This window comes from Nonomuraea sp. NPDC048882 (assembly GCF_040649755.1).
Classification (GTDB): Bacteria; Actinomycetota; Actinomycetes; order Streptosporangiales; family Streptosporangiaceae; genus Nonomuraea; species Nonomuraea maheshkhaliensis.
This window is the reverse complement of the sequence record NZ_JBEZGB010000006.1, coordinates 398,206-511,618: the sequence shown is the minus strand read 5'-3', so window position 1 is coordinate 511,618 and position 113,413 is coordinate 398,206. Positions and strand designations below refer to the sequence as shown.

Sequence of the window (113,413 nt, the reverse complement as noted above, 5' to 3'; positions counted from 1 at the left end):
CTAACTGAGAAGTTGGTATCAAGGCCTGGACTTGATGGCCCTCGATGCCGTGTTGGTCTCACCGATGAGACCTTCGCCTCTGAAGGTCTCACGGATGAGACTCTCTGCGTGGCCGGCCTAAGGGGCCAGGCGAGTCTCCAGGTCCGTGCGGATGCTGGCGAGTTGCTCCGCCGCCCGCGCCCTGGCCTCCGCCGGGGTCGTGGTCACCGGGACGACCGCCTCCAGGTAGCACTTGAGCTTGGGTTCCGTGCCGGATGGGCGCACCACCACGCGGGCGCCGCCCGCCAGGAGGTAACGCAGGCCGTCGGTCGGTGGGAGGCCGCCGTCGCCGCGCGCCAGGTCGTCGGCTCGCTTCACCGTGAGGCCGCCGAGGGTCTCAGGTGGGTCGGTGCGCAGGCGGGACATGGCGGCGGTGATCAGCGACAGGTCGGACACCCGGAACGACAGTTGCGAGGTCGCGTGCAGGCCGTGGCGGCGGGCCTGGTCGTCGAGGAGGTCCAGGAGGGTGCGGCCGTCGCGTCTGGCGGCCGCGGCGATGGCGGCCACGGTCAGCGCGGCGCCGATTCCGTCCTTGTCCCTGACCGGCAGGCCGGCGTCGGAGCCGACGCTGTAGCCGATGGCCTCCTCGTAGCCGAAGACGAGCCCGGGGCCGGCCTTGATGATCCACTTGAAGCCGGTGAGGGTCTCGCCGTACCGGACGCCGTGCGCCTGGGCGATCTTGCCGAGCAGGGTGGAGGAGACGATGGTGGTGGCCACCATGCGGTCGCTGGTGGTGTGGGTGAGCACGTGCTCGGCCAGCAGGCCCCCGACCTCGTCGCCGGTCAGCATGCGGGCGCCGCCGCCGGGCAGCGGCACGCCCACCGCGCACCGGTCGGCGTCGGGGTCGTTGGCCACGATCAGGTCGGCCTCCGTCTTGGCGGCCAGCACGATCGCCAGGTCCATCGCGCCCGGTTCTTCCGGGTTGGGGAAGGCGACTGTGGGGAAGTCGGGGTCGGGCTCGCGTTGTTCCTCGACGGTCACCGGGCTGTCGAAGCCGGCGGCCTGGAAGGCGGCGGTCAGGGTGGCCGCCCCGACCCCGTGCAGCGGGGTGTAGGCGACGCGCAGCTCGCGGGCGTCGCCCAGGGGGAGGGCGGTCACGGCCCGGAGGTAGGCGTCGACTATCTCGTCGCCCAGCTCCGTCCACCCGGAGTCCTGAGCGAGCTCGTCCACCCGGCCGACCGCGTCGATGGCGGCGGAGATCTCCGCGTCGAGCGGGGGCACGATCTGGGAGCCGTCGCCCCAGTAGACCTTGTAGCCGTTGTCGCGCGGCGGGTTGTGGCTGGCGGTGACCGTCACCCCGGCGTCGGCCCCGAGGTGGCGGACGGCGAAGGCCAGCACGGGCGTCGGCAGCGGGCGGGGCAGCAGCGAGGCGCGCAGGCCGGCGCCCGTCAGCACCGCCGCCGTGTCGCGGGCGAACACGTCGGACTTGTGCCTGGCGTCGTAGCCGATGACCACGTGCCTGCCAGGACCCAGGACCGCGGCCAGGCCGGCCGCGGCGCGCATGACGGTGACCCGGTTCATCCGGTTGGGGCCCGCGCCCAGCTCGCCGCGGAGCCCGGCCGTGCCGAACTCCAGCTTGGCGCCGAAGCGCTCGTCAAGGGCGGCCAGGTCCTCGCGTTCGATGAGGGCGGACAGCTCGGCACGCGTGTCGGAGTCGGGGTCCTGGGCCAGCCACTCCCGCGCCCGCCGCAGCACGCTCACAGCCGGTCCACCACCTTGGCCAGCAGGACGCCCATGCGGGCGGCCGTGGCCCGGCCCACCTCCAGGACCTCCTCGTGGTTGAGCGGCTCGCCGGACAGGCCCGCGCCCGGGTTGGTGACCAGGGAGATGCCGAGCACGTCGAGGTTCGCCTCGCGGGCGGCGATGGCCTCCAGGACCGTGGACATGCCGATCATGTCGCCGCCCAGCGTGCGCAGCATGCGAATCTCGGCGGGGGTCTCGTACGTGGGGCCGCGGAAGGCGACGTAGACGCCCTCGGCGAGGGTCGGGTCGATCTCGCGGACGAGGGCGCGCAGGCGGCGCGAGTAGACCTCGGTGAGGTCGATGAACGTGGTACCGGTGATCGGGTTGGCCCCGGTCAGGTTGATGTGGTCGCTGATCAGGACGGGGTCGCCGACGTTCTGCGTCTCGGGGCGCAGCCCGCCGGCCGCGTTGGTGAGCACCAGCGTGCGTACGCCGGCCGCCGCCGCCGTGCGGACGCCGTGCACGACCGCCTCCACCCCGAGCCCGGACGGCGACTCGTAGAGGTGGGTGCGCCCGAGGAAGATCAGCGCGTGCCGGCCCGCGGCGGTGCGGACAATGCGGATCTTGCCGCCGTGACCGGCCACGGCGGGCGCGCGGAAGCCGGGCAGGTCGGTGAACGGGATCTCGCGCACCGTCTCGCCGATCGCGTCGGCGGCGGGCACCCACCCCGAGCCCATGACGAGCGCGACGTCGAAGGCGGCGTCGGAGGAGTCGAGGCCGCTCGCGGCACGCAGTGCCGCGGCGGCCTCGCCGGCCAGGGTGTACGGGTCTTTGCTCACCTTCAGTAGTTTAGGAGCAGCCTGTCCAGGACCCGCACCCCGAACTGCAGGGCGTCCACCGGCACGCGCTCGTCCACGCCGTGGAACATGGAGGCGAAGTCCATGTCGGCGGGCAGCCGCAGCGGCACGAAGCCGAATCCGCGCACCCCCAGGTCGGCGAAGAAGGTCTTGTTGTCGGTGCCGCCGGACATGCAGTAGGGGATGGCGCGGGCGGCCGGGTCTTCGGCCTTCAGCGCCGCGATCATCGACTCCACGAGCGCGCCGTCGAACGAGGTCTCCAGCGCGATGTCGTGGTGGATGAACTCGCGCCGCACCTTCGGCCCGAGCAGCCCGTCCACGGTCTTGAAGAACTCCTCCTCGAAGCCCGGCAGGAAGCGCCCGTCGACCACGGCCGTGGCCTGGCCGGGGATGACGTTGGACTTGTAGCCGGCGTCGAGCTGAGTCGGGTTGGCGGTGTTGCGCAGCGTCGCGCCGACGAACCGCACCAGCGGCCCGATCTTGTCGAGGACCGGCCGGGGGTCGTCCTCGTCGAACGGGAGGCCGAAGGCGTCGGCGACCTCGGTGAGGAAGCGGCGCACGGTCGGCGTGTACGTCAGCGGCCAGTCGTGGCCCCCGATCCTGGCCACGGCCTTGGCGACCTCGGTGACGGCGTTGTCGTCGTTCAGCATCGAGCCGTGGCCCGCGGTGCCGTTGGCGATCAGCTTCATCCAGGCCAGGCCCTTCTGGGCGGTCTCGATGAGGTAGAGCCGCAGCGACGGGTCGACCTCCAGCGAGTAGCCGCCGACCTCGCTGATCGCCTCGGTGACGCCCTCGAACAGGCCGGGGTGGTTGGCGGTGAGGTATTTGGCGCCGTAGACGCCGCCGGCCTCCTCGTCGGCCACCCAGGCGAAGACCAGGTCGCGCCTCGGCCTCAGCCCTTCGCGCTTGAACCGGCGCAGCACGGCCAGCATCATCGCGTCCATGTCCTTCATGTCCACGGCGCCGCGGCCCCAGATGTAGCCGTCGCGCACCTCGCCCGCGAACGGGTCGACCGACCAGTCGGCGGCATTGGCCGGGACGACGTCGAGGTGGCCGTGGACGAGCAGGGCGGGCAGCGACGGGTCGGTGCCCTCGACGCGGGTGATCACGTTGCCGCGGCCCGGCTCGCTCTCGATGTAGGTGGACTCGATGCCGGCCTCGGCCAGCCTGGCCATGACGACCTCGGCCGCGGCCCGTTCGCCGGGGCCGCTGCCGTCCCCGTAGTTGCTGCTGTCGACGCGGATCAGCTCGGCGCAGAGGTCGGCGACTTCGAGTTCGGCGGGTGTCATGGCGTTGTCTCCCAACGGTGATCCAGCGTGAGCAGTCCGGACTTGTGCAGGTGGCCGCGTTTGTGCGCCCGGGTGATGAGGGTGAGGTCGACGTCGGTGATCTCGTCGTGCCGGCCGACGACGCCGGTCATGAAACGGTAGAGGGCCGCCTCGTGGGCCGCCACGACCTGCACGATGAGGGAATGGGTGCCCGTCGTGGCGGCACAGTAACGGACGTCGGGGTGCGCCGCCAGCCGCTGGCCGACCAGGTCGAGGCCGTGGGGGCGGACCTTGAGCCAGAGCATGGCCTCCACCTCCAGGCCGAGCAGGGCGGGCTCGACCTCGGCGCGCGGCAGCAGCAGCCGCCGCTCGATCAGCGAGGTGACCCGGCGGCGCGCGGTGGGCACGGAGATGTCGAGCCGCTCGGCGACCGCGGTGAAGGCGATCCGGCCGTCGGCGGCGAGGAGCTCGGCGATCTCCTGCTCCAGGGGTGACAGGCCCTCCTCGTCGGGCAGGCACTCGGGCGGCGGGGCCGGCCGCAGCTCGGCCACCTCCCGCTCGGTCAGGAAGGGCGCGTGCCACTCGGCGACGGTCCTGAACGTGTGCAGGACGACCTGGGTCTGGGTCTGCAGGACGCCGTCGATCTCCGACACCTGGGCCGACAGGATGCGGTGCAGCGCCTCGCGGGAGGGGGAGACCAGCTCGCAGCCGAGGTCGGCGGCGCCGGTGAGGGAGTAGACGGAACGGGTGTCGGGGCGCTCGGCCAGCGCCTTGGCCACCTGCGTGGCGGTGCCGGGCCGCACCTGGACGTGCAGGTGCACGGGCCGGCCGTGGCCGGTGCGCAGGTCGTCGTAGATGGCCGTGACGCGGACGAAGCCTTCGGCGATGAGCCGCTGCAGCCGCCGGGCGACCGTGCGCTCGTGCTCGCCCACGGCCCGGCCGATCTCACCCCACGAGGCCCGGGGGCTGACTTGCAGCGCGGCCACGAGCCGTCGGTCGAGAACGTCCACGGATGCCCGTCCCTGTGTCGGGTTTGTAAAAGTTGGGGTAATTATTTGACTGTTTCGGTCGCCCGAATGCAGAGTAAGCCATTACCGCACTTGTCAGCAAAGGAGCCCTTCGTGGCGACCTCCCCCGTGGCGCACTCCCCACTCGGAATCCCCAAGAGCCGCGTTCGGCAGCTCATGGCGGCCAGCATCGGCAACGTCGTCGAATGGTACGACTGGTACGCGTACACCTTCCTCGCCGTCTACTTCTCCGACCAGGTCTTCCCCAAGGCCGCGGACAACAGCCTCGTCCCGCTGCTCAGCTCGTTCGCCGTCTTCGCGGTGGGCTTCTTCATGCGCCCCCTGGGCGGCCTGCTGGTCGGCGCGTTCGCCGACAGGTACGGCCGCAAGTCGGCCATGACGTTCACGATCGTGCTGATGGGCGCGGGCTCCCTGCTGGTCGGCCTGACCCCCACCTACGCGGCCGTCGGCCTGCTGGCGCCGGTCATCCTCACCCTCGCCCGGCTGATCCAGGGCCTGTCGGTGGGCGGCGAGTTCGCCGCCGCGACCACCTTCCTGGTGGAGTCGGCACCGCCCGGCCGCCGCGGCCTGTTCTCGAGTTTCCAGTACGTGAGCACCACCATCGGCCAGCTCATCGCCTCAGGACTGGCCGCGCTGCTGGCCACGAGTCTGATCGAGGCCGACATGGACTCCTGGGGCTGGCGCGTGCCGTTCGTCGTGGGCGCGGTGCTGAGCCTGGTGGGCCTGTGGATCCGCAAGGGCGCCGACGAGACCTCGGCCGTGGCGGAGGAGATCCAGCGCGGCGAGGCCACCCGGCCCAAGCTGTTCGAGTTCCTCAGGCTGCACCCGAGGTCGGCGGCGACGATCGTGGGCATCACGATCGCCGGCACGGTGGCCTACTACACCTGGACCAGCTTCCTGCCCACGTACGCGCAGATCACGGTGGACTTCGACAAGGCCGAGTCGCTCCAGATCGGCACGATCTCGCTGGTCTTCTTCATGATCCTGCAGCCGCTGCTGGGCATGCTGTCGGACCGGGTGGGGCGCAGGCCGTTGCTGATCACCTTCGGGCTCGGCTTCGTCATCCTGCCCGTGCCGCTGCTCGGCCTGCTCACCGACGCCTACTGGAGCCTGCTGGTCGTGCAGCTCGTCGGCATGGTCTTCCTCGGGTGCTTCACCGCGATCTCGGCCGCGGTCAACTCCGAGCTCTTCCCGACGCGGGTGCGGGCGGCCGGCGCGGGGTTCCCGTACTCGCTGACCGTCGCGCTCTTCGGCGGCACCGCGCCGCTGATCGGCACGGCGCTGCAGGAGGCGGAGAACCCGGGCCTCTTCCCGTGGTACATGTCGGCGCTGGCGCTCGTCTCCACGCTGGTCTACATCTTCGTGCTCAGGGAGACCAAGGACGAGCCGCTGCGTTAGCCGGACGGCACTAGCCGGACCCGCTAGCCGAACGAGGTGCAGGGGCGCTCCCGCAGCTCCTTGACGTAGTCGTCGGGGGCGCCCGCCCGCTCGGCCGCCTCGGCCAGGCTGCCCAGGTAGCGGGCCGAGGGCAGGCCGCCCTCGTAGCCGTCGAGCACGTAGAACCAGGCCACGACCTCGCCGTCGAGGGTCTGCACCCGCAGCCGGACCTTGTGGTAGGCGCCGCGCACCGCGCCCTCCCACTGGTCGAGCGACTGCTCCTCCCAGTCGGGCACGTCGTAGAGGACCACGAAGACGTGCTCGTCGGGGTCTTCGACGATCGTGGCGACCGCGCCCTCCCACTTGAGGTCCATGCCTCCGAACGTCAGCCGCCAGCCCGGCAGCCAGCCCACACCGCGGATCGGTGAGTGCGGGGCACGCATGGCCATCTGCTCCGGGTCCATGTTGCTGCCATAGGAGGCGTATACAGGCACAGCGGCAAGACTAGCGCCTGAGACCGCGCCCCGTTCGTCAGCAGCTCGGGGCATGCGGGAGAATGGTGGTGTGACGAGGATCGTGATCATCGGCGGCGGACCAGGCGGCTACGAGGCGGCGCTGGTGGCCGCCCAACTAGGCGCGCAAGTCACGATGGTCGAGCAGGACGGCCCAGGTGGCGCCTGCGTGCTCACCGACTGTGTGCCGTCCAAGACGCTGATCGCGACCTCCGTCCGCAAGCAGGCCCTGCTCGACGCCCCGTCGCTGGGCGTGTCGTTCTCCGGCGGTCCCGACGGCGACGCCGGGGTGGCGCAGGTCGATCTGCCGCTGGTCAACAAACGGGTCAAGGAGCTGGCGCAGGCGCAGTCCGCCGACATCGCGACCCGGGTCGAGGCCGAGGGCGTCGAGATCATCAAGGAGCGCGGCCGGCTGGTCGATCCGCAGGTGGTCAGGGCCGGAGACCGCACGATCAGGGCCGACGTCGTGCTGGTGGCCACGGGGGCGACGCCGCGGGTGCTGCCGGGGGCCGAGCCCGACGGCGAGCGCATACTCAACTGGCGTCAGCTCTACGACCTCGAAGAGCTGCCCGAGCACCTGATCGTGATCGGCTCGGGGGTGACGGGGGCCGAGTTCGCGGGGGCCTACCGTTCGCTCGGGGCGGAGGTCACGCTGGTCTCCAGCCGCGACCGGATGATGCCCAACGAGGACGCCGACGGCGCCGAGGTGCTCGAAGAGGTCTACCGGCGGCGCGGCATGAACGTCATGGGCCGCTCCAGGGCCGCCTCCGTCAAGCGCACGCCCCACGGCGTGGTGGTGACGCTGGAGGACGGCCGCACGGCCGAGGGCTCCCACGCGCTGATGACCGTCGGCATGATCCCCAACACCTCCGGCATCGGGCTGGAGGAGGCGGGCGTGCAGCTCGACCGGGGCGGGTTCGTCAAGGTCGACAAGGTCTCCCGCACGTCGGCGCCCGGCGTCTACGCGGCCGGCGACTGCACCGGCGTGCTGATGCTGGCCTCGGTCGCCGCCATGCAGGGCCGGATCGCGGTGTGGCACGCGCTGGGCGAGGCCGTGCAGCCGCTGCGGCTGGCCACCGTGGCCTCCAACATCTTCACCGACCCGGAGATCGCGGCCGTGGGCGTCGCGCAGCGCGCCATCGAGGCGGGCGAGATCGAGGCCAACGTGGTCAAGCTGCCGCTGGCCACCAACGCGCGGGCGAAGATGCAGGGCTTCAACGACGGTTTCGTGAAGCTGTTCTGCCGCCCGCACACCGGGATCGTGCTGGGCGGCGTGGTCGTCGCGCCGCGGGCCTCCGAGCTGATCCTGGCGGTGTCGGTGGCGGTGCAGCAGCGGCTGACCGTCGACCAGCTGGCCCACACGTTCGCGGTCTACCCGTCGCTGTCGGGATCGGTCACCGAGGCGGCCAGGCGGCTGATGCAGCCGGGGGTCAACATCTAGGAGTTCCCTGCGGAGAAAGGGGCGTGCGGTGGTCCGCGCGCCCTTTTGTTGTGCCTCTGACCGTTGACCTTTGTTGGTATGGACACCAAACTAAGTCACGAGTTGGCGCAGCGTTCGAAGGAGCTTCCATGCCCTATCGCCCTCCCTTGGTGGCGCACGAGTACTTCGTCGCGGACCCGCCGGAGTTGCCGGTCCGCGTACGAGGCGAGGGCGGCCTGTCGGCGCTCATCGCCGCGGAAGTGGTCGCGGCCGACGGCGCCGAGGTGCTGCTCAAGGCGGTCACCTCGGCGGAGGAGACGCTGGTCGTCCAGGTGGGGGCGGCGGGCGAGGGCGTGATCAGGGTGCGGCTGTCGGAGGACGCCACCGCGCGGCCCCGCTCCGAGCGCGCCATCGCGCTGGTGACGCCCGGCACGTACGCGGGGGCACGGGTCGTGGCCGAGCCCGGCGCGCCGATCGTGGTGGACGCCGGGTCGCTGCGGGCCGAGATCACCCTGTCGCCGTGGCACCTGCGCTTCACCGACGCGGCCGGGGCGACGCTGGTCGAGCAGGACCGGGGGCACACCGACATCAGCGGGCGCCTGCGTACGCTGCCGTTCGGGCGCTCCGCCTCGGGCGGCGCGCCCGTCGCCTACCACGAGAGCTTCGCCGCCGCGCCCGACGAGGCCTTCTCCGGCTTCGGCGAGTCGTTCACCCGGCTGGACAAGCGCGGCCAGCGACCGCTCATGTGGAACTTCGACGCCTTCGGCGCCGAGTCGCAGCGCGCCTACAAGAACATCCCCCTGTACGTGTCCAGCCGGGGCTACGGCGTCCTGGTCGACAGCGGCGCGCCCCTGGAGTTCGACGTGTGCCAGTCCACGCACAGCGTGGTGCAGATCCTGGTGCCCGACGACGTCATGGACTACTACGTGCTGGCGGGCCCGGCCCCCGCGGAGGTGCTGGACCGGTACGACCGGCTGACCGGACGGCCCTCGCTGCCGCCGAAGTGGGCGTTCGGCACCTGGATCTCCTCGGGGTTCTGCGTGGACAGCGGGGAGCGGGTGCTGGCCAGGGCGCGCACGATCAGGGAGCGCGGCATCCCGTGCGACGTGCTGCACCTGGACACCTACTGGCAGAGCGACGGGCACTGGTCGGACATGCGCTGGGACCCGGTGAACTTCCCCGACCCTGAGGGCATGCTGGCCGAGCTGGGGGAGATGGGGTTCAAGGTCTGCCTATGGATGAATCCCTATATTTCGCACCTTAGCCCGGTCTTTCAGGAGGCCGCCGAGGCCGGCTACCTGCTGCGCGACCCCCAGGGTGAGGCGTACGTCGCCGACTGCTGGCACGGCTCCTTCCCCGCCTGCGGCATCGTGGACTTCACCCACCCGGGGGCGGTCGAGTGGTTCAAGGGCCTGCTGCGCCCGCTGCTGCGCCAGGGCGTGGCCGCGTTCAAGACCGACTTCGCCGAGGGCGTGTCGGCCGACGCGGTGGCCGCCAACGGCATGAGCGGCACCGACCTGCACAACGTCTACACCCTGCTGTTCAACGACGCCGTCGTGGACGTCACCCGCGAGGTCAACGGGCATGAGCTGGTCTGGGCGCGCTCGTCGTACCTGGGGGGTCAGCGCCACAGCGCCCAGTGGGGCGGCGACACCTACACCAGCTACGCGGCCATGGGCAGCACGATCAGGGGCGGCCTCGCGCACGGCTTGTCCGGCGTGCCGTTCTGGAGCCACGACGCGGGCGGCTTCACCGGCCGGCCCACCGACGACCTGTACGTGCGCTGGACCCAGTTCGGCGCGCTCTCCCCGCTGCTGCGCCTGCACGGCACCACGACCCGCGAGCCGTGGGAGTTCCCCGAGGCCGAGGAGCAGGCGGTCGCGGCGCTGAAGCTGCGTTACCGGCTGATGCCCTACCTGTACTCGGCCGCCGTCGAGGCCGCGCGCACCGGCGCGCCGATGATGCGGGCGCTGTGCGTGGACCATCCGGACGACCCGGTCGCCTGGCAGGCCGACCTGCAGTACCTGCTCGGCCACGACCTGCTGGTGGCTCCCATGACCGGGCCCGAAGGCGTCAGGCAGGTGTACCTGCCGCGCGGCCGGTGGGTGGACTACTGGACCGGCGAGGTGCTGGACGGCGCCCGTTACGTCCGGGTCGCCAAGCCGCTCGGCCAGATCCCGCTCTTCGCCCGGTACGGCGCGCTCATCCCCGTGCAGGAGCAGCGGGACACGGTGGACGTGCCGGAAGAGATCGCGCTCGTCGCCTTCGGCGGCGGAGGCGGGAGCGCCGAGATTTACGACGCCGACGGCGTGACGGTCGCCGTCGCCACCAGGGACGGCGACGTGCTGCGTGTCGCCGTCACCGGCCCGAAGCGCGTCACCGGGGTCGAGCTCGTCCCGGTGCCCGGTGCTCCCGCGCGGGCCGTCATCTCGTAACACCCCCTGGAGGGATCATGGTCAAGTCAAGAGGCGCGGCGGCGCTGGCCGCCGCCGTGCTCGCCCTGTCGGCCTGCGGCTCGGGCGGCGGTTCCGCGAGCCCGAGCCCGGGCGGCACCGAGCCGCGCGTGCTCAAGCTCTGGCACTACGAGACGGCCGACAGCGCCATGGGCAAGGCGTGGGCCGAGGCGATCAAGAAGTTCGAGGCGTCGCATCCGAACGTGACCGTCGAGTTCGAGGAGAAGGGCTTCGAGCAGATCCAGAAGACGGCCGCCATGGTGCTCAACTCGGACGAGGCGCCCGACATCATGGAGTACAACAAGGGCAACGCCACGTCCGGGCTGCTGTCCAAGCAGGGCCTGCTCGCCGACCTGAGCGAGGAGGCCACCAAGCGCGGCTGGGACAAACTGCTGCCCGGCGGCCTGCAGACCACCGCGAAGTATGACGACCGGGGCGTGATGGGCTCCGGCAAGTGGTACGGCGTGCCCAACTACGGCGAGTTCGTGATGGTCTATTACAACAAGGACCTCTTCGACAAGCACAAGGTCACTGTCCCGGCCACGTACGAGGAGTTCACCGCCGCGCTCGACACGTTCGTCAAGGCCGGCGTGACCCCCATCTCCAACGCCGGCGCCGAATACCCGGCGCAGCAGATCTTCTACCAGCTCGCGCTCACCAAGGCGCAGAAGCCGTGGCTGGACGCCTTCCAGTCCTACAAGGGCAAGGTCGACTTCCACGGCCCCGAGTTCACCTACGGCGCCGACACGTTCGCCGACTGGGTGAAGAAGGGCTACATCCCGAAGAACTCGGCCGGGGTCAAGGCCGAGGACATGGGCGTGGCGTTCATGAACGGCAAGTTCCCCGTCATGATCAGCGGTAGCTGGTGGTACGGCCGCTTCGCCTCGGAGATCAAGGACTTCGAGTGGGGCCACTTCCTGTTCCCCGGCGCCACCATGTCGCCCGGTTCGAGCGGCAACCTCTGGGTCGTCCCCGAGAAGTCGGAGAACAAGGACCTGGCTTACGACTTCATCGACATCACGATGAGCAAGGACATCCAGAACCTGCTCGGCAACTCCGGCGGCGTCCCCGTGGCCGCCGACGCCGCCGCGATCACCGACGCCAAGAGCAAGGAGCTCATCGAGTCCTTCAACAAGCTGACCGCCGCCGACGGCCTGGCCTTCTACCCCGACTGGCCCGCGCCCGGCTACTACGACGTGATGGTGGCCGGCGTCCAGGAGCTCATCAACGGCAGCAAGACCTCGGCCGAGGTGCTGGACGAGCTGGCCAAGCCGTACGAGGACAACCTCGCCGACATTGGCAACTAGATGAGGGCACGCACGAGGGGGTACTGGCTCTACCTGGTCCCCAGCCTGCTGCTGTTCCTGGCCGTCATCGTGGTGCCGTTCCTGATGAACGTCGGCGCCAGCTTCACCCGCTGGTCGGGGGTGGGCACGCCGCGCTGGATCGGGCTCGGCAACTACGCCAGGCTGCTGGAGGACGAACGCTTCTGGGAGTCGTTCCAGCACAACGTGGGGCTGATCGTGGCCATGGCCTTCGTGCCGACCGCGATCGGGCTCGTGCTGGCGGCGGCCCTGTTCGACTACATCGGCAAGCGGTTCGGGGCGCGGACGGCCTCCGCGCTGCGCGCGACGTACTACCTGCCGCAGGTGCTGCCGGTGGCGGTGGCGGGCGTGGTGTGGGGGTGGATGTTGCATCCGTCGTACGGCGCCGTCAACCAGATCTTCGGCCTGGACCTCGACTGGCTCGGTGACCCCGATCTGGCGCTGGCCACGGTCATGGCGGTGATGGTCTGGTTCCAGCTCGGCTACCCGGTCGTGATCTTCATGGCCGGGCTGCAGCGGGTGGACCCGGCCTACTACGAGGCCGCCGAGATCGACGGGGCCTCGTGGTGGCGCAAGTTCTGGCACATCACGATCCCGCAGATCCGGCCGGAGATCTTCGTGGTGCTGCTGACGTGCACGATCGCCGCGCTGAAGGTGTTCGGGCCGATCTTCGTGCTGACGCGCGGCGGGCCGGGGAACGCGACGATGGTGCCGTCGTACTTCTCGTACCTGAACTTCTTCCAGAAGAGCAACGTCGGGTACGGCTCCGCCATCGCCACCGTGCTGGCGCTGATCATCATCGTGGTGACGTTCCTGTTCCTGCGTGTCCAGGAGCGTGACGCATGAGGGGCCCGGGACGCTGGGCGGTGCTGTTCGCGCTGGTCGTGCTGGCCGTGGTGATGATCTTCCCGTTCGTGATCGTGGCGATGAACGCGGTCAAGTCGCCGGCCGAGTACAGCTCGAACGGGCCGCTGAGCCTGCCCGAGGGGCTCTACCTCCAGGGGATCGCAGACTTCTGGAACCGGGTGGAGTTCGGCGTCAAGCTCTGGAACAGCTTCGTCATCAGCGCCTCGGTGTCGGTGCTGGCGGTGGTGCTGTCGGTGCTCAACGCGTACGCGCTGGGCATCGGCAGGGTGAAGGGCCGGCTGTGGATCCTGGTGCTCTTCCTGGTGGCCAACACGCTGCCGCAGGAGGCGCTGGCCTACCCGCTGTACTACCTGGCCAAGGCCGTCGGCCTGTACGACACCCGGCTCGCGGTGATCATCATCATGACCGCGATCCAGGCGGCGTTCGGCACCTACCTGCTGAGCGCCGTGCTGGGCCAGTTCCCGAAGGAGATCCTGGAGGCGGCCTCGATCGACGGCGCGGGGCGGCTGCGGTCGCTGCTGCGGATCGTGGTGCCGATCAGCCGGCCCACGATCAACGTGCTGCTGATCTTCTTCTTCATCTGGACCTGGAACGAGTTCTTCCTGCCGCTGATCTTCCTGATCTCGAACGACACCCAGACGGTGCCCGTCGCGCTCGGCGTCCTGCAAGGGCAGAGGTACATGGACGCGACCATGTCCAGCGCCTCGGCCCTGCTCGGCATCGTCCCGGCGGTCGCCTTCTTCCTGATCTTCCAGCGCACGCTGACCCGAGGTGTGACGGTCGGCGCCATCAAGTGATGGAGAACCACTCAAGATGCGAAAAGTCCCGTTATTAGCGGTTGTTTCGCTCGCTGCCTCGTTATTCGTCGCGCCCGCCGTTCAAGCCGCGCAGGCGTACCCGTTCCAGAACCCGGCCCTGCCGCTCGACCAGCGCGTCACCGACCTGCTCGGCCGGCTCACCCTCGACGAGAAGCTGAGCCTGCTGCACCAGTCGCAGCCGGCGATCCCGCGCCTCGGCATCGCCTACCACAAGAACGGCACCGAGGCGCTGCACGGCGTCGCCTGGTCCAACCACCGCGACGACAACTGGAACCAGAAGTTCGCCGCCGGCACCGTCTTCCCGCAGGCGGTCGGGCTGGCCAGCACCTGGGACCCGGCGCTGATCAGGAAGGTCGGCGCGGCCGTGGGCGACGAGACGCGCGGCTACAACGCCGTCGATCCCGTCCTGTGGGGGTTGCAGGTGTGGGCGCCGGTGGTCGACCTGCTGCGCGACCCGCGCGCGGGGCGCAACGAGGAGGGCTACTCCGAGGATCCGCTGCTCACCGGGGCCGTCTCGACCGCGTACGGCAAGGGGCTGCAGGGTGACGACCCCTTCTACCTGAAGACCGCGCCCGTGCTCAAGCACTACCTGGCCTACAACAACGAGACCGACCGCAGCCTCACCTCCTCCAACCTGACGCCCAAGCTCAAGCACGAGTACTACGAGCCGGCCTTCAAGGCGGCGATCTCGGCCGACGCCGCGACCGGGGTGATGGCGTCGTACAACCTGGTCAACGGGCGGCCCAACCACGTCAACCCGGACCTGAACGACGCGGTCAGGACCTGGACCGAAAAGACGCTCTACAACCCCAGCGACGCGTGGGGGCCGCACGCGCTCACCGACCTGGAGCGCTACTACGACGACAAGCCCGAGGCGTTCGCCGCCGTGCTGAAGGCCGGGCTGGACAGCTTCACGATCGACGGCAGCGACCTCGGGCCGATGCTGACCAACCTCAAGGCCGCGCTCGACCAGGGCCGCATCACCGTGGCCGACGTGGACAAGTCGGTACGCAACGTGCTGTCCATCCGGACCCGGCTGGGCCACTTCGATCCGGACGGCGGGCCGTACGCGCGGATCACGGCGGACGTGATCAACAGTGCGGCCAACCAGCGGCTCAACCGGGAGACCGCCGGCAAGGCGGCCGTGCTGCTGAAGAACTCCGGTGTGCTGCCCCTCGGCAGGCCGAAGTCGGCCGCCGTGGTGGGGCCGCTGGCGGACCGGCTGTACCGGGACTGGTACTCGGGGCAGCTGCCGTACCAGGTGACGCCGCGAGACGGGATCAAGGAGCGGGTGGGCGCCGTCACCACCGGCGAAGGGCTGGAGCGCGTCGCGCTCAAGCACCTCGACTCCGGCCGGTACGTCACCGCGACCGGCACCGGGCCCGACGACAACGCCGCCCTGCTCGACACCGCGCCCGGCGCCGCCTCGCAGTGGGACCTCACCGACTGGACCGGCGGCGTGTCCACGCTGCGCAACGCGGGCAACGGCCGGCTGCTGGGCGGCGACTGGCGCTCGCTCGACACCGACGACGCCGAGCCCGACGGCTGGTACGTCTCCCAGCAGTTCGCGCTGGAGCGGCAGGCCGACGGTAGCCACCTGATCCGTTATGCCGGATACGAGACGGTCGAGGGCTGGTTCGGCCTGCCCGACGCGTACGTGGGCGTCACCGACGGCACGCTCGGCCTGGTCCCGAAGGCGCAGGCGGCGAAGTTCGCCAAGGAGGTCGTCTCCGACGGCGTCGCCGAGGCCGCCGCGCGGGCGGCCGAGGCGGAGGTCGCGGTGGTCGTGGTCGGCAGCCATCCCTTCGTCGCGGGGCGCGAGTTCCACGACCGCGCCGACCTGCGGCTCGGCGCGGGCCAGCTGCGGCTGATCGAGGCCGTGCGCAAGGCCAACCCGCGCACGGTGGTCGTCCTGGAGACCAGCTATCCGGTCGTCGTGGACGCCCCGACCCTGCTGTGGACCACGCACGCGGGCGCGGAGACCGGGCACGCCGTCGCCGACGTGCTCTTCGGCGACGTCAACCCCGGCGGCCGGCTCACCCAGACCTGGCCCGCCGATGGCGAGCTGCCGAGCCTGCTGGACTACGACCTGGTCAAGACCGGGATGACGTACCTGTACGGAAAGGACAAGCCGCTCTACGCCTTCGGCCACGGCCTGAGCTACACCTCCTTCGGCTACCAGGGCCTGCGCGCGCACGGCGACCAGGTGAGCGTCAAGGTCACCAACACCGGCAAGGTGAAGGGCGACGAGGTGGTCCAGCTCTACACCCACCAGCGCGACTCCCGCTTCGCGCAGCCGGTCAAGCGGCTGCGCGGCTTCCAGCGGATCACGCTCGGCCCGGGGGAGACGCGGACGGTCACCTTCCCGCTGAAGCGGTCGGACCTGGCCGTCTGGGATCACACCAGGGGCAGGTGGGTGGTCGAGAACGCCACCCACGACGTGCTCGTGGGCTCCGCCTCCGACCGGATCCGCCGGCGCACCACGCTGCGGGTGAACGGTGAGACCGTGCCCGTGCGCGACCTGGCCAGGACGACGCGGGCGATGGACTTCGACGACTATTCGAGCGTCGCCTTCGCCGACGAGAGCAAGGCGCGGGGCGAGGTGGTCGAGGGCTCGGCCGGTGACTGGGTGGCGTACACGGGGGCCTCCTGGGGCTCGCGCTTGACGGCCGCGGTGGCCTCGGTGAACGGCGGGTCGTTCGAGGTGCGGCGGGGCTCGCCGACCGGTGCGCTGCTGGCGACCGTGCGGGTGCCTGCCACGGGCTCGATCTATACGTACGGGACGGCGAGCGCGAGCGTGCGGGCCGGCGCCGGGAGCATCTACCTGGTGTTCCGGGGTGACCTGCGGATCAGGGACTTCGCACTCGCCCGATGAGGCTCTTCCCCTGACGAGGAAGCTCGCCTGACGAGGACTCCGCCGGGCGGCCGCGAGCATGGTCGTGGCCGCCCGGCGGACTTGCCTCTTGTTGGATAGCCGTGTTATCTATTAGTTGGATAACACAGCTATCCAGAAGAGGGGTGTCTCATGACCGTGATCGTTCTGCTGGTCGCCACGCTGGCGTTCCGGCTGCTGGGAGTGCTGGGCGTGGGCCGGTTCGGCACGTGGCGGGTGAGCGCGGCCCACGGCCTGGCCGTCATGCTGGTCATGACCGCCAGCGCCCACTTCGTCCCGGCCGGCGTGACCTTCATGCCCAACTACGCCGACATGCTGGCCATGGTGCCGCCGTTCGTGCCGTTCCCCGCCTTCATGGTGTATCTGAGCGGTGTGCTGGAGCTGGCCGGGGCGGCGGGGCTGGTGCTCGGGCGCACCCGCAGGGCCGCCGGGATCTGCCTCGCGCTGCTGTTCGTGGCGCTGCTGCCGGCGAACGTGCACGCCGCCGAGGCCGATCTCGTGGTCTCCTCGCCGCTCTGGCAGCGCATCCCCGAGCAGGTGCTCTACATCGCGATCGCCCTGTGGGCGGCGCGTCCGTCCGCTGCCCGCCCGGTGGCCCGGCAGGCCGAGAAGGTGAGTGCGTGAGCGGGGTCAGCGGACCGTCCAGCCGCCGTCGATGACCAGCGTGTGTCCCGTGATCAGCGACGCCGCGGGGGAGGCGAGGAAGAGCACCGCCCCCGCGACGTCCATGGGCTCGCCGATGCGGTGCAGCGCCGCGATCCGCTCGATCACGTCGGCCTCGAACGCCGGGTCCGACAGGGCGGGTGCGGTGCCGGGGGTGCGGATGAACGTGGGGGCGACGTTGTTGACCGTGACGCCGTGCGGGCCCCATTCGACGGCCAGGCAGCGGGTCAGGTGGGCGATGGCCGCCTTCGTCATGCAATAGACGGATTCGCCGGGCAGGGCTACCTCGCCGGCCTGTGACCCGATGTTCACGATCCGCCCGTACCCCTGCTCGATCATCACTCGCCCCGCCGCCTGGCTGGCCAGGAACGTGCCCTTCAGGTTCACCTGCACCGTCCGGTCGAAGTCGTCCTCCGTCACCTCCTCGGCCGGGTTGCCCGGCGCGATGCCGGCGTTGTTGACCAGGATGTCGATCCGGCCGAACCGCTCCACCACCGCGCGCACCGCATCGGCGATCTGGCCGGGCGCGGTCATGTCCATCTGCAGCGGCAGCGCGGCCCGGCCGAGACCGCGGACCTCGTCGGTCAGCCCTTCGTCGGCCCCGGCGTCCCGGTAGCCGAGCGCGACGTCGGCGCCGGCGTTCGCCAGGGCCAGGGAGATCGCCCGGCCCAGCCCTCGCGCCGCGCCCGTGACCAGGGCGATCTTCCCGTCCACGCGATATTCGGGGAACGTCGTCATGCGTGCCTCCTTGCGGCTTTAATTCGTTGTCTATCCAAACTATTGACCGTGGGTGCGCGCGTGTGTGAGCCTGCTGGTGAGCTCATGCGCGTAGCGCGGCGACGGTCAGGGTCCTGCACTCTGCTCGTGCATGGCGGTCAGCTGACGCCTTTGGGACGCCTGCCGGCGTGCCTGGAAAGGAAGAGCCGCGCATGCGAAGAAGATTATTCGTCATGCTCACGACCGTCGCCGTGCTGATCGCGGCGGCGGTCGTCCGGATGTCGCCGGTCTCGGCGGTCGCCTCGGATCCGTACGCGTTCAAGAACGTCAGGATCGACGGCGGGGGCTTCGTGCCCGGCATCGTCTTCAACCCGTCCGAGCGGAACCTCGTCTACGCCCGCACCGACATCGGCGGCGCGTACCGGTGGAACCAGTCCAGCACGTCATGGACCCCGCTGCTCGACTGGGCCGGCTGGGACAAGTGGGGCTACAACGGGGTGATCAGCCTGGCCACCGACCCCGTGCAGACCAACCGGGTGTACGCGGCCGTCGGCATGTACACCAACAGCTGGGACCCGAACAACGGCGCCGTCCTGCGCTCCACGGACAAGGGCGACACCTGGCAGGTCACGGCGCTGCCGTTCAAGCTGGGCGGCAACATGCCGGGCCGCGGCATGGGCGAGGCGCTGTCGGTCGACCCGAACGACAACCGGATCCTCTACCTCGGCGCCCCCAACGGCAACGGCCTGTGGCGCAGCACCGACTACGGCGCGACCTGGTCGAAGGTGACGAGCTTTCCCAACCCCGGCAACTACGCCCAGGACCCGGGCGACCCCAACGGCTACCTGAGCCACCGTCCCGGCGTGGTCTGGGTGACCTACGACAAGCGCTCGTCCACCCCGGGCAGCGCCACCAGGACCATCTATGTGGGCGTCGCGGACAAGGACAACACGGTCTACCGCACCACCGACGGCGGCGCCACCTGGTCGCGGCTGGCCGGTCAGCCCACCGGCTACATCGCGCACAAGGGCGTGCTCGACACCGTCAACGGCTACCTCTACCTCGCCACGAGCGACACCGGCGGCCCGTACGACGGCGCCAAGGGCGACGTATGGCGCTACGCCACCGCCACCGGCACCTGGACCCAGATCAGCCCCATCCCCTCCTCCAGCGCCGACGACTACTTCGGTTACAGCGGCCTGACCGTCGACCGCCAGAATCCGGGCACGATCATGGTGGCCACGCAGATCTCCTGGTGGCCCGATGTGATCTTCTTCCGCTCGACGGACTCCGGCGCCACCTGGACCCGGGTCTGGGACTGGACGTCGTACCCGAACCGCAGCTTCCGCTACACGATGAACATCTCCGAGAACCCCTGGCTGACCTTCGGCGCCAACCCGCAGCCGCCCGAGGTCGCCCCCAAGCTCGGCTGGATGACCGAGTCGCTGGAGATCGACCCCTTCGATTCCGACCGGATGATGTACGGCACCGGCGCCACCGTCTACGGCACCGAGAACCTGACGCAGTGGGACGCCGGCGCGCAGTTCACGATCAGGCCGATGGCCAAGGGCCTGGAGGAGACCGCGGTGCTCGACCTGGTCAGCCCGCCCAGCGGCGCGCCCCTGGTCAGCGGCCTGGGCGACATCGGCGGGTTCCGTCACACGAACCTGGACGCCGTACCGCCGATGATGTTCACCTCACCGGTCTTCACCTCCACCACCAGCCTCGACTACGCGGAGCGGGCGCCCTCGATCATGGTCAGGGCGGGCAACTTCACCGACGCCGACCGCCCGAACGACAGCCACGTGGCCTTCTCCACCGACGGCGGCGCCAACTGGTTCCAGGGCACCGAGCCCGGCGGCGTCAACGAGGGCGGCACGGTCGCCGCCGCGGCCGACGGCTCCCGCTTCGTCTGGGCGCCCAAGGGCGTGGCCCCCGTCTACTCCGTCGGCTACGGCAACTCCTGGCAGCAGGCTTCCGGCCTGCCGGCGGAGGCCGTGGTGGAGTCGGACCGGGTCAACCCGCGTAAGTTCTACGGGCTCAGTGGCGGACGCCTCCACCTCAGCACCGACGGCGGCGCCACCTTCACCGCCACCTCCGCCACCGGCCTGCCCGCGAGCGGCAGGGTCAAGGCCGTGGCCGGCGTCGAGGGCGACGTGTGGGTCGCGGGCGAGGGCGGCATCTGGCACTCGACCGACAGCGGCGCCTCCTTCGCCAAGCTGCCCGGCGTCACGAACGCGGTCAACGTCGGCTTCGGCAAGGCCGCGCCCGGCGCGACGTACCCGGCGGTCTACGCGGTGGCCACGATCGACGGCGTCACCGGCCTGTACCGGTCGGACACGGGCGGCTCGGCCTGGGTGCGCATCAACGACGACCGGCACCAATGGGGCAACATGGGGGAGGCGCTGACGGGGGATCCGCGCGTGTACGGGCGGGTCTACCTGGGCACGAACGGGCGCGGCATCATCTACGGCGACCGCACGGGCCCGCCCGTGACGGTCACCCCCACGCCGACCGTCACGCCCACGGTCACCCCCACCGTGACCCCGACTGTGACCCCGACTGTGACCCCGACTGTGACTCCGACGGTCACCCCCACGACCGGCAGCGGTTGCGCGGCCACTTACCAGCCGGGCAACTCCTGGCCCGGCGGCTTCCAGGCGAACGTCACCGTCAGGAACACCGGCGCCGCGCCGATCACCGGCTGGCGGGTGACCTGGACCTGGCCGGGAGACCAGCGGATCACCAACCTCTGGGGCGGCACCCCGGCCCAGACGGGCACCGGCGTCACGGTCACGAACGCCGGCTACAACGGCGGCGTGGCGGCCGGGGCGACGACGTCGTTCGGCCTCAACGGCTCCTACACGAGCGCCAACACCCCGCCCACCACCCTCACCTGCACCCCGGCCTGACCGCAGGAAACCACCGAGGGCCGCACGGGACCCACACCCCGTGCGGCCCTCGCCGTCTGGGTGATGCCGCAGGGCCTCGCCGTCCGTGCCGGCGGACGCGGCGTACCGGCTGATGAGGTCTTGACAGGGGCGGCGGGCCGGCGAAGCGTGGCGCTCACACGCCTCACCCGAGGGGGCCCGCCATGGCCGTACACGAGATCCGCATCGACCCCGACCTCCCTCTCCGCGACGAGCCCGGCACCGGCCACAACCGCTGGCATCCGGACATCCCGCCCATCGTCCGCTGCGAGCCGGGCGACGAGGTGATCCTGGAGACCAGGGACGCCTTCGACGGCCAGATGGGCCCCGAGGCCACGCTGAAGACCGTCGAGGCACCCGACCTGGACGTCGTCCACCCGCTCACCGGCCCCGTCCACGTGGAGGGGGCGCGGCCTGGGGACCTGCTGGAGATCGAGATCCTGGAGGTCGCGCCGGACCGCTACGGCTACACCGTCCAGGTCCCCGGCTTCGGGTTCCTGCGTGACGTCTTCCCCGAGCCGTTCATGGTGCGCTGGGAGCTCGACGACGGGTGGGCGGCCTCGGACGACCTGCCAGGGGTGCGGATCCCGGCGGCGCCGTTCATGGGCACGATCGGGCTGGCGCCCGGCCACGAGTCGCTGGCCAGGACCACGACGAGGGAGCAGGCGGCGCTGGCGCGCGGCGGGTTCGTGCTGCCGCCCTCGCCCGACGGCGCCGTCCCCGCCACCCCCGTCGGAGCCGCGGGGCTGCGCACCATCCCGCCCAGGGAGCAGGGCGGCAACGTGGACATCAAGCAGCTCGGCGCGGGCACCCGGCTCTACCTGCCGGTGGACACGCCCGGCGGGCTGTTCTCGGCCGGGGACGCGCACTTCGCGCAGGGCGACTGCGAGGCGTGCGGGACCGCGATCGAGATGCGGGCGACGCTGCGGGTGCGGTTCACCGTGCACGAGGGGCAGGCGGCGGAGAAGGGCATCAGGGGGCCGAGGTTCGCCCGGTCGGAGTACTGGGTGGCGCCGGCGTACGCGGCTCCGCGCCGGTTCTACGCCACCACCGGCATGTCGGTGAGCAGGGACGGCGAGGTGTCGGCCGAGGACGCGACGCTGGCGGCCAGGAACGCGCTGCTGGAGATGATCGACCACCTGGAGGACAGGGGGTGGAGCGCGCAGCAGGCGTACGCGATCTGCAGCGTGGCGGTGGACCTCAAGGTGAGCCAGCTCGTGGACGTGCCCAGCTTCCTGGTGTCGGCGTTCCTGCCGGAGGACATCTTCACGGACTGAACGCGGTGGCGTTCAGAGCTCCTCCAGCAGCCCGGCGGGCACCGGCTCGTCCGGCTGGTCGTCCGCCGGTGGGGCCTCGTGGTCGGCGAGGCCGGTGAGGATGACCGCGAGTTCGGCCCGCGTGTGGATGCCCAGCTTGCGGTAGATCCGCGCCAGATGGGTGTCCACGGTGCGCTTGCTGATCGACAGGACGGTGGCCACCTCCAGGTTGCTCATCCCGCGCAGCACGAGGTCGGTGACCCGGCGTTCGCCGACGGTCAGCGGGTGGCCGTCCTGGCCGTTGGCGGCCGGGGCGGCGGGACGGCGCGGCGCGGTGGCGGCCCGGTGCTTGTCGGCGAGCGCGGCCAGGCGGACCGCGCCGCAGTCGGTGGCCAGCCGCAGCGCCATGGCCAGCGTCTCGTGCGCCTTGCCCGCGTCGCCCGCCTGGCGTTGCGCGATGCCGAGGCGGAGCATCGCCCTGGCCTGTTCGAGCCTGGCGCCCCGGTGGGCGAGCAGGTCCACCGCCTCGTGCAGCAGGTCGAGCCGGGTGGCGCCCTCGTAGGCGACGCTGCCCGCGCTGAGCGCGCGGGCGATCGTGGTGGGCGCGCCCCACGCCCGTGCCAGCTCCAGCTCCCGCTCGGCCATCATGCGGGCGGCAGAGCGTTCGCCTGACAGGGTGTAGGCGAGGATCGTGTTGGTGCCCCATGGCACACAGGCCGGGTTCGTGATGCCCGCGGCGGTCAGGCGGCGCCCGCACTCCAGCAGGGTCAGCAGCCCGTCGCGGGGCCGGCCGTGGGAGAGGTGCACGCGTCCGAGCGCGTCCAGGAGGTGGCCGGAGATGAGGGGGTGCCAGTCGCCGTACGTCCTGACCGAGCCGAGCGCGCTCTCGGCGGCCTCCAGCTCGCCCCGCTCGACCAGGATCCTGACGGCGCAGGCGGTGGCGGCGGCGTGGAAGCCCTCGGCCCGCACCTCGCGGGCGCTGGCGATGGCGTCGTTGGCGTCGCGCAGCGCCGCGTCCAGGCTGCCGAGCTGGTAACGCACCTCGGCCCTGGCCGACAACGCCAGTGCCAGCCTGGTGCTCGATCCCTCGTCCCTGGTCTCGCTGACCAGTCGTTCCGCCCAGTAGGAGGCCTCGTCGAGGCGGTCGCCCCACACGAGCGGCAGCACCGCGGTGACCGGCACCGTGCCCTGGCCGTCCATGCAGCGGCGGGTCTGGGCGAGCATGCGCGGCAGGTTGCGGCCACGCACGCCGGTGGCCAGGGCGAGCGCGCTCAGGAACTCCCTGGCGGCGGGGGTGAGCAGCGTGCCGAACGAACGGCCCAGCCGGCGTACCCCGATCTGCCCCGCCGAGCGGCCCCACAGCAGCGCCTGGGCGGCGAACAGCAGGGCCAGGTCGGCGCCGGCGAACTGCGGCATCGCGGCGGCGGTGGTCGCCGCCTCGGCCAGCACCTCGCCCGCCTCCGCCGAGTTCGCGGTGACCAGGACGTCGGCGAACGGGGTCACCGACATGAGCGCCTGCGGCGCCCGCTTGACCCGGCCGTAGACCGTGCGCAGGTGCCGCAGGCAGGCGGGCAGGTCGCGGTGTTTCTCGACGGCGCCCAGCTCGGCGGTGACCTCCAGCACCGTCTCGCGGTCGTCGGTCTCGGCCAGGGCGCGGTGCAGGTAGCCGGTCGCGTCCTGCCAGGAGTGGTTGCCGCCGGCCTCTTCCGCGGCCTCGCGCAGCACGGTCACGGTCAGCGGGTCGCCGGTCGGGCCCGCCGACATCAGGTGCCTGGCCGAGCTGCTCAGCGGCGCGCCGAGCCGGTGCAGCAGCGCCGCGGTACGGCGGTGCAGGCGGTCGCGTTCGTCGGGGTCCATGCCGGCCAGCACGGCCTGCTGGACGCCCGGGTGCGGGAAGCGGCCGGGCGGCGAGCCCGTGATCAGCCCGAGAGCGCGCAGCCGGGCCGTGGCCACCCGCGCCGCGTCCTGGCCGTGGCCGGCCAGCATGGCGGCCAGCTCCAGGCCGTCGTCGGGCGCCACGACGGCCAGCGCGCGTAACAGGTCCACCCCGGCCGCGTCGGCGCCGGAGTCGCTGTCGCTCAGCCAGCCGAGCGCGGTCTCGGTCATCGCCGCCGCGCCCGTCTCCAGCACCCGGGGCAGCTCGCCGCGCGTCGCGGTCACGCCGGTCCTGGCCAGCCGGGTCGCCAGCTCGTGCAGCAGCGCGGGGTTGCCCCGGGTGAGCTGGTGGCAGGCGAGCGCGACCTCCGCGTCGACCTGCTGCTCGGCGGTGCCGAGCTGGCCGGCGAGCAGCCGCCGGGCGGCCAGGTGGGGCAGCGGCGCGGGCCGCAGCAGCCGCATGTACGGCAGCGCCGCCAGGTCCCTGGCGAGGTCGTTCCCCCCGGACTCGCCGGGGTCGGCACTGGTCAGGATCATCGCGATGGGCAGGCCGTCGAGCCGCCTGGCGATGTAGGAGCACCATTCCGCGGACTGCTGATCGGCGTGGTGCACGTCGTCGACGGCGATGATCAGCGGCTGGTCGCCGGTGAAGTCGCGGGTGGCGCGGTAGAGCCCGTGCAGCACGCCGGGGGTGACGGCGTCCTTCCGCTCCTCGTCCGGCGTCAGGCCGGTGGGAGGCGCGCGGCCGGCGGCCATGAGCGGCTCGAACAGCTGCCGGATGACGCCGAAGGGGTGCTCGCGCTCGGCGGGGTGGCCGCGGGCCATGAGCAGCAGCGCACCCGTCTCGGCCAGGGCCGACAATGCCGCGTTGAGCAGCGTGGTCTTGCCCATCCCGCGTGCGCCCTGGATCAGCAGCACGGACGGACTCGCCGAGCGGATCCTGGACAGCACTTCCCGTACAGCGGCTAGTTCTACGTCACGGTGTAGCAGCGTCTGCCCGGAAGACATCGCTACTCCAAAAGCTTGGCCCCCTGGACTGTCACAAGGATCATCCCGCCAAGGACAGGTCGGCTGTCAATAGCTGACGGACAAATCGGACAATTATGACGATCCCTTGTCAGATCTCACAACCGCCCCGTGGCCGGGTGAATGCGCATTCCCGGGCCCGCGTATACGTATTTCAGCGCCGCCGTACGGCTTAATGCGTACGCCGGAATTACGTCTTTACACGGCGGCGGGCCCGATGCAACTCTGCGATCAACGCCAGCACGAATGACGGCAGTAATTTGGGACCCAATACGGGGAGCGCCATGGACCGCCCACGTCTCAAGGCACATTTCACCGCTCAAGTGATCGACGGGTCGAAAGTTTTCCTGCTGGCCGACGGCCAGCACTATCGCGTTCAGGCGGAAGGGGCCGGCAAACTCCTGCCCTACCTCGACGGGCGGCACACGGTCGCCGAGATCGCCGCGGGGCTGAGCGGCGAGCTGCCGCTCACCCGGACGCTCACCGCCATTCGCAAGTTCGCCGCGTTCGGGGTGCTCGCCGACGGGCGGCCCGATTGGCCGGACGGCACGCTGGCCTTCTGGGACGCGCAGGGCATCGATCCCGTCCGGGCCCGTTCCGCGCTGGAGCGCGCCGAGTTCACCGTCGTCGCGTGCGGGGACGCTGACGCCGGCGCTGGGACGGTCGAAGGAGTACTGCGCGAGCACGGGCTGCGCGTGCGGACGAGGACCGTCGAGGAGGAGGTCGCCGGCCCCGCGGGCGAGCTGACGGTCGTCGTCACCGGCGACTACCTCGATCCCGCGCTCGACCGGCTCAACGCCGCCTACCTGGCCGCCGAGCACCCGTGGGCGCTGGTGAAGCCGTCCGGGATCACGTTGTGGGTCGGCCCGGTGCTGCGGCCAGGACGTACCGGCTGCTGGGCCTGCCTGGCGCAGCGGCTGGCCGGGAACCGGCAGGTCGAGCGGTACCTGGCGGGCAAGCGCGGCGGCGGGATGCCGTACCACCCGGCCCGCGAGTCCGTGCCCGCGGGACCCTCGGTGGCGGGCGGGCTGCTGGCGGTGGAACTGGCCAGGATCGCGGCAGGACAGGACGACGGCTCGATCGCGCGATCCTGCCTCGACGGCAGGATGACCACGGTCGACCTGCGCTCGCTCGGCACGATGGAGCATACCGTCATCCGGCTGCCGCAGTGCCGGGCCTGCGGGGACCCGGCGCTGATCAGCGAGCGCAGCCCCAAGGTGATGTTGTCGGCGCGCGACGCCAGGCACGTCACCGACGGCGGTTACCGGATCGAGCCGCCCGCGCGCACGTACGCCCGGCTGGAGAAGCACATCAGCCCGCTCATCGGCGCGGTGACCAGGTTGCACACGTTCGCGGAAGAGGACAACGGCGTCACCTACAGCTTCACCGCAGGACACAACTTCGCCATGATCGGCGACAACATGGATCTGCTGCGGCGCAACCTGCGCGGGCAGAGCGGCGGCAAGGGCCGCACCGAGATCCAGGCCAGGGTGAGCGCCCTGTGCGAGGCCATCGAGCGCTACTCCGGCGTGTGGCGCGGCGAAGAGCCGGTGACCGAGGCCGCCTACGCCGACCTCGACCCGGCCGTGGCCGTGCATCCGGAGAGCCTGCTGCACTTCTCCGACGGCCAGTACGCCGGCCGCGACGAGTGGAACAAGGACCCCGCGCACCGCCTGCACCTGGTGCCCGAGCGCTTCCGCACCGACCTGCCCGTCGACTGGTCGCCGGCCTGGTCGCTGACCGAGGGGCGCGAGCGGCTGGTGCCCTCCGGCTACGCCTGGTACGGCCACCCCGACCTGGAGCGCCACTTCTACTGCGTGGGCGACTCCAACGGCAACGCCTCGGGCAACTCGATCGAGGAGGCCGTCCTGCAGGGCTTCTGCGAGCTGGTGGAGCGGGACGCGGTGGCGCTGTGGTGGTACAACCGGGCCAGGCGGCCGGCCTTCGACCTCGACTCGCTGCGCGACCCGTACGTGGACACCGTGCGCGAGTTCTACCAGGGCATGGACCGCGACATCTGGCTGCTCGACATCACCACCGACCTCGGCATCCCGGCGTTCGTGGGGGTGTCGCACCGGATGGGCCACCCGGTGGAGGACGTCATCGTCGGCTTCGGCGCGCACCTGGATCCGCGCATCGCCGCCATCAGGACGCTGACCGAGGTCAACCAGTTCCTGCCCTCGGTGGAACGGCGCGACGAGCAGGGCAACACCCTCTACCTGGACGACGACGTGGCCACGCTCGCCTGGTGGAAGGAGACCAGGCTGGCCGAGCAGCCCTGGCTGGTGCCCGATCCCGCGCAACGGCCGCGTACGCTCGCCGACCACGCGCTCGCGAGCGGCGACGACCTGGCCGCGGACGTCGAGACGTGCGTGAACCGGGCCGCCGCGGCCGGGATCGAGGTCGTCGTGCTCGACCAGAGCCGGCCCGACCTGGAGCTGAGCGTCGTCCGCGTGATCGCGCCCGGCATGCGCCACTTCTGGCGGCGGCTCGGCCCCGGCCGCCTCTACGACGTGCCGGTCACGCTCGGCTGGATCCCGCGGCCCTGCGCGGAGGACGAGCTCAACCCCGTCAGCGTCTTCTTCTGACGGTCCCGGGGGACGTGCGGTGAACGAGGGAGGAACCCGGCGTGAGTGAGACGAAACGGCGGCTGCGGCGTGAGGCGACGCTGACCGAGGCGGACGGCGAGGTGCGCATCTCCTCGCCCGCCGGTTCGCTGGGGCTGCGCAACCCGTCTGACCGGATGGTGGCCGCCCTGCGCGTCCTGGCGGCCGGTGACGCGACGGACACGGCGCTGGCGGCCACGGTGGGCGAGGCCGGGCTGCTGCGCTGGAACCTGCTGCTGCGCCGCCTGGCCCAGGGCGGCCTGCTGGAGTACGGCACGCCTGCGGCCAGGCTGCGCCCGATCGGCGCCGGACCCGTCGAGCCCGGCCCGCCGCCGGCCCCCGGCACGCGGCTCAGACTGTCCCGGTTCGCCGTGGTCACGGCGGAGGACGGCGTGCTGAGCGTACGCGGCCCGCGCAGCCCCGCCGTGGTGGAGCTGGCGCCCGAGGCGGCCGGCCTGCTGGGCGCGCTCGCCGACTGGACCACCCCCGCCGAGCTGGACGCGCGGGCCGGCTGGACCACCCCGGCCGAGCTGGGCGCCGACGACGTGCTGCGCTTCCTGGCCGCCGCCGGGGCGCTGACCACCGGCACCGAGGACGGTGACGAGGACGGCGACCTGGCCCTGGCCCAGTGGCAGCCCCGCGACCTGTGGCTGCACGCGCACAGCAGAGGCTCGCGGATCGCCGGCCGCTACGGCGGCACGTACCCGTTCAAGGAGCGCTTCGAGCCCCTGCCCGTCAACCCGGCGCCCTTCGGCGGCAAGCGGATCGAGCTGACGGCCCCCGACCTGGACGCGCCTGGGCCGAGCCTGACCGAGACGCTGGAGCGCCGCCGCTCCGTACGCGAGCACGACCAGGACGCGCCGATCACCCTCGACCAGCTCGGCGAGCTGCTCTACCGATCGATGCGGCAGCGGGCGGCCTTCGACTCGCCGGACGGCCAGCGGCTGGCCGACCGGCCCTACCCCTCGGGCGGCTCGGTGCACGAGCTGGAGGTCTACCCCCTGGTCGTCTCCTGCCGCGGCCTCGATCCTGGGCTGTGGCACTACGACACCGCCGGGCACGCCCTTGAGCTGGTGTCGGAGCCGTCCCCTGCGGTGCGGACGCTGGTGCAGCGGGCCAGGTCGGCGGCGCTGCTCGCGGACGACCCGCAGGTGCTGCTGATCGTCACCGCCCGCTTCGGCCGGGTGATGTGGAAGTACGAGACGATCGCGTACTCGCTGGTGCTCAAGCACGTCGGCGTGCTCTACCAGACGATCTACCTGGTCGGCACCGCGATGAACCTGGCCGTGTGCGGGCTCGGCGGCGGCGACGCCGACGACTTCGCCCGCGCCAGTGGCCTCGACTACCTGAGCGAGGGCAGCGTGGGCGAGCTGGTCCTCGGCAGCAGGCGGGGATAGGGCGATGAAGTTCCGGTTCAAGGCGCTGCAGCGGATGCGCGAGCCCGACGAACTCGACTCGCCGACGCTGCTGGCCTCGCCGCGCGGGTGGATCGCCACGTTCGTGGTGCTGATCATCGTGGCGGCGGCGTCCGTCTGGTTCTTCGTGGGTCGGCTGCCGGTGACGGTGTCCGCGGCGGGGCTGCTCACCCACCCCGCGGGCACCGCCCGGCTGCAGAGCCCGTACGGCGGCACCGTCCGTTCGATGCTGGTCCGCCCCGACCAGGCCGTGCACAGGGGCCAGCAGGTGGCCGTGATCACCGTGGACAGCGGCAGAGATCGGCCGGTGCACAGCCCGTTCACCGGCCGGGTGGTCGCCTTCTCCGCGGTGGACGGGCACGTGGTGGGGCCCGGCGAGGAACTGCTGCTCATCGAGCGCACGGACACCGCCGACGACCGGCTGGTGGCGATGTTGTTCGTGCCGGTGGACCGGGCGATGGGCGTGGTGCCGGGCAAGCCGGTGGATCTGTCGGTCTCCTCGGCCCCGCCCGGCGCGTTCGGGCTGCTGCGCGGCCGGGTGCACTCCGTCAGCTCCTATCCGGTCATGCTGGAGCACGCGGCCGACCTGGTGGGCGGCCTGGAGGCGGCCCGCGGCTATCTCAAGGGCGTCCCGGCCAGGCTCGTCATCGTCGATCTGGAACGCGACCCCGGCACGCCGTCCGGCTACGCCTGGTCCACCCAGAAGGGGCCGCCGGCGCGCCTGCAGTCGCAGGTGTCGGTCGCCGGCGCGATCGTCCTGGGCAGTCAGACCCTGTTCGACCTGCTGCTCGGGCGCTGAAGGGGGAGATGTGACGACCACGAGCGCTCCCGCGCAGGCGAGCCCGCCGGCCCCGCCACCGTCACCGCCACGACCTGCCAGGCGGTGGCGATGGCGGCGGCGCACGCCCACGGTGATCCAGATGGAGGCGGTGGAGTGCGGGGCCGCCTCGCTGGCGATGATCCTCGGCTACTACGGCAAGTTCGTCCCCCTGGAGGAGCTCCGCTCGGCCTGCGGCGTCTCCCGCGACGGCGCCAAGGCCTCCAGCGTGATCGCCGCCGCCCGCCGCTACGGGCTGATCGCCAGAGGCTTCCAGATGGAGGCCGAGGACCTGCGCTCGCTGACAGGGCCCGCCATCGTGTTCTGGGCGTTCCAGCACTTCATGGTCCTCGAAGGGGTGCGCGCCAGGTTCGGCAGGAAGGCCGTGGCGGTCAACGACCCGGCCGGCGGCCCGCGCATGATCGACTGGGACGACTTCGACTCCGGCTTCACCGGCGTGGTGCTCACCTTCGAGCCGGGACCGGACTTCCGGCCCGGCGGGCGGCCCACCCGGGTCGGCCAGGCGCTGCTGACCCGCCGCATGCCGTCGGGGCGGGCGCTGCCGCTGGTGCTGCTGGCCAGCCTGCTGCTGGTCGTCCCCGGCATCATCGGGCCCGCGTTCAGCCGGGTCTTCATCGACCGGGTGCTGACCGGGCGCGACCCGGGCTACCTGCTGCCGCTGCTGTTCGGCGTGGGGTTCACGGCGCTGGCGGTGTTCGTGCTGACCTCGGTGCAGCGGCACTACCTGCTGCGCATGGAGATCAGGCTCGGGCTGGTCAGCTCGGCCCGCTTCTTCCGTCACCTGCTGCGGCTGCCCGTGGAGTTCTACCTCCAGCGCCGCCCCGCCGAGGTGGCCAAGCGGGTGCAGGCCAACGACACCGTCGCCGAGATCCTCTCCCGCGACCTGGCCATCACCCTGGTCAACCTGGTGCTGGTGCTGTTCTACGGCATCGTCCTCATCCGCTACGACCTGCTGCTCGGCCTGGTCGGGGTGGGGATGGCGCTGGTCAACATCCTGGTGCTGCGGCAGGTGTCCAGAGCCCGTACGGACGCCGTGGCCGCGCTCCGCGCCGACTTGGGCAACCTCACCTCGACCACGTTCAACACCCTGCAGCTCATCGAGACCGTCAAGGCCACCGGCGCCGAGCCCGCCGCGTTCCAGCGCTGGGCGGGCTTCCTGGCCAAGGCGGTCACCGCCAAGCAGCGGCTGGGCGTGGCCACGGCCACGCTGACCGTCGTGCCGCCGCTGCTGGCCGGCGTCAACAGCGGGCTCATCCTGCTGATCGGCGGCCTGCGGGTGGTGGACGGCGTGATCAGCGTGGGCATGCTGGTGGCCTTCCAGACCCTGCTCACCTCCCTGTCCAGGCCCGTCACGCAGCTCACGAACCTGGGCGGGCAGTTGCAGGACATCTCCGCCGACGTCTGCCGCCTGTACGACGTCGAGAAGTACCCCGTGGCCGCCACCTTCGAGCGCCGCGAGCCCGTACGGGAGCGGGCCGAGGGCCGCCTGGACGGCCGGCTGGAGTTCGACCGGGTCACGTTCGGCTACAACGCGCTGGCCACGCCCGTGATCAAGGACCTGTCGTTCACGCTGGTGCCAGGACGCAGGGTGGCGATCGTCGGCAACTCCGGCAGCGGCAAGTCGACCGCGGGCAAGCTGGCCGCCGGACTCTACGTGCCGACCTCCGGACGGGTGCTGCTCGACGGCCTGCCCAGGGAGGACCTGCCCAGGGAGGTGGTGGCCGCGTCGGTCGCGTACGTGGACCAGGACATCACCCTGTTCGAGGGCACCGTGCGCGACAACCTGACCCTGTGGAGCGACGACGTGCCGGACGAGGTCGTCGTCTCCGCGCTGCGCGACGCCGCCCTGTTCGACCTGATCGCCACCAGGCCGGGCGGCCTCAACAGCGGCGTGCTGGAGGGCGGGCGCAACTTCAGCGGCGGCCAGCGGCAGCGCCTGGAGCTGGCCAGGGCCCTGTCGCTCCGGCCGACCCTGCTGATCCTGGACGAGGCCACCAGCGCGCTGGACCCGGAGACGGAGCGGAACATCGCCGACCACCTGCGCAGACGCGGCTGCGGCTGCCTCATCATCGCCCACCGGCTGTCCACCGTGCGCGACGCCGACGAGATCATCGTCCTCGACCGCGGCGAGGTGGTCGAGCGCGGCCGGCACGCCGAGCTGCTGGCGCTGGACGGGCACTACGCGGAGCTGCTCAGGAGCTCGCGCAGGAACGGGGAAGGAACGTGACGACGCCGGCGCTCTCGGCGCACTCCGCGTTCTCGCCGTTCTTCACCGACGCGGCCACTCCGGTGGACTACTCCGCGGACAACCTGTTCGTCATGTCGGGCGTGCGTGAGGTGCTGCTGGTCGAGCGGGGCGAGGTGGACCTGTTCGCCGTGCGCCTGGAGAACGGGCGTCCGGTGGGCCGCTGGAACTACCTGTGCCGGATCCGTGAGGGCACGCTGCTGCCCGGCGCACCCCGAGGCCCGCGGCACGGCATTGTGGGCCGTCCCGTGCCCGGCTCGCTCGTCTCGCGCGTCCCGCTGGCCAGGCTGCGCGAGCTGGCCGGCACCGGGCGCTCGGCCACGATGTCCACCGCCGATTACGGGCTGGCCGTCAAGCAGCTCGTACGCGGCCTGGAGGCGGGCATGGTGTCGCTGGCCACCGCGCTGCGCGACGGGCTGCCCCCGCGCGAGTTCGTCCCCCTGGCCTCGGACGCGGTCACCGTGCTCGGCCAGAACCGGGCCGCCAGGTCGGTGGACGGCGTGCGCTGGCTCAGCGTCGAGGAGGGCGCGGTCGAGATGCCCGACGGCGTGGCCGGCGTGCTCACCGCGGGCGCGGAGCTGTCGGTGACCGAGCGGGACTGGGTGGTCGCCACCACCCCTGCCCGGCTGCGCTCCAGGTCCACCTGGCAGCTGCTGGCGGACGAGACGCTCTGGAGCCGCTGGGTGGAGCACGCCATCCGCTTCCTCTACACCGTGGACCGGCGGGTCGAACGGCAGCGGGCCCGCGAGCTGCGCTCGCTGGAGCGCAGGAAGGAGCAGGAGTCGGCCACCACCGTGGCGGCCAGGCGCAGCTTCGACACGCTCGTGCGCGACACCGAGGCCAGGGTGCGCCTGGCCGACGTCAGCAACGATCCGCCGGCGCTGGCCGCGGCCAGGCTGGTGGCCTCGCACGCCGGCTTCACCGTCACCGCGCCGCCGCCGGGCAGCAGCAGGGAGGTCGATCCGCTCCAGGCCGTCGCCCTGGCCTCGGGAGTGCGGACCAGGACCGTCCGGCTGGACGACGGCTGGTGGAAACGGGACATCGGCCCCATGGTGGGCTACCTGCGCGACGACGAGACCCCCGTGGCGCTGCTGCCCATCGGCTCGCGGTACGTGCTCGCCCAGCCGGGACAGAGCCGGGTCACCCCCGTGACCAGAGCAGTCGCGGCCACGCTGGCCAACAAGGCCGAGGTGCTCTACGAGCCACTGCCGCGCGAGGTGCGCACCGTGGCCGGGCTGCTGCGCTTCGGGCTGGCCCGCAACGGCCACGACCTGTTCGTGCTCGCCTCCCTCGGCACGATCGTGGCCGTCATCGGCCTGCTCGTTCCCGCGATGACCGGGCTGGTGCTGGGCACGTTCGTGGCGCGGGCCGAACGCGACCTCATCGTGCAGGGCGCGGCGCTGGTCATCGGCGGCGCCTTCGTGGCGGGCGCGCTGTCGATCGTCCAGAACGTGGCCGCGCTGCGCATCGAGGGCCGCGCGTCCGCCCGGGTGCAGGCGGGGGCGTGGACCCGGCTGCTGTCGCTGCCCGTCACGTTCTTCGGCAGATACTCCACCGGCGAGCTGGGCACCACCGTGCTCGGCGTGAGCGCGGCCCAGGAGATGCTCTCCGGCGTCATGACCACGGCCACGCTCGGCCTGTTCGGCGGCCTGGCCAACCTCGTCCTCGTCTACGTCTACGACGTCCGCCTCGCGCTGCTCGCGACCCTGCTGGTGCTGGCCGGCGTGCTGGTGTGCGCGGTCGCCGGCTTCTTCGAGGTACGTCTGCAGCGCCGCCTGTACGAGCAGGAGCAGCGGCTGTCGTCCCGGGTCTTCCAGCTCCTGTCGGCCGTGCCCAAGCTGCGCGTGGCCGCCGCGGAGGACCAGGCGTTCGCCGTGTGGACCCGCGACTTCACGCGGACCAGGGCCACCTCGGCCAAGGCCAGACGGCTGCAGAACCTGGTGACCACGTTCAACGCGGGCTTCCCGCTCGTCTGCTCGTGCGTGATTTTCGCCGTGGCGGCCGGGCCCATGCGCGGGCAGCTGCCGATCGCCGCGTTCCTGGCCTTCTTCACCGCCTTCAGCCTGCTCATCGCGTCCGTGCTGCAGTTCACCGGCGCGGCCATCACCGCCATGAGCATCGTGCCGATGCTGGAGAAGCTGGCGCCCGTCCTGGAGGTCGAGCCCGAGGACGACGCGGGCAAGGCCGACCCCGGCGACCTGTCGGGCCGCATCACCCTGTCCAAGGTCTCCTTCCGTTACGGCGCGGACGGGCCCAGGGCGCTGAGCGAGATCGACCTGTCGATCGAGCCCGGTGAGTTCGTCGCGATCGTCGGGCCGACCGGCAGCGGCAAGTCCACGATCCTGCGCCTGCTGCTCGGCTTCGAGCAGCCCGACTCGGGCAGCGTCATGTACGACGGCCAGGACCTGGGCGAGCTCGACCTCGGCGCGGTGCGCCGCCAGTGCGGGGTGGTGCTGCAGAACGGCGCCCTGCTCGCCGGCGACATCAGGCAGAACATCGTCGGCAGCACCAGCCACACGATCGACGACGCCTGGGAGGCCGCCGCGATGGCCGGCATCGACGGCGACATCACCGCCATGCCGATGGGCATGCACACCGTCCTGTCCGAGGGCACCCACACGCTCTCGGGCGGGCAGCGGCAGCGCATCATGATCGCCAGGGCACTGGTATCCCGCCCGCGCATCGTCTTCTTCGACGAGGCCACCAGCGCTCTGGACAATCCCGCGCAGAACGTCATCGCCGAGAGCACCCGCAGGCTCAACGCCACCCGCGTCGTCATCGCCCACCGGCTGTCCACCATCAGGGACGCCGACAAGATCCTCGTGCTCGACGGCGGGCGCGTCGTCCAGCAGGGCACCTATGACGAGCTGCTGGGCGACGAGCAGGGCCTGTTCGCCCGCCTGGCCCGGCGGCAGATCTAGCGGGCCGGTCAGGTGATGAGGTCGAGTTGAGGCGCTGCGACGTGGAAGGATGTCACGATAGTGCCGACCGGGGCTCTGCCCGCTCCTCGACGATCCCGAGGGCAGATCTCCTAGGAAGGTAGGCGACTGATGGACTTCGTGCTGCTGATCCACGGCGACGAGATGCTCTGGGACGCCTTCAGCGAGAGCGAACGCACACGCATGGCCGAGGCGCACCGCCAGTTCGGCAGGGCGATGGTGACGGCGGGTGTCAAGGTCAAATATGGCGCGGGGCTGACCAGGTCCCGCGAGGGCAAGCTGGTCAGGCCCGACGGGCCGGCCGTGGCCGGGCCCTACGCGGTGGGGCGCGAGCAGATCGGCGGCATCTGGATCATCGAGGTCAAGTCCGCGGAGGAGGCCGAGGCGTGGGCGCGCAAGATGCCGTACGCGCCCGGCGACATCGTCGAAGTACGCCCCTGCGACCCCACCGCCTGACGACCGTTCCGGGGCCGTCCGGAGCCCTCTGAGCGCTCCGGACGGCCCGTCGTCAGTAACTGTCGTCAGTAGCTGGGGCGGCGGCTGAGCACGATGCCCACGGCCAGGAAGAGCAGGCCGGCCACGCCGTACACGATGGCCAGGGACGTCGCGGGCGGCTGCTGGCTGGCGTTGACCACCGCCAGGCCGAGTCCGACGATCCCGCTGATGTAGCAGAAGATCGCCACGAAGATCTTCCAGAACGGACTCATTGCGCATTCCTCCAGAACCTTGCGGGTTTCTCCGGAACTGTCTCCGGTACTGAGGGGGCCGGGCCTGGCGGCGCGGTCCCGGCTGCGGCGAAGCCGAGGAGCATGACCCAGGCGTCCGGGTCGGCCAGGAAACGCCGCCAGCGGTCGGCGGCCAGGGCCAGCTCGGCCATCGACAGCGCGCCCGAGGCCACCAGCGGCACCAGCCGCTCGGGGCCCAGGTGCGGGGCGAAGGCGGCCGTGGGGTGGGTGTCGTTCGTCGCGGCGAAGGGGCGCAGCACCACGTCGGTGAAGCCGCTCCCGCGCAGCAGCCTGGTGAGCTTCCTGCCGATCTGACGGTCGCCTCCCGCGCCGCGCTGCGCCTGGGCCATCGTGGCGTGCACGGAGGCCAGCTCGGGATACATCGGATCGGCCAGGCCCCACAGCATGCTGTCCACCTCGACGGCGACGAGGGTGCCGCCGGGCCGCAGCACCCGTAGTGCCTCGGTCAGCATCGGGACGGGGTCGGCGAGGTGCTGCAGTACGTAGCGCAGCAGTACGCCGCCCACGCTTGCCGTACGCAGGGGCAGCCGGGCACCGTCGGCGGCCACGAGCGGCGCGCCGCAGCCGCCCGCGTGGCGGAGCAGCCCCGCGTCCACGTCCAGCGCGATGACGGGCAGGCCGGGCTCGGCCGCGCGCAGCCTGCGGGTGATCGCGCCCGAGCCCGCGCCCAGCTCCAGCAGCGGGCCCGCACGGGTCAGCCCGAGGTCACTCATGATGCGCAGCTCCTCGTCGAACGAGAGCGCCGCCTGCGCTTCGAGGCGGGCCAGCTCGCCGTCCACGCCACCCCAGGTGGTGTTGGCGACGTCGTACGAGCCCGCCGCGGCCGGCGCGCTCACCGGGGCCTCGGAACCATCATCAGGCCGTGCCTGGGCCGCAGCGTGACCAGGGCCTCCGGCTCGACGGGGAATCCCGGCACCAGCTCCATGCGCAGGTCACGCAGGATGACGGCGAGCACCAGCGTGGCCTCGACCAGGGCGAAGTGCCGCCCCAGGCAGATGCGCGGGCCGCCGCCGAAGGGCAGGTACTGGTGGCTGAGGTGCCGGGCCGCATGTTCGGGGTCGAAGCGCTCGGGGCGGTAGACGGCGGGGTCGTCCCAATAACGCGGGTCGCGGTGCAGCACCCACGGGCTGACGCAGACCAGCGAGCCGGCCGGGATGTCGTAGCCGTCGATCACGTCGGCCGCCACGCTGCGCCGCGAGATGAGCCAGACCGGCGGGTAGAGCCGCATCGCCTCCTGCACGGCCTGCCTGCATCTGCGTAGCGCGGGCAGGTCGGCGGCGACCGGCGCCCTGCCGCCCAGCACCTCGTCGATCTCCGCCCGGACGGCGGCGGCCGCCTCGGGGTGGCGGTCGAGCAGGTAGAGCGTCCAGGTCAGGGACTTGGCGGTGGTCTCGTGCCCGGCCATGACGATGGTCAGCACCTGATCCCGCAACTCGACGTCGGCCGGGCCGCCGGGCCCTGCTGCTGCGGTGGGCCCGGCGGCTGCGGTGGGCTCGGTGTCAGGCCCCGCCGCGGGTCCGGTGCCGGGGTGGGGGTGTCCGTCGGTGAGCAGGGCGCTGAGCAGGTCGTCGCCGGGTCCGCCCGCGCGGCGCGCCGCGATGATCACTCGGGTCACCTGGTCGAGGAAGGCCCGCGCCCGCTGGAAGCCGACGTACCGCGCGGCCGTGTCGGCCGGGTCCGGGTCGTCGCTGGGTACGTAGTGCCCGATGAACCGGTTGACCGCGTCCACCGCCCGGCCGAACCCCTCGCCCGCGCCGCCGATGTCGGTGCCGAGCATGGCCTTCACGATCACGGTCAGGGTGAGCGCGGTCAGGTCGTGGTCCACCCGTACCGGCCCGGAGCCCCGCCACTGCGCCGCCAGTTGCTCCGCCGCCGCCACGATGACCTGGTCGAACCGGTTGACCTCGGCGGGCCTGAAGGCCGGCGCGCACCTGCGCCGCTGCGCCGCCCACTCGGCGCCGTTGCTGGTCAGCAGGCCGTTGCCGAGCAGCGGGCGCAGCATGTCGTCGTCCGGCGTGCGGTCCTTGGTGTAGTTCGCCCCGTTCTCCTTGAGTACGTACCGCGCCAGATCCGGCCGGTTGAGCATGTAGACCGGCTCCCCGTCGGCATCGTGGCGGGTGACGTCCCCGTGGGCCGCCATCGCGGTGACGAACTCCAGCGGCGCGTCTCGCATGGCCCGCAGGCTCTGGGTCCCCGCCGGTCCAGGCGGCACCCGGGGGGATACGTACGTCCCGGACATGAGCACTCCCAATGGCTTACGCAATTGAATGTTCCGATACGCATTTCCGGCCGTTGAATACGTATATGTATTTCGTACGGTTCCGGCCCGCGCATTTGCAGAGTACCTTTCACGCAGACGTCTCTCAATACTTAATCAATGGCTCCGGAAATTAAGTCTGGGCACCCGGAATTCGCCGTGCAAGACTCCGTTTCGAGACGGCGCACCGGCGCCGAAGGGGAAAAGCTCCAGGAGGACGCAATGGCCCTGAATCCCAGAGAGCGGACCGAATTCGTCAACGCCTACACGCGAGTACTGATCACCGCGTGGTCGAGCGAGGAGTTCTCGGCCAAGCTCGACAGCAACCCGCGCGAGGCGCTGGCGGAATCCGGCCTCGAGGTTCCCGCGGGCGCCGAGATCAACGTCGTGCGCAACGTCCCGGACAACGCCCACGACTCCAACCTCGACGTCCAGGTCTCCCTGTGGGAGCGCGGGCTGGAGACGGGGACGTACGAATTCCACATCCCCGAGACGCCGCAGATCGACATGGCCGAGCTGAGCGAGGGCGACCTCGACTCGATCGCGGCCGGCGTCGACATCAACTGCTGCTGCTGCCCGTGCTGCTGCTGCACCTGACCTGAGCCGCCACAGAGGTCTTCGCACGCCCGAGAGGAAGAGGAGATCATGTCCGACGATCAGGCGAACCCGATCCGCGTACGGGGGCTGCGCAAGCAGTACGGCTCCAGCCACACCCTGCGAGGCGTGGACCTGGACGTCCGGCCAGGAGAGGTGTTCGCCTTACTCGGCCCCAACGGCGCCGGCAAGACGACGACGGTCGAGATCCTCGAGGGCGTGCGCAGGCGTACTGGTGGCGAGGTCCAGGTCCTCGGCCGTGACCCGGCCGAGGACGCGCCCCGGTGGCGCGCCAGGCTCGGCATCGTGCCGCAGACCACCGGCGCGTACACGGACCTGACGGTACGCGAGGTGGTCGAGCACTTCGCCTCCTTCTACCCGGCTCCGCTGCCCGTCGACCAGGTGATCGGCATGGTGGGGCTGGGCAGGCAGGAACGCAAGCAGACCCAGACGCTGTCGGGCGGCCAGCTGCGCCGCCTCGACGTGGCCGTGGGCGTGGTCGGCGATCCCGACCTGATCTTCCTGGACGAGCCCACCACCGGGCTCGACCCGGAGGCGCGGGCGGAGGCATGGGACCTGGTGCGTTACTTCGCCGACCAGGGCAAGACGACCGTGCTGACCACCCACTACCTCGACGAGGTGGAGGCGCTGGCGCAGCGGGCCGCCGTCATCGTCGCGGGCGAGATCGTGGAGACCGGCGCCGTCAGCGAGCTCGGCGGGCGGCGCGACGTGCCCGCCACGGTCAGCTTCACCCCGACCGGCAGCCTGAGCGCCGCCGGCCTGCCCGAACTGCCGCAGGACACGACCGTGGGCGCGCGGACGGACGAGATCATCACGCTGCACACCCACCGGCCCACGCGGGCGCTGGCCGCGCTGCTGCCGTGGGCAGCCCGCGAAGGCGTCGAGGAGCTGCGGGACCTGCGGGTCCACCGGCCCACGCTGGAGGACGTCTATCTCAAGCTGATCCGCGAGAACCAGGGGGAACCGTCATGACCAGCTCGGACGCCGTGGTCGCGGGACAGAGCCGCGCGGTCGCGTACGGCGGGGGCTCGGGGCTGTGGCGGGCGTCGGTGGCGCGCTCGTCGGTCGAGCTGAAGTCGTTCTTCCGCAACCGGCAGTCGCTGTTCTTCACGCTGCTGCTGCCGATCGTGCTGCTGCTGGTGCTCGGCTCGATCTTCTCCGGCACGGTCCCCGGCACCCACACCGACTTCAAGCAGATGTTCGTGGCCGGGATCATCGCCTGCGGCATCATGAGCGTCAGCTTCAACGGCCTGGCCATCAACATCGCGATCGAGCGGGACAACGGCATGATCCGCCGCCTGGCCTCCTCGCCGATGCCGAAGACCGCGTACTTCGCCGGCAAGATCGTCCGGGTGACCGTGACCGGCATCCTGGAGGCCGCGATCCTGCTGGTCGTCGGGGTGGTCCTGTTCCACCTGCCGATGCCGTCGGACCCCGGCCACTGGATCACGTTCCTGTGGGTGCTGCTGCTCGGCGCGGCGGCCTGCTCGCTGCTGGCGGTCGCGTTCAGCTCGGTCATCCCCAACGCCAGGTCGGCGGCGGCGATCGTGACGCTGCCGTTCCTGGTGCTGCAGTTCATCTCGGGGGTGTTCTTCCCCTACAGCGAGCTGCCCGCCTGGATGCAGACGATCGCGGCGTTCTTCCCGCTGAAGTGGATGACGCAGGGGCTGCGCTCCGTCTTCCTGCCCGCGGACTTCGCCGTGGTGGAGCCCGCGCACGCGTGGGAGCTGGGCAGGACCGCGGTCGTGCTCGGCTCGTGGTGCGCGGCGGCGCTGCTGCTGAGCCTGCTGACCTTCCGCTGGCGCGGCGCGAACGTCAGGTAGTGAGGGTGAAGCCGGTCAGCCGCCTGGGCACCATGCTCGGCGCCCACACGGGCGGGTCGCCGACGGGACGCAGCTCCGGATACCTGGTCAGCAGGCCGCCGAGCAACAGCGCGCCGGCCTGCCTGACCAGCGGGGCGCCGAGACAGAGATGGGTGCCCGCGCCGAAGGCGAGGTGCGGGTTGGGCGAGCGCGACACCACCAGCTCGTCGGGCTCCGCGAACACCGCCGGGTCGCGGTTGGCCGCTCCGACCAGGGCCAGCACCCTGGCCCCCGCCGGGATCACGCCGCCGTCCAGCCGTACCTCCTCGGTGGTCACCCTGGCCGTGAACGGGATCGGCGACTCCAGGCGCAGCAGCTCGTCCACGGCCGACACGGCCGCCTCGTGGCTCTCGCGTACCTGCTCGGCGGCGTCCTTCCTGGGCAGCAGCCGGTGCAGCGCGTTGCCCACCATCTCGGCCAGCGGCTTCCACCCGCCGACGACGGTGAGCGAGGCGATCCCGAGCATCTCCGCCCTGGTCAGCCGATCATCGGCGGCCAGCCTCCCGAACGGCGACCCACCCGCGGTGTCGGCGGCTGCCGCAGAACCCGCCGAGCCGGTGGAGCCCGTCGCAGCCGCGGTGGAAGCCGAAGCCGCCGTGGCCCGTACAGCCTCGGCCGCCGCGTCGGCGCGGTCGCCGAGGAAGCGGGTCAGCTCGCCCATCGCGGCCCGCCCCGCCGCCGCGGCCTGCGGCCCGGCCAGCGGGTCGAGGTTGACCGAGACCCGCGCAGCCAGCACGGCGAAGGCGGCCCGGTCGGCGGGCGGCAGCCCGAACAGCTCGGCCAGCACGCCGGTGGCCAGCGGCTCGCCGATGTCGGCCGTGGCCTCGATCCGCTCGCGTCCGGCCAGGCCGTCCAGCACCCGCTCGATCTCGGCGGCGATGCCGCCGGAGATCCCGCGGATCGCGGCCGGCCCCATCAGCAGCGCCCCCGGCGAGCGTAACCGCTGGTGCTCAGGGGGATCGGTGGTGAGCATCGACGGCGGCAGCTCGTCGTCCCTGACCCGCTCCCGCTGCCCCAGCGCCGCGGAGAAGCGCGGGTCGCGCAGCGCGAGCGCGCAGTCGGCGTGCGTGGTCAGCAGCCACATGCGCGAGGTGACGTCGAAGTGGACCGGATCGTGCTCACGCAGCCACCGGTACGCGGGATACGGATCCAGCCGCCCGCGAGGAGAGAACGGGTGGGCCAGGTGGGCGGGCAGCGTACGGGATGCGGTCATCGCGTCTCCTCGTGATCAAGCCGACGACAACCTACTACAGAGGAGCGGCCGGTGGCAGAGCTCGACGTGGTCGTGATCGGCGCGGGCGTGAGCGGCCTGGCCGCCGCCGCGAAACTGGCGGGCGCGGGCCTGGCGGTGGAGGTGCTGGAGGCCAGGACGCGGATCGGCGGCCGGATCCACACAGACGAGGACTCGGGACTGGAGCTCGGCGCGCAGGTCGTGCACGGCGACCGCAACCCGATCGGCGCGCGGCCGGGCCTGCCCGCCCTGGTGCCGCTGCCCCGCTACACCGCCAGAGTGCTCATGAACGGCGCCCCCCACCCGCTGTCCGCACTCCGCCCACCCCCGCCGCTGCTGGAAGAGCGACTGGTGGCAGGCACGAGCGGGGACGTGTCGGTGGCGCAGTGGCTGAAGGAGCAGACGGCACGTTTTCCTGCCGCGCTGGAGCCGGCCGCCGAGTGGTTCAGGCAGAACTGGGCCGCCGACCCCGAGGCGCTGAGCGCGCTCGGCGTGGCCGCGGCCCGCCGCGCCGACGCCGTGGGACAAGGCCAGTTCGCCCTGCCCGGCGGCTTCCGCACGCTGCCCGAGCGGCTGGCGGACGGCCTGCGGGTGCGGCTGGGCGACCCGGTCGTGCGCCTGACCTGGTCGCCAGGACGGGTCCGCGCGGTCACCGCCGCCGGCCACGTCGTGGTCGCGGTCGCGGCCGTGGTCACGGTGTCGCCGCCGATCGTCGCCGACGGGCGGCTCGCGATCGACGATCTGCCGGTACGCAAGCAGGCGGCGGCCCAGGAGCTGCGCCCCGGCGACGCCTGGTGCGCCCTGGTCACCTACCCGGAGCCCGCGCCCGAGTCCGTCGTGGTCTTCGACCCGGAAGGACGGCTGGGCTTCGTCACCGCCACGGCCGGCCGCCCCGAGGTAGTGATCATGGCGAAGGCCGGGGCGGCCGCCCGAGCCAGGGCCGTCTGGAGGGACGGACCCTTGCTGTCTCGGCTGGCTGAGGCGGTGCCCTGGACCAAGGGGCGGGTGCCGGTGGTGGTGAAGGTGGCTGACTGGGGGGCGGACCCGTGGGCCGGTGGGGCGTACACGTACCCGGGGGCGGGGGCGCTGTGGGCGCCCGCGGCCTGGGCCGAGCCGATGGGCGGGACGGTCTTCTTCGCCGGCGAGGCCACGACCGGCCTGGCCGGGCCGCCCATGGCGCACATGGCGATGGCCAGCGGGGAACGCGCGGCCACTGAGGTGATCGGAGCACTGAGGTGATCGGACAGACCACGACCGGCCCTCCGCCGGGCGACTTGCACGGCGGCTGGTTCCTGCTCGCGCTCGACGACGAACTCGCCCCCGGCCTCACCCCGCTGCGGCTGGGCGGCAAGGACCTGATCGCGGTGCGCGACGACGACGGCGTCCGCGTGTTCGAGGCCACCTGCCCGCACCGGGGCGCCCATCTCGGCTACGGCGGCAAACTGGACGGGCAGTGCGTGATCTGCCCCTTCCACGGCAAGCGGATCGCGCTCGGCGACCGGGCCCGCCGCTGGTCGGTGGCCGAGGTGCGGACGTTGCACGCCGGGGCGGCGGTGTTCGCCCGGCTGTCCGGCGATCCGGGCGACGACCGGGGCTTCGAGCAGGCGATCAAGCAGGCGGCCGGGGAGCTGACGTTCGTCGCGGCGGTGAACCAGCGGGTCGCGGTCCCGGCCGAGTACGTGGTCGAGAACGCCTTCGACGCCGAGCACTTCAGCACCGTCCACCTGGTGCCTGCGGTGCGGGGCATGCGGGTCAGCATGGGGGAGCACGACGAGCTGGTCATCGAGGGAGAGTTCAGGACGAAGGCGCCGCCGTGGGAGAAGGAGCGGCGGCTGAACTTCGCCTCCCGGTTCGTGGCCCGCGCTTACAGCCCGCACCTCGTGCTGACCGAGCTGGGCACGGCCGCGGCGCCGTACACGATCATCACGGGGGCGGTGCCGGACGGGACGGGCAGCGTGGGGCGGGTGGTCATCGGCGTGCGGCCGGACCAGCAGGAGTCGCTGCCCGCGCTCGTGCACGGGGCCCGCTACGCCTTCGACCAGGACCGCGTGGTCTGGGACCACCTGGACGTGCACGCCCCGCAGCGCTACGACGCGGCCGACACGTCCGTGATCGCCTTCCGCCGCTTCTGCTCCGGTTTCGCCCCGGTGGGGGTGACGTCGTGAGCCTGCATGTGCGTACGCGCGGCGACGGCCCCTCGGTGTTGTGGATCCACGGCTACACGATGGACTCCTCGGTCTGGGAGCCGCTGTGGGGGCTGCTGCCCGGCTGGCGGCACGTCGGCGTGGACCTGCCGGGCCACGGCCGGTCGCGGCCGCTGCGGCCGGGCACGTCGCTGCCGGCGTTGGCGGCGGAGCTGGCCGGGCTGGCCCGCGCCGAAGGGGCCACGCTGGTGGTGGCCGAGTCGATCGGTTCCATGATCGCCCTGCAACTGGTCATCGACCACCCCGGCGACGTGCGCGGGCTGGTCGTCGGCTCGCCGACCATCGCCGGCGCGCCCGCCGAGCCGGGCACCGCGGGGCGCTACCGCACGCTGGCCGGGCTGGCCAGGATGGGCGTGGACGGCGAACGGCTGGCCGACGTGTGGATGGCGGCCCCGCCGGACATCTTCCGCGGCACCGAGCGCCATCCCGAGCTGCGCGCCAGGCTGCGCGCGATCGTGGCCAGGCACTCGTGGCGCGAGCTGCGTGACGGCGCCATGTACGGCCTGAGCAGGCACGTCCACACGGTGGACGATCTGCGCGGCATCAGGGCGCGCACCCTGGTCGTGCTGGGCGAGCAGGACATGCCGGGCTTCCGGGCGAGCGCGGAGCTGCTGCGCGGGTCCGTCCCCGGCTGCGGCGTGATCACCGTGCCCGACGCCGGGCACCTGTGCATGATCGAGCGTCCCGCCGCCGTGGCGCCCGTCATCGACGCTCATCTGCGGACGGCGGCGCGGGAGGTGCAGCATGCCGATTCATGAGCACTACCGGCCGGGCACGCCGTGCTGGGTGGACTACGGGGCGCTGGACCCCGAGGGCGCGCGGGCCTTCTACGGGGAGCTGTTCGGCTGGACGTTCCGCGACGCGGGCGGCTACTCCTTCATCGAGCTCGGCGGCCGGGTCGTGGGCGGCTTCGGACGGGTGCCCGCCGGGCTGCCCGCCTCGTGGAACACGTACCTGGCGACGCCGGACGCGCAGGCGGCGGCCGTACAGGTGAAGGAGAGAGGCGGGAGCGTGCTGCTCGGCCCGGTTCCGGCCGGCCACGACGGGCGGCTGCTGTTCGCGCTCGACGCCTGCGGGGCGCCCTTCGGCCTGTGGGAGGGGCGCAGGCCGGCCGGGATCGTCCTGGTGGACGAGCCGGGCACCTGGTGCGGCCACGAGCTGTGGACGCACGACGCCGGCTTCTATCCCGGTCTGCACGGGGTCGAGGTCATGGCGCCGCCGGAGGGGATGAGCCCGTGCTGGCTGACGTTCTTCGCCACCGCCGGCCGCGCGGCGACGAGCGCGCGGGCGGTCGAATCGGGCGCCACGATCGTCTCGGGCCGAGACCACGCGACGATCGTGCGCGACCCCTGGGGCGCGCTACTGGCGCTGACGTGAACGTGCGGTGATGACGAAGAACGCGGCCACGAGGAGGGCTCCGACGATGGCGACCACCGAGCCCACTGTTTGCCCGATCAGGAAGGCCACGATGACCGCGGCCGCGTAGACCAGGGGGACGACCAGCCGGAGGTTCAAGCCCATGAGCGCTCCTTGGATGAGAGAACGGACCTCGGATCCAGCATCGGCTCGCCGTTCGCCGCCGGTCCAGCGGGACGGCCGTAATTACGCATCGGATCGCCACGAATTACGCATCGAATCACTGGCCCTACGCATCGCCGCTCGCCGCTACGCGTTCGAATGGAGACCGTTCTGATGAAGTCACGCCTGCTGATCCCGCTGGCCTGCCTCCTGCTGCTGATCGCCGTGACCCCCGCGGCGGCCGCCGCACCCGCCAGAGAGCCCCTGACCCAGGCCGAAGCCATGCGCAGGCTTTTCTTCATGGTCGGCGCCTGGGCCGGGACCGGCTGGACGATCCTGCCCTCCGGCGCCCGCCAGGAGTTCCTGCAGACGGAGTGGATCCGCTACCAGGCGGGTGACCTGGTCATCTCGGTCGAGGGGCAAGGGCGCGACAAGGCCGACCCGGGGACGATCGTGGACAGCGCGCTCGCCGTGATCAACTACAACGACGTCACGGGGCAGTATCGCTGGGAGGCGTTCTCCCGCGGCTTCGTCACCACCGTCGAGCCGGTCGTCGGCGACCACCGGTTCGAGTGGAGCCTGCGGACGCCCTCCTTCACCACCCGCTACACGCTGACCTTCACCGACACGGCCTGGCACGAGATCGGCGAGACCTCGGTCGACGGCGGGCAGAGCTGGCGCCAGAACTTCCAGATGGACCTGCGCCGCCTCTACTGACTCCGCAAAGGGGCCATCTGCCTACCAAAGCGGAGAAAGATTCGACTCTGAGTAATCGGTCAGTCTCAATCGGTAATCTGTTCGGCATGTCGCCGACATTAGAACATGAGTACCTCATCGAACTCGTCCGTAACCGCCCGTCCCTGGTCACAACCCTGCTGGCCGAAGTGGGCGTCGCGGTGCCGGCCTTCGACCGGGCCCGGCTGGGCACCTGCGACTTCACCAACTGCCGGCCCACCGAATACCGGGCGGACTCCGTTGTCCTCCTGGATCGAGAGGGCAACCCGGTGCGAGCGGTGGTGCTGGAGGTCCAACGACAGTACGACAGAAGGAAAACCTGGTCCTGGCCCGTCTATCTGAGCACCCTACGGGCGATCGAGGAGTGCCCGGTGGTGCTTCTGGTCTTCTGTCAGGACGAGAAGACCGCGAAGGACTGCGCCGAGCCGATCGACATGGGGCATCCGGACTGGGTGCTGCGGCCGATCGTCGCGGGGCCCCGCGATATCCCTAGAGTCACCGACATCAAACAGGCCTGCGATGATGCTGAGCTCACCGCTCTGTCCACCATCATGTACGGCGACCCCGAGACCCCGGAGGGCATCGAGGTCCTCCGGACCTTCGTCGAGGCCGCGGCTCTGCGGCCGAAGGGTCAGCCGAGTTATGCTCAACTCGTATTCGCGCTGCTACCCAAGTTCAACCTCGCTCAGTTCGGCAAGGAGATCGGCATGGAAGTGACCGTCGAAGACGCCATGGTCCACCCGCTCATCCGCGAGTGTGTCGAATATGGCGAGGCGAAGGGCGAAGCGAAGGGTGAGGCCAAGGCTGTCCTCATGATCCTGGACGGGCGGAACATCCAGGCCCCGTTCGAAGCGCGGCGTCGGATCCTCGCCTGCACGGACCAGGAAGCTCTGAAGACCTGGATCAATAGGGCGCTCGTCGTCACCAGCGTCGACGAACTGTTCGACTGACCCCCGCAGCCACAGGACCGGCATGGTTCTCGCCGTGCCGGCCCTGTGCGCCACGCTGTCGTCGGCCGAGGTGAGGGTCACGGTGAGGAACTGTGGCCCAAGTTCAACCTCGCTCAGTTCGGCAAGGAGATCAGCATGAATGTGACCATCGAAGACGCCATGGTCCACCCCTTCGTCCGCGAGTGTGTCGAATATGGCCAGGTGAGGGGTGAGCTCAAGGCTGTCCTCATGATCCTGGACACACGGAATATTCAGGTCTCGTCCGAAGCGCGGTGTCGGATCCTCGCCTGCAGGGACCTGGAAACTGTGAATACCTGGATCGACAGGTCGATCGTCGCCACCAGTGTCGACGAGCTGTTCGACTGACCCGCAGTCGCAGGGCTGGCATGGTTCTCGCCGTGCCGGCCCTGTGCGTTACACCGTCGCTTCACTGGTCGTCGGGGGTGTGGGCCGCCTTGATCAGGCGGGTCAGTGCGGTGTGCAAATCCTGGAGTTCGTCGAGGTCCATGCCGAGGCGGGCCACGACCGCCGGCGGGATCTGCTCGGCCCGAGTCCGCAGCTCGCGGCCGGCCGGAGTGAGGGTCACGACGAGGGAGCGCTCGTCGTGGCTGTTGCGCTCGCGGTTGACGTAGCCGAGCGCCTGGAGGCGCTTGAGCAGCGGGGACATGGTGCCGGGGTCGAGCTGGAGCAGCTCGCCGAGCTCCTTGACCGAGAGCGGCTCGTGCTGCCAGAGCGCGAGCATGGCCAGGTACTGCGGGTGGGTCAAGCCCATGGGCTGCAGGAGCGGCCGGTAGAGCGCGATCACGCTGCGCGAGGCGATGCTGAGGGCGAAGCACACCTGCCGGTCCAGCGCGAGGAGATCTGTAGTCTCCGTCACAGGCTCCATGCGACGACACCTCCGGGAGCATCTGGTAAATTACTTTGCGTACTAACTAATAGTCCACAAATAGTATGGACGCAAACCTTCGGTCCGGAAGGGACGTCACCGGTGTTTCACCGCAAGTCGATCGAGGAGCGCATCGCCGAGCGCCAGGCCAAGCTGCCTCCGCTGAAGGAGGGCAAGCACTTCGAGCACGGCCCGGCCAAGTTCGTGTTCGTGTCGTTGCTGGTGATCGTGGCGATCGTCCACTTCGGCGGCCTGGCACTGGTGATGCACTTCTACTCCTGAGCCGCGTGCCCGGCGCGGAGTTCAGCCCTTGACGGCGCCCACGATCACGCCCTTGGTGAAGTGGCGCTGCACGAACGGATAGATGATCAGGGCCGGGATGACCGCGATCACCACGATGGCCATCTTGATCGCCAGGGTTGGCGGGGCGTCGCCCGTCACGCCGGCCGTGGCCGCGGGCAGCGGGTTGGAGTCGACCACGTACTGCCGCAGGATCAGGGCGAGCGGCCACTTCCTGGTGTCGTCCATGTAGAGCATCGCGTTGAACCAGGCATTCCAGTACCCGACCGCGTAGAACATCGCCACCACGGCCGTCACCGCCTTCGACATGGGCAGCACGATCCGGAACAGGATGCGGAACTCCCCGGCGCCGTCGATGCGCGCGCTGTCCAGGATCTCCCCGGGGATGCCCATGAAGAACGAGCGCAGCACCACCACGTTGAACGCCGACACGGCCGTCGGCAGGATCAGCGACCAGTAGCTGTCCTTCAGCCCCAGCCCGCTCACCATCAGGTACACGGGGATGATGCCGGGGATGAAGACGAACATCAGCAGCACGCTGAACAGCAGCGGTCGGTGCAGGAACGAGCCGGGGCGCGACAGCGAGTACGCCCCCAGGACGCTCACCCCGGCACTGACCAGCGTCCCCACGACGGTCACGACGGTGCTGACCATGACCGCACGGCTGACCACCGTGTCGGAGAAGATCTGCCGGTACGCCTCGAACGTGATCCCGTCGGGCACCAGCACGAGCCCGCCCGCCCTGGTCACCGTGGCGGTGGAGCTCAGGCTCGTCAGGACGATCGTGTAGAGCGGGCCCAGCACGGCCACGACGATGATGGTCAGCAGCGTGCCCTTGCCCACCTGGCCGACCGGCGACGGCCGCTCCTCCCAGGGCGCGAGCCCGGCCGGTCTGCGGGTGCGGGGCCTGCTCGTCAGTGCGGTCATGACTTCGAATACACTCCTCGCTCGCCGAACGCGTGCGCCACCCGGTTGGCCGCCACGATGAGCAGTAGCCCCACCAGGCCCTTGAACAGCCCGGCCGCGGCCCCGTACCCGAGGTCGCCGGTCCGGATCCCCGACCAGTACACGAACGTGTCGAACACCTCGGACGCCTCGCTGCCCACGGCGCTGCGCTGGAGCATGAACTGCTCGAAGCCGACGTTCAGCGCGTCGCCCAGCCGCAGGATCAGCAGCAGCACGATCACCGGGCGCAAGCCGGGCAGCGTGATGTGCCACATGCGGCGCCAGCGGCGGGCCCCGTCCACGGCGGCGGCCTCGTACAGGTTGGGGTCGATGGTGCTGAGTGCGGCCAGGAAGATGATCGCGCCCCAGCCGGCGTCCTTCCAGATGGTCTGGGAGGTGATCAGCAGGATGAACGTGTCGGAGTTGGTCATCCAGTCCACGGCCTCGCGGCCGTTCTCCCGCAGGATCTGCGCCAGCAGGCCCGCGCCGCCGAACATCTGCTGGAAGATGGCCACGACCAGCACCCAGGAGAAGAAGAACGGCAGGTAGACCACGCCCTGCACGAACGCCCGCAGCTTCGCCGAGGCGAGGCTGTTGAGCAGCAGCGCCAGCATGATCGGCAGGGGGAAGTAGAAGACGAGCTGGAATGCGGTGATCGACAGGGTGTTGGTGATCGCGCGCAGGAACTGCGGATCCTCGAAGAGCAGCGCGAAGTTCGTGAAGCCGATGACCGGGCTGCCGAGGATGCCGCCGGTGTACGGGTTGTAGTCCTGGAAGGCGATCACGTTGCCGAGCGCGGGGACCCACCAGAAGGCGAGCACCACGAGCAGCATCGGCAGGTTCATCACCAGCAGCGGCCAGTCCCTGCGCAGCTTGACCCGCCACGAGGGCCGGGGCGGCGGGGGAGCGGGGCGCGTGCCGCTTCGGGCGGGCCGCCGGGTCGTCACCGTGCCCATGGCGGTGCTGTCCTGGAGACGTCCTGTGGCGTCGTGATGTGCGAGACGTCCTGTGGCGTCGTGATGTGCGAGACGTCCTGTGGCGTCGTGATGTGCGAGACGTTCTGCGGCGTCGTCGTGTGCGTCACGAGGGCTCACAGCCGCCCGTTGTCGCGGGCGACCTTCATGTAGAACTCGCGCGCCTCGTTCCCGCCGCCGTCCTGCCACTCCTTGACGATCTTCGGCCACTCGGAGACGGGCCGCTTGCCGCGGAAGATCTCCTGCATCTTGTCCTCGGTCGGGACCGTCAGCCCGGCCATCTTGGACGGACGTTCCACCCGGATGCCCACGAACGGGTCGTTCTCCAGGATCGCCGCCGCCTTGGTCGACCAGTCCCACAGGCCCTGGACCAGGCCCTCGTACTGGCTCATCGCGTTGGCGTTGGGGCGGCCCGCCAGGAACAGGTACGTGGGGGCGACCTCCTTGCGCCCGAGCGCGGTCTGCTTCACCTTGCCGTCCTCGACCGTGTAGTGCTTGCCCTCGACGCCGTTGGTGACCAGCTCGTACTCCTGGGTGCCGAACGGGCCCGACGCCCAGTTCGACAGGGCGAGCAGTTCGCGGGTGCGGGCGTCGCCGAGTCCCTTCTTGATGAAGACGAACATGCTGGCGGGCTCGTTGCGCCACATGATCGGCTTGCCGCCCGCGTGCGCCGGGTACGGGTCCACAATCATCTGCTTGAAGTCGGGGTTGTCCGCGCCGAAGCGGCCCATGTTCTCGTGCCAGGAGCCGAGGCCGTCGCGGTAGATGACCATCTCGCCGTTGCCGAAGATGGCCTTGTTGTCGGCGTCCTTGTTGGCGACGACGTCCGGATGGATGTAGCCGGCCTCGAAGAGCTTGGTCAGGAACTCGATGCTGGCGGCCCACTCGGCGGTCTCGTACTTGTACTCGAGGGTGCCGTCGCTCTTCTTGCGCCACTCGCGCGGCGCGCCGAAGGCCCGCTGGAGCTCGTTGTCCATGCCGCCGCCGTACGCCCACCGCTTCTTCTTGGCGTCGGTGATCTCCTTTCCCAGCGTGACCAGGTCGTCCGCGCTCTTGGGGTGCTCCAGGCCGAGCTCGCGCATGATGTCGTCGCGGACGAACGTGGCGAAGGGGAACGGGTCGTTCTGCCACGGGATGCCCTGGAGCACGCCGCCGAAGACGCCGTACTGCCAGGCGGCGGTGTCGTAGTTGGCCAGCAGCGGGAACTCCTTGGCCTTGTCCCCGGCCAGGTAGGGGGACAGGTCGGCGAAGAGCTTGTTGGCGGCCTCGGTGAAGTGGCCGATCTTGATCAGCTCCCACTCGGGGATCATCACCATCTCCGGCACGTCGCCGCTGGCCAGGACGGTGCTGAGCTTCTGCCCGTAGGTGTTGCCGTCGGAGATGTTGAAGCGGACGGTGCCGCCGAGCCGCTCGTTGACGGTGTCGTAGTAGGAGTTGTCGCCCAGGCCCGGCGGCACCGTGCCCCACAGCGGCGTCATCGCGGTCACCTCCTTGCCGCTGGTGAGCGGCTTGGTGGTGACGGCCTGCACCATCTGGGCGGGGCGCGACAGGAAGCCGGGCTGGACGAACTCGCTGCCCGGCAGGTCCGGCTTGAGCCCGGGGATCTCGAACGGCGTCCTGGTGGGCACCAGGCTCTTGAGCTTGTCGGCCGCCACGGCGGTGCCCTTCGACACTTGCTTCTTCTCGGCGCAGCCCGCCACGAGGACGCTCGCGCCGACCAGGCCGAGAAAGCCCCGGCGGGTTGTTGAGTTCTGCATGGCTCGTCCCCTGTCCCTGTCGGGATGGCCGCTCTAAATTAGTTGGTATTCCGACCAAACAAATTAGTAGACTGGAACCGCACCCACAAGTGAGCGCGATGGTCACAGGTTGGTGAAGGGAGCCGGCGATGCGGCATGCTGGGGTCACCTCCTGGCGGGAACGGGGCTGATATTGATCACTTCTACGACCGGGCCTCAGCCGGCCGACTTCGCCGACGTACGGGCCACCAACCTCGCGGTCGTGCTGCGTTTCGTCCGCGAGCACGCGCCCTGCTCGCGCGCCGACATCGCGGCCTCCACGGGGCTGAACAAGGCGACGGTGTCCAGCCTGGTCGCGGACCTCATCGATCGCCGGCTCGTGCGCGAGACCGGGCTGACGGAGAACCGCGTGGGCCGGCCGGCCACGATGCTCGTCCTCGACGGCTCGCCCTACGCGGCCATCGGCGTCGAGATCAACGTCGACACCGTGTCGGCCGTGGCCGTCGACCTGGCCGGCGAGCGGCTGCTGACCTGGCGGCGCTCGTTCTCGGCCGGCGACTCGGTCAACCAGGGCGTGGCGGCCGTCGGGGCGGTCATCAGGCGCGTGGTCGGGCGCATGGCCAAGGAGGAGCGCCAGGTGCTCGGCCTGGCCGTGGCCGTTCCCGGGCTGGTCGACGTGCAGGGCACCGTACGCATCGCGCCCAATCTCGGCTGGCGCGACGCCGACCTCGGCGGCGACCTGGCCAAGGCGCTGCGCGACCCCGGCTTCCCCATCCAGGTCGACAACGACGCCAACTTCGCGGCCCTGGCCGAGCAGCGCTTCGGCGCCCATGCCGGCGCCTCCGACCTGGTCTACCTCACCGGCGAGATCGGCGTCGGCGCGGGCGTCATCCTCGACGGGCGGCTGCGCAAGGGCGGGCGCGGCTTCAGCGGCGAGATCGGCCACGTCCAGCTCGACCCCGACGGCCCCCGCTGCCACTGTGGCCGGCGCGGCTGCCTGGAGGCCATGGCCGGGATCGCCGCCGTGCTGCGCAAGGACGTGTCGCCGGCCGAGACCCAGGTCGAGATCGAGGAGGTCGTGCGCCTGGCCCGCACGGGCGACGCCGGCACCCTGGCCTCGCTCGGCTCCGTGGGCCGCGACCTGGGCAAGGGCGTGTCCCTGCTGGCCAACCTGCTCAACCCCGAGGTGGTGATCCTCGGCGGCTACTACGTGCCGCTGGCGCCGTGGCTGCTGCCCGCCGTGCACGACGAGCTGGCCGGCCGGGTCGTCGCCGAGGAGGCCGGCGGATGCCAGGTCGTGGCCTCGACGCTGGGGCACGACGCGGCGGCGCTCGGGGGCGCGGCTAGGGTGCTCGACTCCGTCGATTCGGGAAGATTGCCCGGAGGATTGTCGCGAATCCCTTGACCTTGGTCACGGGGGCGTGCACCCTTCAGTCAACCCACCGAAATGCCCGCGTAACTTCCCCAGGCCGGTCGTCGAAGCGCTTCGACACTCTCAGAGGGATGATCATGCAACAACCCCCCTTCCGTGACCCGGCGGTACCCCTTCACGACCGCATCGACGACGTGCTGCGCAGGCTGACCCTTGAGGAGAAGGTGGGCCTGCTGCACCAGTACCAGGCGCCGGTGGAGCGGCTGGGCATCGGCGCGTTCCGCACGGGCACCGAGGCGCTGCACGGCCTGGCCTGGCTGGGCCCCGCCACCGTGTTCCCGCAGGCCGTCGGCCTGGCCTCCACCTGGGACCGCGACCTGGTGCGCCGGGTCGGGGAGGCGACGGGGGACGAGGTGCTCGCCTTCCACCACAAGGACCCCGCGGGCGCGGGGCTCAACGTGTGGGCGCCCGTGGTCAACCCGCTGCGCGACCCTCGGTGGGGGCGGAACGAGGAGGGCTACTCCGAGGATCCGTGGCTGACCTCCGTCATGGCGAGCGCCTACGCCCGCGGACTATCTGGGAGCGCTCCCGGAACCCTCAAGACAGCCCCCACGCTCAAGCACTTCCTCGGCTACAACAACGAGACCGACCGGTGCACGACCTCCAGCAACCTGCCGCCTCGGGTGCTGCACGAGTACGAGCTGCCCGCCTTCCGCGCCCCCATCGAGGAGGGCGTGGCGGTGGCCGTGATGCCGTCGTACAACCTGGTCAACGGGCGGCCCGCGCACCTCAGCCCGCTGATCGGGCAGGCGCTGCGGGCCTGGGCGCCGGACGACCTGCTGGTGGTCAGCGACGCGTACGCGCCGGGCAACCTCACCGCGCCGCAGGGCTACCACGACACGCTGTCCGAGGCGTACGCGCACGCGGTCAAGGCCGGGATCGACAGCTTCACCCAGGACGACGACCGCGCCGAGGCCACGCTCGGCCACCTGCGCGCGGCCCTGACCCAGGGGCTGCTGGCCGAGGCGGACGTCGACGCCGCCGTCCGGCACGCGCTGTCGATCCGGTTCCGGCTGGGCGAGTTCGACCCGGCGACGCCGTACGACGACGTCAACGACAACGTGGTCAACTGCCCCGAGCACCAGGCGCTGGCCAGGGAGGCGGCGCGGCGCTCGTTCGTGCTGCTGGCGAACGACGGGCTGCTGCCGCTGCGCGATGTGACCAGGGTCGCCGTGATCGGCCAGCTCGGCGACGCGCTCATGGAGGACTGGTACAGCGGCACCCTGCCCTACGCCGTCACCGCCCGCGCCGGGCTGGCCGAGCGGTGCGAGACGGTGTTCTGCGAGGCCGTGGACCGGGTGACGCTCACCGCCGAGTCCGGCCCCGTCGCGGCCGACCCGGCCGGCGGGCCGCTCGGCGTGGGCGCGCGGGCCGGGCTGTTCGACCTGTTCGACTGGGGCGGCGGCGCGTACGCGCTGCGCTCGGTCACCACCGGCAGGTTCGTCTCCGTGGACGGCGTGACGCTGGTCAACGACCAGCCGGGCCCGAACGGATGGGAGGTGCGCCAGACGTTCCGGATGGAGGAGCGCCCGCGCGGCACGCTCGCCCTGCGCCACATCTCGACCGGCTGCTACGTCGGCGCCGCCGACGACGGCGTGCTGTGCCTGGTGGACGACGCCGACCAGGCCGTCTGGCTGGCCATGGACGTGGTCAGGAGCGGCACGGAAGAGGCCGCCAGGCTGGCCGGCGCCGCGGACGTGGCGATCGTGGTCGCCGGCGACCATCCGCTGGTCAACGGGCGCGAGACCGAGGACCGCATGACGCTGGCCCTGGCGCCCGCCCAGGACGCCGTGGTGCGGGCTGTGCGCGCGGCGAACCCGCGTACGGTGCTGGTCCTCACCAGCGGCTACCCGCTCACCTGGACCGCCCGCGACCTGCCCGCCGTGCTGTGGTCGGCGCACGGCGGCCAGGAGTACGGCCACGCCCTGGCCGAGGTGCTGTTCGGCGACGCCGACCCGGAGGGCCGCCTGACCCAGACCTGGTACCGCTCGGAGCGGGAGCTGCCCGACCTGCTCGACTACGACATCATCGCCTCCGACGCCACCTACCAGTACTTCCGCGGCGTCCCCCTGCACCCCTTCGGCCACGGCCTGAGCTACACCACTTTCGACTACGCGGGCCTGCGCGTCCGCCTGGCGGACGGCGTGCTGGAGGCCGAGGCCACGGTGACGAACACGGGCACGCGCCCCGGCGTCGAGGTCGTGCAGTTCTACACCCACCAGCAGCGCTCCCGGGTCAAGCAGCCGCTGCGCCGCCTGCGCGGGTTCGAGAAGGTGCGCCTGGAGCCGGGCGAGAGTCGTACGGTGACGCTCCGGCTGCCCGTCGCCGAGCTGGCCTTCTGGGACGTCACCAGGAGCAGGTTCGTCGTCGAGAGCGCGCCGCATCAGCTCATGGTCGGCCGCAGCGCCACCGACCTGCGTCTGAGCGCCCGCTTCGAGGTCGAGGGCGAGACCGTCCCGCCGCAGCGGGGGCCGCTGCGGGCGTCCTGCCACGACGAGTACGACGCGATCACCTTCGTGGACGAGACCAGGGTGGACGGCGACGCCGTGAGCTCCGACGCGGAGGGCGCCTGGATCCTGTTCCGGCAGGTGGACCTGACCGGCAGGACGCGCTGCGTGGCGCGGGCGGGCAGCACCGAGGGCGGCGTGATCACCCTGCGCCGCGGCGACCCCCTCTACGGGCCGACGCTGGCCACGTTCCCGGTGCCCAGAACCTCCCGATACGGCTACCACTCCGTCGAGACCTGGCTCGAAGACGCCGGCGGAGTGCAGGATCTCTACGTGGTCTTCGAGAACGAGGGCGTGACGTTGGCCGGGATCGACTTCGGAGCCGGGGCTTGAGCGGCCGCACGGTGACGATCGCGCAGGTCGCCAAGCACGCGGGGGTGGCCGTCAGCACGGTCTCGTACGTGCTCAGCGGCAAGCGGACGATCTCGGCCGACACCAGGCGGCGGGTGCTCGACAGCATCAGCGCGCTCGGCTACCACCCCAACGCCGGCGCCCGCGCGCTGGCCAGCAAGCGCTCCAACGTGATCGCGCTGGTGCTGCCGCTGCGCGCGGGCATGCACGTGCCCGTATTGATGCGGTTCGCCAGCGCCGTCGTGACGGCCGCGCGCCGGTTCGACCACGACGTGCTGCTGCTGACCGCCGACGAGGGCCCGGAGGGCATCCGGCGGGTGGCGGCCAGCGCGCTGGTGGACGCGCTGGTGCTCATGGACGTGGAGCTGGACGACCGCCGGGTGCCGCTGCTGCGCGAGCTGGCCGAGCCGAGCGTGCTCATCGGCTTCCCCGCCGAGCCCGCCGGGCTCACCTGCGTGGACCTCGACTTCGCCGCGGCGGGGGCGCGCTGCGTGGAACACCTGGCCGAGCGCGGGCACGAGGAGATCGCGCTGCTCGGGGCGCCGTCGGTGGTCTACGACCGGGGCACCGGCTTCGCCACGCGCACGCGCGAGGGCTTCGCGCGGGCGCTGCACGCTCACGGGCTCAAGGGCGTGACGCTGCCCTGCGAGGAGACGTTCGACGAGGTGTACGAGACCGTCCGCGACCTGCTCCTCGACCGTCCCGGCCTGTCCGGGCTGGTCGTGCACAACGAGGCGGCGGTCAGCCACGTGCTGGCGGCGCTGCGCCAGCTCGACCGGCGGGTGCCGCACGACGTGGCCGTGGTGGCGATCTGCCCCGACGACGTCGCCGAGCGGGCCGGGCCGCCGCTCACGTCGGTGCTGATCCCGGCGGAGGAGGTGGGCAGGGAGGCGGTCCGCCTGGTCATGGACAAGCTGGAGGGGCGTGCGGTCCCCGAGTCGACGCTCCTGACGCCGCTGCTCGCCGTACGCGCCAGCACCTGAGGTTTCTGCGGCAAACACCCCCTCGTCTCAAAAGTACGGAAGGTACTCGTCCGTACACGAGGCGTACGTCAAATCTGCCTGGTTTGTGATTCCCTGTCGTATTTCGCGGGCAGGCTGGCGGTGGCGAGGGGGAAACCATATGAGTACGTCTGTGCAACCGGCGTCAGCCGGCGCGGGGGGCGGCGGCGGGCCGTCGGGCCTCGCCGACGTGATCGACACGATCCTCGACAAGGGTCTCGTGATCGACGCCTACGTCAGGGTGTCGCTCGTCGGCATCGAGATCCTGACCATCGACGCCCGCATCGTCGTGGCCAGCGTCGACACCTACCTGCGCTTCGCCGAGGCCGCGAACCGGCTCGACCTGACCAAGAGCGAGAAGGGCCTGCCCGACGTCATCGCGGACGCCAAGGGCGTCCCGGCCAAGGACGAGGCCAAGGAGATGATCCAGGGCGTCGTGGAGAACGCCGGCGAGCTCACCGGCGAGCAGCGCGATCCCGCGGCCGAGGCGGCGGAGTCCGAGACCGAGGTCGAGGTGGACCGCGCGCACCAGGGCCCGCCGAAGAGGAAGTTCCGGCCCAAGCGAGAGGAAGGCTGAGCGCCATGGGACGTCCGACGAAGGTCTCCGGAGCCTCCGCGCCCGACCAGGCCGCCACCCAGAGCCCGACTCTCGGCTCGTACGTGTACGGCGTCGTCCGCGCGAACACGAAACTGCCCTCCGACCAGCGCGGACTCGGCGACCCCGCGGGCGAGGTCAGGCTGATCGAGCACGGCGAGATCGCGGCCCTGGTCAGCGACGTCGACGTGACCGAGCCGCTTGGCCGGCCCGACGACTTCTACGCCCACGAAGGGCTGCTCGACGCGCTGGCCGCCAAGGGCCCCGTGCTCCCGTTCCGCTTCGGCGCCGTCCTGGCCAGCGCCGAGGCCGTCGAGGAGGAGCTGCTCGGGCCGCACCACGACGACTTCCTCTCCGCGTTGAACGAGGTCGAGGGGCACGCCGAGTACGTCGTCAAGGGCCGCTACGACGAGGTCGCCGTGCTGACCGAGATCCTCGCCGAGAGCCCGGAGGCGCAGGCGCTGCGCGAGGCCATCCGCGGCAAGCCGGAGGACGCGACCAGGAATGAGCGGATCAGGCTCGGCGAGATCATCAACGCCTCGATCGAGGCCAAGCGCGAGATGGACACCAACCTGCTCGCCGACGCCCTGACCGGCCTGTTCACCCAGGCCGTCATGCGCGACCCGTCGCACGAGCAGGACGCCGTGCATCTGGCCCTGCTGAGCAGGACCGACGAGCAGGAACGGCTGGAGCGGGCGCTGCGGGACTTCGGCCAGCGCTGGGAGGGCCGGGTCACCCTGCGGCTGCTCGGCCCGATGGCTCCGTACGACTTCGTCGTCGCGCAGGCGTGAAGGGCATGACCGATGGGCCTGATAAGCGGCATCTTCACCTGGCCGCTGACGCTGCCGGTCCGGGGGCTGATCCGGCTCGCGGAGATGATCCAGGAGCAGGTCGAACGCGAGACGCGCAACCCCGCGACCGTGCGAAGGAAGCTGGAGGAGATCGAGGCGATGCGCGCCGCCGGCGAGATCTCCGAGGAGGAGGAGCGCCGGGCCGTCGAGCAGGTGCTGCGAATGGCGACCCGGAGGTGAAGCGATGACGATCAGGCGTCCCGCCGCGGAGCAGCCGCGCGTACGCCGCCGGTTCCGTACGGACGCCCCGTCCCGGTCCCGCGACGAGGCGTCCGAGCGGCCACGGGAGCAGCGATCCGAGCAGCCGTCCGAACGATCGCCGGCAGCGAAACCGGAACCGGCACCTGAGCGGGCCAGGGGTGAGCTGACCGCCGTGACGGCCGGTGGCGTCGGTCTGCGCCACATCGCCGAGCTGACCACGAAAGGCGTCGAGGGCGTCACCTCGGTCGCGCCGTCCGACGGCGGCTGGGTGGTCGAGGTCGAGGTGGTCGAGGACCGCAGGATCCCCTCCTCGGGCGACATCCTCGCCCTCTACCAGGTGCAGATCGACAAGGAGGGCAGCCTGTTGTCCTATCGCAGGATCCGGAGATACAAGCGGGCCAACGCCGAGTACAGCGAGGCGTACTGACATGGACAGAGCATCGTCGTCCGGCCCTGTGGCCCGGCCCGCGTACGGCGCGATGGGGGCGGGCGGCCGTGAGCCCGCCAACCTCGGCGACATCCTGGAACGGGTGCTCGATCGGGGCGTGGTGATCGCCGGGGACATCCGGGTGAACCTGCTCGACATCGAGCTGCTCACGATCAAGCTGCGGCTGCTGATCGCCTCGGTGGACACCGCCAAGGAGCTGGGCATCGACTGGTGGAAGCACGACCCGTTCCTGTCGGGGCGGGACCGCCAGCTCGTGGAGGAGAACCGCCGGCTGCGCCGCCGCGTGGCCGCGCTCGAACGGCCGGGGGAGCTCGATGACTGACGAGGGCGAGGGGACGGACGAGGGCTTGGGTTCCGGCGAGGGCGAGGGGACCTACCTGTACGCGGTGGCCCGCGACCCGCTGCCCGCACCGGACGGCGTCGCGGGCGCCCCCGTGCGCACGATCACCCACGCCGGCCTGGTGGCCTACGTGAGCACGGTGCCGCTGGAGCGGTTCGGGGAGGAGCCGCTGCGCCGGTCGCTGGAGGACATGGACTGGCTGGCCGAGACCGCCCGCGCCCATCACCGCGTGGTCGACTCGGTGGCGGCGCTCACGACGACCGCGCCGGTCCGGCTCGTCACCGTGTACGCGGACGACGCCCAGGTCGCCGACCTGCTGGAGCGGCGGGAGAACGACTTCCTGCGCCTGCTTGAGCACGTCACCGGCCGTAGGGAGTGGGGCGTCAAGGCGTACGCCGTCCAGTCCGCCGAGCAGGAGCACCCGCAGCAGAGCGCCGAGGCGCACGCAGGGCGGCCCGGCACCGCGTACCTGCAGCGCCGCCGGACCAGCCTGCGCGGGCGGGAGCAGGCCCGCAGGCAGGCGCTCCAGCGGGCCGACCACATCCACCGGGCGCTGGCCGCCGTCGCCGCCGCCGGGCTGCGCCACCGCGCCCAGGACCCGCGCCTGTCGGGCCGGGACGACCCGATGCTGCTGAACGGCGCGTACCTGGTGGACGAGGAGCGCGACGCCGAGTTCGCCGAGCTGGCCGGCACCTTCGGCGGGGACGGCGTGGAGATCAGGCTGACCGGCCCGTGGGCGCCGTACTCGTTCACGGTCATGGAGGCGACGTGAGCCGGGCCGGGGCGTGGACGTGAGACCGGACGTGGTGGCGACGTGAGACGGGCGGTCAGGGTGGCGGCGGTCATGATGCTGGCGTGCGGAGCGGCGGCGTGAGACGGGACGTGGTGGCGGAGGAGCGGCTGCCGCCGGAGCGGGTGGCCCTCGTGGACCTGCTGGACCGGCTGCTGGCCGGCGGCGTCGTGGTGACCGGCGATCTGGTGCTGTCCATCGCCGACATCGACCTCGTCCGCATCTCGCTGCGTGCCCTGATCGCGTCCGTGGACGAGCTCGAAGGGAGCTGGTGACCGGCCATGGAGACGCCCCGCTGGCGGGTCGCCGCCGACCCTGAGACGGTCGAGCGCGACCTGAGCCGCCTCGTCCTCACCCTGGTCGAGCTGGTACGCCAGCTCGTGGAGCGCCAGTGCGTACGCCGCATGGAGCAGGGCAGTCTGACGGACGAGCAGATCGAGGTGCTCGGCGTCACCCTGATGCGCCTGGAAGAGGCGATGACCGACCTGTGCGCCCGCTTCGAGCTCACCCCGCAGGACCTCAACCTCGACCTCGGCCCCCTCGGTACGCTCCTGCCCGCGGACTGACTCCCGTCCCGCGAGAACTCCGTTGCCCGCTTCGGGTGAAGAAGGGTGACAGGACCTGAGGAACGGAGTTCGAGCTTGATGCCGGACACAGAGCTGAGCGACGCGGAGGTGATCAGGCGTGCCAGGAGCGATCCCGGGTTCTTCTCGACGTTGTTCGACCGGCACGCCCCCGCCCTGCACCAGTACGTGACGCGGCGGCTGGGCGACGCGCTGGCCGACGACGTGGTGGCGGAGACGTTCCTGGCGGCCTTCAGCCGGCTCGGGCACTACGACACCGCCCACCGCGACGCCCGCCCCTGGCTGTACGGCATCGCCGCCAACATCGTCGGCAAGCACCGGCGGACCGAGGTCAGGGCGTACCGGGTGCTGGCCAGGACCGGCGTGGACGAGGTCGCCGAGAGCTACGCCGACCGGGTGGAGTCACGGGTGTCGGCGGGCGCCGCGCAGCGCGAGCTGGCGAGCGCGCTGGCCGCGCTGTCGCCGCGGGACCGGGAGGTGCTGCTGATGGTCGCCTGGGCCGACTTCAGCTACGAGGAGGTGGCGGGCGCGCTGGGGATCCCGGTCGGCACCGTGCGCTCGCGCCTGCACCGGGCCAGGAAGAAGACCAGGGCGGCATTGGGCGGCGTCGACCCGAGCGCCGCCGTCTCGGAGGAGGAGCCCGGCCGTGGACGATGACCTGAAGCTGCTGAAGAGGCTGCGCGCCGACGCCCCTCAGCCGACCGGCGAGCGCCTGGACGCGCTGCGCGCCCGATCCCTCGATCGGCGTCGTGCGCCCAGTCGTGCGCCCAGTCGCGAGCCCAGCCGTGAGCCCAGCCGTGAGCCCAGCCGTGAGCCCAGTCGTGAGCCCAGGAGGACGCGCAGGTTGTGGCTGGCGCCGTCCGCGCTGGTGCTCGCCACGGCCGCCGCCGCGGGGATCGTGGTGTTCAACCGGGTCGACCAGCCGCCCGCGCCGCGGATCGCCACCACACAGGTGACGACGACGCCGATCGGCGAGCCGCGCGTCGTCCTGCTGCGGGCCGCCTCGGTGGCCGAGCGGCGCGAGCCGGGCGCCAGGCCGAGGGACGACCAGTGGCTGTACCGGCAGGCCGTGGTCAGGCAGCCCGGCGACACCGAGCGCGACACGCAGGAGTACTGGACCCGCCACGACGGCGGGCAGCAGGCCACCCGCCACAACCACGGCCCACTCGACCTGCGCACGGTCGGGCCGGATCCGGACGACGACGACCTTTCGCCCAAGCAGTACGCGGCCAAGCTGGCGGCCCTGCCCACCGATCCGGCCAAGTTGCTGGCCCACGTCAAGGGCGACGCGCACTGGCGGACCAAGCCCGTGCAGGAGGCCGGGAAGGAGCCGCCGGACGCGCGGGCGTTCCGGGTGCTCACGCTCTACCTGGGGCAGGAGAACGCCGTGCCGCCCGAGCTGGCCGCGGCGATCTTCCGGGCGCTGGCCAGGATCCCCGGCGTCCGGATCGACCAGGGCGTTCAGGACGCGATAGGGCGCACGGGCCTCGGCCTGGCCTACGACCCCGGTCAGCGCCGCGCCGACGGCCGGCTCGTCGAACGGTCGTACACCGTGCTCGACCCCGAGACCTTCCGGTACCTCGGCAGGCGGGTGGAGAACCTGGAGGACGACTTCATCCACGGCTCTCTGGTCGCCGCGAAGGGCACGTTCTACGCGACCGCCGAACTCACCACCGGAATCGTGGACAAACCAGGCCAACTCCCCTGAACCCGGAGGGCTGCCCCGGCAGACCCCCGCCTAGCATCGGATGAATGGAGGCGGACAGTCAGGCCGAGGCGGGGGAGTTCGAGGTCCGGGAGTTCGAGGCGCAGCGGGCGCGGCTCTTCGGGCTGGCCTACCGGCTGCTCGGGTCGGCCGCCGAGGCCGAGGACATGGTCCAGGAGACCTACCTGCGCTGGCGGAACGCGGGACCGGTCGAGGTGCCGGCCGCCTGGCTGGCCAGGGTCGTCACGAACCTCTGCCTCACCCGGCTCGCCTCGGCCCGCGTACGCCGCGAGAGCTACGCGGGGCCCTGGCTGCCCGAGCCGGTCTTCACGGGCGACGGCGCGCTCGGCCCGCTGGAGACGGTCGAGCAGCGCGAGTCGGTGTCCATGGGCCTGCTCGTTCTGCTGGAACGGCTCAACCCGATGGAACGGGCCGTGTTCGTGCTGCGGGAGGCGTTCGGGTACGGGCACGCGGAGGTCGCCGGGATCCTCGGCATCGAGGAGGCGCACTCGCGCCAGCTGCACCGGCGCGCCCGCGCGCACGTCGGGCAGCCGCGCAAACGCTTCGACGGCGACCGCGAGCAACATCTGCGGATCGTCAGGAGCTTCTTCGCCGCGACCGTGGACGGCGACGTCGAGACCCTGGAACGGATGCTCGCCGACGACGTCGTGGCCTGGGCGGACGGCGGCGGGGGCACGGCCGCGCGCCGGCCCGTGCGCGGCCGGGCGAGGGTGGCCCGTTACCTGAGCGGGCTCAGCAGACGCCCCGAGGCCGGTCAGGTGACGTTCGCGTTCGAGGAGGTCAACGGTGAGCCGGCGGTGCTCATCCGCGAGCCCGGCGGGCTGCTCGCGATCATGGCCGTGGAGATCGCGGACGGGCGGGTCGCCGCGGTCCGCACGGTACTGAGCCCGGCCAAGCTCGCCTACGCGACCGCCCAGCTCATGTGACTCGCGTCATAGGCCCGGGTTGTCACGAACCTCCCGCGTGCCCGGTTCAAGTGGGGACTTCGACAGGGGAGGAACCATGAAGGACCGCATCGTGGTGCTGGGCGCGGGCTACGCGGGGCTGGCGGCGGCCAAGCGAGCCGCCCGCCGGCTGCGCCGCGCCGGAGCACGGGTGACGCTGGTCAACGCGGCGGACCGGTTCGTCGAGCGGGTACGTCTGCACCAGCTCGCGGCCGGGCAGCGGCTGCCCGACCTGCCGCTGGCCGTGCTGCTGGCGGGGACCGGGGTCGAGCTGGTGGTGGCCAGGGCCGTCGGGATCGATCCGGTGGCCAGGACGGTCGAGCTGGACGCGCCGCCGTACACGGTGGGCTACGACATCCTGGTCTACGCCCTCGGGAGCGGCTCGGACGCGGGAGCGGTGCCGGGGGCGAGCGAGTACGCGTACCCGCTGGCCACCGGCGACGAGGCGGCGCTGCTGCGGGCCCGCCTGGCCTCGGGGCATGGGCCGGTCACCGTGGTCGGCGGCGGCCTGACCGGCATCGAGGCGGCGGCGGAGTTCGCCGCCGCCGGCCTGCGCGCCGAGCTGCTGTCCGCCGGCCAGGTCGGGCCCGGATTGTCCGCCCGAGGCCGCCACCACGTGCACCGGGCGCTGGCCCGCATGGGCGTCTCCGTACGCGAGCACGCGCGGGTCACCGGTGTCGGCCCCGAGTGTGTGCTGCTGGCGGACGGGGACGAGCTGCGCGCGGGGACCGTGGTGTGGGCGGCCGGCTTCCGCGTCCCCGGCCTGGCTGCCGCCGCCGGTCTGGCCACGGACGAGCACGGCCGCATGCTGGTGGACCGCACCCTGCGGTCGGTGTCGCACCCGGACGTCTTCGGCATCGGCGACGCGGCCGCCGCCGGCCACGCGACCAGGATGGCCTGCCAGACGGGGCTGCCCATGGGCGTCTGCACGGGCCGGGCGGTCGCCGACCTGCTGACCGGCCGCGATCCGCGCCCGGCCAGGTTCCGGTACGTCTGGCAGAACGTCAGCCTGGGCCGCCACGACGGCGTCACCCAGTTCACCAGGGCGGACGACAGCCCGCTCGACACCGTCATGACGGGCCCCGCCTCGGCCGCCTTCAAGGAGACCATCACCCGAGGCACCGTCTGGACCATGCGCCACTGACTCCCGCCCCGCGCGGCCGGGCACCGTGAGGGCCAGGCACCATCGGGCCGGGGCCCGTCGGCCTGGGGCTTGTCGGTCTGGGGCTGTGAGGCCGGGGCCCGTTGGGCTGGGGGCTGTGGGGACTGGGCGCTTCCCGGCTACATGCCGTCAGGTCTGGCCGTCGTTCAGCAGGTGCCACGGCAGGACGACCGGGGTGGCGGGCGGGTCGCCGGCGACGATGCGGCTCACCAGCGGACCGAGCCCCGCCGGCACGACCTGCTCGCCGTCGAGATCCGAGCCGGCCAGCTCGCCCAGGCTCCACCAGCGGAAGTGGTCGGTCGACTCCCGCTCCTCTTCGTCCATGCCCGAGGTGTCCACCTCCAGCCCGTCCACACGCAGGGCGAAGAAGGAGTCGCGGGCGAAGAACCGCCGCCCGCCGGAGGTCCACGGGCCCTCGCTGGTCGCCACCACCGGTCCGAGCGCGTCGGGGGAGACGACGTGCCCCAGCTCCTCCCGCAACTCCCTGGCCGCGGCCCGCCGTGCGCTCTCCCCGGGATCGACGCCCCCGCCCGGTGTGAACCAGGCGTACGATGGATCGTCCACCTGCAGCAGCCGGCCCCGGTAGAGCAGCAGCCGGTCGGCGCGGTCGATCACCAGCACCCGCGCCGACTCCCGAAGGATCACCTCACTCATGCGGTCACCTCGCACCTGGTCGCCTCACTCACGTGGTCATCTCCGCCGTGATGGCCCAGCGCTCGTGGTCCCGCCAAGCCCCGTCGATGAACTGGAACCTGGGCGAATAACCCTCCCGCTTGAAGCCGACTCGCTCGATCAGGCTCAGGCTGGCGGTGTTCGACGGCTGGATGTTGGCCTCCAGCCGATGCAGCTCCATCTCGCCGAAGGCGTGCCCGACGAGCAGCCGCAGCCCCTCGGTCAGGTAGCCGCGGCCGGTCGTGGAGGCGTAGGCGGAGTAGCCGATGGTGGCGCTCTGGTGGGTGCCGCGGATGATGTTGTTCACGTTGACCCGGCCGACGATCGCGCCGGTGTCGCTCCGGCAGATGAGGAAGCCTTCGTGCAGCGGGCCGTCGAACCTGGACAGGTACCCCTCGAAGTCCTCGTACGTGACGATCGGCGGCCCCGGCATCCACCTGGCCAGCATCTCGGCACTCTCCTGGTGCAGCGCCGACAGCTCGTCGAAGTCCGCCAGGCAGATGTACCGGATCGCCACCCGGCCCCCTTGCGCAAGATAGATCACGTCAGCATTCTCCCGGCCAGTTCCGGCACCGCCACGCCCGCCCTGGGCCGTACTCGACGAGGAACGGCACCGCGTGCGGCAGCGGCGCCCCCCAGACCCGCCCACCCAGCCCACAGAGCGCCCCGAGCCCGGTGGTCAGGCTGGCGACGTGCCCGACCACGGCGATCGTCCCGCCGGGATGGGCCGTGACCAGCGACGTCAGGGCGGCGGTGACGCGGGCGGTGACGGTGTGGCCGCTCTCGCCGTCGCCCACCGCCTCGTCCAGGTCGCCGTCCACCACCCAGGCCCGCAGCACCTCGGCCGTACGGGCCCGCACCGCCGGGTCCCGCGAGCCCTCCAACCGGCCCAGACCGACCTCCTCCAGGCCAGGCACGACGGTGACGCCGGAGGTGAGGCCGAGGGTGCGGGCGACGATGGCGGCGGTCTGGCGGGCGCGGACGGCGGTGCCGGCGTACACGTGGGTGATCCCCTCATCGCCGAGCCGCAGGCCCGCCTCCGTCGCCTGGGTGCGGCCCCGCGCGGTCAGTGGGGCGTCGGGCTGGGCGCCCGCGGTGCCGGTGACGACGTTCTCGGACTCGGCGTGGCGCAGGCAGTGGAGCCGGACGTGGTCGTTCACCTCGGCTCCCTCCGATCCCCCCGTACCAGCAAGGGTCATTATCTTCTGTGACAGGTGCGGCAGAAGGGGTGTTCGGGGCAAGATGGTTAGCACAGGCGATGTCCCGACGATCTTCAGGGGGTAGGGGTCGGATGACAGCCCTCGACATCCATTTCCAGGCACTCGAAGACTGCGCGAAGATCGCGCGTGAGGTGGCGGGCCAGCTCCAGTACACCTCGACCAAGGTCGAGACGGCCGGTCTGTCGGGGATGCTGGCCGGCGCGGGCATGTTCGGCAAGCTCGCCGGGTCCGCCGGGCTGGTGTCCGCGGTCAACGAGGTCGAGACGATGGTGGGCGGCGAGTTCGAATCCGCCCGCGAGAAGATCGAAGCCGTCGCCAAGGCCCTGGGTGCGGTCGAACAGAATGTCCGCGCGGCCAACAAGGCCAACGGGGCGGCGGCGTAGTGGGCGCCGGCCTGGCCGAGAAGGTCGCCGCCTTACCGATGAGCTGGCAGCTCGTCCCGATCGTGCAGAACATCGAGGGCACCAGCCCCGCGGACATCCGCGACATCGCCAAGCGCTGGCGCAAGGCGGCGGGCAAGGCGAGCGAACAGTCCGGCCGGCTGAACCGGGCGGTCGGCGACGTCGACAACGCCTGGAAGGGCCAGTCCGCGGACGCGTTCGTCGGATACATGGGCAAGTACCGCAAGGCGGGCATGGCGCTGCACGACGCGGTGGACAGCGCCGCCGGCTCCCTCGACCAGGCGGCCCAGGCCCTGGAGACGGCCAAGACCAAGGTGACCACGCTCTGCAACGAGCTGCTCACGTTCAAGGCGGAGCAGAAAGACCCCGACAGCGACGCCGCGAAACAGGCCCTCGTGAACAAGGTCCTGGAGGCGGTGCCCAAGGCCACGGAGCTCGAAAGCACGGCGAGCAAGGCCCTGTCCACCGCCATGACGGAGATCAACAAGCAGCTGAAGGAACGGACGCCGACGTTCCGCTCCATCGACAGCCCGAGTGACGAGCCGTGGCGGCCGTCGAGCGGCAACACCATCGACTGGAAGCCGGTCCCCAGGACGACGCCGACGTCCTTCCAGGGCGGGAACGGCGGCAACGGCGTCACCCCGACCGCGTACACCCCCGGCGGCACCCCTGGTGGCGGGTCCGGCCCCACCGGCGCGGGCGGCGGACCGGGCGGCGGTGGCGTGCCGCAACCCCTGACGTTCGCGCCGGGCACCGGGACGGGAGCGCGCATCGTCGAGGCCGCGCGGCAGCACATCGGCAGGCCGTACGTCTGGGGCGCCAACGGCCCGAACGCCTTCGACTGCAGCGGGCTCGTCTACTACGTGCTCAACCAGGCCGGCATCAAGATCGGCGACACCACGGCCGCCGGATACCAGGCGAGCGGCAAGCCGGTGTCGTCGCCGCAGCCTGGCGACATCGTCTTCTTCGGCCATCCCGCCAGCCACGTGGGCATCTACATCGGCGACGGCCAGATGATCCACGCACCGAAGCCGGGGTCCGACGTCACGGTGGCTCCCGTGGTGGCCAACGGCCGCTCCATCAGCTACCGCCGCTTCACCTGACCGCTCCGCAGAACGCGCGGACCCCGCCTTGGACGCGGGCCCCGGCCTTTGGACACGGGCGCGGCCTTGGACACGGGCGCCGGCCTTGGACACGGGTGCCGCAGGCGGTCTCGTCACCCGACCGACCGCTCACAAAGCGGAGGCCCCGGACCGTGATCACGGTCCGGGGCCTCTCGGCGTCCGTCGGGGTGCGGCCCCGCGGTGTCGTCCGGATTACCAGTCGCCGCCGCCGAAGTCGCCACCACCGAAGTCGCCGCCACCGCCGCCGAAGTCGCCCCAGCCGCCGCTGTCGCCGCCGCCGAAGTCACCGCCGCCGCCGTCGGAGTAACCCTCGGCGTAGCCGGCGCCGTAGCCGCCGAAGCCGCCGCCGAGCATGCTGCCCATCATGGTACCGATGAACATGCCGGTCATGATGTCGCCGAAGCCGCCGTAGTAGCCGTAGGCGTACGGCTGGTAGGCGGGGCCCGCGTCGTAGTAGGGCCGGCGCTGGCCGTCGACCATGACCTCGCGCATCTGCGGGTCGAAGCCGCGCTCCACGGCCTCGGCGTCCATCTTGCAGGCGGGCACGTCGCGTACGGCGCCGCCGGGCGGGGCCCAGCGGATGTCGCGGACGGACGGGCCGTGCTGCGGGTTGAAGAAGCAGGGGGCGCGGCGCTCGGGCACCGGCTCCTTGTTGACCTTGGCCTTCACCACGGCGAGCGCGTAACGGCCGTCCTCAAGGGTCTGCGTGACCTCGCGGACCTGCTCGGCTCGCTGCACGGTGGCCAGTTGCGTCTTGGCCTTCTCGTAGGAGTCGAGCGCCGTCTGCCACTCGTCGATGTGGCTGCCGCCCTGACCGGCGAGCGTCACGTCGGTGTCGAGAGCGGTGATCTCCTCGCCGAGCTTGGTGACGTCCTCTTCCACGGTCTGCTTGACCGCGGCGAGGTCCTTGGCGTCCTGGATGGCCTTTTTCTTCTTCTTGTTGCTGGAGTAGAGGAAGTAACCGCCACCGCCGACCACGATCAGCCCGCCGAGGACGGCGAGCGCGGCGGTGCCGCCGGCGCCGGGGTTGGCCTGGCTGCCGGGGTCGAGGGCGGAGCGGTCGCCCTTGACGGCCATGTCCACGCGGTTGGCGAAGTCCTTCATGCCGGCGGCCAGGTCACCCGAGTTGGCGGTGGTGGACAGCCGGGCCAGCTGGCCCGCGACACCCTGCCCGCGGATGGAGCTGGACGCGGCGTACAGCGTCGTGCCGTCGAGGACCGCGTAGGTCGCGGACGGCGCGCTCGCCGCCTTCATGGCGGAGTTGAGGCCGGTCATGAAACCGGCGATGCTGGAGTCGTCGACGGTGCCGTCGGGCAGCGCCACAGCGTAGATCTTGCTGCTCGCCCCCTCAAGCGCGTCACGGATCTCACTCTGCTGGTCGGACGTCAGTGACGAGCCGGACTCCACGTAGAGCGGGTCCTTCTTCCAGTTGGAGACCACCGTTCCAGGGTCCGGCGGCGCCGCCGCGTTGGCGGCAGGGGACAGCGCAAGAACGACGATCAGTCCGGCGATCAGAGCCGCGATCGCGGCCCCTGCTCGGCGCAGCGAATGGGTCATTGGCAGCAAGCCTCCTTCGCCCTTGAGGACGAACGGGCGGTCGGCAAAGTTCCTCAATGCGCACGCTACCTGTCCGGAGACTCGCAGGTGCGCATCGTGACCGAAGCGCAGTCACCGGTTCGGCTGCGTTCCGGTCGGGCGCGGGTCAAGGACGCTTCGCGAGCCCCGCTCACGTGTCCTTGATCTCGCAGATGGTGGCGCCGGCGGTGACCGTCTGGCCCACCGCCGCCGTCAGCCCTGTGATCGTGCCCGACTTGTGCGCCGTCAGCGGCTGCTCCATCTTCATCGCCTCGAGGACGACGACCGTGTCGCCCTCGCTCACCGCGTCGCCGTCGGAGGCGACGACCTTGACGATGGTGCCCTGCATGGGGCTGACGAGGGTGTCGCCGCCGGTGGCGGCCTTCTTCGCCTTGCCGCCGCCGCGCCTGGGCGCCTTGTTCGCGGCGGGCGCGGGGGCGGCGCCGCCCAGGCCCGCGGGCAGGACGACCTCCAGCCGCTTGCCGCCGACCTCGACCGTCACCGTCTCGCGGGCGGGGGCCTCGGCCGAGGCCACCTCGCCTTCGTACGGCGCGATCGGGTTGTCCCACTCCGTCTCGATCCACCGCGTGTGCACCGAGAACGGCGACGACGTGAACGCGGGGTCGGACACGACGGCCCGGTGGAACGGCAGCACGGTCGGCATCCCGGAGATCTCGAACTCCGCGAGTGCCCGCCGCGAGCGCTCCAGTGCCTCCTGCCGGGTGCGTCCGGTCACGATGAGCTTGGCCACCAGCGAGTCGAACGTCCCCGGCACCGTCATCCCGGCTTCGTAGCCGGAGTCGAGCCGGACACCGGGCCCGGAGGGCGGGCGCAGGGTGGTCAGCGTGCCGGGGGCGGGCAGGAAGTTCCGTCCGGCGTCCTCGGCGTTGATCCGGAACTCGATCGAGTGCCCGCGCACCACCGGGTCGTCGTAGCCGAGCGGCTCGCCGTCGGCGATCCTGAACATCTCGCGGACGAGGTCGATGCCCGCGACCTCCTCGGTCACCGGGTGCTCGACCTGCAGCCTGGTGTTGACCTCCAGGAACGAGATCGTCCCGTCCTGCCCGACGAGGAACTCGCACGTGCCGGCCCCGACGTAGCCGGCCTCCTTGAGAATGGCCTTGGAACTGGACCGCAGGATCTCGACCTGCTCATCGCTGAGGAACGGCGCCGGGGCCTCCTCCACCAGCTTCTGGTGGCGACGCTGGAGCGAGCAGTCGCGGGTGCTGACCACGACCACGTGGCCGTCGCGGTCGGCCAGGCACTGGGTCTCGACGTGGCGGGGCCGGTCGAGGTAGCGCTCGACGAAGCACTCGCCGCGCCCGAACGCGGCGACCGCCTCGCGCACGGCCGACTCGTACAGCTCGGCGACCTCCTCCAGCCGGCGCGCCACCTTGATGCCGCGCCCGCCGCCGCCGTACGCCGCCTTGATCGCGATCGGCAGCCCGTGCTCCTCCGCGAACGCCACCACCTCGGCCACGTCCGCCACCGGGTCCTTGGTGCCCGCGACCAGCGGCGCGCCGACCTTCTGCGCGATGTGCCTGGCCCGCACCTTGTCGCCGAGCGCGGCGATGGCGGCGGGCGGCGGGCCGATCCAGATCAGGCCCGCGTCGATGACGGCCTGCGCGAACGAGGCGTTCTCGGCCAGGAAGCCGTAACCGGGGTGCACGGCGTCCGCGCCCGAGCGGCGGGCGACGTCGAGCAGCTTGCCGATGTCGAGGTAGGTCTCAGCGGGCGACTGGCCGCCCAGCGCGTACGCCTCGTCGGCGACCTTGGCGTGCAGGGCGTCGAGGTCCTGGTCGGCGTAGACCGCCACGCTGCCGATCCCGGCGTCCTTGCACGCACGGGCCACCCGCACCGCGATCTCGCCGCGGTTGGCGATCAGAACCTTCCGCACCGGCCTTCCTTCCTGTCATGGGCCTGCTCTTGGGTTCAGCGGCCCAGATAAGCGCCGCCGTTGACGTGCAACACCTGCCCGGTGACGTGCCCGGCTCCCGCGGAGGCCAGGAACAGAACGGTATCGGCCACGTCAGCGGGAGTTCCAGGGCGGCCGTTGCGCGTGTTGTCGACCCTGGCCCTGATGCCCTCCTCGGTGAGGCGGCCGCGGAAGAACTCGGTGTCGAGGACGAGCCCGGGGGAGACGACGTTGGCCGTGATGCCCCTGGGGCCGAGCTCGGCGGCCAGGTCGGCGGTCCAGGACTCCAGGGCGGCCTTGGCGGCGCCGTACGAGCCGGAGCCCGTGCCCCTGGCGGCGATCGAGCCGAGCGAGACGATCCGGCCGCCGTCGTTCAGCCGCGGGGTCAGAGCGGTCGTCACGAGCACGGCGGAGATGAGGTTGGCGTTGAGGTTGGCCCACCAGCTCTCGGCCACCTCGATCAGATCTTCCGGCTCTCTGCGGCCCAGGTTGGTGTTGCCGCCGGCGTTGTTGACCAGCACGTCCACCCGCTCGGGCAGGTGGGGCAGCGCCTCGCGCACCTCGGCGGCGCTGGAGGCGTCGAACGCGACGTATTCGGCCCTCAGCTTGCGTGCGGCCTCGGCCAGTACGTCCTCGCGGCGGCCCGTGATCGTGACGCGGTCGCCGAGCGCGGCGAACGCCTCGGCCATCGCGTATCCGATGCCTGTTCCGCCGCCGGTCACCACAACCTCGCGCATGAAACCGACAGCTCCCGAATGCGATCCGAACATTCCTCGGGTAGACCATAGCCGCTCGGCATATCTCCGGCGACGGCCGGTGCCCCTTCCTTAGGGTGAGTGCGCTTTCACAGGTTCCCAGGAGGTATGCATGAGCCAGAGCATGCTCGGCGGCGACCCCGCGGAAATGCAGCAGATGTCGACCCAGTTCACGCAGCAGTCGGAGGCGGTCCGCACCACGATGACCGCGCTCGACCGCGAGGCCGCCAAGGTGGGCACGGCGTGGACGGGGCCGGGAGCGCAGCGCTTCCAGCAGGCGTGGCAGAACTACCGGACGGCATTCCAGCGGATGACCGAGGAGCTGCAGGAGGCTTCGCGGGTCATCGGGACCTACCGGCAGAACATCGAGTCCGCCACGAAATGATCACCGAGAGGGGCCCTGGCGAGGGTGCTGGGGCTTCTTTCCGTTGTGCCCGGGTTCTGCGGTGAGCGCGGCCTTCCCGCAGCATCGGCCCTATCGGCCCGGCCGGGGCCGATGACAGCCCGGAGGTGCATTGACGGTGAACTGTCAGAGAGGCGAACCGAAACCTCTGATGCGTATGTGACGTATTTGGTTAAATGTCTCTGTTCATGACGCCCATCCGGAGAGGACTGTCATGGCGGAGAAGGACTCCTCCACGCCTGAGCGCATAGGAGGCCGCACGATCGTCGGCCGCCTGGGCGAGGGGCCGCGAGGCCCGGTCCATCTGGCCCGTGAGTCCGAGGGCGCACCCCAGGTCGTGATCAAGACGCTGGCCGCCGATCCCGGTTTCGCCGACCGGCTCAGGGCCGCCACCCGGGTGTCCGGCCCGCAGCTCGCCCGCACGCTGGACGCCGGTGTCGAAGGCGGCGTCGCGTACGTGGTCAGGGAGCACGTCGAAGGCCGTTCGCTCACCGAGACCGTCGTGGCCGAGGGCCCGCTGACCGGCGACGCGCTGGAGCGAGTGGCCGTCGGCACGCTGACCGCGCTGACCGCCGTGCACGCGGCCGGGTTCGCGCACCGGGGGCTCACCCCGTCGAACGTGATCCTCACCGGCGACGGGCTCCGCGTCACCGACCTCGAACTCGGCGATCCGGTCGGCGAGCTCGGGTATCGGGCGCCTGAGCAGTTCGGCGGGCAGCAGTACGGGCCGTACGCGGACGTCTTCGCCTGGGCCGCGACCGTGGTCTTCGCCGCCACGGGCTCCGCGCCGTTCCGGCCCGACCCGGCCGCCGTGCTGAACGAGGAGCCGCAGGTCGGCGCGTTGCCGGAGCCGCTGCGTCAGGTGGTGCTGGCCGCCCTCGCCAAGGACCCGGCGAGCCGGCCGACGGCGTACGCGGCGCTGGAGCGCCTCCACACCGCCGTCGGCGCCCCCACCCCCAGCTCGACCGAGACCCCCGCCGCCCCGGCTGCGGTGGTGCCGGCCATCCTGCCGATCCAGCTGAACATCGAGGGCCTCCAGGCCCCCACAATGCCCCCTCCCCAGGCCGCCCAGGCAGGGCCGCCACCCCAGGCCGGGCCGCCACCCCAGGCCGTCCCGATGCCGCCCCCGCCCGCGCAGCCCGGCCCGATGAGCCCGCCTCAGATGGGCCCGGGGCCGATGGGTGCGGGTCCAGCGGGTCCTGGACCGATGAGCCCGATGGAACAGGCTCCCGGCTGGCCGGCTCCGGTCGGGCAAGGGCCGGTGGAGCAGGCCCCAGCCGGTCCAGGCCCGGTCGGGCAGGGGCCGATGGGGCCGGTTCCCATGGGTGCCGGGCCGATGGTTCCGGGTGCGATCGATTCGGGCCCGATGAGTCCGGGGCCGGTCGAGCAGGGCCCGATCGGCTCTGGGCCGGTGGGACAGGGTCCGATGGGACCTTGGCCGGTGGAGCAGGGGCCGGTGGGACCGGTGCCGATGGGGTCTGGGCCGGGGGAGGTCGGTTGGGCTGGTCCCGGGCCGGTCGCCGGGCCTGCTTCCGGGCCGGTTGGCGGGCCTGGGCCGATGGGCGGTGGGGCCGGAGAGTCGGGGCCCGGGATGGTGTATCAGACCTGGGGACCTCCGCCCGGTCCCGGGCGGCCGGAGCCGGCCCATGGGTGGACGCCTCCGAGCGGGCCCAGGCAGGACGACGGCCGGCAGCAGAAGCCGTTCCCCATCGGGCTGGTGGCGGGGGTGACCGCCGTCGTGCTGATGGCGGGCCTCGGGTTGTGGGGCGCGAGTCAGTACACCGGCAAGGTGACGTTCACCCCGATCGCCGCCACCGGCGGCGGGACGACCACGGCAGAGCCGTCGGCCGGATCGGTCCCGAACGCCGTGACGAACCCGCCGACGCAGCCGCAGGACGAGGTGACCGCCCCTTGGGCGACCACGCCAGGCCGGCAGAACGACGACGAGGTCGGCCCGATGGTGCTGCCGACCGAGAACCCCACGGGCACGGCGAGCGTCCCGGTGCTCACGACGGTGCCGACCCCGGCGCCGCTCCCGACCAGTTCGGTGGCGATCCCCACGGCCAGGCCCACGGTGACGAAGACGGCCAAGCCGGCGACGCCCACCAGGAGGCCGGTCAAGAAGACGCCCACCAGGCAGGCCAGGCCCACGGCGACGGTGACGAAGACGGCGCGCCCGTCGGCTAAGCCGACGCAGACCCCCGCGCCGACCAGGACCACCCAGGCGCCCAAGCCGACCCCGAAGAAGACCACCAAACCGCCGGAGCCGAAGCCGACCCCGACCAAGACGACCGCGGCTCCGGTGAAGAACCCCTACACCGCGACCCAGGTGTGCGGCGGCGGCTTCGTGATGCAGCGGTCGAGCTCGTTCTCCGGCGGTACGACGTACCAGCTGTGGAACAACAGCACGTCCCAGAACTGCGTGGTCACCATCAAGTCGGGTGCGAACGTCGGCAAGGAGACGCCGGTCAGCGCGACGCTGGAGGTGCAGGGCGGCGGCAGCAAGACCGACTCCGGGTCCTTCAAGTGGTACGCGGGCCCGGTGAAGCTGACGGCGGCCGGGAAGTGCGTCCGTTATTCGGGCAGCGCGGGTTCCGGCAGCACGAGCGCGGGATGGGCTAATTGCGGGTGATTCCTGAGGCTCGGGCGGGGCGCGTGATCGTGCGTGCCCTGCTGGCGGGCGTGCTCGCCCTGCACGCCCTCGCGGCCCCGGCCGCCGCGGCGGCGCCGGAGGAGTGCAACCCCAAGAAGGGCACGCTGAAGCTGCCGGCCAGCGAGCCGTGGGCGCAGAAGCGGCTCGACATCAAGAACGCCTGGCGCCTGACCAGGGGCGCGGGTGTGCGGATCGCGGTCGTCGACAGCGGCGCCGACTACCGCCACCCGCAGCTGCCGATCGCCAAGATCATCGACGAGACGCACACCGGGCACACCGACTGCGTGGGCCACGGCACGGCCGTCTCGGGCATCATCGGCGCCCGCTACGTGGCCGGCGTCCCCTTCCACGGGGTCGCGCCCGAGGCCTCGATCGTGGTGGTCAAGCAGAGCAACAAGAGCGAAGGTGACATCAACAAGCTCATCGACGCCATCAACGACGCGGTCTCGGCCAAGCCCAAGGTGATCAACATCTCGGTGAAGGCAGCCGACCATCCCAACCTCAAGGCCGCCATCCAGCGCGCTCTGGCGCAGGACGTCGTCGTGGTCGCCGCCGCGGGCAACGTGGACGGCCCCGAGGACGAGGACGTGCCCGCCTATCCGGCGGCGTACGAGGGCGTGCTGGCCGTGGGCGCGGCCACCCCGGACGGCCGCAGGGCCGACTCCTCCAACGCCGCCACCCCGGTCGGCGTGCTCGGCCCCGGCACCGACATCACCGCGCCCTGGCCGGGCGGGACCTACATGCGCGGCCTGGAGGGCACGAGCTTCGCGGCGCCGTACGTGGCGGGCACCGCCGCCCTGGTGCGGGCCCGCTTCCCCCAGCTCGACCAGGAGCAGGTACGCCGGCGCATCATCGCCACCGCCGACGGCGCGGCCGGGGCGGGCACCGGGGCCGGCATGGTCAACCCGCTGCTCGCGCTGACCGCCGTGCTGCCGTACGAGCGGGGCGGCATGCCCGTGGTGGCCGAGCCGCCCCCCAGCGCGCTGCCCGCCGACGCCGTGGCCAAGGTTCCGCCGCGGGACGAGAACGCCGTCGGCGTCGCCATGGCGGTGGGCACCGGCGTGATGCTGGCGATCATGCTCACCGCCGCGTTCGCGTTGCTCATTCCGCAGGCGCGCCGCAGAAGGTGGCGTCCGGGGCGCATGGCTTAAAAGTTGCAATTGGGTGAAATGTCGATCTGCACGGCAAATCCCCTGATGCAGAAGTGACTGATGCGATTGAATGTCGCGATGAAGATCGTGGATTGACTGGAGGGACGGAAATGCACCCCTTGCGGCCGGGCGATCCCGAGAAGCTGGGCGCGTACGAGCTCTTAGGACGCCTGGCCGACGGCCCGCGTGGCGTGGGCTTCCTCGGCAAGGAGTCCGACGCCAAGGAGAACGACGACGCGCCGCTCCGGGTGATCAAACTGCTCCCGCCCGCCCCGAGTCTCGGCGGCGGCGACGACATCGTCCGGCTCTCCGGAACGCAACGCGTGTCGAGCTCGTACGTCGCCAGGGTCCTGGACGCGGGCCGGCACGGCGACCAGCTCTACGTGGTACGCGAGCACATCCAGGGCCACAGCCTGGCCGACGTCGTGACCCACGACGGCCCCCTCGACACCGACACCCTCGAACGCGTGTCCGTGGGCGTGCTGACCGCCCTGACCGCGGTGCACCTGGCCGGCATCACGCATCGCGGGCTGACCCCGCACAACGTCATCATGGGCCCCGACGGGCCCCGCGTGACCGACATCGACCTCGGCGAGCCGATCGGCGAGATGAGCTACCGCGCTCCCGAGCAGATCAAGGGCCTGGGCTACGGCCCGTACGCCGACGTCTTCTCCTGGGCCGCCATCATGGTGTTCGCCGCGACGGGGAAGCCGCCGTTCGGCCCCGACGAGGAGTCGGTGCTGACCGGCGAGCCCGAGGTGGGCGAGGTCGGCGTGCTGGCCGAGCCGCTGCGCCAGGTGGCGCTGTCGGCCCTGGCCAAGGACGTGGGCTCGCGCCCCACCACGTACGTGGCGCTCCTGCGCGTGCTCGGCGACAAGCGGGGCGTCACCGGCGGCCCGAAGGCCCCGCCGCTCCAGCCCGGCATCGCCGCCGCTCCCGGAACCCCGGCCGCCGCTCCCGATGCTCAGGGGATCGCGGGCGCTCCCGGCCCGCAGGGCCCCTTCGGCGCCCCCGGCCCGCTCGGCGCTCCTGGTATGCCGGCGCCCGGTGCCTTCAACCCGGCCGGCGGTCCTCCTCCCGGCGCGTTCCACCAGCCCGGAGCTCCCGGCGCCGCTGACGCGCCGATCGAGGGCGTTCCAGTGCCGAGCCTGCCTCCCATGGCCGGGCAGCCCATGCCGGGCCAGCCCCCGATGGGCGGGCCGCAGGGGCCGCCGCCGCAGCAGCCTTGGGGGCCGCCGGTCGTGCCGCAGGGCCAGCTGCAGGGCCAGCTGCAGGGCCAGCTGGAGGGCCCAGGGGCGATGGCCGGCGTGCCGATCGCGCCCGCGGGCCACGGCGCCGAGCCGCCGCCCGAGCAGCAGCGCCCGACGGCGGTCCTGGGCCAGACGGTGCCCTCCCGCCCGCCGCGCAGGTTCCCGCTGGGCCTGGCCGCCGCGGTCGGCGCGCTCGCGCTGCTGTCAGGAGTGGGACTGTGGGGCGCGGGACAGTACGCGTCCACGCACCGCTTCGAGGTGGTCGCGGCGGCGAACCCGTCGCCCGTGGGCACCGTGGAGGCCGGCGGCAAGGGCGGCGAGGCCCCTCAGTCGGCCGACCAGGGTGAGGGCCAGGGCCCGGGCCAGCCCCAGGCTCAGACGCAGCCCGACCCCGGGCAGCCCCAGGGCGAGGTGACCGTGCCGTGGGGCGTGACGCAGAGCGCCGACCCCGGCAATGACGTCGGCCCGATGGTGCTGCCGAACGACTGGACCTCCCAGACGCCCGCGACGCCCGAGCTCAGCACGGTGCCGACGCCGCTGCCCATCACCACCACCCGGCCCGTCGCGCCGCCGAGGGTGACCGTCCAGCCGCCGGTGGCCCAGCCCACGGTGACCGTGACGGCGAGCACCCCGTCCACGCCGACGCCCTCGAACGAGATCCCGCCCCAGACGACCGACACCCCGACGCCCACCCCGTCGGAGTCCGGTACTCCGGTGCCGACCGTCACCGTGACGATCACGCCCACCCCGACCGTGACCGAGACCGCGACGCCGGTCCCGACCTCCACGGCCACCGCGGCGCCGACCCTCACGTGGCTCCCCACGACGCCCGCCACGACCAAGCCGAAGCCGACGGCGACGCGGACCGCGCCGCGCCCCTCGCTCACCGCGAGGCCGGCTCGCAACCCGCACACGCCGTCCTCGGTCTGCGGGGCCGGGTTCGTCGTGAAGGGCGCGCAGGAGTTCCAGGGCGGCCAGGTCGTCCTGCTCGCCCACCCGTCGAGCGGTGAGGCCTGCGTGGTCACGATGAAGCGCGAGGACGTGGGCCAGAAGGCCAACATGAGCGCTGCGATCTCGGTGCAGAACGGCGGCGGCAAGAGGGACAACGGTTCGTACGAGTACTACGCCGGACCGGTCAAGCTGCCCGCCAAGGGCAAGTGCGTCCGGTACTCCGGCAGCGTCGGCACCGCCGGCACCAGCGGCTCGGCCTGCCTCTGACCCTTACGCGGCACGTGAAAACCCCCTCCGGGCAGGTCCCGGAGGGGGTTTCCGCGTCAGAGGGGCTCAGCGGGCGTCAGAGGGTCACTGGCCGTTCGTGACCACGTTCAGGGACGCGGACTGCTCATGACCACGTTCAGGGACGCGAGCCGTTCATCAGCTCGTCCCTGGCGGCCGTGGCGGCCTGCTCGGCCATGATGACGGCCGCGGTGATCTCGTCGGCCAGGCGGCGCGCGTCCAGGCGCTTGCGGCTCAGCGGGTGGATGTCCAGCGCGACCAGCGTGCCGAGCGCGTCGGTCCTGGCCACGATGCGGCCCTCGTCGGCGCGCCCGACGAACTGGCGCGCGCTCCACTCGGCCGCCCGTTCCTCGGCCCGCCTGGCGGACGCCACGACGGCGTCCAGCCGCTCCATCAGCTCCCGCATCTCCCGCGTCCCGGGCGTCCCGGGCACGTCAGGCATTCCAGGCATTCCAGGCATAAAAGACATGGCTCATCCCTCCCGCAGCACGCGCTCGATGTGGGGCGCGAGTGGATCGCCGCCCGGCATGGACGGGTTCCGGCCGCCCAGCCCCTCGGTCAGCTCCGTCAGCCGCTCGCCCATGGCGCCCTTGGCCGCGCCGATGGCCTGCTTGACGGCCTCGGCCAGCTCGACGTGGTCGAGGTCGCGCAGCCCGCGCGCGTCGATGCTCAGGCCGAGCAGGCCGCCGGTGCCCGAGACGCGGGCGCGGACGACCTTTCGGGCGTCGGTGCCCTCCATGCGTTCGCGGGCCAGCTCGTCCAGCGCGCCGCCGAGCGCGGCGGTCCAGGCGGTGACCTCGCGGACGAGGCCGGCCAGGTCGCCCTCCCTGCCCTGGAGGAACGCCTCGATCTCGGTCATGACTCCTCCATCGGGACCCAGCGGTCCTGGTGCTGGATCTGGGGCGAGATGTTGAGCTCGCGCGCGCCCTGCTCGGGCTTGCCGGAGTTGTAGAAGGCGCCCAGCAGGTCGTTGAGCCGCAGCTCCAGCTTGTTCAGCTCGCCTTCGTTGGTGACGTAGATGTCGGCGAACTGCTTGAGCAGGTTGCCGAGCGCGCCGGCCCAGATGCCGAGGTAGCTCAGCAGGGCCGCCCGGCCGACGGGGTGCGCGCTCATGCCGGCCAGCGCCCTGAAGACGGGCGCGGAGCCTGCGTACAGGCCGAGCACCGACAGGTCGTACTCGGCGACCTCCTTGAACTGCGTCTGCATCGCGCCGCTCATGTCGTCGCTGACCTTGCCGAGCTGGCTGAACAGGCCGTTGACGTTGAACCTGACGTACTGCTGGAGCATCTCCGCCGCGTCGCCCTTCCAGTTGGGGGCGATGTCGTCGAAGTAGCCGCGCCACATGTTCGACCGGTTGCCCTCCAGCGAGCCGCTCATCTCCTTCCAGGTGTCGCGCCTGCTGGAGAAGAGGAACGGGTTGCCGACGTTGAGCGTGGCCGCCACGTCCAGGGCGAGCGCGGCCACGCCGAGCCCGGACAGCACCATCGCCTGGCGGGTGGGCTGGCGGGCGATGTTCAGCTGCCCGATCAGCCGGCGGTAGAAGCCGGGGTCGGGGCGGGCGCCGGCCGGAGTCACCTGGACGGTCCGCGCGATGTTGCCGCTGCGGTTGGCGATGTGGAGCTGCTGCGTGCCCGCGGGAGGAGTGTTCTGGCCGGGTACGACGAGCTTCGGCGGCTGGTTGGAGGGGGTCGACATCAGGATCCTCCACCCGGCCGCTCGGCGTTGCGGTAGTTGTCGGCCGCCATGGCGATCTTGCCGCTGTCGGTCTGGAGGACGTTGCGCAGGATGCCGGCGCTGTCCTTCCAGGAGTCGGAGATGCGATTGAAGCGGTTGACGAACATGAGCCCGACGAGGGGCACGCCGGCGAGGGGAGCCAGGTCCATGCCCTCGAAGCGGGGCGTGTACTCCTTGACCTCGTTCACGCCCTGCGCGGCGCCGCTGATGGAGCCGGCGAACTTGTCGATGGAGCCGGCGTTCGCCTCGTAACCGCCCTTCTTGCCGTCGCCCTTCTGCTCCGGCTTCGGGGCGGGCTTGGACGGGGCGGGGGAGGCGCTGGGCCGCAGCGTCGGCGGCAGGCACGCCGGTGGCGGGCACTTCGGCGTGTGCGGGCACGGGCTGACGACGGTCACGGTCGGCGCGGGCGACTGTGACGGCGCCGGCGACTGCGACGGCCCTGGCGACTGCGTGGGCGTCGGGGTCGGGTCCGGCGTCTGGCTCGGGGTCTGGCTGGGTGTGGGGCTCGGCGTCTGGCTCGGCGTGGGGCTCGCCGTCGGGGTGGGCGTCGGGCTGGACGACGGCGGGGGCGAGGAGGGCCCTCCGGCCGGCGTGTCCGGCGAGACGCCGGCCGTCGGAGACGCGCTGGGAGACGGGGTCGACACGTGATCAACGTAGCACCGGAAGTAACACGAAAAATCGGTATAAGCCCAGGTTAGAGGCCCATTAAGCTACGTTTCACGCACTTGTCATTCGCCGTTCTCCTGGCTCAGTACGGCTTGTATCCGCCGCCGCTCTCCAGCGACCTGATCCCCGGATGGCCGGCCAGGTTCCCGTACCGGCTGTAGGTGTAGAGCACCCCGGCGATGATGTTGTCCACCGGCTCCCGGATCTTGTCGTACCCGGGCAGATGGTGCGTCTTGAACGTCGGCGGGATGGTCTGCATCAGCCCCTGGGACGGCACGCCGTTCTTGGCGTTGATGTCCGTGAGGTTGATGGCGTCGGGCCTGCCGCCCGACTCGTGAAAGATGATCGTCCAGATGCGCTGGATGTCCTGGGGATCGTTCGGGTCCAGGTCGCTCACGTTCAGGCCGCGCTGCCGCATGATCGCGGCCATCTCCGGCGAGCGGATGACGGTGAGCGCCTGCTTGATCCACTCGACGACCTGGGGCTTGGGCGCGGGGGCACTGCCGTACGACGACGGCGCCCCGACGCCGCCACCCGCGCCGCCTCCGTCGCCGCCGAGCGTGCCGCCGGGCCCGCCGGGGTCGCCTGTCGAAGCGAACTTGGTGGTCGGGTGGTAACTGCCGATCTTGCGCCAGTCGACCTTCTTCTCACCGGGGTCGAAGTCGGCGCCACCGGCCGCGCGGATGCCCTTGAAGAAGCCGAACCCGTCGCCGAGCTGCCCGTCGAGGGCCTCCTTGGCCGTGGTGAGCGCCTTCTGTGCCCTGGTCACCTGTTTGCCGGCCTCGGTCACGGGGTCGGCGTCGAACTGGCCGCGCACGTGCGCGTCGATCTGCTCCTGCGTGGCGTCGGAGTGCTTGCCCTGGTAGGCGCTCTCGGCGCTCTGCGCGGTCCTGTGCAGCCCGTCGATGGTGTTGTAGGCGCTTTCGAGCGTGGACGCGGCCGTGTCCAGCGCCTTGGCGCAGGAGTCGAGGGCGCCGTCCAACTGGCTGCCCGCCTTCGGGTAGGCCGCCATGTAGCCGGCGAAGGCCGTCGCGGAGTCGCCCTGCCAGGCCTTGCCCACCTCGGCGACGTACTTGGGCAGCCGGTTCGTCGAGGTGGAGGCATGGTCGCCCGCCGTGCGCAGGCCGGCCGCGATGGCGCGGATGGCCGCCGGGTCGCCGTGGACCTTCTCCCTGAGCGCGGCGAGCTGCGAGGCGACGCTCATGCGCCGGAGGCTCCCGCGGCGCCGCGGAAGTTCGCGGCGACCTTGCCGAGCGCCTCCTCGACGCCCTGCATCCGGCTGCGCCCCCAGCCGTACTCCTCCTTGACCGAGCCCCAGACCTCGTCGATCTTCTTGGCCAGGGCGCTCGCGCCGTCGAGCGAGCCGAAGATCTCGGCGCTGGTCGCGCCCTTCGGGGCCTTGCTCTTGCTGCCCGTGAACGCGTCCTCGAAGTCGAGCATGTTCCTGACCTTGTACGCCTCCTGGCGGCACTCCTCGATCGCCTGGACGTGCACATCGACGAAGCTCATGAAACTCCCTGACTGACCGGGCAAACGCGCGCAACGGAGCATAGTGGACGGCTCACGGCGACTCCAGGTACGCGGTCTGGATCAGCCGGGCCCCGAACCGCCGGTCGGCGTAGAAGCCGCGGCCGACCGGCAGCGGCTGCGGGCGGATGTTGCCGAAGAGCTGGCCCTCTTCCCGGTTGCCCGACATGATCAGCGCCGGGCTGGCCATCTCCTTCATCCGCTGCACGGCCTGGTCGTACATGGCCCGGCTGGCGCCGCCGCTCTGCCGGGCCAGGATGAGGTGCAGGCCGATGTCACGGGCCTGCGGCACCAGGTCGGCCAGCGGGGCGAGGGGGTTGTTGGACGTGGCCACCAGGTCGTAGTCGTCCACCACGATGTAGAGGTCGGCGCCCTGCCACCAGCTGCGCGCCCGCAGCTGCTCCGGTGTGAGGTCGGCCGGCGGCAGGCGCTTGAGCAGCGCCGAGCGGGCGTCCTGGATCAGCTCGGTGGCCGCGGTGCTGGAGGCCGCGTAGCCGATGCGGTGGTCGGTCACCGCCGTGTCGAGCAGCGACCGCCGGTAGTCGATCACGATCATCATGGCCTCGCGGGCCGTGTTCCTGGCGACCACGCCCTCCATGATCAGCTTGATCACGTTGGACTTGCCGCACTCGGTGTCGCCGAACACGATGAAGTGCGGGTCGGTGTCGAAGTCGAGCGCCACCGGCGACAGCGTGTCCTCGTCGATGCCGATCGCGATCCGGCCCCGTCCCGTCTGCTCAGGCCCCGGCAGAGCGGAGACGGGCAGCAGCGAGGGCAGCAGCCGCACGGGCGGGGCGGCGGGGCCCTGCCACGACTGCCGTACGGCCTCCACCAGGGAGCGGGTGGCGTCGGCCACGTCGCCGGCCCCCGTCTTGCCGTCCACACGCGGCAGCGCGGCGAGGAAGTGGAAGCCGTCCCTGGTCAGGCCGCGCCCTGGCACGCCTTCCGGCACGGCCAGCTGCGCCTTCCTGTTGACCTCCGACTCGTACGAGTCGCCCAGCTTGAACTCGATCCTGGTGCCGAACAGGTCCCTGATCCCGGACCTGAACTCCGACCACTTGTTGGTCGAGGCCACCACGTGGATGCCGTACCCGAGGCCGCGCGCCGCCAGGTCGGTGATCACCGTCTCCAGGCTCTCGTACTCCTGCCTGATCGTCAGCCACCCGTCCACGACCAGGAACACGTCACCCCAGCCGTCGCTCTGGATGCTGCCGTCGGCGGCCATGCGCCGGTAAGTGGCGATCGAGTCGATGCCGTGCGCGGCGAAGCTCTGCTCCCGCTGCCGCAGCAGCGCGCTCACCTCGGCCACGGTCCTGCGGACCCGATCGGTGTCGAGCCGGGTGGCCACGCCGCCCACGTGCGGCAGGCCGTCCAGCGCGGCCAGGCCGCCGCCGCCGAAGTCGAGGCAGTAGAACTGCACCTCACGCGGCGTGTGGGTGAGCGCCATGCTGGTGACGATCGTGCGCAGGGCGTTGCTCTTGCCGCTCTGCGGCCCGCCCGCCACGCCGATGTGGCCCGCCGCTCCCGACAGATCCAGCCAGTACGGGTCCCGCCGCTGCTCGAACGGCTTGTCGATGATCCCGATGACGGCGTGCAGCCGCCCGCGCCCGTCCCAGCCAGGAGTGGACAGGCCCAGCTCGGGCGTGGCCGACAGCGGCGGCAGCAGGTGCGCCAGCGTGGGCGGGTCGCCGAGTGGGGGCAGCCAGATGCGGTGCGCGGATGGGCCGTGCCCGGCCAGCCGGCGTACCACGATGTCGAGCAGGCTCTCTTGGCCACCGCGCTCGTCCACCTCGGCGGCGCGGGCCTCCTTGGGCTGCTGCTTGACCATGGGCACAGGAACGTAGCTGGGGCCGTACTCGACGACCTGGCGCAGGATGGTGCCGCCGTCGTCGATGCTGGGGCGGCGGGACTCGGACTGGTAGGCGCCCGACACGTAGGCGGCCTTGAACCGGGTCATGCCGGTGGTCTCGAACTTCAGGTAGCCGTTGCCCGGCGCGGACGGCAGCTCGTACGCGTCCGCCACCCCCAGCACCACCCGGCTCTCCATGGCCGAGAACGTGCGCAGGCCGATCCGGTAGGACAGGTGGGTGTCGAGGCCACGCAGCCGCCCCTCCTCCAGGCGCTGGGAGGCCAGCAGCAGGTGCACGCCGAGCGAGCGGCCGAGCCGTCCGATCATCACGAACAGGTCGATGAACTCCGGCTTGGCCGACAGCAGCTCGCTGAACTCGTCCAGCACCACGAACAACGTCGGCATCGGGGAGAGCTCGGCGCCCTGCTCCCTGGCCCGCTCGTAGTCGCGCAGCGAGGCGTAGTTGCCCGCGGCGCGCAACTGCTCCTGGCGGCGCACCATCTCGCCGTGCAGGGCGTCGTACATGCGGTCGACCAGCGGGAGCTCGTCCTCCAGGTTGGTGATGACGGCCGAGACGTGGGAGAGCGAGTCGAGGCCGAGGAAGGTCGCGCCACCCTTGAAGTCGACCAGGACGAAGTTGAGGATCTCCGACGAGTGCGTCAGGGCGAGGCCCAGCACCAGCGTGCGCAGCAGCTCGCTCTTGCCGGAGCCGGTGGCTCCGATCACCAGCCCGTGCGGCCCCATGCCGCCCTGCGCGGACTCCTTGATGTCCAGCTCCACGAGGCGCCCGTCGGCGCCGATGCCGATCGGCACCCGCAGCCGGTTACGCCCGGCGCGGGGCCGCCAGACGACCGCGGGGTCCACGTGGGCGGGGTCGCCGACGCCGAGCAGGTCGGTCAGCGTGGTGTTGACCGCCAGCACGTCCTCGGCCTCGCCGCCGGTGGCCGCCGAGGCCCGCAGCGGGGCGAGCTGCCTGGCCATGCCCTCCGCGCGCATGTAGTCGAGCCCGTCGGGGTCGCCGAAGCGGGTCTTGTGCTCCTTGCCCGCGTGGTCGATCTTCACCATGTGGAAGCCGTCCGGCCGGACGTCCAGCCGCAGCGTGCTGTTCTCCTCCACGTCGGGGGTGGAGCCGGACAGGTCGATCACGGTCACGCCCTGGATGGCGTCCGCGCCGAGCTGGGAGTCCTGCGACACGTAGCCGCCGTCCACGATCAGCACGTGGTACGGCAGCACGTCGGCGGCCGCGCCCGGGCGGAACCGGGCGCGTTCCTTGAGCTCGTCGCCGACCAGCCGGTCCAGCTCGCTCAGGTTGTCGGTCATCAGCCGCACCTGGCCGGCCGCGTCGGTCTCCTCCGGGTGCAGCGCGTGCGGGAGCCACTTGATCCACTCCCAGTGCGGCATCCACTCGGCGTTGGCGCACACCATGATCCGCATGTCGTCCGGCGAGTGGAACACGGTCAGCTGCGCCACCATCGCCCGCACCAGGTCGCGCATCGCCGTCGGGTCGCCGGTCAGCCTGATCCGCGCGAAAGAGCCGAGCGCCACCGCCACGGGCAGCTTGGCCACCGTCGAGTGCGCCCTGATGAAGCGGCGCAGCGCGCCGGCCGACAGCGCGTCCAGGTCCTCCACGGGCTTGGAGTCCGGGGGGATGATCTGGATGGCCAGTTTCTGCACGCCGGTGCCGAGCCGTACGGTGGCGAAGTCCTCGTCGCGGGGGCGGCGCTCCCACAGGCGCTGGCTCATCGCCACCCACCACAGGCCGTCCGGCTCGGGGTTGCTCCACTCCAGCGCCTCGCGCTGCTGCTTGGCCGCCCGCCTGGCCCGCTTGCGCACCTGGTCCAGGTAGCGGAAGTAGTCGCGGCGGGCGCCGTTCAGCTTGTACTTGCGCTCTCCCGACTGGCGGCCGACCTGGCCCAGCGTCATGCCGACCATGGACAGCGCGAACAGGCCGCTGGAGACGTACATGATCGGGTTGGAGTTGCCGAACGAGGTGAACATCAGGGCCATCGCCGCCGCGCCCGCCAGCATGGGCAGGTACGTCAGCACGAGGACGAAGCCCTGCCCCTGGATCTCGGGGATCTCGGGAGGGGATTCGAGCAGGATCTCGCCCCGCGGCGGCTTGGGGCCGGGGCGGCGCTCGGGGCGGCGGACGACGACGATGCTCATCGAGACGTTCTTACCAGAAGAGACCAGATATGTTCTTCGTTGTCCCTTAGCGTTGCTGTGGACGGAGTTAAGAGTTGGGTCACATCGTTCAGGGACCTCCGCCCGGGCGGCCCCCGATGCCGGGACCTCCCCACGGTCCGCCCCCCATGCAGGCGCCACCGCAGGTCTACAACGGGCGGATGGGTCCCCCGCCGCCGCAGGGCCCCTTCCAGCAGGGCGCCCTGCCGCAGGTGCCCATGCCGCTCCCGACCCAGTGCCACGTGACCGTCGTCGGCCCGCGGCGCAAGGCCGACCTGGCGCTGCCCGCCGACATCCCCCTCCCGAACGTGCTGCCCAGCCTGCTGCGCGCGCTGGGCGAGGTGGGCGGCGACGCCGCGGCGGCTCCGGGATGGACGCTGCAGCGGCTCGGCGGAGCCCCGCTCGACCTGGGGCAGAGCCTCAGCACCCTGGGCGTGCTCGACGGCGAGATCCTCTATCTCAGGCCGCGTGAGGCCGTCCTGCCGCCCGCCCTGTACGACGACGTGGCCGACGTGGTCGCCACCGGCGTGCGTGGCGGACGCGGCGTGTGGTCGCCCAAGCACACCAGGATCGTCGGCGCGAGCGGCGCCATGGGCCTGCTGATGCTGGGCTCGGTCGGGCTGGCCGTGTCGGGCATGCCGGGACTGACCGTCACGATCGTGGCCGGGCTGCTGGCGCTGCTGCTCATCGTCACCGGCACGCTGCTGTCGCGCGCGGTCGGCGACTCGATGGCCGGCGCGCTGATCGGGCACGCGGCGCTGCCCTACGGGTTCGTGGCCGGCCTGTTCGCGCCCGGGACGGCGGCCGGCTTCGGGGCCCCGCACATGCTGGCCGCGCTGGCCTGCACGGCGCTGGTGGCGGCCGTCAGCGGGGCGCTGATCTCCGACGGCGTGCCCGGCTTCCTCGGCACGGCCGGCGTCGCCACGGTCGGCGGCATCTGCGCCGCGGTGGTCATGGTGTGGGCGGTGCCCCCTGCCGGGGTCGCGGCGCTGGCCATGGCGCTGCTGCTGGCCTTCAGCCCGCTGGTGCCCACGCTGTCGTTCAAGCTGGCCAAGGTGCCGCTGCCGGCGATGCCGACCACGGCCGAGGAACTGCGCGGCGACAACCAGCGGCTCGACGCCCCCGTGATCCAGGAGCGCACCCGGGTCGCGCAGGGCTACGCCACGGGCATGATCGCCACCCTCGCGCTGTCGGCCCTGGCCACGCAGACGCTGCTGGTGCTGAACGACGACTGGGTGTCGGACGTCATGACGGTGTCGCTGTCGCTCACGCTGATCATGCGGGCCCGGGTCTTCCGCGGGCTGGGGCAGCGGCTCTGGCTCATCGGCACGGGCCTGGCCGGGTTCGCCATGCTCGCCCTGTCGCTGGTGGGCGAGGGCGGGATCGTGGGCTCGCTGGCCGTGGCGATCGGGGTGCTGTGGCTGTCGCTGATGACCGTGGGCGTCGGCGTCTGGCTGGCGACGGGCAAGCCCTCGCCGTTCTGGGGCCGCGCCGGCGACATCCTGGACGTGGCCTTGATCGTCCAGCTCTTCCCGCTCGCCCTGGGAGTGCTGGAGCTTTATACCTGGGTGCGCGGACTGTCGGGATAGGAGTGGCATGAACGAGTTCGGAGACTTCGCGAACATCGACGTCGACAAACTGCTCAGGGAGATGGACCGGGAGGTCGGCCGCCTCGACGACTTCCAGCGCGACATCGGAAAGTGCGTCGGCCGGGCCGAGGACGAGAACGGCTTCGTCGCCATCGAGTACGGCAGCGACGGCGTACGAGAGCTTGAGCTGCACCCGAAGGCGATGCGGCTGTCCTCGGGCGAGCTGGCCGAGCTGATCAAGGACGTGCTCCGCGAGGCGACCCAGGACTTCCAGGACCGGATGTACTCGCTGGCCAACGACGCCTTCGGCGAGGCGGACAACCCGCTGCGGCAGATGAAGGACCCCGACGCCGCGCTCGCCAAGATCAAGCAGGCCGAGGCCGTCTACGACCGCGCGTTCGAGGACGTGATGAAGGAGTTCGACAAGATCCGCCGCCGGATGAACCTCTGACGCGGCCCCTAACGTGACGCGGCAACTGTGCCGGCGGCCGAAATGGCAGAGTTGACAGGGCCTTCGACCTGCGGATTTGTCCGATAGTCACCATGTCGCGACAGATCCGTAATCTGAGGTTGCTGGGAAAAATGGGGTCAATGGTGGCTACGATGCCATTTGATGTTGTTCGCGGGGGGTAGTCGGTTTCCTTGCGGGACCGCCCGCCCTAGCAGACGAAGCCATCTCGACTTGGAGGTCCAGTGGCACTGTACGGGGCAAGCCCGACTCAGCTGACGAACGCGGCAGGCTACTGCGAGGAGACCGCGCAGTACATCGAGGGCATGAGGCAGCGGGTGCAGGCGATCAAGACCCAGCTGGTCACGCAGGGGTGGAAGGGCGGGGCTTCCCAGAAGTTCAGCGGCGCGCTCGACCAGTGGGACCTGGAGTTCAAGGCCGTCATCAAGAGCCTTGAGGACATCTACGACCGCCTGAACATCGGCGCCGGGGTCTACAAGAACGCCGCCGACGAGAACATGGACCTGGCCGGCCGCGCCACCAGCGCCGGCGCCGGTCGCGTCGACTCCCTCATCAACCGCTGACCTGGACGGAGCACAACGCCATGGGTATGCCCGCAGAGGACTACACGTTCGTCCGGTTCGGCTCGATGGACGAGGCCTACGAGGACCTCAAGAAAGTCATCACCGAGCTCGACCGGGTCACCGACCAGCTCTACGCCGACATCAAGAAGGAGCTCGGGCCGAGCTGGCAGGGTGACGCCCAGCAGTACTTCGACAAGAAGCGCGAAGAGTGGAACACCCACGAGAAGGCCATGGGTGAGCAGCTCTTCCAGGCGGCCTCCTCGGTCAACATCGCCAACGGCAATTACCAGGCCGCTGAGCGCCGCAACATCAGCATCTGGTCGGACTGACCCGACACCTTTCCACCCTCTCGGCCATCGCCGCGGCGCGATGGCCGAGAGCACTGTTGCCGGGGGAAGGCATGAGCGAAAACGCGCCGGAGATGAACGTCGACCCCAAGTTGTTCGACGCGCGGGAGAACTCGCCGTCGAGCATGCGGGTGATCGCGGAGGAGCTGAGGAGCACCTTCGAGGCCCTGATGGGCAAGAGTGAACGCCCGAACGGCAACGTCAACCAGATCTACAAGGGCGGCGAGCTGTCCCGCGCCGAGTTCGGGCAGTGGAACGACGCCACCCGCCTGGCCGCCCTCCTCGGCTCGGACAACGCGGGCAAGAAGTTCGTCGAGGTGTACGAGAAGTTCATCGAGGCGTTCGAGAAGGTGGCCGACGCGGTCGAGGTCAGCGCCGCCAACCACGACAAGGCACGCCGGGAGAACGAGGGTGAGGCCTGATGGGTGATCACGGGTCGGTCTGGCTGGCCCAGGGCGCCGCCGGTCCGTCGGGGGAGTACCCCTCGGAGGACAAGAGCCAGATCAAGCAGTGGCTCGACGGCGCCAACCCGCTCGTCATCGACGGTCAGGGGCAGACCTACCTCAACGCCAGCAGCAAGGTCGAGCAGGCGTACACGGCCCTGGAGACGCACGCCCCCAAGATCGCCGCGATCTGGAAGGGCCCCGACGCCAACAAGGCCAAAGAGGCACTGGAGCTGCTGCACGCCACCGGCAAGGAGCTGTCGGGCGCGCTGCAGAAGATGGGCTCGCAGCTGTCCACGTACGCCCAGCACCTCACGACCGCGCAGACCAAGGTCGACGAGGAGCAGAAGGTCCCGTCGGGCACGGAGGACGCGGCCACCGTCAAGAAGGTGCTGGAGGACATCCACGCCCGGCAGACGCTGCACGAGCTCAACCAGAAGATCGTCGAGGTCTACAACGCGGCCCCGAAGTACCTCAACTACAACCTGCCGACGGTCAGCCTCCCCGGCTCCGGCGGCCCGACCACGACGAACCCGAACTACCCGACCGGCACGCGGTACACGACCACCGGCTCCGGCTACGACGGGTCGAGCGGCGGCAACTACGGCGGATCGGGCGGATCGGGCTCCGGCGGGTCAGGCTCGGGCGGCGGCTCCGACTCGGGCGGCTCCAATCCCGGCGGGACGAACCCGGGCGGCACGAACCCCGGCGGGACGAACCCCGGCGGCTCCGACCCCGGCGGGACCGACCCGGGCAACTCAGGCCCCGGCGCCCCCGGCACCCCTGGGGACCCCGGTCAGACGCCGCCCCCCACCACCACGGGGCCAGGCGACGGCACGGTGCCCCCGGTCATCGGTGACCGCGACACCACCACGACCACCGGCGGCCCCACCACGACCGACTCGCGCCAGACGGACATGGCGAGCTACCGGCCCCCGGTGGTCCCGACCACCCCGACCGTGCCGACGACCATGACGCCGCCGCCCACCACGCTGACCCCGACGCCGGGCTACGGCATGCCGACGCCCGTGGGCGCCGCTCCCGGCATCCCGTCGGTCATCGGCTCTCCCGGTGTCGGCGGCGCCCACCCCGCCCTGGCCGGGCCCGGCTCAGGCCGCGCCGGCGGCGTCGGTCCCGGCGGCATGCCGATGATGCCGTTCATGGGTGGCGCCGGAGGCGGCGGGGAGTACAGCGACCTGGAGCGGAACACGTACATGCCGGAGGACTCCAGCAACTGGACGTCCGGCCATGAGACGACGGATCCGGTGATCGGATGACGAACAACGGTTCAAGCCCCTACGGCGATCTCGGCGGGATGCCCGGCATGGGACAGGGCGTCTCGTTCGAGAAGGGCGAACTCGACCGGGCCGGCGGGAAGATCGACGGCCACGTCCAGTACTTCTCCAGCCTCGGCGAGAAGGCCGACGCCCTGCGTGTTCCCTCGCCGCACTTCAGCGTGCTCGGCATGGGCGTGCAGAGCGCCCACGAGAAGGCGATCCAGAACCAGCGCGACGTGCTGAAGCGCGCCCACGACGCGCTGGCCTCCTGGAAGTCGGCGCTCAAGGCGGCCGACCAGAACTACAAGGCCGCGGAGGACGGGAGCGGCAACCAGTACCCTCCCGGCGGGCTGCCCACCGGCAAGCTGCCCGGCGGCATGAACCCCGGTGGCCTGAAGCCGGGCGACCTGCCCAACGGGGGCGGCCTCGACCTGCCCAAGCCTCCGGGCAGCGACCTTCCCGGTGGTGACCTGCCCAAGCCTCCGGGCAGCGATCTTCCCGGTGGTGACCTGCCGGGCGGCGATGTGCCCGGGGCCGACGTGCCCGGCGCGAACACCCCGGGCGGGCCGGGCACGAACCTGCCCGGCACCGACATCCCCCAGCCCGAGCTGCCGAAGACCGATCCGGCGGACATGAAGGTCCCCAGCATCGACTCGGCGATCAACGACCCGTCGAAGACCGACCTGTCGCAGTTCACGCCGCAGAACCCGTCGCTCACCGGCAACCTGCCGCCGGGCACGGACCCGTCGGCGCTGGGCAACCGCACGGCCGTGCCGAACACGTACGGCGGGCCTGGCGGCGGCGTCAGCGCCGGCACCGGTGCCGGTCTCGGGGCCAACGGCCTGCCGGCCGGCGGCGCGGCGGGATTGCGCGGCGCCGGCTCCGCGGGCGGCGCGCCGATGATGCCCATGATGCCGATGAGCGGCGGTGCGGGCGGCCAGGAGGGCCGCGACCGTGAGAAGACCATCGGGCTGTCGGAGGACGAGGGTCTCTGGATGGGCGATGAGGACATCGCGCCGCAGGTGATCGGCCAGGAGGAAGTGTGAGCGGCAAGGAGATGTTCGACGCGGCGGCGACGATGTCGGCCGGCGCCGCCCTCATGATCCTGCGGCCCTGGGCGTTCTACGTCGCGGCCACCATCGCCACTCTGCGCAGCCATCCCGATGGCATGCGCGACTCGGCCACCAACTGGCGCTCCGCCGACAAGAACGGCGTGACCACCGAGCTCGACAGCCTCGTGGGCGAACTGAACAACCTGAAGAAGGAGCTGAAGGACCAGGGCAAGTGGGAAGGGGGCGCCTTCGACACGTTCGAGGAGGTCCACGGCAACTTCCTCAAGTCGGTCGAGCAGCTCAAGAGCGCGCGCAACGACGCCGGCGACGCTGTCGACTCGAACGCGAACTTCCACTCGCAGGTCGCGGTGGTCGCTCTCGCCATCGCCATCGCCATGGTGGCCTGGGGCCTGTTCGTCTTCGCCGCACGATGGCTGCCCGCCTACAACGCGGTCGTGCTCGGCATCGACGCCGCGCTGGGCAAGGCCATGCTCCAGGGCGCCAAGAAGATCCTGGCGAACAACATCAAGGCGGCCCTGATCCTCACCGGAGTCATCTTCGGCGTCATCACCCTCAGCGAGATGACGGCCAAGTCGTTCCCCACGGTCAAGGCCATGCCGAACGAGATGTCGGCGATGACCGGCAAGGGGAAGACCCCGGACGACATGCGCCAGCCGTTCACCAACGACGGGCTGGAATACGACAAGGAGACCGGGCAGCTCATGCCCAAGACCAACCTGGAGATCTGACCTCCGGCTGATTCGCGTTCGCCGCCGGCTCGATGCCGGCGGCGGCCGTATTTTGGCCGCGCCGCCGGTTCCACGCCGGCGGCGGCCGGGCGTCACTGCGACTGCTGCTGCTGGAGCGGCATGGTGTCCGGCACCGGCGTCCCCGCCGCCGCCGGGTCCAGCGAGGGGCCGTCGGGGATCAGCCGCAGCAGGTGGGCGGGCACCGGCGCCACGTCGGTGATCTCGTAGCCCAGCTTGCCCACGACGTCGGCGGAGGCCAGCCGGAACCTCCTGCCCTGATCCGTGATCAGCGAGTACTGCTGCACCGCCGAGAGCTGCCCGTCCCCGGGCAGGGTCCCGGCCAGCACGGCGGTGCCGGGCGGCAGCAGGACCTGGTCGACCTTGTCGGGGCCGGCGCTGGCCGGCGGCGTCGGGATGCGGATCTTGCTGCCGGTGGACAGGACCGCGCTGGTCGAGCCCTTGAGGGTGTTGCCGTAGACGGCGCAGAGCGGGGCCGTCACGCCGGGCGCGCGGAAGCGCGGCATCGTCTTGGGCATGCCAGGGTTCTGCAGGTTGCGGGCCGACGCCTTGGTCGCGTTGGCGCTCGCGGCGTCGATCGCCGTCTCGCGCACCGGGCTCTTGCCGTACGCGATCTTGCTGGCCGGGTCCTGGAGCAGCAGCATCGCCTGCGTGTGGCTGATCGGGGCCAGGCCGTCGGGGAGCAGGACGTACCAGCGTTCCGGGGCGCCCGCCATGGAGGCCACCTTGTAGACGTGCCCGGCCCTGGCCGCCGCGCCGCCTGGCCCGCGGGTCTTCTTGCCGCGCTGCGGGATCACCGGAGGGGCGAAGTCCGTGCCCGCGGGGATGGCGTTGACCCAGGAGGCGGGCACGCGGCGCGGTGTCTGGTCGGTGAGGCGGTCCACGTTCCGCACGCGCATGCGCTGGTTGGCCCACAGCACCCAGTTCTGCTGCCCGTCGCTGACGACCAGTGCCTCGCCGCCCACGGGCGTCCCGCCGACGTCGATCCCGGCCACGAGCGTGACGTACGCCTTGCGTACGTTGGCGGCGTCGGCGCCCTCGACCACGCAGGCCGACCACGGCGCCTTGACCAGCCGGGCCGGCTTGGGCAGCGAGTCGGGCGCGCCCATGATGCCGACCTTGTGCCCCCGGGTGTAGCCGGCCAGCGACTCGGCCGACACCGTTCTGACCTTGATCTCCTGGCTGTCGAGCAGCAGCCGGGCGGAGACGTAGTTAGCCACCGGCTGCAGCGTGCCGCTCTTCTGGTTGTAGACGTAGGAGGCGCCGGTCTCCTCCTCAAGCAGCAGCTGGCCTGCGTCCGTCAGCTTGGTGGCGTTGCCGGGCTTGAGCAGGCCCCAGATCCCGAACGCGGCCATGATGAGCACCGCGATGATGATCCCCGCGAAGGTGGCGACGTTGTGCCGCCGCATCGGGGATTCGGGCAGATCCGGCTCACCCTGGAGCAGGGCGAGTCCCAGGCGCTGCGTCATGAAGCGATGCGCCTGATAAAGATCCTTTTGGTTCTGCATATTTGCTTATGTTACGCATGTTGACTATGGGTCTTCTGTACGGCAAAGAAACGATCCACTAAGCTCCTTGATCGAGTGCCAAGGGGGAGTCTCATGGGAACGGAACCACCTAAGGACTGGCCGGGGCTCGTCGCCGACCGGGACGGTGTCACGTACGACGCGAAGAAGATCGAGAACATCGCGGGAGCGCTGCGCGAGGCACTGAAGCCCATCGACATGATGGGCACCGGCACCCGGCCGGGCTCCCTCCAGGACCTCAGTATGGTGAGCTACACGCTGACGGCGCTGCGTGAGCAGCTGCAGACCATCAAGGGCTGGGCTGGCGGCGAGTTCGGCTCCCAGCTGGAGAACAGCCACACCGAGATACAGAAGATGTATCAGGATGTGCTGACCAGCCTCAACACCGCGATAGCCCTCGTGGAGGCGGGAGCCGGCACCTACAAGGTGACGAACGCCGCCAACCAGGGCGGGAGCTGATCGGCGTGGGGAAGACCAAGCACCAGGTGCACATGCTGAAGACCCTCTGCCTCGACTTCAGCGTCAAGACGGACGCCTACAACGTCGAGCAGGTCGTGACCCTCATCAGGGGCCTCGACCCCACCAAGGGCATCCCCAAGGCGGCGACCGCCTACGAGAACGCCCACAAGGCCCTCGGCACCGCCAGGGAGGCCGTCAAGGACCAGGCCATCGAGCTGGCCAAGGTCTGGGAGGGCAAGTCCTCGGTCGAGGCGCAGACGGCGCTCGGCGTCCTGTACGTCACCATGGGCAAGCTGATCGAGGCGCTGTCCCCCCTCAAGAAGTCCCTGGACGGCCTCGGCAAGGTGGTGCAGGCGCACCAGGCCTTCATCGACGACGGCCACAAGGGCATCCTGGACACCTGGCACAACCAGAGCATCGGCTCCTGGAACGACAGCATCCCCGACGTGTGGAGCACGTACAAGGGCTACTACAGGAACCCCAACGGCGGCGTCGGTGACGACAACGTCGAGAACGAGGCCGACCACAGCTGGGGGTCGCAGAACGACCTGGCGGGCGAGCACCTGCAGACGCTCAGCGCGGACCTCCAGGCGGTCTTCATGGAGATGCCGGACTCGGTGGAGTCGACGCTTCCCGACATCAAGCCCCCGGACCCGTGGAACGGCAAGCCGCCGCCGGTGAAGTACCCCAATGGCACGCCCTCGCCGCTCAACACCGGCTCCACCCTGCCCCCGTACGGTCCTCCGTACGGACCTGGCCAGAACCTGCCGGGCGCCGGCGACATCCCCGGCGGGCCCGGCGGGCCCGGCAACGGCACGCCGAACCTGCCCGGCACCGGCGACCCGTCGCTGCCCGGCACCACGACTCCCGGCGCCGGCGACCCGTCGAACCCCGGCCAGCCCGGCGTTCCCGGCACCCCCGGCGCGCCGAACGGGAACGTCCCGAACGGGCAGATTCCCACCACCACCGACCCGAACGGCGCCGTGAACCCGGGGACCATCGGCAGCCCCAAGACCAACCTCCAGGACTTCCAGCCCACCGCCACGAACCAGCCCCTCGGCACGACCCCGCCCTACGGCCAGAACGTCCCCACCACGACCGGCTACAACAGCCCCAGCACGCCGTCGTACGGGCCGGGCGGCGGTCCTGGCACCTTCGGCGGGGTGGGCGGCGTCGGCGGCGCGATGGGCCCGGGAGCGGCCGGAGCCGCCGCCCGCGGCGCCTCCGGGACGGGCGGCATGCCGTTCATGCCGATGGGCGGAATGGGCGCCGGCGCGGGCGGGGCCGACCAGTCCAATGACCGCGAGTCCACGACCTGGCTGCACGAGGACGACGACGTCTGGGGCGGCGACTCCGACTCGGTGGTCAACGGCCGCATCGGCTGACCCGCGCCGCGGGCCGCTCATGGGAGCAGCAGTCCCCAGTACAGCGCCCACGGCACGAACAGCGCGCCGCCCGCGACGACCAGCCCGAGCCGGGCCCGCTCGCCGCGGGTGGCGGCCCGCCGCCACCGCGCCGCGGTGAGCGCGGTCGCCACCACGGTCGCGACCGCGACCGCCTGCAGCGCCAGCCAGACGACGGGCCGGCCGGCCAGCAGCGGCCCCGGCTCGGACAGCTTGCCGCCGGTCATGATCACGTAGAACAGGTACGCGAACCCGCCGGCCACCGCCGTGAGCCCGCCCGCGCTGACCAGCCGCGCCGCCTTGACCGGTGCCACGTCGCGCCGCCCCCTGATCCGCCGGATCAGGGCCACCAGCGGATAGCCGCAGAAGGCCACCAGGAACAGCACCAGCGCCACGAGCTGCGCGCCCGCCGACTCCCACCACGCGGTGGGCGGCACCTCGACGGTCCTGCTCGCCTGCTCGGGCGCGGGGCCGGACACCTGGGCCAGGGGAGCGCGTCCTGACGTGGCCTGGCCGACCCAGGTCCCGACCAGCTCGGGATAGCCGGGCGCCAGCTCGGGCAGCCGGGTGACGCCGCCGTCGGGGGTCAGGTGCGCGGCGTGATCGGCGCCGGGGAAGAACCGGAACGTGTACCGGCGGTTCCCGCCGTCCTCAAGGGCCTTGGCGAAGATGGGCGGCGTCTCCACCGGCGGCGTGAGCAGGTCGTGCACGCCCCAGACGGCCAGCACGGGCTGACGCAGCCGCCCGATGACCGGCGCCGGGTCGAAGTAGGGCTGGGGGAACATCCCGCCGTCCGCGATCACCCGGTACAGGTTGTGCTCGGCCCGGTCCACCAGCGACCCGCTCACGCCCGCCTTGCGCAGCCCGGCCGCCACGGCCCAGGTCTGCTGGCGCAGCGGGTTGAGTCCGTTGGCGCCGACGAGGATGACGAAGGCGACGTCCCGCGAACGGGTGGCGGCGATCGGGACCACCCATCCGCCTTCGCTGAGCCCCCAGAGGCCGACCTTGGCCGGATCCACGCCGGGCTGGCGCCGCAGCGTCCCGACCGCGCCCAGCGCGTCCTCGGCGAGCTGCGGGTACGAGCGCTCGAAGAGCGAGTAGCCCTCAGAACGCTTGTCGTAGACGAGCACGGACATGCCCTGCCGCGCGAAGGCCACCGCCTCGCCGAGCAGCTTCTCCCTCGGGGTCCCCGTGCCGGCGCCGTGCACCAGCACGACCCCCGGCCGTCCCTCCTTGGCGTCGACCTGGCTGATCACGCTCCCGCGCAGCTCCAGCCCTCCGCCACCGCGAAAGCTCACCTCGGTCGAGGTCAGATCGGCGGGTACGGCGGGCGCCGGGGTTTCGGCGGCGGCGGCGCTGGTCGCGCCGGGCCAGGCCGACGCGACGAAGACGGTTGACGCGGTTAACACGGCGCTCAGGGCCGCGACGATTCTTCTCATACAGCAGAGACTAGTCTGCAGAGAGCTCTCGGCAAACAAGAGTCTGCAGATATCGTTCGGGAGTATTAGCCTGATCCTCATGAAGGATGAGGAGCCGTACCTGCTCGACGACCCCGAGCGGCTCAAGGCGCTGGCCCACCCGATGCGCCGCCGCATGCTGACCCACCTCAACGTGCACGGTCCCGCCACCTCCACCACCCTCGGCGACCTGCTCGGCGCGAAGACCGGCACGACCAGCTACCACCTGCGCCAGCTGGAGAAATACGGCTTCATCGAGGAGATCCCCGAGCGCTCCACAGGCCGCGAACGCTGGTGGCGCCGCGCCCTCACCCCCAGGGACATGCGCCTGCCCACCCCCGACCAGGTGGCGCCCGAGGACCAGGCCGTGCTGGAGGAGTTCCACCGGGTCGGCTACGAGGAGGACCGCGTCCTGTTCGAGCGCTTCCCCGCCGCCTACCAGGCCGACCCCGCCTGGGCGCGCGGTTCGCGCGGGCTGGCCCGCGTGACGAAGGAGGAGCTCGACGCGTTCTACGAGGAGTACATCGCGCTGCTCATGCGCTACAACCGCCCGCCGGAGGAGGCCCCGCCGGACGCCCGCCCCGTCTACGTCCGCTTCTTCACCCTGCCCGCGGACGAGGACTGAGCTCAGGCGGTGTCCGGCGGGGCCTGCCTGGCCCGTGTGAGGTCAGGCGGTGTCCGGAAGGGCCGCCTGGATCGGGGTGAGGTTGCCCGTCGTCACCAGGAACCCGCGTCCCGCCGGCCCGCCGGTCGTGCCGCGCGGCAGCCGGATCGTGAACAGGTCGCCGTCGGTCTGCCCCTGCACCGCCAGGAGCATCCCCGTACGAGCCTTGCGCGCCTCCGCCACGAACCCCCGGTACGCCACGGCCAGGTCGCCCGTCGTGCCCGCGACGAGCAGTCCGTGGTCTCCGTCGCGCCCGGTCCTGAGCACCTCCTCAAGGGCGGTGCCCAACGGGCCGTCGGCGTTGACCAGCTCGGCGTCGTCCACCAGCACGACGTAGTGACGCTGGTCGGCCAGAATCTCCAGCAGGTCGGTGGCCTCGCCGTTCAGCACGGCCAGCGCGCCGTCGAGGTCACGCAGCGGGCTGCGCCTGGGGGCGACGGCGACGACCGGGGTGCCCTGGGAGATCAGCCAGTGAGCGGCGGTCATCAGCACCGACGAGCGGCCCGAGCGCGACGGCCCGGCGATCACGGCGGCGGGCCCCTGGGACATCAGGTCGATCCCGAGCGGCGCGAGCGCGTCGCCCCCCGCGCCGAGCAACGCCCACAGGGGCGACGGCGGGCTGAACCCCGGCTCCAGAGCCAGCGCCTGAACGGCGGTGATGCGCATCGGCAGCGCGTCGACCCGCAACGGCGGCTCCCCACCCCACCGCCACACACTCCTCCCGGGTACCACGGCATGCGCGGGCCCACCGCTCCTGCCGGCCAGGCCCGCGGCAGCGGAGTCGGCGTCGGCGGGGCCGGTCGGGTCCGTGGCGGTGCGGGCCAGGGCTTGGAGGGCGGCGACCTGGGCCGGGCCGGCCGGGTCCGCGGCCAGCAGGGCGATCTGGTGCTCCACGATGCCGTGCTCGCCCATCGACAGGGCCCGCCCGGCCGGCATCACCGAGGGCAGCCCCTTGAGCGGGAAGCCGGCCAAGCCGTAGTCGGCGTTGTCCGACAGCCGCAGCAGCAGCCGGTCGTCGAACACCGTCGACACCTGCCCGAGCAGCCCCGACCGGTCGGCGCTGACCACCGCCCTGAACCCGACCGCCGGCCCCTCACGCAGCAGCTGGAGCAGCGCCTCGATCAGCCGCCCGTAGTCGTAGCCCTCGAACGCGGCCACGAAGCCCTCCCACCGGTCGAGCATGAACACCAGCCACGGCAGCCGATGCCCCGCCTGCCGGTATTCGGCCAGCGAGGCGTGCCCGGCCTCGGCCAGCAGCTGCTGCCGGCGGCCCACCTCGACCCGCAGCCGGGTGAGCAGCCGTTCCACCCGGTCGAGCTGGTCGCGCGTCACGACGGCGCCGCAGTGGGGCATGGCGACCAGGGGCAGCAGCGCGCCCGAGCCGCAGTCCACGGCGTGCAGGTGCACGTCCTCGGGCGAGGCGTGACAGGCGATGGATCCGGCGATCGTGCGCAGCGCCGTGGACCGGCCGCTGCGCGCGGCGCCGGCGATGAGCAGGTGCCCGCCGTGGGCCACGTCGAGCGCCAGTTGTCGCCGGTCCTGCGCCCACGGCCGGTCGGTGCTCCCGAACGGGATCGGCGCCACCTCCGCCCCACCTGACACGCCCGCCGGGTGCCCCGCGAGCCGGTCGGTGGGCCGGTCGGTGGGCCGGTCGGTGGGCAGGTCGAGGACCAGGTGGGTGGGCAGCGGGTCCAGCCACGGGCTCGGCTGGGCGGGCACGCCGACCAGGTTCGCGGCCTCGATGAGGGCGTCGGCGACGAGCGTGAGGTCGGTGGTCGACGACTCCTCCTCGGCCGGCCGCGGTGGCGGCGGCAGCGGCTTGCCGAGGGCGCGCCAGGCCACGTCCAGCACCCGTACGCCCCCACCGCCCGAGGAGGGCGCGCCTGGCGTACCACCAGGTCCAGCGGGGGAGCGCCCGCCGACCCGCGCCGTCTGCACGGCCACCGCCGCCCCCACCCCTGAACGCACGTAGCAGCGCCCGGGCGTGGACTTGGAGATGTGCGCGGCGTCCGGCGTGTCGATGACGTCGGCCGACTCGGCCGGCTCGGTCACCCGCAACGCGATCCGCAGCGAGGTGTTGGCCTGGATGTCGGCCGTCACCACGCCGGCGGGCCGCTGGGTGGCCAGGATGAGGTGGATGCCCAGCGACCGCCCCCTGCGCGCGATGTCCACGAGCCCCGTCACGAAGTCGGGCAGCTCGGCCACCAGGGCGGCGAACTCGTCGATGATCAGCACCAGCCGGGGCATCCCCGGCCCCTCGTAGTCGTCGATGTCCTTCGCGCCGGCCGACAGCAGCAGCCGCTCCCTGCGCCGCAGCTCGGCCGCCAGCGAGTCGAGGGCCCGCTGCGTCAGGTGCCCGTCGAGGTCGCTCACCATGCCGACCGTGTGCGGCAGGCGTACGCACTCCTTGAAGGCCGCCCCGCCCTTGTAGTCGATCAGCACGAACGTGAGCTGGTCGGGCCGGTTGGCCACCGCCAGCGAGCAGATGAGCGTCTGCAGCAGCTCCGACTTGCCCGCGCCGGTGGTGCCGGCGATCAGCCCGTGGGGGCCGTCGAGCTTGAGGTCCACGGTGAAGGGCCCGTCGGGGCCGACGCCGATCAGCGCCTCGGTGCTGCCGTGCTTCCGCCACTGGGCGGCCAGTTCCTTGCCTGACGGTACGGGCATGCCCATGAGGTCGAGCAGGCGGGCCGCGTCGGGCAGGTTGCCGCCGGGGTCGTCGCGGCTCACGTCGCGGATCGGGGCCAGCGCCCTGGCCAGGCGGTCGCACCAGGTGACGGAGACGAGGTCGGCGAGCAGCGGGCCGATCACGTCGAGGCCGCCGCCGCGCAGCCGGACGAGGCCGTGGGCGCCGCACGCGGCCACCGTCTGGCACTCCTCGGGCAGCAGGCGCTGGTCGTCGTCGATGGCGAGGGTGTAGACGCCGGAGCGCGGGCCCTGGCGCAGCACCTGCGGCATGCTGGGCAGCCCGCGCAGCACCTGGGCGCCGTCGAGGACCACCAGCACGTCGTACGGGCGCACGTCGTAGGAGGAGAACGTGGGCTTCTCGGGGCCGCCGAGGTCGTCCCAGCCGGTGGGGATCTTGCCCAGTTCGGGGATGGCGGTGTTCTGGCGCTCGTCGATGAGCGCGGCCAGCTCCGCGACCCGGCGCGCGGCCGACTCGGGATCGGCGCCCACCAGCACCACGCACTCCTCGCCCGCGCGCGGCGTGCAGTGCGGCAGCCAGCGCAGCCAGCCCCAGCGGCGCTCGGCGTCGGGGTGCGCGGAGACCACCACGATGGCCAGGTCGCGCGGGCTGTGCAGGGTCGCGGCCTGGGCGATCAGCCAGCTCGCCAGGCTGGTCGCGGCGGAGCGCGGCCCTGTCACGCCGGCCACCCCCAGCCGCCGCATGGGCAGCGCGACCGGCACAGAGCGGCAGATCGGCGGGTCGATGGGCCCGCCCTGCTCCTCCGACAGCTGCAGGTCGGCGGGCAGGTCGGCCAGCCCGACCCGCAGCCTGAGCGCGTCGGAGTCGTGGATCCTGCGCTCCCACAGCCGCCTGCGCGGCCCGGTGGCGGTCAGCAGCACCTGGGCGGGGTCGGGCGCGTCGGCCCTGCGGGCCGCCTCGTCGGCCACCCTGGCCCGCTCGACCGCCGCGTCGTACTCCTCGACCTTCTCCTGCCACTCCTTGACGGCCTTCTTGTGCTGCTTCTTGCCGTGGCGGCGGTCGCTCCACCACTGGCCGATCATGATCACGGGCGTCATGAGGGCGACGAGCAGGTAGTACGGCTGCTTGAGCGCGATGGCCAGGGTCACCCCGAGCACGGCGGGCAGGAGCGCCGCCAGCAGTTGCAGCCGCATGCCCTCGTTCCTGGACGGCTCCTTGGGCCGGACGAACGCGCGCTCTGGCTCGGGCCTGCGCAACCGGGGCGGGCGGTTGTAGGCGACGCCGCCCTCGCCGCGCGGGGCCAGGTGCGCGTCCTTCGGCTCGATCGAGGTCAGCACGAACACCGAGGAGCCGCAGGTCAGCACGGCCTGGTCAGGCCATTCGACCGGCTCGGTGAGCGGGCGGCCGTCGAGCTCGGGGATCTCGCCGTAGCCGGCCGCGAACTCGGCCGCCTCGCGCTCGGCCGTGCGCGCGGTGAGCTCGGCGACCTCGTCGGCCCAGCGTCCCTTGAGCTTGAGTCTGGGGGCCTCTCCCGGCGGCAGCCAGGTCCGCTCGACGGTGATCGCCTCGGGCGTCACGCGTACGGTGACCGCCTCGGGGGCCAGCGCCGGGTCACCGGCGGCGATGGCGCACATCGGGTCGGAGCCGATCACGTGCACGCCGAGCCCGAGCCGGTGCACGGCCCCTGCGGCGGGTCCGCCCACGACCCGTACCTCGGCCACCCCGCCTGGCTCCGCGACGAGGGTCGCGCGGGCGAGCTGGGGGTCGAGCGTGACCTTGTCGCCGTCGCGCAGCACGGCGGCGACCGGCGCTCCTGGATCGAGCGTCCTGCCGTCGCGCCACAGCGCGGGCGGCCCCATGTCGGAGCGCTCGGGCCGGCGCGGCTGGGGCACGTAGGCGCCGCCCTGGGCCATCCCGTACGGCGCCCGGTTCTTGGGCAGGCGGACCACCGTCGCCAGCGGCGCCTGGTCGCCCAGCGCCGCGCTCAGCTCCGCCACCGTGGCGCCGTCGTCGCCATCGATGACGACGTCACGGTCGCCGTGCCCGCCGATGACGGTGAGCATGATCCGCATGGTGCCGTCTCCTCGGTCGACTTCGGGCGCCAAATTATCGTCCGGAACGTGGTCTGGCGCGCCGGTTGACGGCAATGGCATGGGGAATCGCCGCCGGAGTGGATTTAGTGCTGGATGTCGGCACAAAAGCCGAAATGTGTGTGAATGAAGTGACGGATGTGATTGATGTGGTGGCTAACCGGAAATAGCGGGATTCGTCAACTCGATAGAAACAACAGGCATCGATGAATTCGGCTTGACATCATGTCACCTGCGAAACGAGCATGGGTCCGCGAATTCCGCCAACACCGCCGTGGTGATCCCCACATAATGGCGTGAATTCCGCAATTCACCCCCGGGAGCCCCCCACCCATGAGGACCAGTGAAAAGCCTGCCGCCAACGCGGCGGGGTTGTCCGGCCCGGCCTCGCGCAAGCTCCCCGTTCCACCCAGGGAACGCAAGCCGGCGCTGGCGGCGCTGGCCGTCCTGCTCATCCTCGGCGGCGCGCTGGCCACGACCCTGCTCGTCCTGCGCAGCGGCGACCGCGTCTCCGCCATCCGCGTCACGCAGCAGATCGGCGCGGGCCAGAAGTTCACCCCGCAGGCGATCGAGGAAGTGAAGATCGCCGACACGGGCATCGCCTTCGTCTCATGGACACAACGCGACAAGGTGCTCGACAGCTTCGCGGCCGTCACCCTCCTGCCCGGCACCCTGCTGACCAACGAGATGGGCGTGCGCGCCAGCAGCGAACTCAGGGAAGGAAAGGCCACCGTCGGGCTGGCCCTGAAACCCGGGCAAATTCCGGCCGGAGTGCAGGCGGGCGACCGTGTACAGGTGATATTCGTACCTGCGCGGTCGAGTCAGGGAGAAAGCCGCGTGCTCGCCGCGAGCGCCCTCGTCTTCAGCGTCGGCGACAGGTCGAGAACCGGAAATTCCGGTCAGATCACCGTGGTCGTGGAAGCGCCCGCCGCGCCCGAGATCGTGGCCGCCGCCTCCGCGGGAGAGGTCGCCGTGGCCGAGCTTCCGGGGGCACGCTGACGTGGCGCTGATCGTACTGGCGGCCGACAAGGGCGCGCCGGGGGTGACCACCGCCGCCACGGCCCTGGCAGCGGTGTGGCCGCGGCCCGTGCTGCTCGCCGAATGCGACCCCGCGGGCGGCGACCTCGCCTACCGGCTGCCCGCCGCCGACGGCGGCGTGCTCAACCCCGGCAGAGGGCTGCTCACGCTGGGCGCGACCGCCCGCCGCGGGCTTGAGGCGGCGCAGATCCACCAGCACACCCAGAAGATCATCGGCGGGCTCGACGTGCTCGTCGGGCTCACCCACGGCGAGCAGGCGGCCGGGCTCGCCTGGATGTGGGGCGCGCTCGGCCGGGCGCTGGCCGCCATGCCCAACGCCGACGTGATCGCCGACTGCGGCAGGCTCGGCGCGCATCCGCAGCTCGGCGACCTGATGGCCGAGTCCGAGCAGGTCGTGCTGCTCACCAGGGCCACCCTCGACCACGTGGCCCACCTGCGCGAGCGGCTGCAGGTCAGCAAGGCCCACGGCGTCGTCGTGATCGCCGACCCGCGCAACTACCGGGGCTCGATCGAGGACGTACGCAGGATCGTCGGCCACAGCGTGCAGTTCGTGCACGGCCTGGCCTACGACCCCAAGGGCGCCGAGCTGCTGCGCGGCCAGTGGGGCGGCCGGCTCGACCGCTCGCTGCTCATCCGTACGGCCAGAGACCTCGCGGGGAGGCTGGTGAGTCACCGATGATCGACCACTCCCTCGTCAAGCGCTTCCGCCAGGAGGTCGGCGACCGGCTGGCCCACCAGCGCCGGCTCGACCAGGCCAACGGCCTGCCCCCGATGAGCGGCGAGGACGAGCGTCAGTTCGCCCGCGCGCTCATCTCCCAGGTGCTGGAGGAGCACGCCCGCAGTGAGATCGGGCTCGGCCGCACCCCGCCCACCGTCGAGGAGGAGGAGGCGCTCGCGGCCGGCATCCACGCGGCGCTGTTCGGGGTGGGGCGGCTGCAGCCGCTGCTCGACGACACCCAGGTCGAGAACATCGACATCAACGGCTGCGACAAGGTGTTCGTCAGCTACGCCGACGGCCAGGAGCTGACCCACGACCCGGTCGCCGAATCCGACGACGAACTGATCGAGCTGATCCAGATCCTGGCGGCCTACTCCGGGCTGTCGAGCCGGCCGTTCGACACCGCCAACCCCCAGCTCGACCTGCGCCTGCCCGACGGCTCCCGGCTGAGCGCGGTCATGGACGTCACGGTCAGGCCGGCCGTGTCGATCCGGCGGGCCCGCCTGGGCAAGGTCTTCATGTCCGACCTCGTGGGCAACGGCACGATCGGCCCCGACGTCGGGCGCTTCCTGTCGGCCGCCGTCGCCGCCCGCAAGAACCTCATGATCGCCGGGTCCACCAACGCCGGCAAGACCACCCTGCTGCGCGCCCTGGCCAACGAGATCCCGCCCGGCGAACGCCTCATCACCGTCGAACGCGCCCTTGAGCTGGGCCTCGACCAGTTCCCCGAGCTCCATCCCAACGTGGTCGCCTTCGAGCAGCGCCTGCCCAACTCCGAGGGCCAGGGCGAGATCTCCATGGCCGAGCTCGTCCGGCGCTCGCTGCGGATGAACCCCAGCCGCGTCATCGTCGGCGAGGTGCTCGGCGACGAGATCGTCACCATGCTCAACGCGATGACCCAGGGCAACGACGGCTCCCTGTCGACCATCCACGCCAACTCCAGCATGGAGGTCTTCAACCGCATCTCCACCTACGCGCTGCAGGCCCGCGAGCGGCTGCCGATCGACGCCACCCACATGCTCATCGCCGGCGCCATCGACTTCGTCGTCTTCATCGAGAAGCGCAACGACTACCACCTCGGCGGCAAGCTGCGCCGCTACGTCTCCAGCATCCGCGAGGTCAACGGCTGCGACGGCCGGGTGCTGTCGAGCGAGGTCTTCGCGCCGGGCCCCGACGGCTGCGCCGTCCCGCACGCCCCGCTCTCCTGCCTGGAAGAGCTCGCCGCCCACGGCTACAACCCCGGGGGCTGGTGACGCATGACCGCCGCTGTGCTCACGACCGCGGGCCTTCCTGGAGGTCGATGACGTATGCCGTTCACGTTCGACCCGCTCGCCCTGCTCGCGGGGGCGGCCGCCGGCGGCGGCCTGTTCCTGTTCTGTCTCGCCCTGTACGGCCTGCGCCCCCGCCCGACCAGGCCCAAGCGCCACCTGATCAAGGTGCTGACCACCCGCGCCGCCGTGGCGGCGGTGGCCGCCACCCTGGTCCTGATCGTCACCGGCTGGCCGGTCGTCGCGGTGGGCACGGTGCTGCTCGTGTTCGCCTGGCGTGGGCTCGCCGGCGGCGCGGCAGAAGAGCGCACGGCCATGCAGCGCCTGGAGGGGCTGGCCGCCTGGACGGAGTCGCTGCGCGACACGATCGCCGGCGCCGCCGGCCTCGAACAGGCCATCCCGTCGTCCATCAGGGCCGCCGCCCCCACGCTCAGACCCCACCTGCGCGCCATGATCGACCGGCTGCACACCAGGATGGCGCTGCCCGAGGCGCTCGGCCGCTTCGCCGACGAGCTCGACGACCCCTCGGCCGACCTCGTCGTGGCCGCGCTCATCCTCAACTCCAAGCTGCGCGGCCCCGGCCTGCGCGACGTGCTCGGCGCGCTGGCCGTCTCCGCCCGCGAGGAGCTCGACATGCGCCGACGGGTCGAGGCCGAGCGCCGGGCCACCCGGCGCAGCGTGCAGATCGTGGTGATCACCGCGCTGGCCTTCGCCGGGATCCTCGTCGTCTTCAACCCCTCCTACGTCGCCGAGTACGAGGGCGTGCTGGGCCAGGCGGTCCTGGTCGTCGTGGCCGGGCTGTTCGGCGCCGGGTTCGCCTGGATGCGGCGGCTGGCCAGGTTCGACAAGCCCACGCGGCTGCTCATGGGAGGAGGCGGTGGCGATGGTTGAGGGCGCGCTGGCGGGAGCGGTGGCGGGGCTCGGCCTGTTCGTCCTGCTCAGGGCGCTCTTCCCGGCCCGTCCCGGGCTGGTGGCGCGGCTGCTCGCGCTCGACGCCGTACGCGAGGACGCGGGCGCGCCCCGCATCCAGCTCGTGCTGCCCGACGAGGAGGTCAGCGCGTTCCGCCGCGGCCTCGGCACCCGCCTGGCCCGTCTGTACGGCGCCCGCGGCTGGGAGGTCAGGTCGGCCAAGGCGGACCTGGCCCTGCTGGGCCGCTCGTTCGAGGCGTTCCTGGCCACCAAGGTGCTGCTGGCGGCCGGTGGCCTGCTCGTCTTCCCGCTGCTGCTCGCCTGGCTGGTGCTCATGGAGTGGGGCGCCTCCCTGACCGTGCCGTTCTGGGCCGCGATCGTGGCGGCGGCCGTCTTCTTCTTCCTGCCCGACCTGCAGATCAAGCGGGACGCGGCGGCCCGGCGGCGCGACTTCCGCCACGTCGTCGGGGCCTTCCTCGACCTCGTCTCCATGAACCTGGCCGGCGGGCGCGGCGTCCCCGAGGCCCTGATGATGGCGGTCTCGGTCAGCGGTGAGCAGCCCAACTGGGCGATGGGCCGCATCCGTGACGCGCTCGGCGGCGCCAGGATCGTCGGCATCACCCCGTGGCAGGCGCTCGGCCAGCTCGGCGAGGAGATCAACGTCGACGAGCTGCGCGACCTGTCCGCCGCGCTCGGCCTGGTCGCGGACGACGGCGCGAAGGTACGCGCCTCGCTGACCGCCAGGGCCGCCACGCTGCGCCGGCGCGAGCTGGCAGAGATCGAGGGCCGGGCCGGCGAGCGCTCCCAGTCGATGCTCGTCGCCCAGCTCCTGCTGTGCGCCGGTTTTGTGATCTTTCTCAGTTATCCCGCCGCTATGAAGATGTTGGGGGTCTGATGAACCATCCCTGGATCGTGTATTTCACCGCGTTCATGGGCGATCGTCTCCACCGTGCCAGGACCGCCCCCACCCGGGGCGCCTCCGCCGTCGAGTGGGTGATCATCACCGCGATCATCGCCGGCGTCGCGCTCGGCCTGGCCACGTTGATCGCCAACCTGGTCGAGCAGCAACAGGCGCAGATCCAGGAGAACTTCGGCGAAGGCGGTGGCGGCGGCGGTGGCGGCGAGCCGTGATCGTCCGCCCTCGGGACGAGCGTGGCGTGACGGTGATCGAGCTGGCCCTGCTCATGCCGGTCATCCTCGCGACCGCGCTGCTCATCGTGCAGGTCGCGCTCTGGTTCCATGCCCGCGAGGTCGCCGAGGCGGCGGCCCAGGAGGGCGCCAGGGTGGCCAGGTCGGCACCGTTCGACTCCGGCGCCTGGGAGGGCGCGGCCACCGCGAAGGCCACCGAGATCGTCCGGACGATCGGTCCCCGGCTGCTGCGCGAGGCCACGGCGACGACCTCGGAGAAGGAGCCCGACGAGCGCTTCGTCACGGTGACCGGCAGCGCCGTCCAGGTGATCCCGCTGCTGCCCGACCTCGCGTTCACGATCACCGCCACCGCGGGCGGCCCCGTCGAGTGCTTCAGGCCCGACAACGGCGGAGAGGACTGCGAGTGAACGAGCGGGGCTCGATGGCGGTGGAGACGGTCATGCTGGCCCCCGTCTTCCTGCTGTTCCTCATGTTCCTGGCCGGCGCCGGCGTGGTGGTGGAGTCGCAGGGACGGGTCAACGGGGCCGCCCGCGACGCCGCCCGCGCCGCCTCCGTGCAGCGCACCCAGGACGAGGCCGAGGGCGCCGCCGAGGCCATCACCACGAGCGTGCTCCAGGGGCGCTGCCAGTCCTCGGAGGTCTCGCTCGCCGAGTCCGAGTGGGAGCAGGGCGGCCAGGTGCACGCCGAGGTGACGTGCGAGCTCGACCTGGGCTTCCTCGGCTTCGGCGGCACCCAGCGGCTGACGGGGACCGCCGTGGTGCCGCTGGAGCAGTTCAGGAGGATCGAATGAGGCCCGGCGAGCGCGGGTCCATGTCGGTGTTCACCGTGCTGTTCTCGGTCGTGGTGTTCCTGCTGGCCGGACTGCTGGTGGACGGCGGTTCGGCGATCAACGCCCGGCTGCGCGCCGCCGACGTGGCCGAGCAGGCCGCGCGGGCCGGCGCCGACGAGCTCGACGTCGACCACCTCAGGCAGACCGGTCAGACCCGGCTGCTCGGCGAGGACCAGGTGTGCGCCAGGGCCGACGAGATCGTCACGGCCGTGGGCGGCGACGACGTGAGCCCAGGTGAGTGCTCCGTCGGCCAGGGCCAGGCACTGGTGACGGTCACCGTCTCGGTCCGGTGGGAGGCGTTCTTCCTCAGCGCCATCGGCCTGTCGGGCTCCGAGATGACGGGCGAGGCCACGGCCGCGCCGGAAGCGAGATAGACCGAATCCCGCCACTCGATGGAGGCGGGGACACATGAGCCACGACGCTTGACCGGAGAAGGGAGAGGCGATGCCGACGCGAGAGCCCGCGCGTTCCCACGGACGTCATGTGCCCGTGCCCGTGCGCGTCCCGGCCCGGCGCCGTGCCGGTGACGTGCTGGCCGGCCTCGGGGCGCTGGTCGTGCTGGTGGCGCTCGTGGGCGGCGTCCCGTACGCGCTGCTGACCTTCGTCGGGCCGCCGATCGCGCCCGAGCTGCTCGACATCGACGTGCTGACCAGCAACGTCGGCCCGAGCACGATCATCGCCGTCCTGGTGCTGCTGGTGTGGCTGGCCTGGTTCCAGCTGTTCGTGTGCGTGCTGGTCGAGGTGTACGCCGGCGTCCGCAGGGTCGGCATGCCCGCCCGGGTGCCGATGTCCGGCGGCATGCAGTTCCTCGCCAACAAGCTCGTGTCGGCCGTGCTGCTGCTGTTCACGGCGGGGGCGATGGTGGTGCCGCTGGCCAAGCTGGCGCCCACGCCCGCGGCTCCGCCGGTGACGGCGGTCGCGTACTCGGCGCCGCTGGTCGAGCAGACGCTGGAGACGCACAAGACCAAGAAGGTGTACGTGGTGCAGCCGCCGCACGGCCGGCACCACGAGAGCCTGTGGGAGATCGCGGAGAAGTGCCTGGGAGACGGCCGCCGCTATCCCGAAATTTACCGACTTAATCAGGTGAAAGAGCAGCCGGACGGCAGCCGCCTGCGCATGGCGGACCTGATCAGGCCCGGCTGGGTGCTCGACATGCCGGACGACGCCAGAAACGTGCACATCGTTCCCTCCGGCCAGCCGCGCGAGCAGACGCTGCGCGAGCACCCCGGCAGGGCGCAGGCCGAGACCAGGCCCGACACGCCGGAGCGCAGGACGCAGGACAGGACTGAGGGCAAACACCGCCAGCAGGACCAGCGGGAGGACCGCAAGGAGGCCGACCGCCAGGGGAGCACGCAGACCGAGCGCCAGGACGATCGCGGCCCGCAGACCATCATGCGGGAGGCCCAGGACGGCGACCTGACCGACTACCTGGCCGCCGCCTCGCTGGCCGCTGCCGGGCTGCTGCTCGTGCTGGCCAGGCGGCGGCGCGAGCAGCTCTGGCGGCGCGTGTTCGGCCGCAGGATCGTCCGCCCGCGCGACGACGCCGCGCAGGCCGAGGTCGCGCTGCGGCTCGGCGGCGACGCGCCGGGCGCCCGCGTCCTCGATGTCGGGCTGCGCGTGCTCGGCGCCGAACTGGCCGCCCAGCGCCGCACCCCGCCCACCGTGTACGGGGCCCACCTGTCGGCCCGCACGCTCGACCTGTGGATCCACCCGGCGGACGACGACCCGCCCGCCCCGTGGACGGCGGCCGACGGCGGCCAGGTCTGGCGGCTGCCCGCCCACGAGGGCCGCCTGCTGCCGGAGGGCGGGCCTGGACAGGGCGGTGCGCCGTACCCCGGGCTGGTCTCCATCGGCACCGACGACGGCGGCCGGGTGCTGATCGACCTGGAGGCCGCGCAGGGCCTGATCAACGTGCGCGGCGCGCACACCACTGCGGCGCTGGCCGCGCTTGCCGTCGAGCTGGCCACCAACCGCTGGTCCGACCGCATGCGCATCACGCTCGTCGGCTTCGGCGAGGAGCTGACCGCCATCGCACCCGGCCGGATCAGGGCCGTCGGCGGCCTGGCCGAGGTGCTGCCCGAGCTGGAGGCGAGCGCGGCCCCGCGCATGGAGGTGCTGACCGGCCGCATCACCGGCAGCCCGCGCAGCGCCCACTACCTGCTGTCCGCGGTCGCCCCCACGCACGAGGAGGCCCGCCGCCTGGCGCTGCTGGCCCGCCGCGACACCGCCGGATACGTGCTGGCGGGCGAGGTCCCGCACGCGACCTGGACCCTGGAGATCGACGAGGACGGCCGGGCCAGGCTCGCCGAGCTGGGCTTCGAGGTGGAGGCCCAGCTCCTGCCCCGCCGCCACTACCGCGCGCTGATCGACCTGTTCCGCACGGCCGACCGCCTCGACGGCGAGGTCATGTCCGAGCCGGAGCCGCTGGAAGGGCTGCACCCGCCCGCCGTCGAGATCAGGATCCTCGGCCCCGTCGAGATCACCGGCCTGCCCCCGCTGGAGGAGGGCCGGATGGCGCTGGCGACCGAGCTGCTGGTCTACCTGGCGACCCACGTCGGGGGCGTGCATCCCGTGGTGCTCGGCGGCGTGCTGTGGCCGCGCGGCGTCCAGGACATGGTCAGGGACGCCACCATCGCCAGGGTCGCCCAGTGGCTGGGCCCCGAGAACCTGCTGACCGACGAAGCGGGCCGGCTGCGGCTGGGGCCCGACGTACGGACGGACTGGGCGTTGTTCCGCGAGCTGGTCCGCCGCTCCCACGGCGACCCGACGGCCAGGGCCGTGCTGCTGGAGAAGGCGCTCGGCCTGGTCCGCGGCCCGCTGCTGGCCGGCCGCAGGTCCGGTGGATACACCTGGCTGGCGGCCGACGACCTGGAGTACGACGTGAGCGCAGCCGTGGCCGACGCCGCCCACCAGCTCTGCGAGATCCGGATCGCGGGCGGCCAGCCGGACGCGGCGGTCGCGGCCGTGCGCGCGGCGCTGCTGCTGGCGGCCGACGACGAGGGCCTCTGGCGCGACCTGCTGCGGGCCACCCACGCCACCGAGGACGTCGTCCGGCTGCGCGCCGTCGTCGAGGGGCTGACCAGGCGGGCGGCCTCGCACCCGTACGGGGGCGGGATGGCCCCCGAGACCGAGGCGTTGATCGAGGAACTGCTGCCTTCGTGGCGCATCCATGTGGTGAGGGAGTCGTCGGCATGAGACGTACGGCGATCGTGCCGGTCCTGGCACTGAACCTGCTGCTGGTGGCCGGCTGCGGGCCGGCCGAGCGGCCGTACCAGCCGGGGGAGGGCGCCGCCTCCGCGCCCCCTTCTACTACGGCCGCGGCGGAGCCGGAACCTGCGGAGAGCGAGACCCCGGGAGCGGGCACGGTCTCGATCGGCGGCGGCAAACTCAAGGTCACCATCGACTGGCCCGCCAAGCGGGATCCGCTGATCCAGCTCATGGCCGACTACCACCTCGCCACCAGGAAGGCGATCGCCTCCGGAAACGATCGATACCT

Annotated in this window: 103 protein-coding genes (1 of these 103 cut by a window edge); 71 read left to right on the top strand and 32 right to left on the bottom strand. The window is 71.7% G+C overall.

All coding sequences use genetic code 11. From position 1 onward, the window contains the following. Window positions 1–117: 117 nt before the first annotated feature. The 4 genes from AB0C27_RS24195 to AB0C27_RS24180 are packed head-to-tail and all read right to left on the bottom strand — an operon-like array spanning window position 118 to window position 4,857. Window positions 118–1,740 carry a phospho-sugar mutase gene (locus tag AB0C27_RS24195; RefSeq protein ID WP_357847665.1) on the bottom strand — a complete coding sequence of 541 codons (1,623 nt, stop codon included), beginning with the start codon at window positions 1,738–1,740 and terminating at the stop codon, window positions 118–120. Beyond that, entirely contained in the window at window positions 1,737–2,561 is an 825-nt protein-coding gene (locus AB0C27_RS24190; RefSeq protein ID WP_357847663.1) for a purine-nucleoside phosphorylase, read from the bottom strand. The genes AB0C27_RS24195 and AB0C27_RS24190 overlap by 4 nt, the downstream gene beginning before the upstream one ends. Window positions 2,562–2,563: 2 nt before the next feature. After that, on the bottom strand, window positions 2,564–3,868 hold the full coding sequence (locus AB0C27_RS24185) for a M20/M25/M40 family metallo-hydrolase (protein ID WP_357847661.1): 1,305 nt from the start codon (window positions 3,866–3,868) through the stop codon (window positions 2,564–2,566). Next, window positions 3,865–4,857, bottom strand: a complete 993-nt coding sequence (locus AB0C27_RS24180; protein WP_357847659.1) for an Lrp/AsnC family transcriptional regulator — start codon at window positions 4,855–4,857, stop codon at window positions 3,865–3,867. The genes AB0C27_RS24185 and AB0C27_RS24180 overlap by 4 nt, the downstream gene beginning before the upstream one ends. A gap of 111 nt (window positions 4,858–4,968) precedes the next feature. On the opposite strand from AB0C27_RS24180, the gene AB0C27_RS24175 reads away from it, so the two are divergent. Beyond that, a complete protein-coding gene (locus AB0C27_RS24175) occupies window positions 4,969–6,273 on the top strand; it encodes an MFS transporter (protein WP_357847657.1) in 1,305 nt (434 codons plus the stop codon). Window positions 6,274–6,296: 23 nt separating this feature from the next. Here the strand turns inward: AB0C27_RS24175 and AB0C27_RS24170 are convergent, their stop codons facing one another. After that, on the bottom strand, window positions 6,297–6,746 hold the full coding sequence (locus AB0C27_RS24170; RefSeq protein ID WP_357847655.1) for a gamma-glutamylcyclotransferase: 450 nt from the start codon (window positions 6,744–6,746) through the stop codon (window positions 6,297–6,299). A 70-nt stretch (window positions 6,747–6,816) separates the two neighbouring features. Here AB0C27_RS24170 and AB0C27_RS24165 point away from each other — a divergent pair, with 70 nt between their 5' ends. The 7 genes from AB0C27_RS24165 to AB0C27_RS24135 all read left to right on the top strand — a co-directional run bounded on the left by AB0C27_RS24165 (window position 6,817) and on the right by AB0C27_RS24135 (window position 17,164). After that, window positions 6,817–8,205 (top strand): NAD(P)H-quinone dehydrogenase, encoded by a 1,389-nt coding sequence (locus tag AB0C27_RS24165; protein WP_357847653.1) that lies wholly within the window; start codon window positions 6,817–6,819, stop codon window positions 8,203–8,205. Window positions 8,206–8,333: 128 nt separating this feature from the next. Beyond that, the gene (locus tag AB0C27_RS24160; RefSeq protein ID WP_357847651.1) at window positions 8,334–10,619 is read left to right on the top strand and encodes a TIM-barrel domain-containing protein; all 2,286 of its coding nucleotides are present in this window, start codon (window positions 8,334–8,336) and stop codon (window positions 10,617–10,619) included. Window positions 10,620–10,636: 17 nt separating this feature from the next. Beyond that, on the top strand, window positions 10,637–11,944 hold the full coding sequence (locus AB0C27_RS24155) for an extracellular solute-binding protein (protein WP_357847649.1): 1,308 nt from the start codon (window positions 10,637–10,639) through the stop codon (window positions 11,942–11,944). After that, entirely contained in the window at window positions 11,945–12,808 is an 864-nt protein-coding gene (locus AB0C27_RS24150) for a sugar ABC transporter permease (RefSeq protein WP_357847647.1), read from the top strand. It abuts the gene before it with no gap. Then, entirely contained in the window at window positions 12,805–13,626 is an 822-nt protein-coding gene (locus tag AB0C27_RS24145) for a carbohydrate ABC transporter permease (RefSeq protein ID WP_357847645.1), read from the top strand. Before AB0C27_RS24150 ends, AB0C27_RS24145 begins: the two co-directional genes overlap by 4 nt. A gap of 16 nt (window positions 13,627–13,642) precedes the next feature. Next, complete coding sequence (locus AB0C27_RS24140; protein ID WP_357847643.1) at window positions 13,643–16,522, top strand: glycoside hydrolase family 3 C-terminal domain-containing protein; 2,880 nt, start codon at window positions 13,643–13,645, stop codon at window positions 16,520–16,522. A gap of 150 nt (window positions 16,523–16,672) precedes the next feature. Further along, window positions 16,673–17,164 (top strand): DoxX family membrane protein, encoded by a 492-nt coding sequence (locus AB0C27_RS24135; RefSeq protein ID WP_357847641.1) that lies wholly within the window; start codon window positions 16,673–16,675, stop codon window positions 17,162–17,164. Window positions 17,165–17,170: 6 nt separating this feature from the next. On the opposite strand, the gene AB0C27_RS24130 is transcribed toward AB0C27_RS24135, so the two are convergent. Continuing rightward, window positions 17,171–17,941: a 3-oxoacyl-ACP reductase family protein gene (locus AB0C27_RS24130; protein WP_357847639.1), complete on the bottom strand. Its 771-nt coding sequence runs from the start codon at window positions 17,939–17,941 to the stop codon at window positions 17,171–17,173. A 191-nt stretch (window positions 17,942–18,132) separates the two neighbouring features. Between AB0C27_RS24130 and AB0C27_RS24125 the strand changes: the two genes are divergently transcribed. Then, entirely contained in the window at window positions 18,133–20,832 is a 2,700-nt protein-coding gene (locus AB0C27_RS24125) for a cellulose binding domain-containing protein (RefSeq protein WP_357847637.1), read from the top strand. A gap of 182 nt (window positions 20,833–21,014) precedes the next feature. After that, on the top strand, window positions 21,015–22,127 hold the full coding sequence (locus AB0C27_RS24120) for an acetamidase/formamidase family protein (protein WP_357847635.1): 1,113 nt from the start codon (window positions 21,015–21,017) through the stop codon (window positions 22,125–22,127). 12 nt (window positions 22,128–22,139) lie between these two features. Here AB0C27_RS24120 and AB0C27_RS24115 read toward each other — a convergent pair whose 3' ends face one another. After that, window positions 22,140–24,989 (bottom strand): AAA family ATPase, encoded by a 2,850-nt coding sequence (locus tag AB0C27_RS24115; RefSeq protein ID WP_357847633.1) that lies wholly within the window; start codon window positions 24,987–24,989, stop codon window positions 22,140–22,142. 302 nt (window positions 24,990–25,291) lie between these two features. Between AB0C27_RS24115 and AB0C27_RS24110 the strand changes: the two genes are divergently transcribed. From AB0C27_RS24110 to AB0C27_RS24085, 6 genes are all read left to right on the top strand, one after another. Then, complete coding sequence (locus AB0C27_RS24110; RefSeq protein WP_357847631.1) at window positions 25,292–27,595, top strand: TOMM precursor leader peptide-binding protein; 2,304 nt, start codon at window positions 25,292–25,294, stop codon at window positions 27,593–27,595. Between the two features lie 41 nt (window positions 27,596–27,636). Then, window positions 27,637–29,010 carry a SagB family peptide dehydrogenase gene (locus AB0C27_RS24105; protein WP_357847629.1) on the top strand — a complete coding sequence of 458 codons (1,374 nt, stop codon included), beginning with the start codon at window positions 27,637–27,639 and terminating at the stop codon, window positions 29,008–29,010. A 4-nt stretch (window positions 29,011–29,014) separates the two neighbouring features. Next, on the top strand, window positions 29,015–29,827 hold the full coding sequence (locus tag AB0C27_RS24100; protein WP_357847627.1) for an HlyD family efflux transporter periplasmic adaptor subunit: 813 nt from the start codon (window positions 29,015–29,017) through the stop codon (window positions 29,825–29,827). Window positions 29,828–29,837: 10 nt separating this feature from the next. Then, a complete protein-coding gene (locus AB0C27_RS24095; RefSeq protein ID WP_357847625.1) occupies window positions 29,838–32,093 on the top strand; it encodes an NHLP family bacteriocin export ABC transporter peptidase/permease/ATPase subunit in 2,256 nt (751 codons plus the stop codon). Continuing rightward, window positions 32,090–35,032 (top strand): NHLP bacteriocin export ABC transporter permease/ATPase subunit, encoded by a 2,943-nt coding sequence (locus AB0C27_RS24090; RefSeq protein WP_357847623.1) that lies wholly within the window; start codon window positions 32,090–32,092, stop codon window positions 35,030–35,032. The genes AB0C27_RS24095 and AB0C27_RS24090 overlap by 4 nt, the downstream gene beginning before the upstream one ends. A gap of 129 nt (window positions 35,033–35,161) precedes the next feature. Next, window positions 35,162–35,506 carry a YciI family protein gene (locus AB0C27_RS24085; RefSeq protein ID WP_346109591.1) on the top strand — a complete coding sequence of 115 codons (345 nt, stop codon included), beginning with the start codon at window positions 35,162–35,164 and terminating at the stop codon, window positions 35,504–35,506. A gap of 65 nt (window positions 35,507–35,571) precedes the next feature. On the opposite strand, the gene AB0C27_RS24080 is transcribed toward AB0C27_RS24085, so the two are convergent. From AB0C27_RS24080 to AB0C27_RS24070, 3 genes are read right to left on the bottom strand one after another with little or no spacing between them, the layout of a single operon-like run. Continuing rightward, window positions 35,572–35,757, bottom strand: a complete 186-nt coding sequence (locus AB0C27_RS24080; RefSeq protein WP_106236399.1) for a hypothetical protein — start codon at window positions 35,755–35,757, stop codon at window positions 35,572–35,574. Beyond that, on the bottom strand, window positions 35,754–36,632 hold the full coding sequence (locus AB0C27_RS24075; RefSeq protein ID WP_357847621.1) for a methyltransferase domain-containing protein: 879 nt from the start codon (window positions 36,630–36,632) through the stop codon (window positions 35,754–35,756). Before AB0C27_RS24075 ends, AB0C27_RS24080 begins: the two co-directional genes overlap by 4 nt. After that, a complete protein-coding gene (locus AB0C27_RS24070; protein ID WP_357847619.1) occupies window positions 36,629–37,969 on the bottom strand; it encodes a cytochrome P450 in 1,341 nt (446 codons plus the stop codon). The genes AB0C27_RS24075 and AB0C27_RS24070 overlap by 4 nt, the downstream gene beginning before the upstream one ends. A gap of 306 nt (window positions 37,970–38,275) precedes the next feature. Between AB0C27_RS24070 and AB0C27_RS24065 the strand changes: the two genes are divergently transcribed. Genes AB0C27_RS24065 through AB0C27_RS24055 form a run of 3 tightly spaced genes read left to right on the top strand, consistent with a single transcriptional unit; the run spans window position 38,276 to window position 40,491 of the window. Next, window positions 38,276–38,650, top strand: coding sequence for a hypothetical protein (locus tag AB0C27_RS24065; RefSeq protein ID WP_346109588.1), 375 nt, complete (start codon window positions 38,276–38,278; stop codon window positions 38,648–38,650). Window positions 38,651–38,698: 48 nt separating this feature from the next. After that, window positions 38,699–39,640, top strand: coding sequence for an ABC transporter ATP-binding protein (locus AB0C27_RS24060; RefSeq protein ID WP_357847617.1), 942 nt, complete (start codon window positions 38,699–38,701; stop codon window positions 39,638–39,640). Further along, window positions 39,637–40,491 (top strand): ABC transporter permease, encoded by an 855-nt coding sequence (locus AB0C27_RS24055; protein WP_357847615.1) that lies wholly within the window; start codon window positions 39,637–39,639, stop codon window positions 40,489–40,491. The genes AB0C27_RS24060 and AB0C27_RS24055 overlap by 4 nt, the downstream gene beginning before the upstream one ends. Here the strand turns inward: AB0C27_RS24055 and AB0C27_RS24050 are convergent. Then, window positions 40,484–41,743 carry a cytochrome P450 gene (locus AB0C27_RS24050; RefSeq protein WP_357847613.1) on the bottom strand — a complete coding sequence of 420 codons (1,260 nt, stop codon included), beginning with the start codon at window positions 41,741–41,743 and terminating at the stop codon, window positions 40,484–40,486. The genes AB0C27_RS24055 and AB0C27_RS24050 overlap by 8 nt on opposite strands. 51 nt (window positions 41,744–41,794) lie before the next feature. Here AB0C27_RS24050 and AB0C27_RS24045 point away from each other — a divergent pair, with 51 nt between their 5' ends. The 4 genes from AB0C27_RS24045 to AB0C27_RS24030 are packed head-to-tail and all read left to right on the top strand — an operon-like array spanning window position 41,795 to window position 45,342. Next, window positions 41,795–43,000, top strand: a complete 1,206-nt coding sequence (locus tag AB0C27_RS24045; protein WP_357847612.1) for an FAD-dependent oxidoreductase — start codon at window positions 41,795–41,797, stop codon at window positions 42,998–43,000. Continuing rightward, entirely contained in the window at window positions 42,997–43,926 is a 930-nt protein-coding gene (locus AB0C27_RS24040) for a Rieske 2Fe-2S domain-containing protein (RefSeq protein ID WP_357847610.1), read from the top strand. Before AB0C27_RS24045 ends, AB0C27_RS24040 begins: the two co-directional genes overlap by 4 nt. Continuing rightward, the gene (locus AB0C27_RS24035) at window positions 43,923–44,723 is read left to right on the top strand and encodes an alpha/beta hydrolase (protein WP_357847608.1); all 801 of its coding nucleotides are present in this window, start codon (window positions 43,923–43,925) and stop codon (window positions 44,721–44,723) included. The genes AB0C27_RS24040 and AB0C27_RS24035 overlap by 4 nt, the downstream gene beginning before the upstream one ends. Further along, on the top strand, window positions 44,710–45,342 hold the full coding sequence (locus AB0C27_RS24030; protein WP_357847606.1) for a VOC family protein: 633 nt from the start codon (window positions 44,710–44,712) through the stop codon (window positions 45,340–45,342). Before AB0C27_RS24035 ends, AB0C27_RS24030 begins: the two co-directional genes overlap by 14 nt. Here AB0C27_RS24030 and AB0C27_RS24025 read toward each other — a convergent pair. Further along, a complete protein-coding gene (locus tag AB0C27_RS24025) occupies window positions 45,325–45,486 on the bottom strand; it encodes a hypothetical protein (protein WP_346112500.1) in 162 nt (53 codons plus the stop codon). The two genes, AB0C27_RS24030 and AB0C27_RS24025, sit on opposite strands and share 18 nt — an antisense overlap. A 171-nt stretch (window positions 45,487–45,657) precedes the next feature. Here AB0C27_RS24025 and AB0C27_RS24020 point away from each other — a divergent pair, with 171 nt between their 5' ends. From AB0C27_RS24020 to AB0C27_RS24010, 3 genes are all read left to right on the top strand, one after another. Next, window positions 45,658–46,200: a hypothetical protein gene (locus tag AB0C27_RS24020; RefSeq protein ID WP_357847604.1), complete on the top strand. Its 543-nt coding sequence runs from the start codon at window positions 45,658–45,660 to the stop codon at window positions 46,198–46,200. Between the two features lie 86 nt (window positions 46,201–46,286). Continuing rightward, on the top strand, window positions 46,287–47,168 hold the full coding sequence (locus AB0C27_RS24015; protein ID WP_357847602.1) for a hypothetical protein: 882 nt from the start codon (window positions 46,287–46,289) through the stop codon (window positions 47,166–47,168). 135 nt (window positions 47,169–47,303) lie between these two features. Beyond that, a complete protein-coding gene (locus AB0C27_RS24010; protein WP_357847600.1) occupies window positions 47,304–47,534 on the top strand; it encodes a hypothetical protein in 231 nt (76 codons plus the stop codon). A gap of 61 nt (window positions 47,535–47,595) precedes the next feature. Here AB0C27_RS24010 and AB0C27_RS24005 read toward each other — a convergent pair whose 3' ends face one another. Then, entirely contained in the window at window positions 47,596–48,054 is a 459-nt protein-coding gene (locus AB0C27_RS24005) for a MarR family transcriptional regulator (RefSeq protein WP_357847598.1), read from the bottom strand. 102 nt (window positions 48,055–48,156) lie between these two features. On the opposite strand from AB0C27_RS24005, the gene AB0C27_RS24000 reads away from it, so the two are divergent. Continuing rightward, complete coding sequence (locus AB0C27_RS24000; protein ID WP_346112505.1) at window positions 48,157–48,336, top strand: hypothetical protein; 180 nt, start codon at window positions 48,157–48,159, stop codon at window positions 48,334–48,336. 21 nt (window positions 48,337–48,357) lie between these two features. Here AB0C27_RS24000 and AB0C27_RS23995 read toward each other — a convergent pair whose 3' ends face one another. The 3 genes from AB0C27_RS23995 to AB0C27_RS23985 form a co-directional block, all read right to left on the bottom strand. After that, window positions 48,358–49,281, bottom strand: coding sequence for a carbohydrate ABC transporter permease (locus AB0C27_RS23995; protein ID WP_357847596.1), 924 nt, complete (start codon window positions 49,279–49,281; stop codon window positions 48,358–48,360). Then, window positions 49,278–50,255 carry an ABC transporter permease subunit gene (locus tag AB0C27_RS23990; protein WP_357847594.1) on the bottom strand — a complete coding sequence of 326 codons (978 nt, stop codon included), beginning with the start codon at window positions 50,253–50,255 and terminating at the stop codon, window positions 49,278–49,280. Before AB0C27_RS23990 ends, AB0C27_RS23995 begins: the two co-directional genes overlap by 4 nt. A gap of 134 nt (window positions 50,256–50,389) precedes the next feature. Continuing rightward, on the bottom strand, window positions 50,390–52,030 hold the full coding sequence (locus tag AB0C27_RS23985) for an extracellular solute-binding protein (protein WP_357847592.1): 1,641 nt from the start codon (window positions 52,028–52,030) through the stop codon (window positions 50,390–50,392). A gap of 172 nt (window positions 52,031–52,202) precedes the next feature. On the opposite strand from AB0C27_RS23985, the gene AB0C27_RS23980 reads away from it, so the two are divergent. The 15 genes from AB0C27_RS23980 (at window position 52,203) to AB0C27_RS23910 (ending at window position 64,923) form a co-directional block, all read left to right on the top strand. Further along, entirely contained in the window at window positions 52,203–53,414 is a 1,212-nt protein-coding gene (locus tag AB0C27_RS23980; RefSeq protein WP_357847590.1) for an ROK family transcriptional regulator, read from the top strand. Between the two features lie 98 nt (window positions 53,415–53,512). Beyond that, window positions 53,513–56,281 (top strand): glycoside hydrolase family 3 C-terminal domain-containing protein, encoded by a 2,769-nt coding sequence (locus AB0C27_RS23975; protein WP_357847588.1) that lies wholly within the window; start codon window positions 53,513–53,515, stop codon window positions 56,279–56,281. After that, window positions 56,278–57,282 (top strand): LacI family DNA-binding transcriptional regulator, encoded by a 1,005-nt coding sequence (locus AB0C27_RS23970; protein ID WP_357847586.1) that lies wholly within the window; start codon window positions 56,278–56,280, stop codon window positions 57,280–57,282. Before AB0C27_RS23975 ends, AB0C27_RS23970 begins: the two co-directional genes overlap by 4 nt. 139 nt (window positions 57,283–57,421) lie before the next feature. Further along, window positions 57,422–57,877, top strand: coding sequence for a gas vesicle protein GvpJ (gvpJ, locus tag AB0C27_RS23965; protein WP_357847584.1), 456 nt, complete (start codon window positions 57,422–57,424; stop codon window positions 57,875–57,877). 5 nt (window positions 57,878–57,882) lie between these two features. Then, window positions 57,883–58,686 carry a GvpL/GvpF family gas vesicle protein gene (locus tag AB0C27_RS23960; protein WP_357847582.1) on the top strand — a complete coding sequence of 268 codons (804 nt, stop codon included), beginning with the start codon at window positions 57,883–57,885 and terminating at the stop codon, window positions 58,684–58,686. A gap of 12 nt (window positions 58,687–58,698) precedes the next feature. Next, complete coding sequence (locus AB0C27_RS23955) at window positions 58,699–58,926, top strand: gas vesicle protein GvpG (RefSeq protein WP_346112517.1); 228 nt, start codon at window positions 58,699–58,701, stop codon at window positions 58,924–58,926. A 4-nt stretch (window positions 58,927–58,930) separates the two neighbouring features. Then, window positions 58,931–59,374 carry a gas vesicle protein GvpO gene (gvpO, locus tag AB0C27_RS23950; protein ID WP_357847579.1) on the top strand — a complete coding sequence of 148 codons (444 nt, stop codon included), beginning with the start codon at window positions 58,931–58,933 and terminating at the stop codon, window positions 59,372–59,374. A gap of 1 nt (window position 59,375) precedes the next feature. Next, a complete protein-coding gene (gene gvpJ, locus AB0C27_RS23945; RefSeq protein WP_357847576.1) occupies window positions 59,376–59,717 on the top strand; it encodes a gas vesicle protein GvpJ in 342 nt (113 codons plus the stop codon). Continuing rightward, on the top strand, window positions 59,710–60,507 hold the full coding sequence (locus tag AB0C27_RS23940) for a GvpL/GvpF family gas vesicle protein (protein ID WP_357847573.1): 798 nt from the start codon (window positions 59,710–59,712) through the stop codon (window positions 60,505–60,507). Before gvpJ (AB0C27_RS23945) ends, AB0C27_RS23940 begins: the two co-directional genes overlap by 8 nt. A gap of 98 nt (window positions 60,508–60,605) precedes the next feature. Continuing rightward, the gene (locus AB0C27_RS23935; RefSeq protein WP_346112523.1) at window positions 60,606–60,800 is read left to right on the top strand and encodes a gas vesicle protein; all 195 of its coding nucleotides are present in this window, start codon (window positions 60,606–60,608) and stop codon (window positions 60,798–60,800) included. 6 nt (window positions 60,801–60,806) lie between these two features. Further along, the gene (locus tag AB0C27_RS23930) at window positions 60,807–61,091 is read left to right on the top strand and encodes a gas vesicle protein K (RefSeq protein ID WP_106236451.1); all 285 of its coding nucleotides are present in this window, start codon (window positions 60,807–60,809) and stop codon (window positions 61,089–61,091) included. Window positions 61,092–61,169: 78 nt separating this feature from the next. Continuing rightward, a complete protein-coding gene (locus AB0C27_RS23925) occupies window positions 61,170–61,766 on the top strand; it encodes an RNA polymerase sigma factor (RefSeq protein WP_357847568.1) in 597 nt (198 codons plus the stop codon). Then, window positions 61,756–62,817, top strand: coding sequence for a CU044_5270 family protein (locus AB0C27_RS23920; protein WP_357847565.1), 1,062 nt, complete (start codon window positions 61,756–61,758; stop codon window positions 62,815–62,817). The genes AB0C27_RS23925 and AB0C27_RS23920 overlap by 11 nt, the downstream gene beginning before the upstream one ends. A 44-nt stretch (window positions 62,818–62,861) precedes the next feature. After that, entirely contained in the window at window positions 62,862–63,761 is a 900-nt protein-coding gene (gene sigJ / locus AB0C27_RS23915) for an RNA polymerase sigma factor SigJ (RefSeq protein WP_357847562.1), read from the top strand. 76 nt (window positions 63,762–63,837) lie between these two features. Next, a complete protein-coding gene (locus AB0C27_RS23910) occupies window positions 63,838–64,923 on the top strand; it encodes an FAD-dependent oxidoreductase (protein WP_357847559.1) in 1,086 nt (361 codons plus the stop codon). Window positions 64,924–65,070: 147 nt separating this feature from the next. Here the strand turns inward: AB0C27_RS23910 and AB0C27_RS23905 are convergent, their stop codons facing one another. The 3 genes from AB0C27_RS23905 to AB0C27_RS23895 are packed head-to-tail and all read right to left on the bottom strand — an operon-like array spanning window position 65,071 to window position 66,773. Further along, complete coding sequence (locus AB0C27_RS23905) at window positions 65,071–65,595, bottom strand: NUDIX domain-containing protein (protein ID WP_357847556.1); 525 nt, start codon at window positions 65,593–65,595, stop codon at window positions 65,071–65,073. 28 nt (window positions 65,596–65,623) lie between these two features. Further along, the gene (locus AB0C27_RS23900) at window positions 65,624–66,157 is read right to left on the bottom strand and encodes a GNAT family protein (protein WP_357847553.1); all 534 of its coding nucleotides are present in this window, start codon (window positions 66,155–66,157) and stop codon (window positions 65,624–65,626) included. Window position 66,158: 1 nt separating this feature from the next. Then, complete coding sequence (locus AB0C27_RS23895; protein WP_357847550.1) at window positions 66,159–66,773, bottom strand: histidine phosphatase family protein; 615 nt, start codon at window positions 66,771–66,773, stop codon at window positions 66,159–66,161. Between the two features lie 131 nt (window positions 66,774–66,904). Between AB0C27_RS23895 and AB0C27_RS23890 the strand changes: the two genes are divergently transcribed. Beyond that, window positions 66,905–67,216: a hypothetical protein gene (locus AB0C27_RS23890; RefSeq protein ID WP_357847547.1), complete on the top strand. Its 312-nt coding sequence runs from the start codon at window positions 66,905–66,907 to the stop codon at window positions 67,214–67,216. A gap of 38 nt (window positions 67,217–67,254) precedes the next feature. Next, window positions 67,255–68,337, top strand: a complete 1,083-nt coding sequence (locus AB0C27_RS23885; protein ID WP_357847544.1) for an NlpC/P60 family protein — start codon at window positions 67,255–67,257, stop codon at window positions 68,335–68,337. Window positions 68,338–68,550: 213 nt separating this feature from the next. Here AB0C27_RS23885 and AB0C27_RS23880 read toward each other — a convergent pair whose 3' ends face one another. From AB0C27_RS23880 to AB0C27_RS23870, 3 genes are all read right to left on the bottom strand, one after another. Continuing rightward, window positions 68,551–69,915, bottom strand: coding sequence for a hypothetical protein (locus AB0C27_RS23880; RefSeq protein WP_357847541.1), 1,365 nt, complete (start codon window positions 69,913–69,915; stop codon window positions 68,551–68,553). Between the two features lie 169 nt (window positions 69,916–70,084). Then, complete coding sequence (locus AB0C27_RS23875) at window positions 70,085–71,830, bottom strand: biotin carboxylase N-terminal domain-containing protein (protein WP_357847538.1); 1,746 nt, start codon at window positions 71,828–71,830, stop codon at window positions 70,085–70,087. Window positions 71,831–71,865: 35 nt separating this feature from the next. Then, a complete protein-coding gene (locus AB0C27_RS23870; protein WP_357847535.1) occupies window positions 71,866–72,585 on the bottom strand; it encodes an SDR family oxidoreductase in 720 nt (239 codons plus the stop codon). A 130-nt stretch (window positions 72,586–72,715) separates the two neighbouring features. Between AB0C27_RS23870 and AB0C27_RS23865 the strand changes: the two genes are divergently transcribed. From AB0C27_RS23865 to AB0C27_RS23850, 4 genes are all read left to right on the top strand, one after another. Then, on the top strand, window positions 72,716–72,988 hold the full coding sequence (locus AB0C27_RS23865; RefSeq protein WP_165960088.1) for a WXG100 family type VII secretion target: 273 nt from the start codon (window positions 72,716–72,718) through the stop codon (window positions 72,986–72,988). A gap of 232 nt (window positions 72,989–73,220) precedes the next feature. Then, complete coding sequence (locus AB0C27_RS23860; RefSeq protein WP_357847531.1) at window positions 73,221–75,638, top strand: hypothetical protein; 2,418 nt, start codon at window positions 73,221–73,223, stop codon at window positions 75,636–75,638. 23 nt (window positions 75,639–75,661) lie between these two features. Then, window positions 75,662–76,810, top strand: a complete 1,149-nt coding sequence (locus tag AB0C27_RS23855) for a S8 family serine peptidase (RefSeq protein WP_357847528.1) — start codon at window positions 75,662–75,664, stop codon at window positions 76,808–76,810. Window positions 76,811–76,920: 110 nt separating this feature from the next. After that, window positions 76,921–79,278: a hypothetical protein gene (locus AB0C27_RS23850; RefSeq protein ID WP_357847525.1), complete on the top strand. Its 2,358-nt coding sequence runs from the start codon at window positions 76,921–76,923 to the stop codon at window positions 79,276–79,278. A 136-nt stretch (window positions 79,279–79,414) separates the two neighbouring features. Here the strand turns inward: AB0C27_RS23850 and AB0C27_RS23845 are convergent, their stop codons facing one another. Genes AB0C27_RS23845 through AB0C27_RS23830 form a run of 4 tightly spaced genes read right to left on the bottom strand, consistent with a single transcriptional unit; the run spans window position 79,415 to window position 81,425 of the window. Next, entirely contained in the window at window positions 79,415–79,738 is a 324-nt protein-coding gene (locus AB0C27_RS23845; RefSeq protein ID WP_357847522.1) for a YbaB/EbfC family nucleoid-associated protein, read from the bottom strand. A gap of 30 nt (window positions 79,739–79,768) precedes the next feature. Beyond that, entirely contained in the window at window positions 79,769–80,155 is a 387-nt protein-coding gene (locus AB0C27_RS23840; protein WP_357847519.1) for a YbaB/EbfC family nucleoid-associated protein, read from the bottom strand. After that, on the bottom strand, window positions 80,152–80,991 hold the full coding sequence (locus tag AB0C27_RS23835; RefSeq protein ID WP_346115016.1) for a hypothetical protein: 840 nt from the start codon (window positions 80,989–80,991) through the stop codon (window positions 80,152–80,154). The genes AB0C27_RS23840 and AB0C27_RS23835 overlap by 4 nt, the downstream gene beginning before the upstream one ends. Continuing rightward, on the bottom strand, window positions 80,991–81,425 hold the full coding sequence (locus AB0C27_RS23830; RefSeq protein WP_357847516.1) for a hypothetical protein: 435 nt from the start codon (window positions 81,423–81,425) through the stop codon (window positions 80,991–80,993). The genes AB0C27_RS23835 and AB0C27_RS23830 overlap by 1 nt, the downstream gene beginning before the upstream one ends. Between AB0C27_RS23830 and AB0C27_RS23825 the strand changes: the two genes are divergently transcribed. After that, the gene (locus AB0C27_RS23825; RefSeq protein ID WP_357847513.1) at window positions 81,397–81,678 is read left to right on the top strand and encodes a hypothetical protein; all 282 of its coding nucleotides are present in this window, start codon (window positions 81,397–81,399) and stop codon (window positions 81,676–81,678) included. The genes AB0C27_RS23830 and AB0C27_RS23825 overlap by 29 nt on opposite strands. Before the next feature lie 100 nt (window positions 81,679–81,778). Here the strand turns inward: AB0C27_RS23825 and AB0C27_RS23820 are convergent, their stop codons facing one another. The 3 genes from AB0C27_RS23820 to eccCa are packed head-to-tail and all read right to left on the bottom strand — an operon-like array spanning window position 81,779 to window position 87,238. Next, on the bottom strand, window positions 81,779–82,900 hold the full coding sequence (locus AB0C27_RS23820; RefSeq protein ID WP_357847510.1) for a WXG100 family type VII secretion target: 1,122 nt from the start codon (window positions 82,898–82,900) through the stop codon (window positions 81,779–81,781). After that, complete coding sequence (locus AB0C27_RS23815) at window positions 82,897–83,205, bottom strand: hypothetical protein (protein WP_357847507.1); 309 nt, start codon at window positions 83,203–83,205, stop codon at window positions 82,897–82,899. The genes AB0C27_RS23820 and AB0C27_RS23815 overlap by 4 nt, the downstream gene beginning before the upstream one ends. A gap of 52 nt (window positions 83,206–83,257) precedes the next feature. Beyond that, window positions 83,258–87,238, bottom strand: coding sequence for a type VII secretion protein EccCa (eccCa, locus tag AB0C27_RS23810; protein ID WP_357847504.1), 3,981 nt, complete (start codon window positions 87,236–87,238; stop codon window positions 83,258–83,260). Window positions 87,239–87,384: 146 nt separating this feature from the next. On the opposite strand from eccCa, the gene eccD reads away from it, so the two are divergent. From eccD to AB0C27_RS23770, 8 genes are all read left to right on the top strand, one after another. Beyond that, on the top strand, window positions 87,385–88,845 hold the full coding sequence (eccD, locus tag AB0C27_RS23805) for a type VII secretion integral membrane protein EccD (RefSeq protein ID WP_357847501.1): 1,461 nt from the start codon (window positions 87,385–87,387) through the stop codon (window positions 88,843–88,845). A 7-nt stretch (window positions 88,846–88,852) separates the two neighbouring features. After that, window positions 88,853–89,296, top strand: coding sequence for a YbaB/EbfC family DNA-binding protein (locus AB0C27_RS23800; RefSeq protein ID WP_357847498.1), 444 nt, complete (start codon window positions 88,853–88,855; stop codon window positions 89,294–89,296). Window positions 89,297–89,538: 242 nt separating this feature from the next. Next, window positions 89,539–89,877, top strand: a complete 339-nt coding sequence (locus AB0C27_RS23795) for a WXG100 family type VII secretion target (RefSeq protein WP_357847494.1) — start codon at window positions 89,539–89,541, stop codon at window positions 89,875–89,877. A gap of 20 nt (window positions 89,878–89,897) precedes the next feature. After that, complete coding sequence (locus tag AB0C27_RS23790; RefSeq protein ID WP_146178084.1) at window positions 89,898–90,206, top strand: WXG100 family type VII secretion target; 309 nt, start codon at window positions 89,898–89,900, stop codon at window positions 90,204–90,206. Window positions 90,207–90,277: 71 nt separating this feature from the next. Then, complete coding sequence (locus AB0C27_RS23785) at window positions 90,278–90,646, top strand: hypothetical protein (protein ID WP_357847491.1); 369 nt, start codon at window positions 90,278–90,280, stop codon at window positions 90,644–90,646. Continuing rightward, complete coding sequence (locus tag AB0C27_RS23780; protein ID WP_357847487.1) at window positions 90,646–91,944, top strand: hypothetical protein; 1,299 nt, start codon at window positions 90,646–90,648, stop codon at window positions 91,942–91,944. Before AB0C27_RS23785 ends, AB0C27_RS23780 begins: the two co-directional genes overlap by 1 nt. Then, entirely contained in the window at window positions 91,941–92,990 is a 1,050-nt protein-coding gene (locus tag AB0C27_RS23775; protein WP_357847484.1) for a hypothetical protein, read from the top strand. Before AB0C27_RS23780 ends, AB0C27_RS23775 begins: the two co-directional genes overlap by 4 nt. After that, on the top strand, window positions 92,987–93,745 hold the full coding sequence (locus tag AB0C27_RS23770; RefSeq protein WP_357847481.1) for a WXG100 family type VII secretion target: 759 nt from the start codon (window positions 92,987–92,989) through the stop codon (window positions 93,743–93,745). Before AB0C27_RS23775 ends, AB0C27_RS23770 begins: the two co-directional genes overlap by 4 nt. Window positions 93,746–93,837: 92 nt before the next feature. Here the strand turns inward: AB0C27_RS23770 and eccB are convergent, their stop codons facing one another. After that, window positions 93,838–95,271 (bottom strand): type VII secretion protein EccB, encoded by a 1,434-nt coding sequence (gene eccB, locus AB0C27_RS23765; protein ID WP_357847478.1) that lies wholly within the window; start codon window positions 95,269–95,271, stop codon window positions 93,838–93,840. A 93-nt stretch (window positions 95,272–95,364) separates the two neighbouring features. On the opposite strand from eccB, the gene AB0C27_RS23760 reads away from it, so the two are divergent. After that, the gene (locus tag AB0C27_RS23760) at window positions 95,365–95,748 is read left to right on the top strand and encodes a hypothetical protein (protein WP_357847475.1); all 384 of its coding nucleotides are present in this window, start codon (window positions 95,365–95,367) and stop codon (window positions 95,746–95,748) included. A 5-nt stretch (window positions 95,749–95,753) separates the two neighbouring features. Next, window positions 95,754–97,133, top strand: a complete 1,380-nt coding sequence (locus AB0C27_RS23755) for a hypothetical protein (protein ID WP_357847472.1) — start codon at window positions 95,754–95,756, stop codon at window positions 97,131–97,133. 17 nt (window positions 97,134–97,150) lie between these two features. Here AB0C27_RS23755 and AB0C27_RS23750 read toward each other — a convergent pair whose 3' ends face one another. Next, the gene (locus AB0C27_RS23750) at window positions 97,151–98,590 is read right to left on the bottom strand and encodes a prolyl oligopeptidase family serine peptidase (RefSeq protein ID WP_357847469.1); all 1,440 of its coding nucleotides are present in this window, start codon (window positions 98,588–98,590) and stop codon (window positions 97,151–97,153) included. A 79-nt stretch (window positions 98,591–98,669) separates the two neighbouring features. On the opposite strand from AB0C27_RS23750, the gene AB0C27_RS23745 reads away from it, so the two are divergent. Next, entirely contained in the window at window positions 98,670–99,233 is a 564-nt protein-coding gene (locus AB0C27_RS23745; RefSeq protein WP_357847466.1) for a helix-turn-helix domain-containing protein, read from the top strand. A gap of 42 nt (window positions 99,234–99,275) precedes the next feature. On the opposite strand, the gene AB0C27_RS23740 is transcribed toward AB0C27_RS23745, so the two are convergent. Further along, window positions 99,276–103,988 carry an FtsK/SpoIIIE domain-containing protein gene (locus tag AB0C27_RS23740; protein ID WP_357847463.1) on the bottom strand — a complete coding sequence of 1,571 codons (4,713 nt, stop codon included), beginning with the start codon at window positions 103,986–103,988 and terminating at the stop codon, window positions 99,276–99,278. A 351-nt stretch (window positions 103,989–104,339) separates the two neighbouring features. Between AB0C27_RS23740 and AB0C27_RS23735 the strand changes: the two genes are divergently transcribed. The 11 genes from AB0C27_RS23735 to AB0C27_RS23685 form a co-directional block, all read left to right on the top strand. Further along, a complete protein-coding gene (locus tag AB0C27_RS23735) occupies window positions 104,340–105,005 on the top strand; it encodes a hypothetical protein (RefSeq protein ID WP_357847460.1) in 666 nt (221 codons plus the stop codon). 1 nt (window position 105,006) lies between these two features. Next, window positions 105,007–105,723, top strand: coding sequence for a hypothetical protein (locus AB0C27_RS23730; protein WP_357847457.1), 717 nt, complete (start codon window positions 105,007–105,009; stop codon window positions 105,721–105,723). Beyond that, complete coding sequence (locus AB0C27_RS23725; RefSeq protein ID WP_357847454.1) at window positions 105,720–107,015, top strand: ATPase, T2SS/T4P/T4SS family; 1,296 nt, start codon at window positions 105,720–105,722, stop codon at window positions 107,013–107,015. The genes AB0C27_RS23730 and AB0C27_RS23725 overlap by 4 nt, the downstream gene beginning before the upstream one ends. A gap of 54 nt (window positions 107,016–107,069) precedes the next feature. Further along, window positions 107,070–107,921, top strand: a complete 852-nt coding sequence (locus tag AB0C27_RS23720; protein WP_357847451.1) for a type II secretion system F family protein — start codon at window positions 107,070–107,072, stop codon at window positions 107,919–107,921. Then, window positions 107,914–108,834 (top strand): type II secretion system protein, encoded by a 921-nt coding sequence (locus AB0C27_RS23715; RefSeq protein WP_357847880.1) that lies wholly within the window; start codon window positions 107,914–107,916, stop codon window positions 108,832–108,834. Before AB0C27_RS23720 ends, AB0C27_RS23715 begins: the two co-directional genes overlap by 8 nt. Continuing rightward, window positions 108,834–109,070 carry a hypothetical protein gene (locus tag AB0C27_RS23710; RefSeq protein ID WP_357847448.1) on the top strand — a complete coding sequence of 79 codons (237 nt, stop codon included), beginning with the start codon at window positions 108,834–108,836 and terminating at the stop codon, window positions 109,068–109,070. The genes AB0C27_RS23715 and AB0C27_RS23710 overlap by 1 nt, the downstream gene beginning before the upstream one ends. Window positions 109,071–109,096: 26 nt before the next feature. Further along, the gene (locus tag AB0C27_RS23705; RefSeq protein ID WP_357847445.1) at window positions 109,097–109,495 is read left to right on the top strand and encodes a TadE family protein; all 399 of its coding nucleotides are present in this window, start codon (window positions 109,097–109,099) and stop codon (window positions 109,493–109,495) included. Beyond that, a complete protein-coding gene (locus AB0C27_RS23700) occupies window positions 109,492–109,878 on the top strand; it encodes a TadE/TadG family type IV pilus assembly protein (RefSeq protein WP_357847442.1) in 387 nt (128 codons plus the stop codon). Before AB0C27_RS23705 ends, AB0C27_RS23700 begins: the two co-directional genes overlap by 4 nt. Next, complete coding sequence (locus AB0C27_RS23695; protein WP_357847439.1) at window positions 109,875–110,291, top strand: flp pilus-assembly TadE/G-like family protein; 417 nt, start codon at window positions 109,875–109,877, stop codon at window positions 110,289–110,291. Before AB0C27_RS23700 ends, AB0C27_RS23695 begins: the two co-directional genes overlap by 4 nt. Window positions 110,292–110,361: 70 nt before the next feature. Then, entirely contained in the window at window positions 110,362–113,112 is a 2,751-nt protein-coding gene (locus AB0C27_RS23690; RefSeq protein ID WP_357847436.1) for a BTAD domain-containing putative transcriptional regulator, read from the top strand. Then, a protein-coding gene (locus tag AB0C27_RS23685; RefSeq protein WP_357847432.1) for a hypothetical protein crosses the window boundary here: on the top strand, window positions 113,109–113,413 show its beginning. 325 nt of this gene lie beyond the right edge of the window; the window shows 305 of its 630 coding nt (coding positions 1–305); its start codon is at window positions 113,109–113,111; its stop codon lies beyond the right edge, outside the window. Before AB0C27_RS23690 ends, AB0C27_RS23685 begins: the two co-directional genes overlap by 4 nt.

Excerpts from the sequence above, each read along its gene's own strand:
- AB0C27_RS24185 (WP_357847661.1), bottom strand. The coding sequence starts at position 3,868 with ATGACACCCGCCGAACTCGAAGTCGCCGACCTCTGCGCCGAGCTGATC.
- AB0C27_RS24160 (WP_357847651.1), top strand. The coding sequence starts at position 8,334 with ATGCCCTATCGCCCTCCCTTGGTGGCGCACGAGTACTTCGTCGCGGAC.
- AB0C27_RS24155 (WP_357847649.1), top strand. The coding sequence starts at position 10,637 with ATGGTCAAGTCAAGAGGCGCGGCGGCGCTGGCCGCCGCCGTGCTCGCC.
- AB0C27_RS24150 (WP_357847647.1), top strand. The coding sequence starts at position 11,945 with ATGAGGGCACGCACGAGGGGGTACTGGCTCTACCTGGTCCCCAGCCTG.
- AB0C27_RS24145 (WP_357847645.1), top strand. The coding sequence starts at position 12,805 with ATGAGGGGCCCGGGACGCTGGGCGGTGCTGTTCGCGCTGGTCGTGCTG.
- AB0C27_RS24140 (WP_357847643.1), top strand. The coding sequence starts at position 13,643 with ATGCGAAAAGTCCCGTTATTAGCGGTTGTTTCGCTCGCTGCCTCGTTA.
- AB0C27_RS24135 (WP_357847641.1), top strand. The coding sequence starts at position 16,673 with ATGACCGTGATCGTTCTGCTGGTCGCCACGCTGGCGTTCCGGCTGCTG.
- AB0C27_RS24130 (WP_357847639.1), bottom strand. The coding sequence starts at position 17,941 with ATGACGACGTTCCCCGAATATCGCGTGGACGGGAAGATCGCCCTGGTC.
- AB0C27_RS24125 (WP_357847637.1), top strand. The coding sequence starts at position 18,133 with ATGCGAAGAAGATTATTCGTCATGCTCACGACCGTCGCCGTGCTGATC.
- AB0C27_RS24120 (WP_357847635.1), top strand. The coding sequence starts at position 21,015 with ATGGCCGTACACGAGATCCGCATCGACCCCGACCTCCCTCTCCGCGAC.
- AB0C27_RS24115 (WP_357847633.1), bottom strand. The coding sequence starts at position 24,989 with ATGTCTTCCGGGCAGACGCTGCTACACCGTGACGTAGAACTAGCCGCT.
- AB0C27_RS24110 (WP_357847631.1), top strand. The coding sequence starts at position 25,292 with ATGGACCGCCCACGTCTCAAGGCACATTTCACCGCTCAAGTGATCGAC.
- AB0C27_RS24100 (WP_357847627.1), top strand. The coding sequence starts at position 29,015 with ATGAAGTTCCGGTTCAAGGCGCTGCAGCGGATGCGCGAGCCCGACGAA.
- AB0C27_RS24085 (WP_346109591.1), top strand. The coding sequence starts at position 35,162 with ATGGACTTCGTGCTGCTGATCCACGGCGACGAGATGCTCTGGGACGCC.
- AB0C27_RS24080 (WP_106236399.1), bottom strand. The coding sequence starts at position 35,757 with ATGAGTCCGTTCTGGAAGATCTTCGTGGCGATCTTCTGCTACATCAGC.
- AB0C27_RS24070 (WP_357847619.1), bottom strand. The coding sequence starts at position 37,969 with ATGCGAGACGCGCCGCTGGAGTTCGTCACCGCGATGGCGGCCCACGGG.
- AB0C27_RS24065 (WP_346109588.1), top strand. The coding sequence starts at position 38,276 with ATGGCCCTGAATCCCAGAGAGCGGACCGAATTCGTCAACGCCTACACG.
- AB0C27_RS24060 (WP_357847617.1), top strand. The coding sequence starts at position 38,699 with ATGTCCGACGATCAGGCGAACCCGATCCGCGTACGGGGGCTGCGCAAG.
- AB0C27_RS24055 (WP_357847615.1), top strand. The coding sequence starts at position 39,637 with ATGACCAGCTCGGACGCCGTGGTCGCGGGACAGAGCCGCGCGGTCGCG.
- AB0C27_RS24050 (WP_357847613.1), bottom strand. The coding sequence starts at position 41,743 with ATGACCGCATCCCGTACGCTGCCCGCCCACCTGGCCCACCCGTTCTCT.
- AB0C27_RS24030 (WP_357847606.1), top strand. The coding sequence starts at position 44,710 with ATGCCGATTCATGAGCACTACCGGCCGGGCACGCCGTGCTGGGTGGAC.
- AB0C27_RS24025 (WP_346112500.1), bottom strand. The coding sequence starts at position 45,486 with ATGGGCTTGAACCTCCGGCTGGTCGTCCCCCTGGTCTACGCGGCCGCG.
- AB0C27_RS24020 (WP_357847604.1), top strand. The coding sequence starts at position 45,658 with ATGAAGTCACGCCTGCTGATCCCGCTGGCCTGCCTCCTGCTGCTGATC.
- AB0C27_RS24015 (WP_357847602.1), top strand. The coding sequence starts at position 46,287 with ATGTCGCCGACATTAGAACATGAGTACCTCATCGAACTCGTCCGTAAC.
- AB0C27_RS24010 (WP_357847600.1), top strand. The coding sequence starts at position 47,304 with ATGAATGTGACCATCGAAGACGCCATGGTCCACCCCTTCGTCCGCGAG.
- AB0C27_RS24005 (WP_357847598.1), bottom strand. The coding sequence starts at position 48,054 with ATGGAGCCTGTGACGGAGACTACAGATCTCCTCGCGCTGGACCGGCAG.
- AB0C27_RS23995 (WP_357847596.1), bottom strand. The coding sequence starts at position 49,281 with ATGACCGCACTGACGAGCAGGCCCCGCACCCGCAGACCGGCCGGGCTC.
- AB0C27_RS23990 (WP_357847594.1), bottom strand. The coding sequence starts at position 50,255 with ATGGGCACGGTGACGACCCGGCGGCCCGCCCGAAGCGGCACGCGCCCC.
- AB0C27_RS23985 (WP_357847592.1), bottom strand. The coding sequence starts at position 52,030 with ATGCAGAACTCAACAACCCGCCGGGGCTTTCTCGGCCTGGTCGGCGCG.
- AB0C27_RS23975 (WP_357847588.1), top strand. The coding sequence starts at position 53,513 with ATGATCATGCAACAACCCCCCTTCCGTGACCCGGCGGTACCCCTTCAC.
- gvpJ (WP_357847584.1), top strand. The coding sequence starts at position 57,422 with ATGAGTACGTCTGTGCAACCGGCGTCAGCCGGCGCGGGGGGCGGCGGC.
- AB0C27_RS23960 (WP_357847582.1), top strand. The coding sequence starts at position 57,883 with ATGGGACGTCCGACGAAGGTCTCCGGAGCCTCCGCGCCCGACCAGGCC.
- AB0C27_RS23955 (WP_346112517.1), top strand. The coding sequence starts at position 58,699 with ATGGGCCTGATAAGCGGCATCTTCACCTGGCCGCTGACGCTGCCGGTC.
- gvpO (WP_357847579.1), top strand. The coding sequence starts at position 58,931 with ATGACGATCAGGCGTCCCGCCGCGGAGCAGCCGCGCGTACGCCGCCGG.
- gvpJ (WP_357847576.1), top strand. The coding sequence starts at position 59,376 with ATGGACAGAGCATCGTCGTCCGGCCCTGTGGCCCGGCCCGCGTACGGC.
- AB0C27_RS23940 (WP_357847573.1), top strand. The coding sequence starts at position 59,710 with ATGACTGACGAGGGCGAGGGGACGGACGAGGGCTTGGGTTCCGGCGAG.
- AB0C27_RS23930 (WP_106236451.1), top strand. The coding sequence starts at position 60,807 with ATGGAGACGCCCCGCTGGCGGGTCGCCGCCGACCCTGAGACGGTCGAG.
- AB0C27_RS23925 (WP_357847568.1), top strand. The coding sequence starts at position 61,170 with ATGCCGGACACAGAGCTGAGCGACGCGGAGGTGATCAGGCGTGCCAGG.
- sigJ (WP_357847562.1), top strand. The coding sequence starts at position 62,862 with ATGGAGGCGGACAGTCAGGCCGAGGCGGGGGAGTTCGAGGTCCGGGAG.
- AB0C27_RS23910 (WP_357847559.1), top strand. The coding sequence starts at position 63,838 with ATGAAGGACCGCATCGTGGTGCTGGGCGCGGGCTACGCGGGGCTGGCG.
- AB0C27_RS23905 (WP_357847556.1), bottom strand. The coding sequence starts at position 65,595 with ATGAGTGAGGTGATCCTTCGGGAGTCGGCGCGGGTGCTGGTGATCGAC.
- AB0C27_RS23890 (WP_357847547.1), top strand. The coding sequence starts at position 66,905 with ATGACAGCCCTCGACATCCATTTCCAGGCACTCGAAGACTGCGCGAAG.
- AB0C27_RS23885 (WP_357847544.1), top strand. The coding sequence starts at position 67,255 with ATGAGCTGGCAGCTCGTCCCGATCGTGCAGAACATCGAGGGCACCAGC.
- AB0C27_RS23880 (WP_357847541.1), bottom strand. The coding sequence starts at position 69,915 with ATGACCCATTCGCTGCGCCGAGCAGGGGCCGCGATCGCGGCTCTGATC.
- AB0C27_RS23870 (WP_357847535.1), bottom strand. The coding sequence starts at position 72,585 with ATGCGCGAGGTTGTGGTGACCGGCGGCGGAACAGGCATCGGATACGCG.
- AB0C27_RS23865 (WP_165960088.1), top strand. The coding sequence starts at position 72,716 with ATGAGCCAGAGCATGCTCGGCGGCGACCCCGCGGAAATGCAGCAGATG.
- AB0C27_RS23860 (WP_357847531.1), top strand. The coding sequence starts at position 73,221 with ATGGCGGAGAAGGACTCCTCCACGCCTGAGCGCATAGGAGGCCGCACG.
- AB0C27_RS23850 (WP_357847525.1), top strand. The coding sequence starts at position 76,921 with ATGCACCCCTTGCGGCCGGGCGATCCCGAGAAGCTGGGCGCGTACGAG.
- AB0C27_RS23845 (WP_357847522.1), bottom strand. The coding sequence starts at position 79,738 with ATGCCTGACGTGCCCGGGACGCCCGGGACGCGGGAGATGCGGGAGCTG.
- AB0C27_RS23840 (WP_357847519.1), bottom strand. The coding sequence starts at position 80,155 with ATGACCGAGATCGAGGCGTTCCTCCAGGGCAGGGAGGGCGACCTGGCC.
- AB0C27_RS23835 (WP_346115016.1), bottom strand. The coding sequence starts at position 80,991 with ATGTCGACCCCCTCCAACCAGCCGCCGAAGCTCGTCGTACCCGGCCAG.
- AB0C27_RS23820 (WP_357847510.1), bottom strand. The coding sequence starts at position 82,900 with ATGAGCGTCGCCTCGCAGCTCGCCGCGCTCAGGGAGAAGGTCCACGGC.
- AB0C27_RS23815 (WP_357847507.1), bottom strand. The coding sequence starts at position 83,205 with ATGAGCTTCGTCGATGTGCACGTCCAGGCGATCGAGGAGTGCCGCCAG.
- eccCa (WP_357847504.1), bottom strand. The coding sequence starts at position 87,238 with ATGAGCATCGTCGTCGTCCGCCGCCCCGAGCGCCGCCCCGGCCCCAAG.
- eccD (WP_357847501.1), top strand. The coding sequence starts at position 87,385 with ATGCAGGCGCCACCGCAGGTCTACAACGGGCGGATGGGTCCCCCGCCG.
- AB0C27_RS23800 (WP_357847498.1), top strand. The coding sequence starts at position 88,853 with ATGAACGAGTTCGGAGACTTCGCGAACATCGACGTCGACAAACTGCTC.
- AB0C27_RS23790 (WP_146178084.1), top strand. The coding sequence starts at position 89,898 with ATGGGTATGCCCGCAGAGGACTACACGTTCGTCCGGTTCGGCTCGATG.
- AB0C27_RS23785 (WP_357847491.1), top strand. The coding sequence starts at position 90,278 with ATGAGCGAAAACGCGCCGGAGATGAACGTCGACCCCAAGTTGTTCGAC.
- AB0C27_RS23780 (WP_357847487.1), top strand. The coding sequence starts at position 90,646 with ATGGGTGATCACGGGTCGGTCTGGCTGGCCCAGGGCGCCGCCGGTCCG.
- AB0C27_RS23775 (WP_357847484.1), top strand. The coding sequence starts at position 91,941 with ATGACGAACAACGGTTCAAGCCCCTACGGCGATCTCGGCGGGATGCCC.
- eccB (WP_357847478.1), bottom strand. The coding sequence starts at position 95,271 with ATGCAGAACCAAAAGGATCTTTATCAGGCGCATCGCTTCATGACGCAG.
- AB0C27_RS23760 (WP_357847475.1), top strand. The coding sequence starts at position 95,365 with ATGGGAACGGAACCACCTAAGGACTGGCCGGGGCTCGTCGCCGACCGG.
- AB0C27_RS23750 (WP_357847469.1), bottom strand. The coding sequence starts at position 98,590 with ATGAGAAGAATCGTCGCGGCCCTGAGCGCCGTGTTAACCGCGTCAACC.
- AB0C27_RS23745 (WP_357847466.1), top strand. The coding sequence starts at position 98,670 with ATGAAGGATGAGGAGCCGTACCTGCTCGACGACCCCGAGCGGCTCAAG.
- AB0C27_RS23740 (WP_357847463.1), bottom strand. The coding sequence starts at position 103,988 with ATGCGGATCATGCTCACCGTCATCGGCGGGCACGGCGACCGTGACGTC.
- AB0C27_RS23735 (WP_357847460.1), top strand. The coding sequence starts at position 104,340 with ATGAGGACCAGTGAAAAGCCTGCCGCCAACGCGGCGGGGTTGTCCGGC.
- AB0C27_RS23725 (WP_357847454.1), top strand. The coding sequence starts at position 105,720 with ATGATCGACCACTCCCTCGTCAAGCGCTTCCGCCAGGAGGTCGGCGAC.
- AB0C27_RS23720 (WP_357847451.1), top strand. The coding sequence starts at position 107,070 with ATGCCGTTCACGTTCGACCCGCTCGCCCTGCTCGCGGGGGCGGCCGCC.
- AB0C27_RS23715 (WP_357847880.1), top strand. The coding sequence starts at position 107,914 with ATGGTTGAGGGCGCGCTGGCGGGAGCGGTGGCGGGGCTCGGCCTGTTC.
- AB0C27_RS23710 (WP_357847448.1), top strand. The coding sequence starts at position 108,834 with ATGAACCATCCCTGGATCGTGTATTTCACCGCGTTCATGGGCGATCGT.
- AB0C27_RS23695 (WP_357847439.1), top strand. The coding sequence starts at position 109,875 with ATGAGGCCCGGCGAGCGCGGGTCCATGTCGGTGTTCACCGTGCTGTTC.
- AB0C27_RS23690 (WP_357847436.1), top strand. The coding sequence starts at position 110,362 with ATGCCGACGCGAGAGCCCGCGCGTTCCCACGGACGTCATGTGCCCGTG.